The 114,226-nt window shown below is 71.3% G+C and carries 99 protein-coding genes, 1 rRNA gene and 1 riboswitch (1 of these 101 cut by a window edge); of the genes, 42 read left to right on the plus strand and 58 right to left on the minus strand.

The features are described 5' to 3' along the window. A 16S ribosomal RNA gene (locus ACWD5F_RS20095) occupies positions 1-92 on the minus strand; the annotation flags it as partial. A 561-nt stretch (positions 93-653) separates the two neighbouring features. Here ACWD5F_RS20095 and ACWD5F_RS20100 point away from each other — a divergent pair. Then, on the plus strand, positions 654-1,103 hold the full coding sequence (locus tag ACWD5F_RS20100; protein WP_451256003.1) for a PTS sugar transporter subunit IIA: 450 nt from the start codon (positions 654-656) through the stop codon (positions 1,101-1,103). A 78-nt stretch (positions 1,104-1,181) separates the two neighbouring features. Continuing rightward, positions 1,182-2,852 carry a phosphoenolpyruvate--protein phosphotransferase gene (ptsP, locus tag ACWD5F_RS20105; RefSeq protein ID WP_401725582.1) on the plus strand — a complete coding sequence of 557 codons (1,671 nt, stop codon included), beginning with the start codon at positions 1,182-1,184 and terminating at the stop codon, positions 2,850-2,852. Between the two features lie 72 nt (positions 2,853-2,924). On the opposite strand, the gene ACWD5F_RS20110 is transcribed toward ptsP, so the two are convergent. Both ACWD5F_RS20110 and ACWD5F_RS20115 read right to left on the minus strand, forming a co-directional pair. Further along, positions 2,925-3,815 carry a hypothetical protein gene (locus tag ACWD5F_RS20110; protein WP_451256006.1) on the minus strand — a complete coding sequence of 297 codons (891 nt, stop codon included), beginning with the start codon at positions 3,813-3,815 and terminating at the stop codon, positions 2,925-2,927. 22 nt (positions 3,816-3,837) lie between these two features. Next, positions 3,838-5,046, minus strand: coding sequence for an MFS transporter (locus tag ACWD5F_RS20115; protein ID WP_451256008.1), 1,209 nt, complete (start codon positions 5,044-5,046; stop codon positions 3,838-3,840). 111 nt (positions 5,047-5,157) lie between these two features. Here ACWD5F_RS20115 and ACWD5F_RS20120 point away from each other — a divergent pair, with 111 nt between their 5' ends. Then, entirely contained in the window at positions 5,158-6,477 is a 1,320-nt protein-coding gene (locus ACWD5F_RS20120) for an aminotransferase class I/II-fold pyridoxal phosphate-dependent enzyme (RefSeq protein WP_451256010.1), read from the plus strand. 10 nt (positions 6,478-6,487) lie between these two features. On the opposite strand, the gene ACWD5F_RS20125 is transcribed toward ACWD5F_RS20120, so the two are convergent. Beyond that, on the minus strand, positions 6,488-8,464 hold the full coding sequence (locus ACWD5F_RS20125; protein ID WP_451256012.1) for an acetoacetate--CoA ligase: 1,977 nt from the start codon (positions 8,462-8,464) through the stop codon (positions 6,488-6,490). Positions 8,465-8,677: 213 nt separating this feature from the next. Here ACWD5F_RS20125 and ACWD5F_RS20130 point away from each other — a divergent pair, with 213 nt between their 5' ends. Then, complete coding sequence (locus ACWD5F_RS20130) at positions 8,678-11,044, plus strand: glycoside hydrolase family 31 protein (protein WP_451256014.1); 2,367 nt, start codon at positions 8,678-8,680, stop codon at positions 11,042-11,044. 2 nt (positions 11,045-11,046) lie between these two features. Here the strand turns inward: ACWD5F_RS20130 and ACWD5F_RS20135 are convergent, their stop codons facing one another. Beyond that, a complete protein-coding gene (locus ACWD5F_RS20135; RefSeq protein ID WP_451256016.1) occupies positions 11,047-11,583 on the minus strand; it encodes an NUDIX domain-containing protein in 537 nt (178 codons plus the stop codon). Positions 11,584-11,630: 47 nt separating this feature from the next. After that, a complete protein-coding gene (locus tag ACWD5F_RS20140) occupies positions 11,631-12,440 on the minus strand; it encodes a M15 family metallopeptidase (protein ID WP_451256017.1) in 810 nt (269 codons plus the stop codon). Positions 12,441-12,684: 244 nt separating this feature from the next. Between ACWD5F_RS20140 and ACWD5F_RS20145 the strand changes: the two genes are divergently transcribed. The 5 genes from ACWD5F_RS20145 (at position 12,685) to glpK (ending at position 19,251) form a co-directional block, all read left to right on the plus strand. After that, positions 12,685-13,110 carry a Zn-ribbon domain-containing OB-fold protein gene (locus tag ACWD5F_RS20145; RefSeq protein WP_451256019.1) on the plus strand — a complete coding sequence of 142 codons (426 nt, stop codon included), beginning with the start codon at positions 12,685-12,687 and terminating at the stop codon, positions 13,108-13,110. Then, positions 13,107-14,297 carry a lipid-transfer protein gene (locus ACWD5F_RS20150; protein WP_451256021.1) on the plus strand — a complete coding sequence of 397 codons (1,191 nt, stop codon included), beginning with the start codon at positions 13,107-13,109 and terminating at the stop codon, positions 14,295-14,297. The genes ACWD5F_RS20145 and ACWD5F_RS20150 overlap by 4 nt, the downstream gene beginning before the upstream one ends. 275 nt (positions 14,298-14,572) lie before the next feature. After that, positions 14,573-16,225: an EAL domain-containing protein gene (locus tag ACWD5F_RS20155; RefSeq protein ID WP_451256022.1), complete on the plus strand. Its 1,653-nt coding sequence runs from the start codon at positions 14,573-14,575 to the stop codon at positions 16,223-16,225. Positions 16,226-16,868: 643 nt separating this feature from the next. Further along, complete coding sequence (locus tag ACWD5F_RS20160) at positions 16,869-17,594, plus strand: MIP/aquaporin family protein (RefSeq protein WP_450355759.1); 726 nt, start codon at positions 16,869-16,871, stop codon at positions 17,592-17,594. A 145-nt stretch (positions 17,595-17,739) separates the two neighbouring features. Further along, positions 17,740-19,251, plus strand: a complete 1,512-nt coding sequence (gene glpK / locus ACWD5F_RS20165; protein WP_401725552.1) for a glycerol kinase GlpK — start codon at positions 17,740-17,742, stop codon at positions 19,249-19,251. A gap of 136 nt (positions 19,252-19,387) precedes the next feature. On the opposite strand, the gene ACWD5F_RS20170 is transcribed toward glpK, so the two are convergent. After that, positions 19,388-19,993: a GTP-binding protein gene (locus tag ACWD5F_RS20170; RefSeq protein ID WP_401725550.1), complete on the minus strand. Its 606-nt coding sequence runs from the start codon at positions 19,991-19,993 to the stop codon at positions 19,388-19,390. Positions 19,994-20,265: 272 nt separating this feature from the next. On the opposite strand from ACWD5F_RS20170, the gene ACWD5F_RS20175 reads away from it, so the two are divergent. The 4 genes from ACWD5F_RS20175 to ACWD5F_RS20190 all read left to right on the plus strand — a co-directional run bounded on the left by ACWD5F_RS20175 (position 20,266) and on the right by ACWD5F_RS20190 (position 23,575). Further along, positions 20,266-21,051, plus strand: a complete 786-nt coding sequence (locus tag ACWD5F_RS20175; RefSeq protein WP_451256025.1) for an IclR family transcriptional regulator — start codon at positions 20,266-20,268, stop codon at positions 21,049-21,051. Positions 21,052-21,165: 114 nt separating this feature from the next. After that, positions 21,166-22,047 carry a 3-keto-5-aminohexanoate cleavage protein gene (locus ACWD5F_RS20180; RefSeq protein WP_451256027.1) on the plus strand — a complete coding sequence of 294 codons (882 nt, stop codon included), beginning with the start codon at positions 21,166-21,168 and terminating at the stop codon, positions 22,045-22,047. A gap of 23 nt (positions 22,048-22,070) precedes the next feature. Beyond that, a complete protein-coding gene (locus tag ACWD5F_RS20185) occupies positions 22,071-23,072 on the plus strand; it encodes a 3-hydroxyacyl-CoA dehydrogenase NAD-binding domain-containing protein (RefSeq protein WP_451256747.1) in 1,002 nt (333 codons plus the stop codon). Beyond that, positions 23,069-23,575 carry a thioesterase family protein gene (locus ACWD5F_RS20190; protein WP_451256029.1) on the plus strand — a complete coding sequence of 169 codons (507 nt, stop codon included), beginning with the start codon at positions 23,069-23,071 and terminating at the stop codon, positions 23,573-23,575. Before ACWD5F_RS20185 ends, ACWD5F_RS20190 begins: the two co-directional genes overlap by 4 nt. A 42-nt stretch (positions 23,576-23,617) precedes the next feature. Here ACWD5F_RS20190 and ACWD5F_RS20195 read toward each other — a convergent pair whose 3' ends face one another. The 3 genes from ACWD5F_RS20195 to ACWD5F_RS20205 are packed head-to-tail and all read right to left on the minus strand — an operon-like array spanning position 23,618 to position 27,360. Next, a complete protein-coding gene (locus tag ACWD5F_RS20195; protein ID WP_401725537.1) occupies positions 23,618-24,013 on the minus strand; it encodes a DUF742 domain-containing protein in 396 nt (131 codons plus the stop codon). A gap of 9 nt (positions 24,014-24,022) precedes the next feature. Next, complete coding sequence (locus tag ACWD5F_RS20200) at positions 24,023-24,457, minus strand: roadblock/LC7 domain-containing protein (protein ID WP_451256031.1); 435 nt, start codon at positions 24,455-24,457, stop codon at positions 24,023-24,025. Continuing rightward, the gene (locus ACWD5F_RS20205; RefSeq protein ID WP_451256033.1) at positions 24,454-27,360 is read right to left on the minus strand and encodes a nitrate- and nitrite sensing domain-containing protein; all 2,907 of its coding nucleotides are present in this window, start codon (positions 27,358-27,360) and stop codon (positions 24,454-24,456) included. The genes ACWD5F_RS20200 and ACWD5F_RS20205 overlap by 4 nt, the downstream gene beginning before the upstream one ends. A 402-nt stretch (positions 27,361-27,762) precedes the next feature. Between ACWD5F_RS20205 and ACWD5F_RS20210 the strand changes: the two genes are divergently transcribed. Beyond that, on the plus strand, positions 27,763-28,365 hold the full coding sequence (locus ACWD5F_RS20210; RefSeq protein ID WP_451256035.1) for a hypothetical protein: 603 nt from the start codon (positions 27,763-27,765) through the stop codon (positions 28,363-28,365). Positions 28,366-28,469: 104 nt separating this feature from the next. Here ACWD5F_RS20210 and ACWD5F_RS20215 read toward each other — a convergent pair whose 3' ends face one another. Then, entirely contained in the window at positions 28,470-29,660 is a 1,191-nt protein-coding gene (locus ACWD5F_RS20215) for an NAD(P)/FAD-dependent oxidoreductase (protein ID WP_451256036.1), read from the minus strand. Beyond that, the gene (locus ACWD5F_RS20220) at positions 29,657-29,980 is read right to left on the minus strand and encodes a bifunctional 3-phenylpropionate/cinnamic acid dioxygenase ferredoxin subunit (protein WP_451256038.1); all 324 of its coding nucleotides are present in this window, start codon (positions 29,978-29,980) and stop codon (positions 29,657-29,659) included. Before ACWD5F_RS20220 ends, ACWD5F_RS20215 begins: the two co-directional genes overlap by 4 nt. Before the next feature lie 339 nt (positions 29,981-30,319). Between ACWD5F_RS20220 and ACWD5F_RS20225 the strand changes: the two genes are divergently transcribed. The 8 genes from ACWD5F_RS20225 (at position 30,320) to ACWD5F_RS20260 (ending at position 42,091) form a co-directional block, all read left to right on the plus strand. Further along, positions 30,320-31,150, plus strand: a complete 831-nt coding sequence (locus tag ACWD5F_RS20225; RefSeq protein ID WP_401725521.1) for an IclR family transcriptional regulator — start codon at positions 30,320-30,322, stop codon at positions 31,148-31,150. A 212-nt stretch (positions 31,151-31,362) separates the two neighbouring features. Further along, entirely contained in the window at positions 31,363-32,448 is a 1,086-nt protein-coding gene (locus tag ACWD5F_RS20230) for an S-(hydroxymethyl)mycothiol dehydrogenase (RefSeq protein WP_451256040.1), read from the plus strand. A gap of 80 nt (positions 32,449-32,528) precedes the next feature. Then, positions 32,529-34,982: a GcvT family protein gene (locus tag ACWD5F_RS20235; protein WP_451256042.1), complete on the plus strand. Its 2,454-nt coding sequence runs from the start codon at positions 32,529-32,531 to the stop codon at positions 34,980-34,982. A 10-nt stretch (positions 34,983-34,992) separates the two neighbouring features. Beyond that, positions 34,993-36,150, plus strand: coding sequence for an N-methyl-L-tryptophan oxidase (gene solA, locus ACWD5F_RS20240; protein ID WP_451256044.1), 1,158 nt, complete (start codon positions 34,993-34,995; stop codon positions 36,148-36,150). A gap of 11 nt (positions 36,151-36,161) precedes the next feature. Beyond that, positions 36,162-37,325: an aromatic ring-hydroxylating oxygenase subunit alpha gene (locus ACWD5F_RS20245; RefSeq protein ID WP_451256046.1), complete on the plus strand. Its 1,164-nt coding sequence runs from the start codon at positions 36,162-36,164 to the stop codon at positions 37,323-37,325. After that, positions 37,306-38,772, plus strand: a complete 1,467-nt coding sequence (locus tag ACWD5F_RS20250) for an aldehyde dehydrogenase family protein (RefSeq protein ID WP_451256048.1) — start codon at positions 37,306-37,308, stop codon at positions 38,770-38,772. Before ACWD5F_RS20245 ends, ACWD5F_RS20250 begins: the two co-directional genes overlap by 20 nt. 180 nt (positions 38,773-38,952) lie before the next feature. Then, entirely contained in the window at positions 38,953-40,524 is a 1,572-nt protein-coding gene (locus ACWD5F_RS20255) for an APC family permease (RefSeq protein ID WP_401725505.1), read from the plus strand. Between the two features lie 16 nt (positions 40,525-40,540). Continuing rightward, a complete protein-coding gene (locus ACWD5F_RS20260; RefSeq protein WP_451256050.1) occupies positions 40,541-42,091 on the plus strand; it encodes a GMC family oxidoreductase in 1,551 nt (516 codons plus the stop codon). A gap of 36 nt (positions 42,092-42,127) precedes the next feature. On the opposite strand, the gene ACWD5F_RS20265 is transcribed toward ACWD5F_RS20260, so the two are convergent. From ACWD5F_RS20265 to ACWD5F_RS20280, 4 genes are all read right to left on the minus strand, one after another. After that, a complete protein-coding gene (locus tag ACWD5F_RS20265) occupies positions 42,128-46,750 on the minus strand; it encodes a hypothetical protein (RefSeq protein WP_451256052.1) in 4,623 nt (1,540 codons plus the stop codon). Positions 46,751-46,787: 37 nt separating this feature from the next. Further along, on the minus strand, positions 46,788-47,666 hold the full coding sequence (locus ACWD5F_RS20270) for a hypothetical protein (RefSeq protein ID WP_401725496.1): 879 nt from the start codon (positions 47,664-47,666) through the stop codon (positions 46,788-46,790). 64 nt (positions 47,667-47,730) lie between these two features. Beyond that, the gene (locus ACWD5F_RS20275; protein ID WP_401725493.1) at positions 47,731-49,257 is read right to left on the minus strand and encodes a hypothetical protein; all 1,527 of its coding nucleotides are present in this window, start codon (positions 49,255-49,257) and stop codon (positions 47,731-47,733) included. A gap of 81 nt (positions 49,258-49,338) precedes the next feature. Further along, positions 49,339-50,040, minus strand: coding sequence for a GntR family transcriptional regulator (locus tag ACWD5F_RS20280; protein ID WP_451256055.1), 702 nt, complete (start codon positions 50,038-50,040; stop codon positions 49,339-49,341). A gap of 130 nt (positions 50,041-50,170) precedes the next feature. Here ACWD5F_RS20280 and ACWD5F_RS20285 point away from each other — a divergent pair, with 130 nt between their 5' ends. The 5 genes from ACWD5F_RS20285 to ACWD5F_RS20305 are packed head-to-tail and all read left to right on the plus strand — an operon-like array spanning position 50,171 to position 54,538. Continuing rightward, complete coding sequence (locus ACWD5F_RS20285; RefSeq protein ID WP_451256056.1) at positions 50,171-51,466, plus strand: MFS transporter; 1,296 nt, start codon at positions 50,171-50,173, stop codon at positions 51,464-51,466. Further along, the gene (locus tag ACWD5F_RS20290; RefSeq protein WP_451256058.1) at positions 51,463-52,284 is read left to right on the plus strand and encodes a putative hydro-lyase; all 822 of its coding nucleotides are present in this window, start codon (positions 51,463-51,465) and stop codon (positions 52,282-52,284) included. Before ACWD5F_RS20285 ends, ACWD5F_RS20290 begins: the two co-directional genes overlap by 4 nt. Before the next feature lie 15 nt (positions 52,285-52,299). Beyond that, positions 52,300-53,058 carry a LamB/YcsF family protein gene (locus ACWD5F_RS20295; RefSeq protein ID WP_451256060.1) on the plus strand — a complete coding sequence of 253 codons (759 nt, stop codon included), beginning with the start codon at positions 52,300-52,302 and terminating at the stop codon, positions 53,056-53,058. Continuing rightward, complete coding sequence (gene pxpB, locus ACWD5F_RS20300; RefSeq protein WP_451256062.1) at positions 53,055-53,672, plus strand: 5-oxoprolinase subunit PxpB; 618 nt, start codon at positions 53,055-53,057, stop codon at positions 53,670-53,672. Before ACWD5F_RS20295 ends, pxpB begins: the two co-directional genes overlap by 4 nt. Next, positions 53,669-54,538, plus strand: coding sequence for a 5-oxoprolinase subunit C family protein (locus ACWD5F_RS20305; protein ID WP_451256064.1), 870 nt, complete (start codon positions 53,669-53,671; stop codon positions 54,536-54,538). Before pxpB ends, ACWD5F_RS20305 begins: the two co-directional genes overlap by 4 nt. Before the next feature lie 245 nt (positions 54,539-54,783). On the opposite strand, the gene ACWD5F_RS20310 is transcribed toward ACWD5F_RS20305, so the two are convergent. The 5 genes from ACWD5F_RS20310 to ACWD5F_RS20330 form a co-directional block, all read right to left on the minus strand. Beyond that, positions 54,784-55,701 (minus strand): SGNH/GDSL hydrolase family protein, encoded by a 918-nt coding sequence (locus ACWD5F_RS20310; RefSeq protein ID WP_451256066.1) that lies wholly within the window; start codon positions 55,699-55,701, stop codon positions 54,784-54,786. Then, on the minus strand, positions 55,698-56,855 hold the full coding sequence (locus ACWD5F_RS20315) for a glycosyltransferase (RefSeq protein WP_451256068.1): 1,158 nt from the start codon (positions 56,853-56,855) through the stop codon (positions 55,698-55,700). Before ACWD5F_RS20315 ends, ACWD5F_RS20310 begins: the two co-directional genes overlap by 4 nt. Continuing rightward, entirely contained in the window at positions 56,852-57,979 is a 1,128-nt protein-coding gene (locus ACWD5F_RS20320) for a glycosyltransferase family 4 protein (protein WP_401725466.1), read from the minus strand. Before ACWD5F_RS20320 ends, ACWD5F_RS20315 begins: the two co-directional genes overlap by 4 nt. A 209-nt stretch (positions 57,980-58,188) precedes the next feature. Continuing rightward, a complete protein-coding gene (locus tag ACWD5F_RS20325) occupies positions 58,189-59,607 on the minus strand; it encodes a HEAT repeat domain-containing protein (protein ID WP_401725463.1) in 1,419 nt (472 codons plus the stop codon). A gap of 301 nt (positions 59,608-59,908) precedes the next feature. Beyond that, positions 59,909-60,301 (minus strand): ankyrin repeat domain-containing protein, encoded by a 393-nt coding sequence (locus tag ACWD5F_RS20330; RefSeq protein ID WP_124002926.1) that lies wholly within the window; start codon positions 60,299-60,301, stop codon positions 59,909-59,911. Positions 60,302-60,560: 259 nt separating this feature from the next. Between ACWD5F_RS20330 and ACWD5F_RS20335 the strand changes: the two genes are divergently transcribed. Further along, complete coding sequence (locus tag ACWD5F_RS20335; protein ID WP_121404479.1) at positions 60,561-60,755, plus strand: hypothetical protein; 195 nt, start codon at positions 60,561-60,563, stop codon at positions 60,753-60,755. 40 nt (positions 60,756-60,795) lie between these two features. Beyond that, positions 60,796-62,394, plus strand: a complete 1,599-nt coding sequence (locus ACWD5F_RS20340) for an ATP-binding protein (protein ID WP_451256071.1) — start codon at positions 60,796-60,798, stop codon at positions 62,392-62,394. Positions 62,395-62,457: 63 nt separating this feature from the next. Here the strand turns inward: ACWD5F_RS20340 and ACWD5F_RS20345 are convergent, their stop codons facing one another. After that, positions 62,458-63,957, minus strand: a complete 1,500-nt coding sequence (locus tag ACWD5F_RS20345; protein WP_451256073.1) for an SCO1417 family MocR-like transcription factor — start codon at positions 63,955-63,957, stop codon at positions 62,458-62,460. 99 nt (positions 63,958-64,056) lie between these two features. Here ACWD5F_RS20345 and yczE point away from each other — a divergent pair, with 99 nt between their 5' ends. The 4 genes from yczE to ACWD5F_RS20365 all read left to right on the plus strand — a co-directional run bounded on the left by yczE (position 64,057) and on the right by ACWD5F_RS20365 (position 67,509). Beyond that, positions 64,057-64,710 (plus strand): membrane protein YczE, encoded by a 654-nt coding sequence (gene yczE / locus ACWD5F_RS20350; RefSeq protein WP_451256075.1) that lies wholly within the window; start codon positions 64,057-64,059, stop codon positions 64,708-64,710. Beyond that, positions 64,707-65,474, plus strand: a complete 768-nt coding sequence (locus ACWD5F_RS20355; RefSeq protein WP_451256077.1) for a glycerophosphodiester phosphodiesterase — start codon at positions 64,707-64,709, stop codon at positions 65,472-65,474. Before yczE ends, ACWD5F_RS20355 begins: the two co-directional genes overlap by 4 nt. Positions 65,475-65,529: 55 nt before the next feature. Then, entirely contained in the window at positions 65,530-66,867 is a 1,338-nt protein-coding gene (locus ACWD5F_RS20360; RefSeq protein WP_451256079.1) for an MFS transporter, read from the plus strand. A gap of 267 nt (positions 66,868-67,134) precedes the next feature. Then, on the plus strand, positions 67,135-67,509 hold the full coding sequence (locus ACWD5F_RS20365; protein WP_003977404.1) for an RNA polymerase-binding protein RbpA: 375 nt from the start codon (positions 67,135-67,137) through the stop codon (positions 67,507-67,509). Positions 67,510-67,729: 220 nt separating this feature from the next. On the opposite strand, the gene fxsA is transcribed toward ACWD5F_RS20365, so the two are convergent. From fxsA to ACWD5F_RS20385, 4 genes are all read right to left on the minus strand, one after another. Beyond that, entirely contained in the window at positions 67,730-68,290 is a 561-nt protein-coding gene (gene fxsA, locus ACWD5F_RS20370) for an FxsA family membrane protein (RefSeq protein WP_451256081.1), read from the minus strand. Positions 68,291-68,391: 101 nt separating this feature from the next. Continuing rightward, on the minus strand, positions 68,392-69,189 hold the full coding sequence (locus ACWD5F_RS20375; RefSeq protein WP_451256083.1) for a polyprenol monophosphomannose synthase: 798 nt from the start codon (positions 69,187-69,189) through the stop codon (positions 68,392-68,394). Positions 69,190-69,744: 555 nt separating this feature from the next. Next, positions 69,745-71,346, minus strand: coding sequence for an amidohydrolase (locus ACWD5F_RS20380; RefSeq protein WP_451256085.1), 1,602 nt, complete (start codon positions 71,344-71,346; stop codon positions 69,745-69,747). Between the two features lie 90 nt (positions 71,347-71,436). Then, a complete protein-coding gene (locus ACWD5F_RS20385) occupies positions 71,437-71,877 on the minus strand; it encodes an Lrp/AsnC family transcriptional regulator (RefSeq protein ID WP_124002917.1) in 441 nt (146 codons plus the stop codon). A 267-nt stretch (positions 71,878-72,144) separates the two neighbouring features. Between ACWD5F_RS20385 and ACWD5F_RS20390 the strand changes: the two genes are divergently transcribed. Next, positions 72,145-72,582, plus strand: a complete 438-nt coding sequence (locus tag ACWD5F_RS20390; RefSeq protein ID WP_451256087.1) for a hypothetical protein — start codon at positions 72,145-72,147, stop codon at positions 72,580-72,582. A gap of 17 nt (positions 72,583-72,599) precedes the next feature. On the opposite strand, the gene ACWD5F_RS20395 is transcribed toward ACWD5F_RS20390, so the two are convergent. The 3 genes from ACWD5F_RS20395 to ACWD5F_RS20405 form a co-directional block, all read right to left on the minus strand. Beyond that, entirely contained in the window at positions 72,600-73,694 is a 1,095-nt protein-coding gene (locus ACWD5F_RS20395; protein WP_451256089.1) for a phosphotransferase family protein, read from the minus strand. A 12-nt stretch (positions 73,695-73,706) separates the two neighbouring features. Then, complete coding sequence (locus ACWD5F_RS20400) at positions 73,707-74,807, minus strand: hypothetical protein (protein ID WP_451256091.1); 1,101 nt, start codon at positions 74,805-74,807, stop codon at positions 73,707-73,709. A gap of 416 nt (positions 74,808-75,223) precedes the next feature. Continuing rightward, the gene (locus ACWD5F_RS20405; protein ID WP_451256093.1) at positions 75,224-76,396 is read right to left on the minus strand and encodes an acyl-CoA dehydrogenase family protein; all 1,173 of its coding nucleotides are present in this window, start codon (positions 76,394-76,396) and stop codon (positions 75,224-75,226) included. Between the two features lie 370 nt (positions 76,397-76,766). Here ACWD5F_RS20405 and ACWD5F_RS20410 point away from each other — a divergent pair, with 370 nt between their 5' ends. Beyond that, complete coding sequence (locus tag ACWD5F_RS20410; RefSeq protein WP_451256095.1) at positions 76,767-78,008, plus strand: glycoside hydrolase family 18 protein; 1,242 nt, start codon at positions 76,767-76,769, stop codon at positions 78,006-78,008. Positions 78,009-78,090: 82 nt separating this feature from the next. Here the strand turns inward: ACWD5F_RS20410 and ACWD5F_RS20415 are convergent, their stop codons facing one another. From ACWD5F_RS20415 to ACWD5F_RS20425, 3 genes are all read right to left on the minus strand, one after another. Continuing rightward, positions 78,091-78,750, minus strand: a complete 660-nt coding sequence (locus tag ACWD5F_RS20415; protein ID WP_401725422.1) for a TetR/AcrR family transcriptional regulator — start codon at positions 78,748-78,750, stop codon at positions 78,091-78,093. Between the two features lie 62 nt (positions 78,751-78,812). After that, positions 78,813-78,953: an SCO1431 family membrane protein gene (locus ACWD5F_RS20420; protein WP_124002909.1), complete on the minus strand. Its 141-nt coding sequence runs from the start codon at positions 78,951-78,953 to the stop codon at positions 78,813-78,815. Positions 78,954-79,099: 146 nt separating this feature from the next. Continuing rightward, positions 79,100-80,470, minus strand: a complete 1,371-nt coding sequence (locus ACWD5F_RS20425) for a peptidase C39 family protein (protein WP_451256098.1) — start codon at positions 80,468-80,470, stop codon at positions 79,100-79,102. Positions 80,471-80,677: 207 nt separating this feature from the next. Between ACWD5F_RS20425 and ACWD5F_RS20430 the strand changes: the two genes are divergently transcribed. After that, the gene (locus ACWD5F_RS20430) at positions 80,678-81,364 is read left to right on the plus strand and encodes a uridine kinase family protein (protein ID WP_451256100.1); all 687 of its coding nucleotides are present in this window, start codon (positions 80,678-80,680) and stop codon (positions 81,362-81,364) included. Positions 81,365-81,790: 426 nt separating this feature from the next. Then, positions 81,791-83,644: an AAA family ATPase gene (locus ACWD5F_RS20435; protein WP_451256749.1), complete on the plus strand. Its 1,854-nt coding sequence runs from the start codon at positions 81,791-81,793 to the stop codon at positions 83,642-83,644. Between the two features lie 113 nt (positions 83,645-83,757). Here the strand turns inward: ACWD5F_RS20435 and ACWD5F_RS20440 are convergent, their stop codons facing one another. The 10 genes from ACWD5F_RS20440 to ACWD5F_RS20485 form a co-directional block, all read right to left on the minus strand. Continuing rightward, positions 83,758-84,843 carry a hemolysin family protein gene (locus ACWD5F_RS20440; protein WP_451256102.1) on the minus strand — a complete coding sequence of 362 codons (1,086 nt, stop codon included), beginning with the start codon at positions 84,841-84,843 and terminating at the stop codon, positions 83,758-83,760. After that, a complete protein-coding gene (locus tag ACWD5F_RS20445; RefSeq protein ID WP_451256104.1) occupies positions 84,840-86,165 on the minus strand; it encodes a hemolysin family protein in 1,326 nt (441 codons plus the stop codon). The genes ACWD5F_RS20440 and ACWD5F_RS20445 overlap by 4 nt, the downstream gene beginning before the upstream one ends. A 177-nt stretch (positions 86,166-86,342) precedes the next feature. Continuing rightward, positions 86,343-86,786 (minus strand): PH domain-containing protein, encoded by a 444-nt coding sequence (locus tag ACWD5F_RS20450; RefSeq protein ID WP_401725411.1) that lies wholly within the window; start codon positions 86,784-86,786, stop codon positions 86,343-86,345. Between the two features lie 14 nt (positions 86,787-86,800). Next, the gene (hisG, locus tag ACWD5F_RS20455; RefSeq protein ID WP_451256106.1) at positions 86,801-87,658 is read right to left on the minus strand and encodes an ATP phosphoribosyltransferase; all 858 of its coding nucleotides are present in this window, start codon (positions 87,656-87,658) and stop codon (positions 86,801-86,803) included. A gap of 72 nt (positions 87,659-87,730) precedes the next feature. Beyond that, positions 87,731-88,003: a phosphoribosyl-ATP diphosphatase gene (locus ACWD5F_RS20460; RefSeq protein ID WP_006378313.1), complete on the minus strand. Its 273-nt coding sequence runs from the start codon at positions 88,001-88,003 to the stop codon at positions 87,731-87,733. Between the two features lie 34 nt (positions 88,004-88,037). Continuing rightward, positions 88,038-88,523 (minus strand): 6,7-dimethyl-8-ribityllumazine synthase, encoded by a 486-nt coding sequence (gene ribH, locus ACWD5F_RS20465; protein ID WP_124002903.1) that lies wholly within the window; start codon positions 88,521-88,523, stop codon positions 88,038-88,040. Positions 88,524-88,574: 51 nt separating this feature from the next. After that, the gene (locus ACWD5F_RS20470) at positions 88,575-89,873 is read right to left on the minus strand and encodes a bifunctional 3,4-dihydroxy-2-butanone-4-phosphate synthase/GTP cyclohydrolase II (protein WP_451256109.1); all 1,299 of its coding nucleotides are present in this window, start codon (positions 89,871-89,873) and stop codon (positions 88,575-88,577) included. Continuing rightward, the gene (locus ACWD5F_RS20475; RefSeq protein ID WP_451256111.1) at positions 89,870-90,520 is read right to left on the minus strand and encodes a nicotinamide mononucleotide transporter family protein; all 651 of its coding nucleotides are present in this window, start codon (positions 90,518-90,520) and stop codon (positions 89,870-89,872) included. The genes ACWD5F_RS20470 and ACWD5F_RS20475 overlap by 4 nt, the downstream gene beginning before the upstream one ends. After that, the gene (locus tag ACWD5F_RS20480; protein ID WP_124002900.1) at positions 90,517-91,122 is read right to left on the minus strand and encodes a riboflavin synthase; all 606 of its coding nucleotides are present in this window, start codon (positions 91,120-91,122) and stop codon (positions 90,517-90,519) included. The genes ACWD5F_RS20475 and ACWD5F_RS20480 overlap by 4 nt, the downstream gene beginning before the upstream one ends. A 153-nt stretch (positions 91,123-91,275) precedes the next feature. After that, positions 91,276-91,406, minus strand: a riboswitch (FMN riboswitch). Between the two features lie 244 nt (positions 91,407-91,650). Then, positions 91,651-92,835, minus strand: a complete 1,185-nt coding sequence (locus ACWD5F_RS20485) for an ROK family transcriptional regulator (RefSeq protein WP_451256113.1) — start codon at positions 92,833-92,835, stop codon at positions 91,651-91,653. Positions 92,836-93,004: 169 nt separating this feature from the next. Between ACWD5F_RS20485 and ACWD5F_RS20490 the strand changes: the two genes are divergently transcribed. Then, positions 93,005-94,216, plus strand: coding sequence for an MFS transporter (locus ACWD5F_RS20490; RefSeq protein WP_401725393.1), 1,212 nt, complete (start codon positions 93,005-93,007; stop codon positions 94,214-94,216). Here the strand turns inward: ACWD5F_RS20490 and ACWD5F_RS20495 are convergent. From ACWD5F_RS20495 to ACWD5F_RS20505, 3 genes are all read right to left on the minus strand, one after another. Next, positions 94,176-94,634, minus strand: coding sequence for an acyl-CoA thioesterase (locus ACWD5F_RS20495; RefSeq protein ID WP_451256115.1), 459 nt, complete (start codon positions 94,632-94,634; stop codon positions 94,176-94,178). The two genes, ACWD5F_RS20490 and ACWD5F_RS20495, sit on opposite strands and share 41 nt — an antisense overlap. A gap of 156 nt (positions 94,635-94,790) precedes the next feature. Beyond that, positions 94,791-96,068, minus strand: coding sequence for an alginate lyase family protein (locus ACWD5F_RS20500; RefSeq protein WP_451256117.1), 1,278 nt, complete (start codon positions 96,066-96,068; stop codon positions 94,791-94,793). A 167-nt stretch (positions 96,069-96,235) separates the two neighbouring features. Then, positions 96,236-97,354, minus strand: a complete 1,119-nt coding sequence (locus ACWD5F_RS20505; protein ID WP_451256751.1) for a glycoside hydrolase family 6 protein — start codon at positions 97,352-97,354, stop codon at positions 96,236-96,238. Between the two features lie 173 nt (positions 97,355-97,527). Here ACWD5F_RS20505 and ACWD5F_RS20510 point away from each other — a divergent pair, with 173 nt between their 5' ends. Further along, the gene (locus tag ACWD5F_RS20510) at positions 97,528-98,214 is read left to right on the plus strand and encodes a DUF5995 family protein (RefSeq protein ID WP_451256119.1); all 687 of its coding nucleotides are present in this window, start codon (positions 97,528-97,530) and stop codon (positions 98,212-98,214) included. Between the two features lie 53 nt (positions 98,215-98,267). On the opposite strand, the gene ACWD5F_RS20515 is transcribed toward ACWD5F_RS20510, so the two are convergent. Continuing rightward, the gene (locus ACWD5F_RS20515) at positions 98,268-99,971 is read right to left on the minus strand and encodes a flavin monoamine oxidase family protein (RefSeq protein ID WP_451256121.1); all 1,704 of its coding nucleotides are present in this window, start codon (positions 99,969-99,971) and stop codon (positions 98,268-98,270) included. Positions 99,972-100,035: 64 nt separating this feature from the next. Then, positions 100,036-100,824 carry a carbon-nitrogen hydrolase family protein gene (locus tag ACWD5F_RS20520; RefSeq protein ID WP_451256123.1) on the minus strand — a complete coding sequence of 263 codons (789 nt, stop codon included), beginning with the start codon at positions 100,822-100,824 and terminating at the stop codon, positions 100,036-100,038. 326 nt (positions 100,825-101,150) lie between these two features. Here ACWD5F_RS20520 and ACWD5F_RS20525 point away from each other — a divergent pair, with 326 nt between their 5' ends. After that, a complete protein-coding gene (locus ACWD5F_RS20525) occupies positions 101,151-101,708 on the plus strand; it encodes a Repetin (RefSeq protein ID WP_451256125.1) in 558 nt (185 codons plus the stop codon). Between the two features lie 53 nt (positions 101,709-101,761). On the opposite strand, the gene ACWD5F_RS20530 is transcribed toward ACWD5F_RS20525, so the two are convergent. The 8 genes from ACWD5F_RS20530 to ACWD5F_RS20565 all read right to left on the minus strand — a co-directional run bounded on the left by ACWD5F_RS20530 (position 101,762) and on the right by ACWD5F_RS20565 (position 108,251). Then, positions 101,762-102,142 carry a DUF742 domain-containing protein gene (locus ACWD5F_RS20530; protein WP_451256127.1) on the minus strand — a complete coding sequence of 127 codons (381 nt, stop codon included), beginning with the start codon at positions 102,140-102,142 and terminating at the stop codon, positions 101,762-101,764. Between the two features lie 7 nt (positions 102,143-102,149). After that, positions 102,150-102,611, minus strand: a complete 462-nt coding sequence (locus ACWD5F_RS20535; protein WP_451256129.1) for a roadblock/LC7 domain-containing protein — start codon at positions 102,609-102,611, stop codon at positions 102,150-102,152. A 309-nt stretch (positions 102,612-102,920) separates the two neighbouring features. After that, positions 102,921-104,132, minus strand: coding sequence for an MFS transporter (locus ACWD5F_RS20540; RefSeq protein WP_451256131.1), 1,212 nt, complete (start codon positions 104,130-104,132; stop codon positions 102,921-102,923). A 147-nt stretch (positions 104,133-104,279) separates the two neighbouring features. Next, positions 104,280-104,732, minus strand: coding sequence for an Lrp/AsnC family transcriptional regulator (locus ACWD5F_RS20545; protein ID WP_401725368.1), 453 nt, complete (start codon positions 104,730-104,732; stop codon positions 104,280-104,282). 102 nt (positions 104,733-104,834) lie between these two features. Continuing rightward, positions 104,835-105,215 carry a hypothetical protein gene (locus tag ACWD5F_RS20550; protein WP_401725365.1) on the minus strand — a complete coding sequence of 127 codons (381 nt, stop codon included), beginning with the start codon at positions 105,213-105,215 and terminating at the stop codon, positions 104,835-104,837. Between the two features lie 131 nt (positions 105,216-105,346). Beyond that, positions 105,347-106,789, minus strand: a complete 1,443-nt coding sequence (locus ACWD5F_RS20555; RefSeq protein ID WP_451256752.1) for a GuaB1 family IMP dehydrogenase-related protein — start codon at positions 106,787-106,789, stop codon at positions 105,347-105,349. A 500-nt stretch (positions 106,790-107,289) separates the two neighbouring features. Beyond that, positions 107,290-107,706: a barstar family protein gene (locus ACWD5F_RS20560; RefSeq protein ID WP_451256133.1), complete on the minus strand. Its 417-nt coding sequence runs from the start codon at positions 107,704-107,706 to the stop codon at positions 107,290-107,292. A gap of 215 nt (positions 107,707-107,921) precedes the next feature. Beyond that, complete coding sequence (locus ACWD5F_RS20565; RefSeq protein ID WP_401725356.1) at positions 107,922-108,251, minus strand: hypothetical protein; 330 nt, start codon at positions 108,249-108,251, stop codon at positions 107,922-107,924. A gap of 358 nt (positions 108,252-108,609) precedes the next feature. Here ACWD5F_RS20565 and ACWD5F_RS20570 point away from each other — a divergent pair, with 358 nt between their 5' ends. Next, positions 108,610-109,791, plus strand: a complete 1,182-nt coding sequence (locus ACWD5F_RS20570; RefSeq protein WP_451256135.1) for an ATP-binding protein — start codon at positions 108,610-108,612, stop codon at positions 109,789-109,791. A gap of 114 nt (positions 109,792-109,905) precedes the next feature. On the opposite strand, the gene ACWD5F_RS20575 is transcribed toward ACWD5F_RS20570, so the two are convergent. Both ACWD5F_RS20575 and rpe read right to left on the minus strand, forming a co-directional pair. Further along, positions 109,906-110,949 (minus strand): sugar-binding transcriptional regulator, encoded by a 1,044-nt coding sequence (locus ACWD5F_RS20575; protein ID WP_401725350.1) that lies wholly within the window; start codon positions 110,947-110,949, stop codon positions 109,906-109,908. 90 nt (positions 110,950-111,039) lie between these two features. After that, entirely contained in the window at positions 111,040-111,726 is a 687-nt protein-coding gene (gene rpe, locus ACWD5F_RS20580) for a ribulose-phosphate 3-epimerase (RefSeq protein WP_401725347.1), read from the minus strand. A gap of 134 nt (positions 111,727-111,860) precedes the next feature. On the opposite strand from rpe, the gene ACWD5F_RS20585 reads away from it, so the two are divergent. Next, positions 111,861-114,083: an MMPL family transporter gene (locus ACWD5F_RS20585; RefSeq protein ID WP_451256137.1), complete on the plus strand. Its 2,223-nt coding sequence runs from the start codon at positions 111,861-111,863 to the stop codon at positions 114,081-114,083. 40 nt (positions 114,084-114,123) lie between these two features. Here ACWD5F_RS20585 and ACWD5F_RS20590 read toward each other — a convergent pair whose 3' ends face one another. Further along, a protein-coding gene (locus tag ACWD5F_RS20590; RefSeq protein WP_451256139.1) for an RsmB/NOP family class I SAM-dependent RNA methyltransferase crosses the window boundary here: on the minus strand, positions 114,124-114,226 show its 3' end. Its footprint extends 1,316 nt past the window's final position; 103 of the gene's 1,419 nt are visible here — the last part of the coding sequence; its start codon lies off the right edge, out of view; the stop codon is at positions 114,124-114,126.

A 114,226-nucleotide genomic window follows, 5' to 3' on the forward strand; every position in this document is an offset into this window, starting at 1 on the left:
CTAATCCCCACCGAAGTGGTTCATCGTTCGACTTGCATGTGTTAAGCACGCCGCCAGCGTTCGTCCTGAGCCAGGATCAAACTCTCCGTGAATGTTCTCCCGTAATCGGGATGACACCACGAGAGCGGAACAATCGGAGGAATGATCCGACTGTTCACAGCGTCCTCGCTGTGTTTTGTTCTTCAAAGGAACCACGCCCCAACCACAGATGCGGTCGGAGACGGGGTATCAACATATCTGGCGTTGACTTTTGGCACGCTGTTGAGTTCTCAAGGAACGGCCGCTTCCTTTGTACTCACCCTCTCGGGCTTTCCTCCGGGCGCTTCGCTTTCCGTGTTCCAAACTCTATCAGTGTTTTTCCGTCCCCCTGACCACCGTCCTGCAGGCATGCAGGAGATGACCCCGAGATAGGATCTGACAAGTTGGATGCTGCCAGGCCAGGGCGCTTGGTAGCGTCGCCCGGCGTCAGGCAGGAGTACGACTGTACATGGGGCCTGGAACGGCGTGCAAATCGATTAGACTAGTGGTCTAGACCACTAACTGGTACCTTTCGTGCGGAACCCGCACTTCATATGACATACGCTGCTGCTCAGTGTGCTGTCCGGTACAGGCAGTGACGACCCGTATGTATCTCCGCCCCCGGGAGGCTCCCCATGACCACCGTGACGTCCCCTCTTGCAGGACGCGCCATCGGACTGGCCGAAGTGCCGGATCCGGTCTTCTCCGGGGCCATGGTCGGCCCGGGTACAGCGATCGACCCCGTGCGTGAGCCTTCCGAGGCCGTCGCGCCCGTGGACGGGGTGATCGTCTCTCTCCACCCCCACGCGTTCGTCGTCGTCGACGAGACCGGCCACGGCGTGCTCACCCACCTCGGCATCGACACCGTCCAGCTCAACGGCGAGGGCTTCGAGTTGCTCGTGAACAAGGGCGACACCGTGACCCGCGGGCAGAGCGTCGTACGGTGGAACCCGGCCGCCGTCGAGGCCTCCGGCAAGTCGCCGGTGTGCCCCGTCGTGGCGCTGGAGGCCACCGCCGAGGCTCTCTCCGATCTGCGTGACACCGGCGACGTGAAGGCCGGCGACAGTCTCTTCGTCTGGCAGTGACACCGATGCCGTCGTACGACGGCGCGTAGGACAACCACCGCGGCGGCGGGACCCGCCGCACTATCGGAGACGGGTGAGATGGAGACAACGCTGCGAGGCGTCGGCGTCAGCCACGGTGTGGCGATCGGCGAGGTTCGGCACATGGGAACGGCGGTGCTGGAGCCGCCTGCCAAGCAGATTCCTACGGAGGACGCGGAGCGTGAGCAGGGGCGCGCCCGCCAGGCCGTGGACGCTGTGGCGGCCGATCTGATGGCGCGCGGCAATCTGGCAGGGGGCGAAGCCCAGGCCGTGCTCGAGGCGCAGGCCATGATGGCCCAGGACCCCGAGCTGATGGCGGACGTCGAACGGCGGATCGCCGTCGGGAGCACGGCCGAGCGGGCTGTCTACGACGCCTTCGCGGCCTACCGCGCTCTGTTGGCCAATGCCGGTGAGTACCTCGCCGGTCGGGTGGCCGATCTGGACGACGTGCGGAATCGTATCGTCGCCCGGCTGCTCGGGGTTCCGATGCCGGGTGTCCCGGACAGCGACGAGCCGTATGTGCTCATCGCTCGGGATCTCGCGCCTGCCGATACCGCTCTCCTGGACCCGACGCTCGTGCTCGGCTTCGTCACCGAGGAGGGTGGGCCGACCAGTCACAGCGCGATTCTGGCGCGGGCGCTCGGTGTTCCGGCCGTGGTGGCGTTGCCGGGGGCCGGTGAGCTCGCCGAGGGGACCCTGGTCGCCGTCGACGGGAGCACCGGCGAGATCTTCGTGAACCCAAGTGCCGAGAAGAAGGCGCAGTTGGAGGCCGCGGCGGCCGAGCGCAGGGCGGCGCTGTCCGCCTCGACCGGGCCGGGTGCGACCTCGGACGGACACAAGGTGCCGCTGCTGGCCAATGTGGGCGGTCCCGCGGACGTGCCGGCCGCTGTCGAGGCCGGAGCCGAGGGTGTCGGTCTGTTCCGCACGGAGTTCCTCTTCCTGGACGACAGCAAGAACGCGCCGTCGCTGGAGAAGCAGGTCGAGGCCTACCGTCAGGTGCTGGAGGCGTTCCCGGAGGGCCGGGTCGTCGTGCGCGTGCTGGATGCGGGCGCGGACAAGCCGCTGGACTTCCTCACGCCCGCCGACGAGCCGAACCCCGCGCTGGGCGTGCGGGGGCTGCGTTCCCTGCTGGAACACCCCGATGTGCTGAACACCCAGCTGACGGCGCTCGCGCAGGCGGCCGAGGGTCTCCCGGTCTACCTGGAGGTCATGGCCCCGATGGTGGCCGACCGCGCGGACGCCAAGGCGTTCGCCGACGCCTGCCGTGCGGCGGGTCTGCGGGCGAAGTTCGGCGCGATGGTGGAGATCCCGTCCGCCGCTCTGCGGGCGCGGTCGATCCTTCAGGAGGTCGAGTTCCTGTCGCTCGGCACAAACGACCTCGCGCAGTACACGTTCGCGGCGGACCGGCAGGTGGGCGCGGTGTCCCGGCTGCAGGATCCTTGGCAGCCCGCGCTGCTCGACCTGGTCGCGCTGTCCGCCGAGGCGGCGAAGGCCGAGGGCAAGAGCTGCGGTGTCTGCGGTGAGGCCGCGTCCGATCCGTTGCTCGCGTGTGTGCTGACCGGTCTGGGTGTCACCTCCCTCTCCATGGGTGCGGCGTCGATTCCCTATGTCCGCACGACGCTGGGCAAGTACACGCTGGCCCAGTGCGAGCGCGCGGCTGCGGCGGCCCGGGCCGCGGACAGTGCCGAGGAGGCGCGCAACGCTGCTCAGGCGGTGCTGTCCGGCGAGTAGTCGGGACGGCTCGCTCTTCGGTCGGTCTTCAGGGGCGCTCCACCTGCGGGTGGGGCGCCCCTTTGGTGTCCGTCAGTGGTGGTGGCCCGGTGGCTGTTCCTCCTCGCCCAGGTCGGGCGGCAGGGAGTAGTCGACGTCGGATTCCGGGGAGATCAGGTCTCCGGACTCGATGTCGGTGCAGTAGGCGTTGAAGACCTCGCCGGCGGTGAGGGGTTGAAGGCCTTCGCCGCGCAGCCGCCAGCCGTAGACACGGTCGACGGTCCCGGGGGCGCTGGTGCGCATCACGAGTCCTCCGGGGCTCTGGGTGGCGATGCCGAGAGCCAGGACGGTGGTGAACTCCAGAGCCTCGGCTTCGTCGAGTTCCGTGGTGCCGTCGTCTTGGTCCACGTGCAGGACCGAGACGAGGGTTTCCGGGGTCGCCGAGACGCTGCAGACGAGTTGGCGGTTGCCGGGCGGTGCCGTGTCGAGGATGCGGACGAGGAGTCCGGAGGCGCGGGTGAAGGCGGCTCGGCCGATGTCCTCGCCGCAGGAGGCACAGGGGCCGAGGCGGGCGAGGAGTGTGGACGCGTACTCCCAGGTGGCCTGTCGGACGGCTTCGTCGACGAGGGCGGGGACGAGGTCGGCCAGGGCCTGTCCGTCGTAGGGCAGGCTCGGGCCCGTCGTGGCCAGTTCGGCGGTGAAGCGGGTGCGGCTGTACGGGTCGTCGGGGTCCAGGCCGGCTTCGGTACAGAAGTCGGCGTACTCCTGTGGGTCGAAGAGGGCGACGGTGGTGTGGCTGCCCTGGGAGGCGCGGGCTTTGAGGAGTGCTTCCACCTGCCGCAGGTAGGTGGTGTGGTCGTCGAAGGTGAAGGTGCGGTAGCGCCGCATGGCGCGGAAGTCGTACTCGTCGGTCAGCAGGCCGATGGTGCCCGCGATTTCGCGGCGCAGAACGCGTCGCATCGTCTGGTGGTCCTGGTGCGCCATGTTTCCCCCTGTGCGCGGTCGATCAATGCTCACTCACAGTAACCGGCGGCACTGACAACGGCCTCTGAGCGAGGGGTTCGCGGACCAGGCGGTGCTGGAACAGGCTGGTCAGGGCGATGGCGGTGCCGAAAGCTGTCCAGCCGAGCGGACCGGTGGCGATGGCCGCGGTCACGGCGAGTGGTCCAATGCTGCGTTGGGCGGACTGGGCCAGACCGTGGACGCCGAGGTAGGCGCCCTGTGCGGTGGTGGGGGCGAGGGCGACGGAGAGTTCCCAGGAGACGGTGGCGTGGAGCATCTCGGCCACGGTGAAGGCGGCTGCCGCGGCGGTGAGGAGCAGGGTGGCCGTGACGATCCCGCCGGTGGCCGAGAGCGCCATGGCCGCGCCGCCCAGGGCGAAGGCGATGGACACGGGAACGAGGAGGGTGCGTGCGGCGGCTGTGGTCGTGCCGAATCTGGCCAGGGGGACCTGGAGTGCCACCACCATCACGTTGTTGAGGACCAGCAGCAGGGGCGCGAGTCCGTGGGGTGCGTCGGCGGAGTGGGCGATCCACAGGGGCAGGCCGACCTTGAAGACGGCGTCGTCGAGGAAGAGGACGGTCTCGGAGGCGACGAAGACGAGATAGGTGCGGTCGCGCCAGGGGTTCGTCGGTTTGGTGGTGGGTGGCTGGTTCTTCGAGGTGGCGACCGTGCGGGAGGTGGTCCGGGGTTCGCCGCAGCGCAGGGTGAGGAGGGCGGAGCCGAGGAAGGACAGGGCGTCGCCGGTGAGGAGCCACTGGTACGCGGTGGTGGTGCCGAGGGCGAGGGCCGCGGCGGCGGTGAGGCCGCCCAGGGCCCAGCCGGCGTTGGCGACGGTGCGGTGGAAGGCCTGGTAGCGGACGCGGTCGGGGCCTGCGACGCGGGTGGCATAGAGCCTGGTGAGGATGCTCGCGGCGCGGTCGCCGAGGCTGCCGACGGCGGAGTAGACGAGCAGCAGGGCGTACTCGTGGGTGGTGAGGAGGGCGAAGGAGGCGAGGGCACGCAGGAGTTGGACGGTGATCAGGATGCGGGTGATCGGGAAGCGGTCGGCGAGGCGGCCGCCCAGGGGCGCGCCGGCGATGCCGATGGCTCCGGCGCTCGCGGCGAGGGTGCCGACCTCGGCGATCGAGAGGTGCGAGACGTAGGTGAAGTACAGGACGGAGACGGAGGCCCACAGGCCGCTGCCGATGCGGTCGACGAGGGCGATGGCGAGCATTCTGCGCCCGTCGCGCCCTCCGGGTATCCGGCTCGGCCATGCGGCTGCGCGGCGCATCGGATGCACTGCTCCCCCTTGCTTCCAGTTATGTACTGATACATACTTGGCAACGTGGCAACACAATATGCGATCAGTGGTACGACGGCCAAGGGGATTGCCTCGTCCGTCGAACGGGGCGTTGCGGAGGGCACGTTGGGCCCGGGAGTCGCGCTGCCTCCGGTGCGGCGGCTGGCGGACGATCTCGGGGTCAGTCCCGGAACGGTCGCGACGGCCTACAAGGAGCTGCGGCGGCGCGGGATCGTCGTCACGCGCGGGCGGGGCGGGACGGTGGTGGCGGCGGAGCCCGCCGTGGCGTCACGGCGACCGCCCAAGGTTCCGGCGGGGCTGCGGGATCTGTCCGGCGGGCACCCCGATCCCGCGCTGCTTCCCGCCCTCGTACCGCCGTCACGCCTCTCCCCCGGTGCCCGGTCGCACCGTGCCGCGCCCAGGTTGGCGCGGCTGGAGGAGGCGGTGCGCGACTGGATCGGGCCCGACGATGTGCCGGTGGAGCACGTGACGTTCGCGCACGGGGCGCTGGATCTGATCGGGCGGCTGCTCTCCGTGGAACTGCGGCCGGGGGATGCCGTGGCCATGGAGGACCCCGGATACCACCACTTGCTGGATCTGGTCACGGCCCTCGGGCTGCGGAGCGTCCCGGTGGCCGTGGACGACGAGGGTGTGCGACCCGACGCGTTGGACGGTGCGCTGCGCGCGGGTGCGCGCGCGTTGGTGTGCAGTCCGCGGGCGCAGAATCCGTACGGTGGCCGCTTCTCGGCGGCTCGGCGGGACGCGTTGGTCGAGGTGCTGCGGGACGCGCCTGATGTGCTGGTCGTGGAGAACGACCATGCGTCCGCAGTGGCCGGTGCGCCCTTGCGCACGTTGACCGCCGGCGGGCTGTCGCGGTGGGTGCATGTGCGGACGGTGAGCAAGTTCCTGGGGACCGACCTGCGGTGGGCTGCGGCGGCGTGCGACGCGACCACGCTGGCCCGGCACGACGGGCGGATGCTGTTGACGTCCGGCTGGGTCAGTCATCTGCTCCAGGAGACCGTGCACGGGCTGTTGACCGATGACGGCACACGCGCGTTGGTGGCTCGCGCCCAGAAGACATACGAGGAGCGCCGAACCGCGCTCCTCGAGGAGTTCGGTTTTCGCGGGATCGCGGCGCACGGGGTGAGCGGGATGAACGTGTGGGTGCCCGTGCGGGACGAGTCGGACGTGGTGAACGGGCTGCGGTCGTACGGGTGGTGGGTCGCGTCAGGGGCGCGGTTCCGACTCGCGTCGGGGCCCGGGGTGCGGATCTCCGTCGCTGAGCTGGAGCCGGGCGACGCGCCGCGGCTGGCCTCGGACTTCGCCGCTGTACTCGGTGAGTCCGAGGCAACCTACGGAGGTTGACCGGCTGCCGTCAGGCGCGCTTGCGGGCGAGGTCCTCGTAGTAGTGCAGCAGGTCGAGGTTGTCGATGGAGCCCGGGTTGACCGCCTTCTCCAACGGGGTGCCCTGGAGGAGGCGCTTGATGGGGACCTCGATGCGCTTGCCGGTCAAGGTGTGCGGGATGCCTGGGACTTCGATGACCTCGTCCGGTACGTGGCGCGGTGAGAGCTGTTCGCGGATGGTCTGCTTGATCCGGCCCAGGAGGGCCTCGTCGAGGGTCGCGCCCGGTGCCAGGTGCACGAAAAGTGGCATCCAGTAGCCGCCGTCGGGCTGTTCGATGCCGATGACGAGGGATTCCTTGATCTCGGGCAGGCGCTCGACGGCTTCGTAGATGTCCGCCGAACCCATGCGCACGCCCTGGCGGTTGAGGGTCGAGTCGGAGCGGCCGTGGATGACGACCGAGCCGCGGGAGGTGACGGTGATCCAGTCGCCGTGGCGCCATACGCCGGGGTAGGTGTCGAAGTAACTGTCGTGGTAGCGGCTGCCGTCGGGGTCGTTCCAGAAACGGATGGGCATCGACGGCATGGGGTTGGTGACGACCAGTTCGCCGACCTCGTCGACCAGGGGGTGCCCGCTCGGGTCCCAGGACTGCAGGTCCGTCCCGAGACCGGGTGCCTGGAGCTCGCCGATGTACACCGGGAGGGTCGGTACGGCGCCCGCGAAGCAGGAGCACACGTCCGTGCCGCCACTCACGGACGCCATCCACAGGTCGGCCCCGCTCGCCGCGAACTCGTCGTGCAGCCACCGGAATCCGTCGGGCGGAAGCGGTGATCCCGTGGTGGCGACGCACTTCACCTTCGAGAGGTCGAACTCGCGCGCGGGATGCACGCCGGCCTTGCGGCAGGCCATGACGTAGGCCGCCGAGGTGCCGTAGAGAGTGGCCCCGGTGCGCTCGGCGATGCGCCACTGGGCGCCGGTGTCCGGGAAGCCGGGACTGCCGTCGTAGAGCACGATCGTGGTGCCGGTGAGGAGGCCGGAGACAAGGAAGTTCCACATCATCCAGCCGGTCGACGTGTACCAGAAGAAGCGGTCCTCCGGTCCGAGGTCGCAATGCAGGCCGAGCTGCTTGAGGTGCTCGATCAGGATGCCGCCCTGGGACTGGACGATGGCCTTGGGGAGGCCGGTCGTCCCCGAGGAGTAGAGGACCCACAGGGGGTGCTCGAAGGGCACCTGCTCGAAGACGGGCTCCACATCCGCGCTCGTCAGGGCCGACCACTCCAGCGCGCCCTCGGGGGCGTCCGTGCCGAGCAGCGGGATGTGGACCACGGCACGCAGCGTGGGCAGTTCGCGGCGCAGTTCGGCGACGATCTCACGGCGGTCGTGCTCCTTGCCGCCGTAGCGGTAGCCGTCGACGGTGAACAGGACGACCGGCTCCACCTGCTGGAAGCGGTCGAGGACGCTGCGGGCGCCGAAATCGGGGGCGCAGGAGGTCCAGACGCCTCCCACGGTGGCCGTGGCGAGGAAAGCGACGACGGCCTGCGGAACGTTCGGGAGATAGCCGCTGACGCGGTCGCCGGGGCGTACGCCGAGGGCGCGCAGTTCGGCGGCCAGGGAGCCGACCTGGCGGCGCAGCTCCGCCCAGGTGACCGGGCGCGGTTCGTGGGTCTCGTCGACATGGAGGAGGGCGGGTTCGTCCGCGCGGGTGGCGCTCGCGCGCAGGGCGTGCTCGGCGTAGTTGAGGGTCGCTCCGGGGAACCACTGGGCACCCGGCATCGAGCGGTCGCCCAGTACGCGCGCGTACGGCGTCGAGAACCGTACGTCGAACCACTCCACGACGGCTTCCCAGAAGGTGTCCAGCTCGTCGACGGACCAGCGGTGCAGCGCCGGGTAGCCGCCCTCGGCCGGGGCGCCGTGCTGCTCGGCCGCCCAGGCCTGGAACTTGGTGACCTGGGCCTCGGCGATGCGCTCCGGGTCTGGCTGCCAGAGCGGCTGGGGGTTCACGGTCGACATGGGGCGGCTCCCGGACTGTGCGCGTCGTGTGCGTCGGCCGCGCACGGGCTCGGGTGTGCGCGCGACGCGGCTGACACGGACGATGCCATGTGATCCACTTCTACACCAGGGTGCGCCCCGCGCGGTCCGCGTCGTGAAGATGTTGCCCGGCCACGGGTGAACGCAAGTTGAACGGTACGCGTGCGTGGAGCGGTAAATGGCAGGGTGAGCAGCATGGACGGTCGTGACCTGGTGCGTTCGGTGAAGGCGGTCGGTTCCGCGGGAGCGGGCCGGAGGTTGCGTACCGTGGCGGCGGCCTGGCGCAGGCAGCGCGTGGACGCCGCCGCGCTGCCGCCGCGGGGCGCCGAGCGTGCGCGGGTGCCCGGGGTGGTGCGGGAGGCGGAGCCCGGTCCCGGCGGCGGTGTCATCCGGTTCACTCGCTCCGAGCTGCGGATCGTGGTCGCGGTCAGCGGGGTGGTCTTCTGGGGCTGGGACGGGGCCGGTCCGGAACCGTCGTACGCGCTGGCCGGCCGCTGCCCCGAACCGGACCCCCGGGCGCTTCTGGAGCCGGACAAGGACGGCGGCTGGCGGGTCGTCGCCGAGCGCATGACGATCGTCGTCTCCCGGCACGGCGCGGTCGAGGTGCAGACGCCGGGAGGTGTGGTCCTGCGCCGGGATCTCCCGCCGCGGTGGTGGGAGCCGGTCGGCGGCGGTACCGCGCGCTGGATGCAGCGTTCGGAGGTGGCTTCGGACGCGCGGTTCTTCGGGCTCGGCGGGCGGGCCTCGGGGCCGCGGCTGCGGGACGGGACGTACCGCCTGTGGAACACCGATCCGGGCCGTGCGTTCGGTCCCGGCGACGATCCGCTGTACATCACGATGCCGGTGCAGTTCGTGGTGGCGGACGCGGCCACGCATCTGGTGTTCCACGACTCCTCCTGGGACGGCACGGTGACGCTGCGGGAGGGCGAGGAGGGGGCCGGTTCCGGGCACGACCGGGCGGGGTCGAGCGAGCTGCGGATGGACGGCGGTCCGTTGCGCTGCTGGGTGATGGTGGGCACCCCCGCGCGCGTGCTGCTCGCGTGGGCGTCGCTGACGGGTGCGCCCGCGCTGCCGCCCGCGTGGGCGCTGGGGCACCATCACGCGCGCTGGGGCTTCGGCAGTGAGCAGGAGGTTCGGAGGATCGTCGCGGGCTATCAGGAGCGCGAGCTGCCGCTCGACGCCGTTCATCTGGACATCGACCACTACGACGAGCACCAGGTGTTCACCGTCGACCGAGAGCGCTTCCCCAAGCTGCCGGTGCTGGCGGAGGAGCTGCGCAGGTCCGGGATCCGGCTGGTGTCCATCGTCGACCCGGGGGTGCGAGCGGCGCCGGGCAACGCGGTGTACGACAGCGGGACGGCCGAGGACGCGTTCGTACGGGACGCTCTGGGGCGGCCGGTGCGCGGTGTGGTGTGGCCCGGCGAGTCGGTCTTCCCGGACTTCACGCACGCGCGTGTGCGTGAGTGGTGGGGCCGTCTGTATGAGGAGCGGCTCGGGCAGGGGTTCGCGGGTTTCTGGCACGACATGAACGAACCCACCTCGTTCGCCGCCTTCGGGGAGTCGACGCTGCCTCGGTCGGCGAGGCACTCCCTGGAGGGCAGGGGCGGGGACCATCGCGAGGCGCACAACGTCTACGCCCTGTCCATGGCCAGGGCCGGCTACGAGGGGCTGCGCGAACTGGCGCCCCAGGAGCGTCCGTTCGTCTTCTCGCGCTCCGGGTGGGCCGGCATGCAGCGCTACGGGGGCACCTGGTCCGGCGATGTGGCGACGGGCTGGCCCGGGCTGCGGGCCTCGCTGTCGCTGGTGATGGGGCTCGGACTGTGCGGTGTGCCGTACTCCGGCCCTGACGTCGGCGGCTTCGACGGGAGTCCCTCGCCGGAGCTGTATCTGCGGTGGTTCCAACTCGGCGCGTATCTGCCGCTGTTCCGCACGCACGCGAGTCTGCGGGCCGGGCGGCGCGAACCCTGGGAGTTCGGCGCCGAGGTGCTGGAGCACGCGCGCGTGGCGCTCGTCGAACGCCGGCGGCTGCTGCCGTACTTCGTGACGCTGGCGCATCTGGCCCGGCGGACGGGGGCGCCCTACGTACGGCCGCTGTGGTGGGGCGCGCCCGAGGACCGTGCGCTGCGCGACTGCGAGGACGCGTTCCTGCTGGGCGACTGCCTGCTGGTGGCGCCGGTGCTGGATCCGGGTGCGGACCGGCGGGCGGTGCAGCTGCCCCGGGGGCGCTGGTACGACACGGTCACGGAGAAGGCGTACGAGGGGCCGGGGCAGGTGCTCGTCGATGCCTCCTTGTCGCGCATTCCGGTGCTCGCGCGGGCTGGGGCCGTCGTCCCCGTGCGCGGGGACGACGGCGGTCTGGAGCTGGAGGTGTGGGCGCCCGCCCAGGGACGCACCGGCGGTGGGCTGGTGGTGGCGGACGCGGGCGACGGCTGGGACGAGCCGGAGCTGGAGCGCTACGCGACCCGTTGGGAGGGCCGACGCCTCGTGGTCGAGCGGGAGGGTGAGAGCGGCGCCGGTGAGCCGCCCTATCCCGTACGCGTGCGTGGGCTCGGGGAGAGCTGAACTCAGATGTACCGGCCCTCGAAGAAGGCCCGCACGCCCAACGTGTGCAGCGGGAAGGCGAGTTCCTCGGCCCGGCGCAGGAGGTGCCAGCCCTCGGTCTCGTCCGTGGCGGCGGACTGCGGCAGGCCCTCGGCCGGGCGCTCCGGAAGCAGGCCGAACAGCAGCAGGTGCCCGTCGGGCGAGCTCATGGCGTCGACCAGGCGCACTTCGCGGACCGCCGCGTCGATGCCGGTCTCTTCCTTGAGTTCGCGCACGACGGCCTGCCGCCAGTCCTCGCGGTCGTCTATGTAACCGCCGGGCAACGCGATGCCCCCGCGCGCGGGGGCGATGGTGCGGGTGATGACGACCAGGGCCGTGCCCTTGGTGTCGTACACCGGTTGGAGCGCGATCGCGACCGGCAGTGGGTTGCGGTAGGCGACCGTGCGGCAGGCCGGGCAGGTGCGCGGCCAGCCGGAGACGCCCTCCCCAAAGGGCGCTCCGCAGCTCGAACAGTGGGAACCGGGCGCGGAGTTGGAAGTGGAGGCTTGGGTTTCGGACACGCGGCGGACTGTATCCGATCGGGGGAAGGGCGTCTCCGGGAGCCCGCTCAGTCGCCGCTGATGAGGGACTTCCAGGACACGGGGAAGTCGAAATAGGTGTCCGGGTAGGGCTCCGGCTTGAACGTGTAGTGCCACCACTCCTCGGCGAGGTTCACGAATCCGAGGTTCTCCAGGGTGCCCTTGAGGAGCAGCCGGTTGGCGCGCTGCTGGCCCTGGACGCGCGGGTCGAGGGTGTGCGCGAGGGTGTCGAAGCAGTCGAAGCCGGTGCCCATGTCGACGGAGTTGTCCGGGAAGCGCTGGTCCTTGGGCGCGAGGCAGGACACGAGCGGCTCTCCGGGGTGGTACGGCCGGGTCGGACGTGCGGGCAGCTTCACGATCGTGAGGTCCATGGTGGAGCCGCGGCTGTGGCCGGACTTCGCCGCGATGTAGCCGTCCTCGAACAGCCGGGTCTTGTCGACGTTCGGGTAGAACTCGCTCTTCATCGCCTGGTCGTCGAGGTCCTCGGCCCAGCGGACGAAGTGGTCCACGGCGCGCTGGGGCCGGTAGCAGTCGTAGACCTTGAGGGTGTAGCCCTGGCTGCGCAGTTGGGTCTGGGCCCGGTGCAGCGCTTCGGCGGCGGGGCGGGTGAGGATGCAGATCGGCTGCCGGTAGCCGTCGATGCGCTCGCCCACGAAGTTGTGGACGGTGAAGTAGCGCATCTCCTGGATGATCGTCGGATCCACGGTACTGAGGGCCACGAAGTCGTTCGGTGCCTTGGGCTCGGTGGTCGCCCGGGCGGTGGCGGAGGCGGCGGTCACCGCCAGCAGGGCGGCCAGCAGGGTGATCAGGCCGCGTACTGCACTGGAGAGACGTGTCATGTCTCCTGCATCTATCAGGTTCACGTCCCGCACGGGTGGCGATCGTGTGCAGGTCACCCCGAATGGACGGAGGGACGGCCGGAACCACCCCCGTGGGTCCCGGCCGTCCCTCCCGTACGACGACGCCGCAAGGGCCTGATCGGTTCGGTCCGACGCCCTCCAATTTTCCGGTGCCCATGACAGAATTCTGACGATCCGTCAGATGACCGCCCGGGGAGGGATTTTGTCGCGTACACACACGCCTGTGGTCGACGGTTGGTTCGCCGGTGAAGGGGATGATTTCCGGCTCCTCGGCACCCGCTGCTCGCTCTGCGCCTCGGTCTTCTTCCCCCGCGAGGACATCCACTGCCGTAATCCCGGCTGCCCGGGCGGCGACCTGGCGGAGATCCCGCTCTCGCGCCAGGGGCGGATCTGGTCGTACACCGACAGCCGGTACCGGCCTCCGTCACCCTATGTGACGAACCCGGAACTTCCGTGGGAGCCGTACGCGTTGATCGCGGTAGAGCTGCCCGCCGAGCGGATCGTGGTGCTGGGACAGGCGGCTCCCGGGGTCACCGTCGCCGAACTGACGGTGGGCATGGAGGTGGAGGTCGTCCCGGGCGTGCTCCATGAGGACGCGGAGACGACCTGGACGACCTGGCAGTGGCGGCCGACGGGGGTGACGGCATGACGGGTGAGGTGGCGGTGCTGGGCGCGGGGATGCACCCGTGGGGCAAGTGGGGGCACAGCTTCGTCGAGTACGGGGTGACGGCGGCGCGCGCGGCCCTCGCCGACGCCGGTCTCGACTGGCGGGACGTCGGTTCGGTCGTCGGCGCGGACACGGTGCGTGGCGGCTATCCGGGATACGTTGCCGGCGCGACCTTCGCCAAGGCGCTGGGCTGGCAGGGGGCCCGGGTGACGAGCGTGTACGCGGCGTGCGCGTCGGGAGCGCAGGCCGTCAACACCGCGCGGGCGCAGATCCTTTCGGGCCAGGCGGACGTCGTCCTGGTGGTGGGCGCGGACGCGGCGCCCAAGGGCTTCTTCCGGCCGGCGGGCGGAGACCGGCCCGACGATCCCGACTGGCTGCGCTTCCGCGTCCTGGGCGCCACCAATCCGACGTACTTCGGGCTGTACGCCCGCCGCCGCATGGCCGTGCACGGGGACACGACGGAGGACTTCGCGCAGGTCAAGGTGAAGAACTCGGCGATGGGCGCGCTCAATCCGAACGCCCGCTACCGCAAGCGGGTCACCGCCGACGAGGTCGCCGCCTCGGCGGTGGTCGCCGATCCGCTCCGGCTGCTCGACATCTGCGCGACCTCGGACGGCGGGGCCGCCCTGGTGCTGTCCGGCATGGAGTTCGCGCGCCGGCACGGGCGGCCGGATCCGGTGCGGATCCGGTCGGTGTCCACGGTGACGCCGACCTACCCGAGCACCGTGCTTGACCTGCCGGACATCGCGACGGACTCCGCGGTGGCGGTGGAGCCGGCGGCGGAGACGTTCCGGGCGTCGATCGCCCGGGCGGCCTACGAGGAGGCGGGCATCGGCCCCGAGGACCTCTCCGTCGCCGAGGTCTACGACCTGTCCACCGCACTGGAGTTGCAGTGGTACGAGGATCTGGGGCTCTGCGCGGAGGGTGAGGGCGCGAAGCTGCTCCGGGAAGGCGCGACGAGTCACGGCGGGCGCATACCGGTGAACGTGAGCGGTGGGCTGGCGTCTTTCGGGGAGGCGGTTCCTGCGCAGGCGATAGCCCAAGTGTGTGAGCTGGTCCGGCAGTTGCGGGAGGAGGCGGGTGATCGGCAGGTCGCGGGGGCGCGGGTGGGGATCTCCGCGAACCAGGGGCTGTTCGGGCATGGGTCGGCGGTGATCGCGGTGCGGTGACGCGTGGGCCGCGGTGACGCGTCGGCTGCGGTGACGCCTCGGCTGCGTTCACGGGCGGAGGGCCGGCTGGAGTCGCGGTCGGGCAGTCGACGGCGTCGGCGATCAGGGACCGAGCCGCGTCGGTGATCCGAGAGTCGGCCGCGTCCACCGGCTGGGACGCGGTAGTGCCGGACGGTGGAAGCCCTCGCTCCCACGCTGTGTGACCTGCCCGGAATCCTGCGTGAACGTCTTATGAACTGGCCCTGGGCGTGCGCCGGTGGAGTCATCATGCTGCCGTGCGCTCCTGGACGGATACTCTCCGCTTCGCCTTCCAACCGGTGGTCAATCTGACCACCGGAGGGGTCGCGGGGCTGGAGATACTCGCCCGGCCGGAGAGCGGCGACGTCCTGGCCGAGGCCCGCCGGGACCCCGAACTCGACGGCAGGCTGGCCGTATTGGCGGTGCGGGCCGCCGCGCGTCGGGAGACGCTGCTGCCGCTGCACGTGAACGTGTTCGCCGGTACTCTCGCCGACCTCGGCGGCCTCACTCCCCTGCACGACGCCGTGCGAGCGGCGGGACGGCTGCCCTGGGAGGTCACCGTCGACATCGGGCCGCCCTACACGCACGTGCCCCAACAGGCCCTCCTGGAGGCCGTGGGAGCGTTGCGGGAGCAGGGCTTCCGGATCAGCGCGGACGGCATCGGGGACGGCGACGTACCGCTGCGGCTGCTCACCGACATGGCGCCCGACCTGGTGAAGCTCGACGCGTCGCTGCTGCTGCGGCCCGCGGCGGTGCGGGCGATGCGGACGCTGTGCGAGGAGTTGGGGGCGCTGCTGTCGGTGGAGGGCGTGGAGACGGAAGGGCAGTACGCGGCGGCGCTGGCGGCCGGCGCGCAGCTGGCGCAGGGCGAGCTGTTCGCGCCGCCGTCGCGGCTGCCGGTCGCGGACGTATACGTTCCGCCCCGTCCGCCCGACGCCGTGGCGATGCCGAAGTCGGGCCCGTCGGTACGGGAGTTCGTGCGGCCCGCCGCCCTGTTGCCCGCGACCGCGTCGGCCGGTCAGGTGCGGGCGCTGCTGACCGGTTCGCCGGAGGTGTCCGGGGTGCTCCTCGTGGACAGGAACGGGGTCCCGGTGCGATCGGTGCACCGCTCGCGCTTCCTGCTGTCGATGTCAGGGCGCTACGGACACGCGCTCTACGCCGACCGGCCCGCCGCGAAGCTGGGTGATCCGCCGCGGACGGTGGGGGTCGACGCCACCGCGTGGGAGGTCCTGGACGTGCTCGCCGTGGGCGACCGGGACCGCACCTCGGACGACGTGGCGGTCGTCGACCACTACGGGCGGTGCCTGGGCGTCGTACGACTCGCCGATCTCGTACGGGCGTTGGCCGAGAGCCGGGTCGAGGAGGCGGCCGGGCTCAATCCGCTGACGCGGCTGCCCGGTTCGGACGCGATCACCGGAGAGGTGGACCGGCGGATCGCGGACGGGCGGACGTTCGCGCTGAGTTGGCTGGATGTGGACCACTTCAAACAGGTCAACGACGGGGCCGGGTTCGCGGCGGGCGACGAGCTGATCCGGTCGGTGGGGCGGGCGTTGCAGCACGCGGCGTCCGGGAGCACCCGGGTGGGCCACATCGGCGGGGACGACTTCCTGGTGCTCGCCGACCCGCAGGGCCTGGATCCGCTGGCCGTCTCGGTGCTGGACACGCCCTGGTCGGCCGGCGGGCGTCCCGTCACGTTGTCGCTGGCCACGGTCCTGTGCCCGCCGGGCAGTGTGAGCGACCACCGGCAGGCCGCCGCCTGTCTGGCGCCACTGAAGCAGGCCGCGAAGGCGCTGTACGGGGCGAGTTGGGTGCTGGGCCGGGCGGGGCTGCCCGGTCACGAGATCCTGCGCGGCTCGGGGGCAGCGCCTGCGCAGGCGGGGTGCGCGGTGGCGGAGCCGGGAAGGGGGTGACACCCTTCGGCTGGCGGAGGCCGGAAGGGGGCTGGCACCCCTCGGCGAGCGGAGCCCGGGAGGGACTGCCCCTCTCCTCTCGACCGGCGGAGCCCGAGAGAGGTCGGCTCCCCCTCGGCAGGCGGAGCCCGCAAGGCATTCCCCCCGCTCTCGGGCGGCGGAACCCGGCGGAGGTCGGCTCCCCCTCGCAGGGCGGAGTCCGGTAGGGACTGCCCTCTCCTCTCGGCCGAAAGAGCTCGGCAGAGGTCGGCTCGGCTTGGCGGGCCGAGCCCGCGAGCGACCTCCCCTCCTCTCGGCCGACAGAGGCCCGGCGGAGGTCGGCTCGCCCTCGCAGGGTGGAACCGCCGTCTCTCCCCTGTCATCGTTCACGTCCGCGACCTTGACGCTCTCTGGGTGCCGGTGAACACTTCCCGTTGTCGGTCGACATCGCCGTACATACACGGCGTATCCACGCACTGCGCCGCGGGCCCCGCCTGAGCACCTGGCCCACTCCCCAGCGCGATTCGGCCAGGACGGCACGCTCGTCACGGACGCCGAGCGGGGCGCGGGTCTTCCCTGCCTTCGGCTGAAGTCGCCATGGGAAACGCACCCTGCACGCAGGACCGGGGTCGACAGGCCCCCGGGCCAGGTCCTAGGAGCCGCCATGAGCAACGGAGACATCTTTCTCGGCGAAGTCATCGGTACCGCGATCCTGATCCTGTTCGGCGCCGGTGTGGTCGCCGCCGTCGTACTGAACTACTCCAAGGCGAAGGACGGCGGCTGGATCGTCATCGCGTTCGGCTGGGGTTTCGGCGTGATGGCCGGCGCGTACACCGCCGCACCACTGTCCGGCGGACAGCTCAATCCGGCCGTGACCATCGGCATCGCCATCGACACCGGGAAGTGGGACAAGGTCCCGCTCTACATAGCCGGGCAGATGGTCGGCGCCATGCTCGGCGCGGTCCTGTGCTGGCTGGTCTACCTCGCGCAGTTCCAGGCGAACGCCGAGGAGGAGATGGCGCAGCCGACGCTCGGGATCTTCTCCACCACCCCGACGATCCGCAATCCCGTGGCGAACCTCATCACCGAGATCATCGCGACCATCGCGCTGGTCCTGCCCATCCTGGCCTTCGGGCTGACGAAGGGGCTCGGCGAGTCCGGCACGGCGGTCCTGGTCGTCTCGTTCCTGGTGGTCGGCATCGGTCTGTCCCTCGGCGGGCCGACCGGCTACGCCATCAACCCGGCCCGTGACCTGGGCCCCCGTATCGTCCACGCCCTGCTCCCGATCCCCAACAAGGGCACCTCGGACTGGGGTTACTCGTGGATCCCGGTGGTGGGACCGCTGATCGGCGGAGCGCTCGCCGGGCTCATCTTCAACGTCGCTTTCTGAGCTTTCTCCGCTTTCCGATCCGGTTCGGAGGGCCGCGCCGCCCTCCGAACCCGCAGCCGTCCTCCCACCCGCAGCCGACTGCCACCCGCAGCCGCCTCCCGATCCTCCAGAGCAGCCTTCCGAAGTACACGACGAAGGGGACGTCATGACGGACAAGTTCGTCGCCGCCATCGACCAGGGCACGACCTCCAGCCGCTGCATCGTCTTCAACCAGGACGGCGCGATCGTCGCCGTCGACCAGCGCGAACACCGCCAGATCTTCCCCAAGCCGGGCTGGGTGGAGCACGACGCCACCGAGATCTGGTCGAAGGTGCAGGCCGTGGTCGCCGGGGCGATCGCCAAGGCCGGGCTGCGCGCCGACCAGCTCAGCGCGCTCGGCATCACCAACCAACGCGAGACCACGGTCCTGTGGGACCGCGCGACGGGCAAGCCCGTGCACAACGCCATCGTGTGGCAGGACATGCGCACCGCGGCCCTGTGCGAGCAACTCGCCGGTACGGACGGGCAGGACCGCTTCCGCGAGCAGACCGGCCTGCCGCTGGCCACCTACTTCGCAGGGCCCAAGGCGGCCTGGCTGCTCGACAACGTGCCCGGCCTCAGGACCCGCGCCGAGAACGGCGAGATCGCCTTCGGGACCATCGACTCCTGGCTGATCTGGAACCTCACCGGCGGCACCGACGGCGGCAGGCACGTCACCGACGTGACCAACGCCGGGCGCACCATGCTGATGAACCTGGAGACCCTCCAGTGGGACCAGTCCATCCTGTCCGCGATGAACATCCCCGAGGCGATCCTCCCGGAGATCAGGTCCTCGGCCGAGACCTACGGCACCGCCAGGGGCCAACTGGCCGGTGTGCCCGTCGCGTCGGCCCTCGGCGACCAGCAGGCCGCCATCTTCGGACAGGCCTGCTACGACGTGGGCACGGCCAAGAACACGTACGGCACGGGCAGTTTCCTGCTGCTCAACACCGGCAACCGGCCCGTGCCGTCGAAGAACGGGCTGCTGACGACGATGGGTTACAAGATCGGCGACCAGGCGGCGGTCTACTGCCTCGAGGGGTCGATCGCCATCACGGGCGCCCTGGTCCAGTGGTTCCGCGACCAACTGGGCATCATCCGCGCCGCCGACGACATCGAGCCGCTGGCCGCGAGCGTCGACGACAACGGCGGCGCCTACATCGTGCCCGCGTTCTCCGGCCTGTTCGCGCCGTACTGGCGGTCCGACGCGCGCGGGGTGATCACCGGTCTGACGCGGTACGTCACCAAGGCGCACCTCGCGCGGGCCGTGCTGGAGGCGACGAGCTGGCAGACGCGTGAGGTCGTGGACGCCATGTACCAGGACTCCGGGGTGCAGATCACCACCCTGAAGGTGGACGGCGGCATGACCAAGAACAACCTCCTGATGCAGCATCAGGCGGACGTGCTCGACGTGCCGGTGGTCCGCCCCAAGGTCTCCGAGACGACCTGTCTCGGCGCCGCGTACGCGGCCGGGCTCGCCACCGGCGTCTGGAACGACCTCGACGAACTCAAGGCCCACTGGCAGAAGGACGTGGAGTGGACGCCCTCCATGGAGGCGTCGGTCCGCGACCGCGAGTACCACAACTGGCGCAAGGCGGTGGAGAAGAGCTTCGCCTGGGAGGAGGGCGGCGACAACTAGGCACGCGCACGCGTGCGTTGCGACGGGACACACGCACGCGTGCCTGCCGACGGAGCTGCGGCCCGTACCCCGGTCGGCGAGGGTACGGGCCGTGCCCGTGCGTCCGGGGTGGTGGCCGCCTAGGCGGGCGGCGGCGTCAGGTGGTGACGGTCTTGCGGCGCTCGGCCGCAAGCGCCATGGCGTGCTGGACGACCCCGATCAGCACCTCCTTGACGGACGTACGGTCGCGCGCGTCGCACAGGACGAGCGGCACGTCCTCGTCGAGGTCGAGGGCCTGGCGGACGGACTGCTCGGGGTAACGGGCGCTGCCCTCGAAGCAGTTGACGCCGACGACGAAGGGTATGGAGCGCCGCTCGAAGTAGTCGACGGCGGCGAAGCAGTCCTCCAGGCGGCGCGTGTCGGCGAGCACGACGGCGCCGAGCGCGCCCTCGGAGAGCTCGTCCCACATGAACCAGAACCGTTCCTGCCCGGGCGTTCCGAACAGGTACAGCACCAGGTTCTCGCGGAGTGTGATGCGGCCGAAGTCCATGGCCACGGTGGTGGTGTGCTTGCCCTCCACCCCGCTGGTGTCGTCGATCGGCCGGCCGGCCTCGGTGAGCAACTCCTCGGTGCGCAGCGGCCTGATCTCGCTGACCGCGCCCACCAGGGTCGTCTTGCCCACGCCGAAGCCACCGGCCACCAGGATCTTGAGCGTGACCGGCTCGACCGGCGGCTTGCCTCGCTCAGTACGCCCGAACATCATCGTTCTCTTCTCCTGCTGGGTGGGGGGAGTCTGCGTCCGGCTCCCCGATCGCACTGTTCGGAACCATCTCCGCAGGCGGGTGGCCGACTTGCCGCAGAGAGGTGTCGACGATCGGTCAGATCATATCGGTCGCGCCGCCTCGACGCCCGGTCCGTACCTGCCGACGAGGACATCGTGGATGTTCACAACACGCGGCGGCCACACGGATGATGAGAAGCTGGAGGTGGCAGTCAGGCAGTTCCTCAGGACGCGATCACCAGGAGCCAAGGACGATGGATACGTCGAAGCCCCGGCCCGGCGACGGATCCGCGGGCCGCGTCCAGTCGTTGGAGCGGGCCATCACGCTGCTGGAGGCGACCGCCGACTGTTCGCCGGACGGCGACACGGCGGCCAACCTGGCGGCGCGCTGCGGGATCAACCGCGCCACGGCCTGGCGGCTGTTGGCCACGCTGGAGCAGCACGGGCTGGTGGAGCGCAGCCCGGTCAGCAACCGCTACACGGTCGGCTTCGCGGTGGCCCGGATGGCGTCGGTGGCCGGCTTCGACGGGCTGATCCGCCGGGCGCACGGCACGCTGAGCCGGGTCAGCGAGCAGACCGGCGAGACCGCCAACCTCGCGGTGGTACGGCAGTTGGGCCTGACGTACATCGACGAGGTGACGCCACCGGTCGTGCTGAGCGCCAAGTGGCTAGGCCGCCAAGTGCCGTTGCACGCCACCTCGACGGGCAAGGCACTGCTGGCCTGGCTGCCCCCGGAGGAGGCCGAGTCCCTGCTGGCCGAGCCGCTCACGGCGTTCACGGACACCACGGTCACGGACCGGGGCCGGCTGGCGGCGGAGTTGGCGCGGACGCGGGAACGCGGATACAGCGTCTGCGTCGGCGAGATGGAGCGGAATCTGTACGGGGTCTCCGCGCCGGTGCTCGGCAGCCGCGCGCGGCCGTTCGCGATCGTCAGCATCTGGGGGCCGCGGGACCGGGTGCCCGAATCGCGGTTCGCGGACCTGGGGGTGCTCGCTCGGGGCGCGGCGGACGAGATCGCGGGGGCGGTGCGGGCCGCATAGGGCGCCGACGGTCCCGACGGAGGCGGTCTTGACCGTACGACGTCCTGCGCCGCATGTTCGTATGGTGCGACGGTTGTTCACCATGTGAGCAGCAAAGAGAGGAACCCGCGCCTCATGAACCAGGACGTCATCATCACCTGCGCCCTCACCGGCGCCGGCGACACCGTACGCAAGAGCGCGCACGTGCCCGTCACCCCCGAGCAGATCGCCGCGTCCGCCGTGCAGGCCGCCGAGGCCGGTGCCGCCGCGGTCCACATCCACGTACGGGATCCCGAAACCGGGGCGCCCTCGCGGGATCCGCGCCTGTACCGCGAGGTCGTCGAGCGCATCAAGGAGACCGGCACCGACGTCGTCATCAACCTCACCGCCGGCATGGGCGGTGACCTGGTCGTCGACCCCGAGGAACCGCTGAGGCACCTGCCCGGCACGGACCTCGTCGGCGGCCTCGAACGGCTTCCGCACGTCGAGGATCTGCTGCCCGACATCTGCACCCTGGACTGCGGTTCCCTCAACTTCGGTGACGGGTCCGGCCTTTACGTCTCCACGCCGGACATGCTGCGCACCGGGGCCCGGCGGATCCAGGAGCTGGGCGTGCGGCCCGAGTTGGAGATCTTCGACACCGGACACCTGTGGTTCGCCAAGCAGTTGCTGGCGGAGGGGCTGCTGGACGAGCCGACCGTGTTCCAGCTGTGCATGGGCGTGCCGTGGGGTGCGCCCGCGGATCCCGGCGTGCTCCAGTCGATGGTCAACTTCCTGCCGGAGGGCGCCCAGTGGGCCAGCTTCGCGCTGGGCCGGATGCAGATGCCGTGGGTGGCGCAGTCGATCCTGCTCGGCGGTCATGTGCGCGTGGGCCTGGAGGACAACCTCTATCTCGGCAAGGGCGTCAAGGCGACCAACGCGCAGTTGGTGGAGCGGGCGGTGACGATCGTCGAGGCGCTCGGGGCGAGGGTCGCCACGCCGGACGAGGCGCGAGTCAAGTGGGGCCTGAAGCGGTGACGGATCCCTCCACGCACTCGACCCTGCCACCCGAATCCCCCACCGCTCACTCGAACCCGTCCCCCGAGCCCCCGTCCGCCCCCGAAGACGTGCGCCGAGTCGCCTGCGTCGGCGCCGGAGTGATCGGCGGTGGCTGGGTCGCCCACTTCCTCGCCCGCGGCTACGACGTCACCGCGTGGGACCCGGCCCCCGACGCCGAGGCCCGGTTGCGGCGGCTGGTGGACGCCGCCTGGCCCGCGCTGGAACAGCTCGGTCTCGCCGCCAGCGCCTCACCGGACCGCCTCACCGTCACGGCGACGCTCGAAGAGGCCGTGTCCGAGGCGGAGTTCGTGCAGGAGAGCGCCCCGGAGAAGCTGGACCTCAAGCGCGAGCTGCTCGCCGGGATCGACGCGTTGACGCCCGCCGGAGTGGTCATCGCCTCCTCCACCTCCGGGTACCCGATGACGGACATGCAGACGGAGGCCGGCACGCCCGGTCGGCTGGTCGTCGGGCATCCCTTCAACCCGCCGTACCTCATCCCGCTCGTCGAGGTGGTCGGCGGTGAGCGGACCGAGCAGGGCGCGGTGCGCTGGGCGTCCCGTTTCTACGAGGTCGCGGGCAAGTCCGTCATCGCCCTGGACCGCGAGGTGCCCGGGTTCATCGCCAACCGTCTCCAGGAGGCCCTGTGGCGGGAGGCGCTGCACATGGTCGCGAACGGTGAGGCGACCGTCGGCGACATAGACCTGTCCATCACCGAGGGTCCGGGCCTGCGTTGGGCGGTCATGGGTCCGATGCTGACCTTCGCGCTGGCCGGCGGCGAGGGCGGAATGGCCCACATGCTGGACCACTTCGGCCCGTCCCTGAAGTCCCCGTGGACCCGGTTGGAAGCCCCGGAGCTGGACCGGGAGTTGTACGACGCGGTGGTCGCCGGCTGTGACGACGCCGCCGACGGCCGTACGATCGCCGACCTGGTCGCCGAACGGGACCGGGGCGTCATCGCCGTACTGCGCGCGACCGGGCGGCTTCGGGAGGAGGGTGCCGCATGAGCGTTCCGCTGTTCCGGGAGACCGTTCGGCCCGAGTGGATCGACTACAACGGGCATATGAGCGAGGCGTTCTACGTCCTCGTCTTCGGCTTCGCGACGGACGCGCTGATGGAGTCGACGGGGCTGGATCCGGCGTATCGAGAGCGGACCGGCTGCTCGCTCTACACGGTCGAGGCTCATGTCCGTTACCTCCAGGACGTGCCGGTGGAGGCCCGACTGGCCGTGCGTACGCGGGTGTTGGGGGCGGCCGGGAAGAAGGTGCGTCTCACGCACGAGATGTACGTCGTCGCGGACCCGTCGGCGGAGCCGGGGGCGGATGCCGAGCCGGTGGCCACCACGGAGTTGCTCGCTCTCCATGTGGATCAGGCAGCGGGCCGTGCGACTGCGTTCCCGGATGCCGTCCGCGAGCGGCTCAACGCCCTTGTGGAACTGGCTCCCTGGTGGGCCGGTCGTTCCGTGGCGCCGGTGGGGGCGGAGGGGGAGGTGGCTCGCGGACCGGGGTGATCGGGCCCGGTCCGTGAGCTGTTGGGACCTGGGAAGGCTCGGTCAGAGGGCCCGGAGGCCGCTGATCACGTCGCGCAGGATGCTCTCGTCCGGGAGTTCGGCAGGGGGTACCGGCCGGGTCACATGGACGAACTCGCCGTTCACGAGGTCGCCGATGAGCACCCGGACGACGCCGATGGGCAGGTCGAGTTCGGCCGCGAGTTCGGCGACCGACTGCGGTGTGTCCCGGCAGAGGTCGACGATGTCCACGTGTTCCGGGGACAGCATCGAGTCCCCTTCCGGGTCGTCGGCCTGCGGTTCGGTCAGCACCACCGCGATCAGGTCGAGGCGGTGCTGGCCCGGACTGCTGGTCCGGCCGCGCGTCATCGCGTACGGGCGGACGACCGGCCCGGCGTCGTCGTCGAACCAGTGGCTTCTTCCCTGACCGTCAGAGCTCATGACATCTCACTACCCGCCCGCGGGCAGATCGGTGCGCGGAGCGGCGCCAAGATGTACACCGACCCGCTTCACGAGGAGGGTCATCTCGTACGCGACCTGGCCCACGTCCGAGTCCGCGTCCGCGAGGACCGCGAGGCAGCTGCCGTCACCGGCGGCGGTCACGAACAGGAAGGCCTCGTCGAGTTCGACGACCGTCTGCCGGACCGTGCCGGCCTCGAAGTGGCGGCCCACGCCCTTGGCGAGGCTGTGGAAGCCGGAGGCGACGGCGGCGAGGTGCTCGCTGTCCTCCCGGGTCAGGTCCTGGGACACGCCGGTGGGCAGGCCGTCGCTGGACAGGACGAGAGCCTTGCTGATGCTCGCGACGCGGTCCACGAGGTCGTCCAGGAGCCAGTTGAGCTCGCCGGTCCTGTTCGTGGAGTGGCCGGTCGCCTTCGGTGCGGTCATCGACCGTCCCCCTTCGTTCCTTGTGGTGCAGTGCCGCTGTGGGCGTCGTCGTCCGCGGCGTTCTCCTCGCGCCCGCGCTGCCAGCCTCGTTGCAGCGAGGCCATCCGGCTGCGTACCTCGTCGGCGTCGCGCTCCACGGGCTCCGGTCTGTCCGCGGTGGGCCGGACGGGGCTCTGCTTCAACTGCGGGGCCAGGTTGGCCTGTCGTACCCGCCGGGGCAGTGCGCCCGTGCCGGCGGTGGTGTCCGGTCCGGAACCGGGGCGGGTGCCTCGACCCGGACCGGCGCCTGCCGCCTGCTCCTCGCTCCCGCTCCCGGCGCCGATGGCGGGTGGGCGGGTGCGCAGGGGCAGGGCGGGAGTATCTGAGGTTTCGCCTGGGCCGTCGTGTCCCGATGGCGTCGGGGACTCGGGGCGGTCGGGTCCGCCGGGGCGCAGCGGCGAGGCGCCGCGGCGGCGGGTCGGCAGCGCCGGCGCGCCCTGCTCCGTCGCCGGCCAGGCTGCCCGGCCCGTCAGGGGCTCGTCGCCCCGGCGGCGGGCCGGCGACGCCGTGTCCGTCTCCCGTCGTCCCGTGCCTGCGGCGAGGGAGTCGTCCACGTCGTCGCGCCGGGACCGTCCGCCGACCGGGCGGCCGTGCGAGCTGACCAGCTTGGGCGTGCCGCGGCGGGGCAGCGGGACCAGGGGGTTGCCGTCCTCGTCCGTGTCGCCGTCGCCCGGCTCACGGGACGCGGGGCCCTCCTGGGGCCGGCCGTCCTCGGCGAGGGTGATGGAGCGGCGCGGCCGGAACAGCCCGCCGCGCTCGCCCGCCTCGTCGTCGAGCGGGTCCGGGAAGTCCTCGATGGCGTCCAGGTCGACGGGCGCCTCCAGCTCGACCGGGCCGTCGAGCAGCGCGGCCGGCAGTCCGGGCCGCGACCCGGACGTCCCCGAGAGGGCGGTCCGGCGCCCGTCCTCCAGCGCCGCCTCCTTCGTGGGATGGGGCCGGTCGAGGCGGAAGCCGATGCCGTTGGTGTCCGGGACCTCGTTCGTCAGCAGCGCGTCGGGGATGAAGACGACCGCGGTCGTGCCGCCGTACGGGGACGGTTGCAGGGAGACCCGGACGTTCTGCCGCTGGGCGAGCCGGCTGACCACGAAGAGGCCGAGCCGGTCGGTGTCGGAGAGTTCGAACTCGGGGGTCTCGGCGAGCCGCAGGTTGGCGTCCAGGAGGGCGTCGGCGGCCATGCCGAGGCCGCGGTCGTGGATCTCCAGGGTGAAGCCGTTGGCGACGCGCTCGCCGAGCACCTGGACGGCGGTGTGCGGCGGGGAGAACACCGTGGCGTTCTCCAGCAGCTCGGCGACGAGGTGGGTGACGTCGGCGACGGCCGGGCCGGTGACGGCGACCCGGGGCAGCCGGCGCACCTCGATGCGCTCGTAGTCCTCGACCTCGGCGACGGCGGCCCGTACGACGTCCATGAGCTGGACGGGTTTGCGCCACTGCCGGGAGGGGGCCGCGCCGGAGAGGATCACGAGGCCCTCGGCATGCCGGCGCATACGGGTCGTCAGGTGGTCCAGGCGGAACAGGTCGGCGAGTTCGTCGGTGTCCTCGGTACGGCGTTCCATCGTGTCGAGCAGGGTGAGCTGCTTGTGCAGCAGGACCTGGCTGCGGCGGGCGAGGTTGACGAAGACCTCGGAGACCCCGGCGCGCAGTTCGGCCTGCTTGACGGCGGCCTCGACGGCGGCGCGCTGGAGGGTGTTGAGGGCGTGGCCGACGTCGCCGATCTCGTTGCGGTCGTACTCCAGGCGCGGGACCTCGGTCTCGACGTCGACCTGCTCGCCCGTGGACAGCCGGCGCATCACGCTGGGCAGCCGGACGCCGGACGCCTCGTGGGCCTCCAGGCGCAGTTGCCGCAGGTCGCGGATGAGGCCGCGGCCGACCCGGACGGACAGGAACAGCGAGAGCAGCAGGGCGACCAGGCCGAGTACGCCGCCGATGGCGACCTTGGCGATGACGCCGACGGCGACCGGGCGGACGCGGTCCTGATAGCGGTCGTCGGCCCGGTCGTTGAGGGTGCCCAGCTCGTTCAGGACGGTGCCCGCGGCGGTGTCCCAGCTCTGCGCGGTGACCTCGCGGGGCGCCCCGGACCCGCCCTTGACGGCGGACTGCTCGGCGGTACGCAGCGGAGCGGTCTCGGCGTTCTTCCAGAACCGGTCGTAGCGCGCGCGTTCCGTGGCGGGCAGCAGCGGCAGGTTGACCTGGTACAGAAGGTCGCGCTGGGCGACGAGGTCGGAGACCTCCCGCAGTTCGGTGCGCGAGGGCTTGCCCACGACGAGGGCGGAGCCGAGCAGGGCGTCCTCGCGGGAGAGGAACTCGCGGGCGCGGGCGAGGTTGGCCAGCGCGCGGTACTGCTTGTCCATCTCGACGTTGTCGACGACGTGGAGGTTGGTGAGCAGGACGTAACAGGGGTCGACCAGACGGTTGTAGAGGCCGAAGGCCTGGGCCCGGTCGACGGTGCCGTCCTCGACGCTGCGGCGCAGGGAGTCGATGCCGTCGAAGGCGTCGAGCACCGCGCTCAGGTTCTCGCCGGTGCCGGAGCCCATCGCGTCGCGGACGTCGGGGTTCCGCGCGTTCTTGCGGATCTTCGCGACGGCCTGGTCGGTGGCGGTCCGGCTGCGCCTGAGGTCACCGAGTCCGTCGGAGGCCCGCGGGTCCGCGAGGTAGACGAGACTCTGCCGGCGCTCCTGCTGCAGCACGCGGACGGTGTCCTCGATCGGGTAGCCGATCTTCTCGGTCACGTCGGAGACGTTGAACAGCTGTTCCGCCTCACGTCCGGTGAGGACCGTGGCGAAGGCCCAGATCGCGGTCAGCGACAGCAGCGGCACGAGAAGCAGCGCCACGATCTTCCGGCGGATGGACTTCCCGCGAAAGCGCATGGCCTCCCCCAGCTCGACCCCCGCCGGCCGGGGGCACATATGTACGTCAACAAACGGCGCGAGCCTACTACCGTCACACGCGTATCTCGAAGACCGTTCCGGAAGCTGAACTGCCGTGTGGGCGACGACACATGGAGAGTTGTCCGGTGTTGGGCGGATGTTGCCGCCCGCCACGGCTCGATGATCGCCGGAACTCTTTCACCGTACGCACGCGAACAGTTGGCCGGATTTTTTCGCCCGCCGGGAATCTTCAGGACGTGCCGTTCGTCCTTGTCTGTGAGAAATGGGGGGCGGAATCGGCTCCAGGAGCCGCTTCCTGCACCCCGGCAGCGTAAAACAGCGCAAGCCGGGCAACCCAGAGGGGAGCCGTGTCATCTGACACGGTGCGAGGGGTTGCCGGCAGTGGGGAGTGACACGGTGATGGGCACGGCGGAGCGGCGCGAGGCACCCGGGGACGACCTGGGGACGCGTCTGAAGGCACAGCGGGGCCCGGAGGCGTCCGATCACGACATCCCGACCGGCGCGCGCGAGGCGCCGATCGCACAGGACACGGAACAGAGCACGCAGTACGTCGTGGGGGCGGACCGGGTCGCGGAACAGGTGCAGTCTGCCTACCAGCCATTGTGGATCGAGGAGCCGGCCAAGCGGCGCCGGATGCCCGACCCGGTCCGCACGTCGGCGGTGCGGGCGGTGATCATCATCGCGGTGACCCTGCTCCTGGCGATGGTCGCCTTCTTCTGCACCATGGCCGAGTCCTGGCTGGCCTTCCCGATGGTCATCAGCGCCATCGTCAGCACGGTGGTGGCCACCTGGGGCGCGCTCGACATCTGGGTGACCCGCCAGGTCTGGAACCAGCGCAACGGCGTGGTGTCGATTCCCAGCAGCACCGCCCGCACCCTGCGCCGTGAGCGCCGTCAGGCCCGCCGTCAGGCGAGGGCCACTGAGCGGGCGCAGGCCCGGATACGCAGGCGCGGCGGCAACGCGGGCCAGCTCTCGCACTCTTGAGGTCTTGAGCGTGCGTGCCCTCCGGTGGCCGGGGCGGGTGTCCTCGGGCCCGGAGGGCGAAAGTCGGCCGCCCCCGAAGGGGCATGCCCTCAAGACCCGCACCCTCAAAGCGCCGCAGGCTCCTGCCGCGTCTCGTTCTCCGCGCGCGCCAGTTCACGGCGGGCCCGCATGAAGGGGCGCGGTCGGTCCATGGACAGCACGGCGGTCGTACGGCCGTCCCGTTCGTAGAGCGCGAGGAAGCCGTCCTCGGCCGGTGCGCCGTCGGTGAGTTCGCCCTCGGCGATCCGGACGGTGTCGCCGTCCTGACGGCGCCCGGCGAACTGGATGCGGGCGCCGTACTGGTCCGACCAGAAATACGGCAGTGAGCGCGCGGTCCGCGCGGTGCGCCCGGCGAGCAGGTTGGCCACGGCGACCCGGGGCTGTTCGGTCGCCGAGGTCCAGTGCTCGGCGCGGGCTCCGCCTACGCGGGCCACGTCACCGACGGCGACGACCTGCGGGAGCGAGGTGACGCAGCCGTCGTCACACAGGACACCGTCGTGCAGGGCGAGCGTCGAGCCCGCGAGCCAGCCGGTGTTGGGGGTGGCGCCGATGCCGACGATCACGACGTCGGCAGGGAGGGCGCGGCCGTCGGACAGTTCCACGCCGGTCACGGCCGCCGTGCCGCGCAGTCCGGCCACTCCGGTACCGGTGATCAGGTCCACTCCGCCACGCCGGTGCAGAGCGGCGCACACGGCGGCCATCTCGGCGCCGAGTTGGGGCACGAGCGGCAGCGGGGCGGCCTCGACGACGGTGACCGTGTGACCGAGGGCGGCGCAGGAGGACGCGGTCTCGGCGCCGATGAATCCGCCGCCGATCACGACGACCTGGCGTGGCCCCCGGGTGAGTTCCTCGCGCAGGGCGCGGGCGTCGTCGAGGGTGCGCAGGGTGTGGACGCCGGCCAGGTCGTCGCCGGGGAGGCGGCGGGCGCGGGCGCCGGTGGCGATGACGACACCGTCGGTGGAGACCGTACGGCCGCCGTCGAGAAGGACGGTGCGGCCGCGGGCGTCGAGTCCGCGGGCGCGGGTGCCCAGCAGCCACTCGGCGTCGAGTTCGCCGGTCTCCTCGTCGTCGGCGAGCGCGAGGTGGTCCTCGTCGGCCCGTCCGGTGAGGAAGTCCTTGGAGAGAGGGGGACGGTCATAGGGGCGGTGGGGTTCGTCGCCGACGATCACCAGCCTGCCGTCGAAGCCCTGGGCACGCAGTTCCCGGGCGGCGTACAGGCCGGAGAGGGAGGCGCCGACGACGGTCACGGTCCTCATGCGGCGGTGCCCTCCTGCGCGGCGAGGTGGACATGGACGACACCGTCGTCCACGGTGACGCGGTGGGTGCGGACGGCGCGACGGGCCGGGAGGCAGGTCGGCTCGCCGGTGCGGAGATCGAATGAGGCGGCGTGCAGCGGGCATTCGACCAGACACCCCTCCAGCCAGCCCTCGGAGAGGGACGCGTCCTGGTGGGTGCAGGTGTCGTCGATGGCGTACAACTCGCCCTCGTCGGTGTGGAACACCGCGACGGGCGGGGTCGTCTCGAGGCGGACGGATTCGCCCTCGGGGAGGTCTTCGAGGCGGCAGACGGGAATCACGGGCCCCCCTCTCGGTCCGGGACACTCGGTCCGGGACCTGTGTGGTCCTGGCGGATGCGGATCAGGAGTGCGATGCGGTTCGGGAGCGCGGACCTTCGTCGGTCCGGCGGTGGTGCAGGCACCGGGGCGTCTTCGGTCCGGCGGCCGGGATGTGCCGGACCTTCACAGGTCCGGGCGGTCCGGCCCCCTTCCGGAGATCGGACGCTTCGGTAACATGAAGTTTCGTATAGCGCACGAACCCGCGCCATGCGCAACAGAATCCGGTCGGGACAACCGTCGCGTCAAGGGTTTCCCGAAGATGCGGCCCAAAGATGGCCGTCAGGTGGTGAGAGTTGACCCATGACCCGAACGCAGAAGCAGCCTGACCGTGGCGAGGAGCCCTTGGGAAGCTCGGAGAAGCAGAGCGGCAGAGGCACGGCCAGCGCCGTCCAGTCGGTGGACCGTGCCGTGAGCGTGCTGGAGATCCTCGCCCGGCACGGAGAGGCGGGCGTCACCGAGATCGCCGACGAGCTGGACGTGCACAAGTCCACCGCCTTCCGACTGCTCGGCGTCCTGGAGAACCGCGGCCTGGTGGCCCAGGCGAAGGACCGCGGAAAGTACTACCTGGGGGCCGGTGTACTACGCCTGGCGGGGGCGGCGGCAGTACGCCTGGACATCTCGCAGGAGGGCGTCCCGGTGTGCCGGGAACTCGCCGACGAGCTGGGCGAGACCGTGAACATCGCGGTCCTCGACGACGACGCGGCCGTCAACATCATGCAGGCCCGCGGCACCGCGTCCGTGACCGCGCAGAACTGGCTCGGCCGGCGCACCCCGCTGCACGCGACCTCCAGCGGCAAGGTGCTGCTCGCGCACATGTCGCCCACCCTGCGGGAGGGCCTGCTCGCCCGCACCCTGCCGCGCTTCACCGAGCGGACCATCACCGGGTCGTCGGCGCTGCGCGGCGAGTTGGAGGCGGTCGTCGAGCAGGGCTACGGGGTCACCATCGAGGAGCTGGAGCTGGGGCTCGCCGCGGTGGCCGTCCCGGTCCGCGCGCACGACGGCAAGGTCATCGCGGCGCTCAGCGTCTCGGGCCCGGTGTACCGGCTGAACGGCGACCGGCTGCCCGAGGTGGCCAAGCGCACGGTGGCGGCGGGGGCCGACCTGTCCCGCCGGATGGGGTACGGCTTCTGACCGACCCCGGAGCAGACACGCGAGAGAACCGCCGACGGCGCGGGACCGGAATCTCCTGGTCCCGCGCCGCTGTGTATCCGGCAGATTTCGGCCGCCCCGTTCCTTTTGCCAAGGGTTAACGCCCACCTCTTGACGACCCCATGATGGCGTTCTCAATATGTTCCTCATCGCGCAACCCAAAGTGCACTGCGCAACAGCAGAGGAGCTTGGTCGTGCCACACGAGGTCCGTGCCGTAGTCGCTGTCAAAAAGGGCGCACCCGTCGAGGTGCAGACGATCGTCGTCCCCGATCCCGGTCCCGGAGAGGTCCTCGTCTCCGTACAGGCCTGCGGTGTCTGCCACACGGACCTGCACTACCGGGAGGGCGCGATCAACGACGACTTCCCCTTCCTGCTGGGCCATGAGGCGGCCGGCACGATCGAGGAGGTCGGCGCCGGCGTCACCGATCTCAAGCCCGGCGACTACGTGGTGCTCGCCTGGCGCGCGCCCTGCGGCAGTTGTCGCTCCTGTCGCCGCGGCCGCCCCTGGTACTGCTTCGACTCCCGCAACGCCACGCAGCCGATGACCCTGCTCGACGGCACCCCGCTCAGCAACGCCCTCGGCATCGGCGCCTTCGCCGAGAAGACACTGGTCGCGGCCGGGCAGGCGGTGAAGATCGACCCGGCGGCCCGCCCCGAGGCCGCGGGCCTCATCGGCTGCGGTGTGATGGCCGGTTACGGCGCCGCGGTGAACACCGGCAACGTCGGGCGTGGCGACTCGGTCGCCGTCATCGGCTGCGGCGGCGTCGGCAACGCGGCCATCGCGGGCGCCTGTCTGAACGGCGCGATGAAGGTCATAGCCGTCGACATCGACGACCGGAAACTCGACCAGGCGGAGAAGTTCGGCGCCACGCACACCGTCAACTCCCGTGGCACGGACCCGATCGAGGCCGTCCGCGCACTCACCGACGGACACGGCGTCGACATCGCGATCGACGCGGTGGGCCGCCCCGAGACCTTCACCCAGGCCTTCTACATGCGCGACCACGCGGGCCTGTTGGTCCAGGTCGGCGTCCCCTCCCCCGAGATGAAGGTCGAACTCCCGCTGATCGACGTCTTCTCGCGCGGCGGCGCCATCAAGTCGTCCTGGTACGGCGACTGTCTGCCGAGCCGCGACTTCCCCTATCTCATCGACCAGTACCTGTACGGACTCCTCGACCTCAACGCCTTCGTGTCCGAGACGATCGCCCTCGACCAGGTCGAGGAGGCGTTCGCCAAGATGCACCGCGGCGAGGTACTGCGCTCGGTGGTCGTCCTGTGACCGCCGCCGTCTGAACGCCCCCGTCCCCTCAACACCCCTACTCCCCCAGCGCGTTCACCCCCACCCCGGCAAGGAGGGGCATGTCCAGCACGCCCGAAACCCGCCCGCACGGTCCCCGTGTCGTCGTCATCGGCGCCGGCATCGTCGGCTGCTCGCTCGCCGACGAACTGACCGCCCGCGGCTGGACCGACGTCACCGTCCTCGAGCAGGGCCCCCTGCCCGCCCCCGGCGGCTCCACCTCGCACGCGCCCGGTCTCGTCTTCCAGACCAGCCCCTCCAAGACCCTCGCCGAGTTCGCCAAGTACACGGTGGAGAAGTTCAGTTCGCTCGAGGTCGACGGCGTCCCCTGCTTCAACCAGGTCGGCGGCCTTGAGCTGGCCACCACCCCTCAGCGCCTCGCCGACCTGCACCGCCGGGCCGGCTACGCGGCGGCCTGGGGCATCCGCGGCGAGGTCGTGAGTACCGCCCGCTGCAAGGAACTGTGGCCCCTGGTCGACGAGTCGGTCGTTCTCGGCGGCTTCCACACCCCCGACGACGGCCTGGCCCGCGCCCTGCTCGCGTCCCGCGCCCAGCTGGAGCGGGCCACCGAGCGGGGCGCCCGGTTCCTGGAGCGCCACACGGTCACGGGCATCGAGCAGGAGAACGGCCGCGTCACCGGCGTCATCACCGACCAGGGCACCTTCCCCGCCGACCACGTCGTCTCCGCGGCCGGCTTCTGGGGCCCGGTGATCGGCCGCATGGCCGGCATCGACGTACCGCTCCAACCACTCGCGCACCAGTACGCGAAGACGAAACCGCTCCCCGAACTCGCCGAAGCCACGGCCGAGGCCACGCGGCCGATCCTCCGCTTCCAGGACCGCGACCTCTACTTCCGCGAGCACGCCGACCGCATCGGCATCGGCTCCTACGCCCACCAGCCGCTGCCCGTCGACCCGTTCGCGATCCTGCCGTACGACGAGGCGCGCGCCCGGGACATGGACATGCCGTCCTCGTTCCCGTTCACCGCCGAGGACTGGGCGCCGAGTTGGGAGGACTGCCGGTGGCTGGTGCCGGCGCTGCGGGACGCCGAGATCGAGGAGGGCTTCAACGGCGTCTTCTCCTTCACCCCCGACGGCATGCCGGTCCTCGGCGAGTCACGGGCGCTGCGCGGCTTCTGGCTGGCCGAGGCGGTCTGGGTCACCCACTCCGCGGGGGTCGCGCGGGCCGTCGCCGAGTGGATGGTCGACGGGCGGCCCTCGCTCGACCTGCACGAATGCGACCTCACGCGGTTCGAGGAAGCACAGCGTTCACCGTCGTACGTCCGTGAACGCGGTTCACAGCAGTTCGTCGAGGTGTACGACGTTCTGCACCCCCTCCAGCCGATGGAGAGCCCGCGCCCGCTCCGCGTCAGCCCCTTCCATGCCCGCCAGGAGCAGCTCGGCGCGTTCTTCCTGGAGGGCGGCGGCTGGGAGCGCCCGCACTGGTACGAGGCCAACGCCCCGCTCGTGGACGACCTCGACGCGCTCCCCGAGCGCGACGCCTGGTCGGCCCGCTACTGGTCCCCGATCGCCGCCGCCGAGGCCCGCGCGACCCGCGAGAAGGTCGCCCTGTACGACATGACCCCGCTGCGCCGCCTGGAGGTCACCGGCCCCGGCGCCCTCGACTTCCTCGACCGCATGACCACCAACAACCTGCGCAAGAAGCCCGGCGCGGTCACCTACACCCTCCTGCTCGACGAGACCGGCGGCGTCCGCTCCGACCTCACCGTGGCCCGTCTCGCCCCGGACCGCTTCCAGGTCGGCGCCAACTCCCCCGCGGACCTCGACTGGTTGACCCGGCACGCCCCCGAGGGCGTGCACATCAGGGACATCACCTCCGGCACCTGCTGCATCGGCGTCTGGGGCCCCCTCGCCCGCGACCTCGTCCAGCCGCTGACCCGCGACGACTTCTCGCACGAGGCCTTCGGCTACTTCCGCGCGAAGGAGACGTACATCGGACACGTCCCCGTCACCGCCATGCGCCTGTCGTACGTCGGTGAGCTGGGCTGGGAGCTGTACACCACCGCCGACCTGGGCCTGCGTCTGTGGGACACGCTCTGGGCGGCCGGCCAGGAGCACGGCGTCGTCGCGGCCGGGCGCTCCGCCTTCAACTCCCTGCGCCTGGAGAAGGGTTACCGCTCCTGGGGCACCGACATGACCGACGAGCACAGCCCGTTCGAGGCGGGCGTCGGCTTCGCGGTGCGCATGGACAAGGTGTTCGTCGGCCGCGAGGCCCTCTCGGACGCGCCGGTCACCCGCAAGCTGACCCCGCTCCTCCTCGACGACCCCGCCGCCGTGGTCCTCGGCAAGGAGCCCGTCCTCGTCGACGGCGCCCCCGCCGGCTACGTCACCAGCGCCTCGTACGGCTACACGCTGGGCCGCTGCGTCGCGTACGCCTGGCTGCCCGTGCTCCCCACCGGGGCCGCCGTGCACATCGAGTACTTCGGCGAGAAGGTCCCGGCGACCGTGGCCGAAGAGCCCTTGTTCGACCCGAAGATGACCCGCATCCGCCGATAGGAGGCAGGCTGTGTCCCCGACTTACGACGTGATCGTCATCGGTCTCGGCGGCATGGGCAGCGCCGCCGCCCACCATCTGTCCGCCCGCGGCGCCCGTGTCCTCGGCCTGGAGAAGTTCGGCCCGGTCCACAACCGCGGCTCCAGCCACGGCGGTTCGCGGATCACCCGGCAGTCCTACTTCGAGGACCCGGCGTACGTACCGTTGTTGCTGCGCGCCTACGAGCTGTACGAGGACCTGCACCGGGCCACCGGTCGCGAGGTCGCGATCCTGCCCGGCGGTGTGATGGTCGGCCGTCCCGACTCGCGGACCGTCTCCGGGTCGCTGCTGTCGGCCCAACAGTGGGACCTGCCCCACGAGATGCTCGACGCCAAGGAGATCCGCCGCCGTTTCCCGACGCTCGCGCCGAAGGACGACGAGGTCGCCCTGTACGAGAAGAAGGCGGGGCTGCTGCGGCCCGAGAACACGGTCGCGGCCCATCTCCAATTGGCCACCCGGCAGGGCGCCGACCTGCACTTCGAGGAGCCGATGACGCGCTGGGAGCCGTACCGGGACGGCGTCCGCGTGCACACCTCCGAGAACACCTACACAGCGGGGCAGTTGGTGATCTGCCCGGGCGCCTGGGCGCCGCAGCTGCTGACCGACCTCGGGGTGCCGTTCACCATCGAGCGGCAGGTCATGTACTGGTTCCAACCGAGGGGCGGGGTCGATCCCTTCGTCCCCGCGAACCACCCGATCTACATCTGGGAGGACGCGGCCGGCGTCCAGGTGTACGGCTTCCCGGCCATCGACGGTCCCGAACTGGGCGCGAAGGTCGCCTTCTTCCGCAAGGGCGGCGAGGTCACCACCCCGGAGACCATCGACCGGACCGTGCACGAGGAGGAGGTCCGGGCCATGGCCGACCACATGGCCGGCTGCATCCCGGATCTGCCCGGCACCTTCCTCAAGGCCGCGACCTGCATGTACTCCAACACCCCCGATGAGCACTTCGTGATCGCCCGGCACCCCGCGCACCCGGAGTCGGTGACCGTGGCCTGCGGTTTCTCCGGGCACGGTTTCAAGTTCGTGCCCGTCGTCGGCGAGATCGTCGCCGATCTGGCCCTGACCGGCGCCACCGAGCACCCCATCGGCCTGTTCGACCCCGCCCGCCTCGCCGCCGCGCCCGCCTGAGGAGCAGCCTCGTGACGACGATCCCGATGTCCCCCGTCCCCCTCCCCGACACCCCCAGCCTGATCTCCACCCTCCCCGGGCACTACTACACCGACCCGGAGATCTTCCGGCAGGAGCAGCAGCACCTGTTCGAGTCGATGTGGATCTGTGCCGTCCGCAGCGCCGACCTGGCCAAACCCGGCGCGTTCCGGACCGTCCAGGTGGGCCGCGAGAACGTGATCATCACCCGGACGCGCAAGGGTGAGCTGCGCGCGTTCCTCAACATCTGCCGCCATCGCGGGGCCCGGCTGTGCATGGAGGAGGCCGGCGAGGTCCGGCGCAGCCTGCAGTGCCCGTACCACGCATGGACGTACGACCTGGACGGCAAATTGATCGCCGCACCCAACTTGATCAAGATGCCTGATGTTGATCGGGTCGAGTACGGGTTGATCAATGTGTCACTGCGGGAGTGGCTCGGTTACGCCTGGGTGTGCCTGGCGGACGAGCCGCCCTCCTTCGAGGACACGGTCACGCACGCGGCTGTGGAACGGCTCGGCGACCCGGCCGCGATCGAGCACTACGGCACCGAGGACCTGGCCCTCGGCAAGCGCATCACGTACGACGTGAAGGCGAACTGGAAGCTGATCGTCGAGAACTTCATGGAGTGCTACCACTGCGCGACGATCCACCCGGAACTGACCGACGTGCTCCCGGAGTTCGCGGAGGGCTACGCCGCCCAGTACTACGTGGGCCACGGCGCCGAGTTCGGCGCCGAGGTCAAGGGCTTCACGGTCGACGGCAGCGAGGGCTTCGCGAAGCTGCCGCAGGTCTCGGAGGACCAGGACCGGCGCTATTACGCCATCACGGTGAAGCCGACGGTCTTCATCAACCTCGTACCGGACCACGTCATCCTGCACCGCATGTTCCCACTGGCCGAGGACCGCACGATCGTGGAGTGCGACTGGCTGTACGCGCCGGAGGTGGTCGCCTCGGGCGCCGATGTCTCGAAGTCGGTGGAGCTGTTCCACAGGGTGAACGAACAGGATTTCGAAGCATGTGAACGGACACAACCGGCCATGGCGTCGCGGGCGTACCGCAAGGGTGGTGTGCTGGTTCCCAACGAGCACCACATCGGGATCTTCCACGAGTGGGTCCTGGAGCAGCTGGGAGGCGGCCATGCCGGACCTGTTCATTGACGGAAGCTGGCGGAGCGCGGTCGATCAACGTACGCGCGAGATCCGCTGTCCGGCCGACGTCTCCCTGGTCGCCGTGGTGGACGAGGCCGGCGGCAAGGACACCGTGGAGGCCATCGCGGCCGCCCGGCGCGCCTTCGACGAGGGCCCCTGGCCGGGCACCTCCCCGAACGAGCGCGGCGATCTGCTGCTGCGGGTGGCCGACCTCCTGGCCCGCGACAAGGAGGCACTCGCGCGTGCCGAGTCCCTGGACACCGGGAAGCGGTATGTGGAGAGCGAGTACGACATTGACGACATCGTCAACTGTTTCCGCTACTTCGGCCGACTCGTCGCGAGCGAAACCGGCCGGGTGATCGACACGGGGGCGGAGGGCGTCGACAGCCGGGTGGTGTACGAGCCCGTCGGTGTCTGCGCGCTGATCACCCCCTGGAACTATCCGCTCCTCCAGACGGCCTGGAAGGTCGCCCCGGCCCTCGCGGCGGGGTGCACCTTCGTCCTGAAGCCGAGCGAGCTGACCCCGCACACGGCCATCCATCTGATGCGGCTGCTGGAGGAGGCGGGACTGCCGGCGGGCGTGGCCAACCTGGTCCTCGGCGCGGGTCCCGAGGCGGGCGCCCCGCTCGGTGACCACCCGGACGTCGACATGGTGTCGTTCACGGGCGGCCTGCAGACCGGCCGCCATCTGATGGCGGTGGCGGCGCCGACGGTCAAGAAGGTCGCCCTCGAACTCGGCGGCAAGAACCCCAACGTCGTCTTCGCCGACGCCGACTTCGACACGGCCGTGGACATGACCCTGACCGCGGTCTTCCTGCACTCCGGGCAGGTCTGCTCGGCGGGGGCGCGCCTCCTGGTGGAGGACTCGCTGCACGACCGGTTCGTCGACGAGGTCGTCCGCCGGGCCCGGGAGATCCGGCTCGGCGGCCCCTTCGACGAGCGCGCGCAGGCCGGGCCGCTGATCTCGGCGGCACACCGGGCCAAGGTCGAGGCGTACGTGGCCAGGGGCCTGGCGGAGGGCGCGGTGCTGCGCTGCGGCGGCGTGCGGCCGACCGGCGCGGAGTACGACGACGGCTTCTACTACCCGCCCACCGTCCTGGGCGACTGCTCCGTGGGGATGCACGTGGTGCAGGAGGAGTCCTTCGGACCGGTGCTGACCGTGGAACGCTTCAGCGACGAGGACGAGGCCGTACGGCTGGCCAACGGGACCGTCTACGGTCTCGCGGGCGCCGTGTTCACGACCGACGAGGGCAAGGCCGCGCGCGTAGCCTCGCGGCTGCGCCTGGGGACGGTCTGGATCAACGACTACCACCCGTACGTGCCGCAGGCCGAATGGGGTGGCTTCAAGCAGTCCGGCTTCGGACGCGAACTCGGACCCTCCGGACTCGCCGAGTACCGCGAGACGAAGCACATCTGGCGCAACACCGCACCCAAGCCGCAGGGCTGGTTCGACTAGCGCCGCGAGGCGCGTGCGCCTAACTCCCGCGTAACAACGCGCACATGATCCCCACGTATAACCAACCCCCTCACTGATCAACCCGTCACGCATCAACTCTTGATCGATCAACCCCCCTCATCGATCCCGGCACCCGCAGAGCCGCTCCCCTCCCTCCCCAGGCCCACCAGGAGTCCGCTCATGACGACAACCGAGCAACCACCATCCGGATCACACGGCCACGACGACACCGAACTCGCCGAGTTCGGCTACAAACCCGAGCTCAAGCGCACCCTCGGCAACTTCCACACCTTCGCCGCCGGGATCAGCTACATCTCGATCCTGACCGGCACCTTCCAGCTCTTCTACTTCGGCTACGGCAGCGGCGGCCCCGCCTACTGGTGGTCGTGGCCGATGGTCTTCGTCGGCCAGTTCATGGTCGCCCTCTGCTTCGCCGAACTGGCCGCCCGCTATCCCGTCGCGGGCTCGGTCTACAACTGGTCGAAGAAGATAGGCAATCCGCACCTGGGCTGGCTGGCCGGCTGGACGATGCTCATCGCGTCGATCGTGTCGATCGCGGCCGTGGCACTCGCCTACCAGCTCACGCTGCCGCAGATCTCCCATGTGTTCCAGATCGTCGGCGACGGAACGGGCAAGTACGACGTGGCGACCAACGCGGTCATCCTGGCCGCGGTGTTGATCCTGTTCACGACCCTCGTGAACGCCTTCGGCGTCAAGCTGATGGCCACGATCAACTCGGCGGGCGTGTTCATCGAGTTGATCGCCACGGTCGTACTGATCGTCCTGTTCGCCGTCCACATCACCCGCGGCCCGCAGGTGGTCATGGAGACCAACGGCACCGGGGCCGGATACGGCGCCGGCTATCTGGGCGCGTTCCTGGTGGCCTCGCTGGCCTCGGCGTACGTCATGTACGGCTTCGACACGGCGGCCTCGCTGGGTGAGGAGTCCGTGGACCCGTCCCGCAACGCGCCCCGCGCGATCATCCGGGCGATCGTCGCGTCCTTCGTCCTGGGTGGCCTTGTCCTGCTGCTCGCGCTGATGAGCGTGTCCAGCCTGAAGAGCGGGAAGCTGTCCGTCGACGGTCTCCAGTACATCGTCCTGGACGTGCTCGGCTCCACGGCCGGCAAGGCGATGCTGTGGTGCGTGCTGATCGCGGTCACCGTCTGCGCTCTCGCCGTGCACACGGCGGCGATCCGGCTGGCGTTCGCGATGTCCCGGGACAACAACCTGCCCGCGTCCTCGAAGCTGGCCAAGGTCAGCCCGCGCTTCAAGACGCCGGTGCTGCCGGCCGTGATCATCGGCATCCTGGCGCTGGCGATCCTGGTGGTCAACATCCGCCAGCCGCAGATCTTCACGGTCGTCACCAGCATCGGCATCATCATGATCTACCTCGCCTACCTGGGTGTCACCGGACCGATGCTGGTGGCGCGGCTGCGCGGCAAGTGGGAGCCGGCCGGCGACGGCAAGTTCTCGCTGGGCCGTTGGGGCCTGCTGGTCAACATCGTGGCCGTGCTGTGGGGCGCGGGCATGACGCTCAACCTGATCTGGCCGCGTGCCGCCGTCTACAACGCGACCGCCCCCTTCCACTGGTACCTCCAGTGGGGCGCGCTCCTGTTCGTCGGCGTGATCATGGGCGGCGGTTTCGCCTACTACTGGTTCGTCCAGCGGCACCGGACCGGCGTGCTCGCGGAGCACCGCCTGGAGAACGAGGCCGACGTGGCCACTCCCTTCGCCGCTCCGGCGGCCGACTGAAGGAGGTCAACAACTCATGAGCACCGATGAGTTCGACTACGTCGTGGTCGGCGGCGGCACCGCGGGCAACGTGGTGGCGGCCCGGCTCTCCGAGGATCCGTCGGTCACCGTCTGCGTCCTGGAGGCGGGACCCAGCGACGTCGGCGACGACGACATCCTCAAACTCGACCGCTGGATGGGCCTGTTGGAGTCCGGCTACGACTGGGACTACCCGGTCGAGCCGCAGTCCAGCGGCAACAGCTTCATGCGGCACGCGCGTGCCAGGGTGCTGGGCGGCTGTTCCTCGCACAACTCCTGTATCGCCTTCTGGGCGCCCGCCGAGGACCTCGACGACTGGGCGGCTGAGGGCTGTACGGGCTGGAGCGCGGCGGACCTCTTCCCGCTCTACCGGCGCCTGGAGAACAACGACGCCCCGGGCGACCACCACGGCCGCAACGGCCCGGTCAAGCTGCGCACGCTCAAGAGCGACGACCCGTGCGGCACGGCCCTGCTGGAGGCGTGCGCCCAGGCCGGCATCCCCACCACCGCCTTCAACACCGGGAAGACGGTGATCCGGGGCGCCAACTGGTTCCAGATCAACTCCGACGAGAACAACACCCGTCAGTCGTCCTCGGTCGCCTACCTCCACCCGATCCTGGGCAAGCGCCCCAACCTGGAGGTGCGCACGGGCGTACGCGCCAAGAAGCTCGTCCTCGAGGGGCGACGCTGCGTCGGCGCCGAGTACCTGGACCCGGACCTGATCCACCATCGGACGGTACGGGCCCGGCGCGAGGTCATCGTGTCGTGCGGCGCGATCGACACCCCGAAACTCCTGATGCTCTCCGGCATCGGTCCGGCCGAGCACCTGCGCGAGGTCGGCGTCGAGGTGGTCGTCGACTCGGCGGGCGTCGGCGAGAACCTCCAGGACCACCCCGAGGGCGTCATCATGTGGGACGCCAAACAGCCGATGACCACCACGTCCAGCCAGTGGTGGGAGGCGGGCATCTTCTACGACACCGAGGAGGGCCTGGACCGGCCCGACCTGATGTTCCACTACGGGTCGGTGCCGTTCGACATGAACACCGCGCGCTGGGGCTACCCCACCTCGGAGAACGCCTTCTGTCTCACCCCGAACGTGACGCGCGCGAAGTCGCGGGGCACGGTGCGGCTGCGGACCCGCGACTACCGGGACAAGCCCAAGGTGGACCCGCGCTACTTCACGCACGAGCACGACGCGCGCGTGATGACGTTCGGCCTCAAGCTGGCCCGGAAGATCGCCTCCCAGCCCGCGCTGAGCGGCTGGGCGGGCGCCGAACTGGCCCCCGGTCCGGACGTGCAGTCCGACGAGGAACTCCTCGACTACATCCACAAGACCCACAACACCGTCTACCACCCGTCCTGCACCGTGAAGATGGGCGCGGACGACGACCCCTCGGCCCCGCTCGACGCGCGGCTGCGGGTCAAGGGGGTCGAGGGACTCCGGGTCGCGGACGGTTCGGCGATGCCGGACCTGATCTCGGTCAACCCGTGCATCACGACGATGATGATCGGCGAGAAGTGCGCGGACTTGATCAAGGAGGATGCCTAGTCAAGTTGTCCGCACAGACATTGATCAACAGGTTGATCAACCTGTGCTCGGCGCCGGCCGCTTGTACATCCGCGTCGCCGTGATCTCGCTGCGCACCGCGTCACCTTCTCCGGCCGGGCCCTCCTCAGGGAGCCCCGGCCGGAGGTGTTCCTCCACGCTGATGTACTTCAGCCCCGCCCTGAGGTCCGCGTCGTTGCGCAGCCGGATGACCAGCGGGAACTCCGCCAGCGCCGTCGTGTCGAACAGACCGGTGGTGTACAGGAGTTGGACACCGAGCGCGTCCGACACGGCCCGCTGGAGCTCCAGCAGATACGTGGCGTTGGCCCGCCCGATCGGGTTGTCGAGGAACAGCGTGCCGGCGTGCCGGTGCTTGTCGCGCCCCCGGTCGTTGGAGCGCAGCGCGGCCATCGTGCAGTACAGCGCGATCGCCGCGGTGAGCAGCTGGCCGCCGGAGAAGACGTCGCCCATCTGCCCGACGGGCACGCGCTCGGCGCGCAGGACGGCGTCCGGCTTGAGGATCTCGACGGCGACCCCCTTGGGCTGGAGCGCCGCGCCCACACCGCGCAGCAGCAGGGACATGCCGTCCCGGCGCAGGTCGGAGTTCTTCTTCACGGCGGCCCGGGTCGCCTCGTCGACGACCTCGCCGAGCCGCTCGGTGAGGACGGCCTGGTCGGGCTCCTCGAAGCGGATGCGCAGAAACTCCTGCCCGGACCATTCGCCGAGCCCCTCGGGCAGTCGGGACAGCCGCTGGGCGGAACGCAGGGTGGCCAGCGCGGACTCGACGAGCCCCCGCAGCCGGTCCACGATCGAGTCCCGGTTGCGCTCCAGCTGCGCCAACTCGTCCGTCAGCACCCGCAGTCGGGGCGCGAAGGCGTCCGCCCACTTCTGGGCGTGCTCGGGCAGCGAGGACGCGGGCAGCTCGCGGATCTGCTGACGCGCGGGGGTGCGGACCTGCTCGTAGCGCGTGGCGTTGGCGTGCCGGACGAGGATGTCGCTCGCCTCGCGCACACCGGACTCGGCGGCCGACAGGTCGGCGGCGCAGCCGCGCAGCGACCGGCGGGCCTCGGCGGCGGAGTGCCGAGCCTCCTCCAGGGTGCCGGGATACGGCTCCGGCTCCTCCTGCTCGTCGTCGGAGGTGTGCTCGCGCAGCAGGTCACGGAGCATCGCCGCGACCTCCTCGAAGCCGCCGGCCCCGTCCTCGGCCGCCCGGTGGGCGTCGAGGAGTTCGGCGTGCGCCTCGCGCGCCTGGGTCAATGTCTCTGCGCGCGTGGCGAGTTCGGCGGTCGCCGTGCGCAGCAGCGCCTGGGCGTGCTCGGCGTCGCGCGGCTGGAGCTCCTCGGTCAGCTCGGTGTGGGTCTCGCCGTCCTCGGGCGCGTGCCGCTCGGCCTCGCCGCGCAGCCGGCCGAGCTGCTCGCTCGCGGTGGACATCCGGGTCTCCAGGAGCTGCACCAGCTCCTCGGCCCGGGCCACGGCGGCCTGCCGGGAGGGCCCGTCGGAGCCGTCCGGCGACTGGAGGAGCTGCGAGGCACGCGTGCGTACCTTGTTGCTCAGCCGGTCCAGGTCGGTCCGCGCGGCGCTCTCGTCGCTCTCCGCGCGGGCCTGCTCGGCCCGCAGATCGGCGCCGACGCCGACCTTCTCGTACAGCTGGGACGCGGCCCGGTAGGCCTCGCGGAAGGCGGGCAGCGACGCGCTGGGGTCGTCGGAGTCGCCCTCCGGCACGTCGTCGGGCGCGCCCGCGACCTCGGCGCGCTCGGCGCGCAGCGCGCGGGCGGTGCGGCGGGCGTCGTCGGCGGCCCGCTGGGCGGCGCGCCGGTCCTCGTCGGCGGCGCGGGCACGTTCCAGGCAGGCCTGGGCGCGGGCCTCCGACTCGGCGGCCTCGTCGGCCAGTTCACGCAGCTTGACCTGCCAGCCGGCCCGCTCGCGCAGCCGGAAGGCGAGCCCGGCGAGGGCGTCGGCGGCGCGCCGGGCCTTCTGCGCGGCCTCCTGCCGCTCGTCCCGGACCTGCCCGGTCTCGGCGGCGGCCTCGTCGGCCTCGGCCCGCGCGGTACGCGCCTCGGCCAGTTCCGCCTCGGACTCCTCGGCGAACTCGCCCGCGTCGTGCGAGGCCTGCGCCAGCTCGACGAGCCGACCCGCTGGGCAGCCGGTACGCCAGGACGCGAGCCGCGCCGCCAGCTCCCGGTCCTTGCCGAGCCGCGCGGCGAGCGTCCGGATCTCCTCGTCCCGCTCGGTCGCCCGCCCGCGCAGCGCCTGCCGCTCCTCGTCGGCGGCGTGCTCGTCGTGCATGGCCGGGTTCGGCGGTACGAGGAAGACGTCGCCCGGAGTGCCGTCGTCGGGCGGAGTCGGCGCGAGGAGAGCGGCCGCGGTGCCGACGGCCACGGCCGAGCGCGGCAGCAGCGCCGCGTCGCCGAGGGCGTCACGGGCACGCGCGTGCGTGTCGGGGTCGGTGATGATCACGCCGTCGACCAGCTCGGGGCGTGCGGCCAGCACGCGTGCGTGGTCGGCGGGGTCGACGGCCTGGGCGAGGTAGCGCCAGCCGGGCAGCGCCGGGATGCCGCGCTCGCCGAGGAACTCCACGGTGGCCAGCACATCGGGCCCGGGCGGCAGCAGCCCGCCGTCACCGAGCGCGCCGAGGATCCGGGAGTCGTCGGCGGCGGCCGTGCGCAGCTCGAAGAGCTGCCGTTCGGCGGCGGAGACGGAGTCGTCGAGGAGTTCGCGCAATTCGTCGGCGAAGCGGTCGAGTTCCTCGGGCGTGAAGGCCGCCTCGGCGTCCTCCACCTCGTGCCGGGGATGCGGGACCCCGGACCGCGGTCCGGTGCCGGACAGGCTCAGCAGCTCGGCGAGACGCTCCTCCGCGGCCAGCGCCTCGGCGATCCGGCGCTCGGCCTCGTACGAGCGCCGAGCAGCCGTCGCCGCGTCCGCCGCGCGGGCCGCCGTCAGTTCGGCGCGGGACTCGGCGGAGGCGGCCTCGCGGGCGTGCTCGGTGGCCTTGCGGGAGGCCTCGCGGGCCGCGTCCCAGGCGGTGACGGCCGACTTCTCGGCGTCGCTGGCCGCGAGGGCGGCGCGGGCCGGGTCGGCGTCGGGCGCGGTGTCGTCGAGCCAGCCGGCCCGCACCGCCTCGGCGGTCTCCTGCTCGACCTCGCTCAGCCGCTGGCGCAGATGCCCGACCTCGCTGCGGGCGCGCTGCGCCTGGGTCGCGGCGGCGGTCGCGTCCCGGTGCGCCGACTCGCCGACCTCCTGGAGTGAGCCGGACCGCTCCTCCTCCTCGTTGGCGAGGTTCTCGGCGCTCTCGGCGGCCCCGTGCAGGGCCCGTACGAGATCCACCGCGGCCTTGGCGCGGGCGGCGAGCGCCGGGGCCGCGTCCCGTTCGGCCTCCTGGATCGCGGCGGCCACGCGCGCGCCGCGGTCGGCGGCGGCGCGGTGGCGCAGCACGGCCTCGGCGGCCTGCCAGGCGGAGTGCAGGGTGCGCGCGTCGGCCAGCTCGCGCTTCTGCGCCGCGGCGGACTTCTCCGCCACGGCGAGCGCCAACGAGGCGTTGCGGTAGGCGAGTTCGGCGGCGATCAGCGCACTGCGCTCCCGCGCCGCTTCCGACTGGGTGACCGTGTACGCGGTCTCGGTGACGCGCCGGGCGAGTTCGGCGGCCCGTACCCGCTCCTGCCCACCTCGCGCGGAGAGCCGGCGTGCCAGGGTGCGGGTGCGGCGCTCGGCGGCGGTGTGGATGTCACGCGCGCGTGCCCGCGCCTCGGCGGCCTCCACGATCCGTCCGAGCAGGTCGACGGAGCCCGCGGTGAACTCCCGCTCGGCGATCAGCTCGGCCCGCCGCCCCAGCTTGTTGCCGAACCCGCCGACCAGGTCGGCCAGTCCGTCCGTGTCCCGGGTGTCGGTGACCGCACGCAGGAGCAGGTCGGTGAAGTCGGAGTCCTTCTTGACCGCGAAGAGTCCTGCGGCCTCACCCTCGTCGGCGTTCATCTCCCGCTGGTAGCGGAAGAGTTCGGGGTCCAGGCCGAGGTCGCCGAGGTGCTCGATCCAGCGGTCGTGGATCTCCTCCCAGTGCACCTCCAGGTGCGGATACGCCTTGGTCGCCTCGGTCATGGCGTCCCGGAAGCCCTTCATGGTGCGCCGTCGTCCCTGCGCTCCAGAGGCGCCCTCGACGGGCGGGCGTACGGAAGTGGCCTCGGCGACGGGCAGGTTGTCGAGGCTCAGTCCGGGTCCGGGCCGGAAGGAGTACCAGGCCTCGGCGAACTTGCGCGGGTCGTTGGAGACCTGGCGCCCGCGCCACTCGCTCACCTTGCCGACGACGACGCATTCGCCGGTCAGCGTGTGCTGCCACTCCAGCGCCACGTGCCCGCAGTCGTCGGCAAGCAGGAACTTGCGCAGCACGCCGGAGCTGGCGCCGCCCAGGGTGTTGCGGTGGCCCGGCAGCATCACGGAGAAGATCAGCTTCAGCAGGACGGACTTGCCGCCGCCGTTCTCCAGGAAGAGCACGCCGGCGGGCGCGGGGCGGCGCGGCGGGCCGACGGGCTCGTCCGCGAAGAACTCCGCCTGGGTGGGCGCGGGGTCGGGCACGGGCGCGCCGACGCCCCGCAGGTCGAGAACGGTGTCGGCGTAGCGCGCACCGGCGGGTCCGATCGAGTAGAGGCGGACCCTGGACAGCTCGTACATGGCGGACTCTCGTAAGTCTTCGGCAGGGCAGGGGGGTTCAGGAGTGGAACGGCAGTCCGGCGTCGGCCACCAGCTCCGACGCGTCGGTGTCCTCGGCGGGCAGCAGGGTGGGGGTGCCGTCGGTCACCGGGACGACGCCCAGTTCGAGGAGTTCGGTCAGGGCCGCGGTGCCCGCCATGTCCCGCACCTGGAGCTGGTAGCGGGCCGTGGTGCGGTAGGTGCCGCCGTGGTCGTCGCCGGTGCGCTGGAGGAAGCCGGAGTCGGTGAGGAACGCGGCGGCCTTGCCGACGATGCCGGTGGTGGAACCGGCGAGTCTGCGCGCGTCCTTGGTGGCGCCGGCGGCGCTGCGTCTGGCCCAGACCCGCCATGCGGCCTCCAGGCCTGGCGCGTCGGTCGCCGGGTCGGTGTTCTCCCCGTGCTCCTCGGCCCGCTCCTCGAGCCGACGGCAGGCCTGTCGTACGAAGGTGTCGACGCCGTTGACCGTCACGCGCCCGATGTAGCCGTCGTCGGCGAGGTCCTCGGGCCGCGGGAACGCCATGGCGGCGACGGCGAGGTGGGCCAGTCCGTGCAGGAACCGGTCGCTGCCGTCGGCGGACGTGCGACGCGCGTAGTCGCCCATGCGGACGGCGAACACCGAGTCCTCGGCGGCGGTCACCGCCATCCCCGCGCGCGGGGACACCTCGAGGACCACCAGGCCGAGCCCGGCGGCCACGGCGTCCGCGAGGCGGGCGAACGGCGGGTCCTCGCGGTAGCGGCGCAGCAGTTCCGCGTACTCCTGGTCGCGCGCGGGCTGCGTCTTGGGCTGCAGCCCGAACGCGACGAGCCGGGCCGCGTCGGCGGCGTCGGCGGGTGTGACGGCGGCGCTCGCCGGTGCGGCGGCGACGTCCGTCTCACTCCGGTCGGCGATCTCGCTCACGGTCGGTACCCCCTGTCGCTGTCCTGCTCGTGCCTACGCATACGCATACGGTTTTCGGTCCGGCTCATGCCGCTTCCGTCCTGTCCGCCGCCATCCCCGCCGAGTCGAGCAGGGCCGTGCCGACGATGAGATCGGCCCCGCCGAACTCCGGGTCGTCCAGCTCCATGCCGTCGTCCACGGCGAACAGCAGCTTCTCCTCGCCCTGCCGGTAGGCGGTGCCGACCGCAGGGCTGGCCGCGTGGACCGCCAACAGCGCCACCAGGTACGGCAGTTCCGGATCCTTGCGGCGGGCCTCGGCCAGCAGCCCCGACAGCCGGCGCGGCGCGTCCGCGGGCAGGTCCAGCAACTCCTTGGCCACGGTGAGCTGTTCCTCGCTGAAGCGGCTGTCGTCCGGGGTGGCGATCAGGTCCGGCTCGGGCATCTCCGCGCCGAGGTGCTCCCGCTCCACCGGCGGCGTCAGCAGTATGTCGACGAGGTCGCCGACCCGCACGGACGCCGGCGTCCGCAGCCCGGTCCCCCGCGCGAAGAAGGCGTCCGTGACCCGGACCGCCTGTTCCAGGGGCAACGGCAGCACGGGCGCGACGAGATGCCCGTAGAGGTCTATCCCCGAGGACGCCATCGGCGTGGCGAACGCCTGCCGGTCCTGCTCGGCGCGGAACAGGGGGCCCGCCTCCAGCAGGCGCGACTGCAACTGCGTGTGGCGCCGGATGCAGTCCTTGACGATGTCGACGAGCTCGGCGGCCCGCCGTTTGTGCTCGGCGTCCTCGGTCTCGTCGCGTGCCTTGCGGATGTTGGTGAGGATCGCGTTCTCGTGGCGGTAGCGGTCGGCCACGTGGTCGAGGGCCTCGGCGATCATGTCGGGCACGGAGTTGAGCCAGTCCACCGCGCGCACGTTGCGCCGGGTCGCGTCCAGGGCGCGGCGCAGCGTCTCCGAGTACTGCACGGTCCGGTACCGGGCCTGCTCGGCGGCAAGTTGGGCGTCGGCGAGCCGGCCGCGGTTGATCAGGACCTCCAGCTTGACCTCGGCCGCGATCTGGGCGCTGGTGACGTCTGTGTCGAGGGCACCCACCAGGACGTTGACGGCTTCGTCCGTGGTGCGGAGGTAGACCGTGCCGCCGGGGCCCGGCACCTCTTCGATCAGCTTGAAGTCGTAGTCGCGCCGGACGTAGTTGCCCTCCGGCGTGAACGTGCCGTACACCGCGCGGAAGCCGCGGTCGACGCTGCCGACGTTGATCAGGTTCTCAAGGACCCAGCGGGCCACGCGCTCGTGCTCGGCGACGGGGCGCTGCGGGGCCTGGGCGGCGATGCGCGGGATGAGCCTGGCCACTATCTGGTCGTGGTCGGCGCCCGTGTCGAAGTCCATGTTCAGGGTGACCAGGTCGATGGCGGCCAGGGCCACCTCCGCCATGCCGTACACCGAGTACTCACCGGCGAGATTGGCCTTGCGCACGTCGAGGTCGTGCAGCGGCGCGGTGCAGGCGAGCGCGCGCAGCCGCCGCGCCAGGCCCTCGTCGGCGGCCGGGCCCGGTGCGGGGCGCGGCCCCGCGCTGAGCTGGGGCGGAACGCTGTCCGTCGATGCAGGCGAAGTCACGGTGCACAGACTAGGTCCTCGGTCTGACATCGACCCAAACGACTCGGATCACCTCACCGGTATCACCAAGTGATCGAATCGCTACGGAGTGTTTCCGTCGCCGACCCTTCGCCGGTACACCTCGACCACGCGTTCCAGGGAGTCGCTGAGGTAGACCGACAACAGCTTTTCGGCCTCGCTCTTGTCGCCGCCCTGGAGCGCCTCGTGGATCTGCTGGTTGCGGGCCAGGTACGGCTCGTGCAGGCGGCGCGGGTCGTCCACGAGGTGGAAGGCGAGGCGCAGTTCGGCGAAGACGCTGCGCATGAGCTCGTCGGTGCGCTCGCTTCCGGCCAGGGCCACGAGTTCGCGGTGGAAGTGGATATTGGCCGTACCCACCGTTTTCCAGTCACCTTCGCGGGCCGCCGTCCGCCCCTCGTCGACCGCCGCGGTGAGGGCGTCGAGGGCGTACGGCGGTTCGCCGAGGCCGCGGACGACGGCGCACTCGACGAGGGCGCGGGTGCGGTAGATGTCCTCGACGTCCTCGACGCTCAGGACCCGGACGAAGACGCCCCGGTTGAGTTCGTGGACGAGCAGGCGTTCGTGGGTGAGCAGCCGGAACGACTCGCGCAGGGTGTTGCGGGAGACCCCGAGCGCGCCTCCGATGCTGTCCTCCGACAGCCGGGTGCCGGGCGGGAAGTAGCCCTCGGCGATGCGGCTCCTGAGGACGTCCGAGACCCGTTCGGCCGTGCTGGTGCGGCCCAGGAGGGCGCGGTCGTCGGCCAGTTCGCTCAACTGCTCTGCCATGCCCGGAATTCAACCGCAGACACGAGAACGAAACAACACACCCCTTGCTCAATCGTTGAACGATTCCCTAAGGTGCTTCTCACCGCACGGCTCAATCACGCACCCTTCGTCCTCCCACTGCGAGGTGCCCATGAGCACGACCCCTCCACCCCAGGCCCTGACCACCGACCCGCCCACCGGTGAACTCCCCGAAAAAGACGGCGCGTTGGACTGGCTGCACGCTCTCGGGCCGCGCGGCCGGCGCGCTTTCGCGGGCGCATTCGGCGGCTACGCCCTGGACTCGTACGACTACTTCACGCTCCCGTTGAGCATGGTCGCGCTGGCCGCGTACTTCGGCCTGGACAGCGGCCAGACCGGCCTGTTCACGACCGTCACGCTGGTGGTGTCCGCGGTCGGCGGCGCCCTCGCGGGAGTGATCGCGGACCGGGTCGGCCGGGTCAAGGCGCTGATGATCACGGTGATCACCTACGCGGTCTTCACCGTGGCCTGCGGCTTCGCGCCCAACTACGAGACCCTGCTGGTCTTCCGGGCCCTCCAGGGCCTCGGTTTCGGCGGCGAGTGGGCGGTCGGCGCGATCCTCGTCGCCGAGTACGCGAGCGCCAAGCACCGGGGCCGCACCCTCGGCGCGGTGCAGAGCTCGTGGGCCGTCGGCTGGGCGCTCGCCGCGATCATGTACACCCTGGTGTTCTCGTTCGCGAGCGACGACCTGGCCTGGCGGATCATGTTCTGGACGGGCGCGCTGCCGGCGCTGCTGGTGATCTGGATGCGGCGCCGGGTGCACGACGCCCCGCAGGCGGTGGCCGTACGCGAACAGAGCACCGAGAAGGGCTCGTTCACGGCGATCTTCAAACCCGGACTGCTGCGCACCACGATCTTCGCCGGGCTGCTCTCCACCGGCGTCCAGGGCGGCTACTACACGCTGGCCACCTGGGTGCCGACGTACCTGAAGAGCGAGCGCGGCCTCTCGGTCGTCGGCACCGGCGGCTATCTGACGTTCCTGATCTCCGGCGCCTTCCTCGGCTACCTGACCGGCGGCTATCTCACCGACCGCCTTGGCCGCAAGCGCAACATCTGGCTGTTCGCCCTGCTCTCGGCGGTCTGCATCCTGGCGTACGCGAACATCCCGGACGGCGCCAACGGCCTGCTTCTGGTGCTCGGTTTCCCGCTCGGGTTCTGCATGTCGGCGATCTTCAGCGGCTTCGGGTCCTTCCTGAGCGAGCTGTACCCGACGGCGGTACGCGGCACAGGCCAGGGCTTCACCTACAACACCGGGCGCGCCGTGGGCGCCGTCTTCCCCACCACCGTCGGCTTCCTGGCCGACAGTTGGGGCGTGGGCGGCGCGCTGGTGTTCGGCGCGATCGGCTACGGCATCGCGGCACTGGCCCTGTTCGGCCTGCCGGAGACGAAGGGGCGGGAACTCGCGTGAACCGTACGGAAGACCGCCCCTTGACCCTCGTCGACGAGCACGCGCACGCGTGGACCCCCAAAAGCGCCCGGGCCCGTTTCCGCAAAGGGCTCACCGGGCCGACCTCCGGGGTCGCGGCGGGCCACACCCAGGTCAACCTGATCTCGGTGCCCGCGGACTGGGCGTACGACATGCTGCTGTTCTGTCAGCGCAACCCCAAGCCCTGCCCGGTGCTGGACGTCACCGACGCCGGTTCCTTCACGACCGTGCTGGCGGACGGGGCGGACCTGCGCACCGATCTGCCGCGCTACCGGGTGTGGCGGGACGGCGAGTTGGTGGACGAGCCGACGGACGTGCGCGCGTACTGGCGCGGCGACCTGGTGTCGTTCCTGATCGGGTGCAGCTTCACCTTCGAGTGGGCACTCGGCGAGGCCGGTGTGCCGATCCGGCACATCGAGCAGGGACGCAACGTCCCGATGTACGTGACCGGCCGGCAGTGCCGCCCCGCGGGGCGGCTGCACGGCCCGCTGGTGGTGTCCATGCGGCCGGTGCCGCCGGAGCGCCTGGCGGCGGCGATCCGGGAGACCAGCCTGCTCCCGGCGGTGCACGGCAGCCCCGTGCACTGCGGCGATCCCGCGGGGCTCGGCATCGGCGACCTCGACCGGCCCGACTTCGGTGACCCGGTGGTCGCCGAGCCGGACGACATCCCGGTCTTCTGGGCCTGCGGAGTGACCCCGCAGGCGGCCGTGATGGCCTCGCGTCCGCCCTTCGCCATCACCCACGCACCGGGGCAGATGTTGCTGACCGACGCCCGCGACGAGCAGTACCGCGTGGCCTGAGCAGAGAATGGACACATGACCGCGATCGACCTGAACGCCGACCTCGGCGAGGGCTTCGGCCACTGGCGGCTGACCGACGACGAACAGCTGCTGTCCGTCGTCACCAGCGCCAACGTGGCGTGCGGATTCCACGCCGGGGACCCGGTCATCATGCGGCGGGTGTGCGAGCTGGCCGCCGAGCGGGGGGTGCGGATCGGCGCCCAGGTCTCCTACCGGGACCTCGCGGGGTTCGGACGGCGCGCGATGGACGTGCCGTCCGCTGAGCTCACGGCCGAAGTGGCGTACCAGATCGGCGCCTTGGAGGTCTTCGCGCGGGCGGCGGGCACGCGCGTGGCGTACGTCAAGCCGCACGGCGCGCTCTACAACCGGGTCGTGCACGACGAGGAGCAGGCCGGCGCGGTCGTGGCCGGCGTGCGGCTCGCCGACGCCACGCTGCCCGTGCTCGGCCTGCCCGGCTCCCGGCTGCTCGACCTGGCGGGCCAGGCAGGACTCCCGACGGTCACCGAGGCGTTCGCCGACCGCGCGTACACCGATCAGGGCACACTCGTGCCGCGCGGCGAGGAGGGCGCCGTGGTGACCGATCCGGCGGCGGTCGTGGAGCGCTCGGTGGGCCTGGCCCGCGACGGAGCGGTCACCTCCCGCTCCGGGAACCGGATCGACGTACGCGCGCGTTCTCTGTGCGTGCACGGGGACACGGCGGGGGCCGTCGAGCTGGCCCGGCTGGTCCGGGCGCGCCTGGAGTCGTCGGGCGTGCGGGTGGAGGCCTTCGTATGAGGGCGCTGCCCGTCGGCGACCACGCCCTGCTCGTCGAGGTGTCCTCCGGCGAGGAGGCGCAGGCGCTCCACGCGGAGCTGCTGCGCCGCCGCGCGGAGGGCACGCTGGCGGTCCGCGAGATCGTCCCCGCGGCCCGCACGGTCCTCCTCGACGGACTGGACGACCCGGCCCGCCTCGCCTCCGACCTGACCGCGTCCGAGGTACCGCCCGCTCCCCCGCGCGCGGGTACGGCGATCGAGATCCCGGTGCGCTACGACGGACCGGACCTGGCCGACGTCGCCGAGCTCTGGGGCGTCGACGAACGGGAGGCGGTCCGCATCCACGCGGACACCGAATTCACCGTCGCCTTCTGCGGGTTCGCGCCCGGCTTCGGCTACCTGACCGGCCTGCCGTCGCGCTACGACGTCCCGCGCCGGGCGACACCCCGTACCGCCGTCCCGGCGGGATCGGTCGGGCTGGCGGGCGCGTACACAGGCGTGTACCCCCGTTCCTCGCCCGGCGGTTGGCAGCTGATCGGGCGCACCGACGTCGTCCTGTGGGACCACGCGCGCGTGCCGGCCGCGCTGCTGTCACCGGGCACGCGCGTGCGCTTCGTCCCGGTGGGGCCCTCATGACGGACAGCGCGCTCTTCGTCGTATGGGCGGGAGCGCTCACGACGGTCCAGGACCGGGGGCGTCCCGGGCACGCCCACCTCGGTGTGCCCCATTCCGGCGCCCTGGACGGCCCCGCGGCGGCCCTCGCCAACCGGCTGGTCGGCAACGCGCCCGGCGCGGCCGTCCTGGAGACCACCGTCAACGGCTGTGCCGTACGCCCCCGTTCGACGGTCACCATGGCCGTCACCGGCGCCCCGTGCGCGGTCAGGGTGGACGGCCGACCGGTCGCCTGGGGAGCGCCCGTGCCCGTCCCGGCCGGCGCGGTCCTGGAGGTGGGCACGGTGATCCGGGGCGTACGGAGCTACCTCGCGGTCCGCGGCGGCATCGCCGTGGAACCCGTCCTCGGCAGCCGCTCCACGGACCTGCTGTCCGGCCTCGGCCCGCCACCGCTCGCGGACGGCCAGGTGCTGCCCCTGGGGGATCCGCAGGGCCACTACGCACGCGTGGACGTCGCCCCGCAGCCGGCTCCCCCGCGGGAGTTGGTCCTGCGGGTGACTCCGGGCCCACGCGACGACTGGTTCACCCCGGACGCCGTACGCGCCTTCACCTCGCGCGCGTACCGGGTCTCCCCGTCCAGCAACCGCATCGGCCTCCGTACGGAGGGCCCCGCCCTGGAACGCGCCCGCACCGGTGAACTCCCCAGCGAGGGCATGGTCCTGGGCGCGGTCCAGGTCCCGCCCGACGGCAGACCGGTCGTCTTCCTCGCCGACCACCCGACCACCGGGGGCTACCCGGTGATCGCCGTCGTCCACGCGGCCGACCTGCCACCCGCCGCCCAGGCGGCACCGGGCACACCGGTCCGTTTCGTGACCGTACGGAGGCGCTGAGCCGCTGGGGCGGGCCGGGCGTCGAGGGAGCGGTCGGCGTTCCCGGGGCGCAGGGGACACGCTCAGGCGTACGCCCGCCGCGCGGACCGCCCCGCGCCCACCCGCGCCAAAGGCCGCTCGACCACGCCTGGACCGCCCGCTCCACGTCTCCCGGCGTAGCCGGCGCGGCCGCGCCGCGACCGACTGTGGCGACGCGAGCAAGGTGGCGGCCGTGATGTGGTTCTCCGGGCCGCCCCGCCCACGCCTTACGCAGTGTCCGGCTGCCGTTGCTCCCCCACCGACAACGCGGCCAGGGCCGACGACACCGCTGCCGCCGTCCGCAGGTCGAGTCGGGCGCTGGTGCCCCGGGCGCGGTGGCGCATCTCGTCGGCGGCGAGCCTGAGGAGTTGCGGCAGCAGGTCGGTGCAGCGGCGGGCCACCCAGCCAGTGCCCGCGGTGGCCAGCCACAGCAGGCTCGCCGACGTGGTGGGTTCGGGGAACTCGGGCTCGGGCGAGGGCGCGGTGCCCGTCGCGAGGCCCTCCTCGGCCAGCAACGCGTGGAAGCGGAGCGCCAGTTGGCGGTGTCCCCGCTCGCCCGGGTGCAGCCGGTCCGCGCTCCACATCGCCCGGTCCATCAGCCAGGCGCCCTCGGCCGCGTGCAGATGGACCGCGCCGTAGCGCTCGGAGAGCGCGTGGACCACGGTGTTGACCGCCCGTTGCCGGCGGGCCAGCGGACGCGCCAGCGCGCCCGGCAGGTTGAGCGTGACGCCCGGGTCGGGCAGACAGGCCGTGAGCAGGACCGCGCCCTGCTCGGTGAAGGCGGCGTACACCTTGTCGAGCCGTTCGGCGACGGCGTGGATGTCGAAGGTGCAGCGCAGGGTGTCGTTGACGCCGATGACCACCGACACGACATCGGGGCGCAGGGCCAGCGCGGCCGGCGTCTGCTGCTCCAGCACCTCCCGCGTCTGCGCCCCGCTGACGGCGAGGTTGGTGAACTCCACGGAGGTCAGGTCCTCAAGGGATCCCGTGGACTTCATGGTCCCGGCCGCCCCCTCGGCCCCCGCTCCCCGCTCGGCGAGCCCGTCGGCCAGCAGCGCCGCCCAGCCGCGCCACCCGTCGCCGACGGGATCGCCCACGCCCTCGGTGAGCGAGTCACCGAGGGCCACGAAACGCACCGTTCTCATGCCACGCCCCCGGGCGCGTAGGGCCGCACCGGCACCGCCGCGTCGTGCGCGGCGAGGAAGGCGTCCACGGCCGTGTGCCAGCCGAAGCACTCCGCACGCGCGCGTGCGGCCTCCCGCCGCTGCCCCTCGGGGAGTTCGAGGAGCATGTCGACGGCGTCCGCGAAGGCATCCCCGCGGTCGGCCGCGACCGCGCCGGCGGAGCCGATCACCTCCGGCAGCGCGGACGACGTGCTGACCACCACGGGCGTGCCGCAGGCCATCGCCTCCAGCGCGGCGAGCCCGAAGGTCTCGGCGGGCCCGGGCGCCAGGCACACGTCCGCCGAGGCCTGGAGCGCGCCCAGCGCGTCCCGGTCGGAGACATGGCCGAGGAAGGTCACGGGCAACCGCCGCTCGCGCGCCCGCTCTTCGAGCCGCGGCCGCAGCGGCCCGTCCCCGGCGACCACCAGCACCGCCTTGCGGCCGCGCCGCAGCAGCGACTCCAGGGCGTCGAGGGCGGTGCCGGGCCGCTTCTCCACGGACATCCGGGTGCACGTCACGAGCAGCGTCTCGTCCACGCGCGCGTACCGGGCCCGCAGCCCGGGGTCCCGCAGCGAGGGATGCCGCTCGACCAGATCGACGCCCAGTGGGGCGCGTACGACGTTGCGGGCGCCGATCCGGACGAACTCGCGCTCGGCGAACTCGGTGGTGCACACCACCCGCGAGTACGTGTGCGCCGTACGGACGTTGAGGGCGTCGGCGGCGCGCCGGGCCGCCGCCTCGGACAGGCCCCAGGTGCGCAGGACACCGTCGGCGGTCTCGTGGGAGACCATCACGGCGGGCACGCGCGCGCGTCGCGCCCACTTGCCGGTCCACCTCAGGGTCGTACGGTCGGAGACCTCCAGGCGGTCGGGGGCCAGCTCCTCCAGGAGCCCGGCCACGCGCCGCTTGTCGGTCAGGACGCGGTAGCCGCCCGTGCCGGGCAGCAGCGGACCGGGCAGGGTGATCACGCGCCCCTGCTCGGTCTCCCGGTCGTCGGCCCGCTCGCCGGGGACGATCAGCACGGGGTCGTGCCCGGCCTCCTTGAAGCCCTTGCCCAGCTCGCGCAGCGCGGTGCGCAGGCCGCCGGAGGAGGGGGCGACGAAGTTCGCTAGGCGCACGATGCGCAGGGAGCTCACGCCGCCACCACCGTCTTGCGCGCGGCCAGGACTGCACCGTAGTGGTCGATCAACTGGTCGCCGACGGCCGCCCAGGTGCGGCCCTCGACGGTGGTGCGGGCGGCGGCCCCGAAGGAGGCCCGCAGCCCGGCGTCGGCGGCCAGGGAGGCCACCGCCTGGGTCACGGCGTCCGCGTCGCGCGGCGGGACCAGGAACCCGGTGCGGCCGTGGTCGACCAGGTCGAGGGGACCGCCGACGGCGGGGGCGACCACGGGCACGCCGCTCGCCATGGCCTCCTGCACGGTCTGGCAGAAGGTCTCGAAGGGCCCGGTGTGCGCGAACACGTCCAAGGAGGCGTAGATCCTGGCCAGTTCGTCGCCGGTGCGGCGGCCGAGGAAGACGGCGCCGGGCAGCTGTTCCTGGAGGTTCGGCAGGCTCGGTCCGTCGCCGGTGACCACGACCCGGACGCCGGGCAGGGCGCACACGCCGGCGAGCAGTTCGACCTGCTTCTCCGGTGCGAGCCGGCCGACGTAGCCGACGATCAGCTCGCCGTTCGGGGCGAGTTCGCGACGTATCGCCTCGTCCCGCAGGTCGGGGCGGAAGCGGACGGTGTCCACGCCCCGCTGCCACAGCCTGAGCCGGGGCACGCCGTGTGCCTCCAGGTCGTGCATCGCGGCGCTGGACGGGGCGAGGGTGAGGTCGGCGGCGGAGTGGACGGAGCGGATACGACGCCAGGCCGCGGCCTCGCCGGCGCCCACATAGGTGCGGGCGTAGCCGGCGAGGTCGGTCTGGTAGACGGCGACGGCGGGGATGCCGAGCCGGGCGGCGGCGGCCATGCCGCGGACGCCGAGGATGAAGGGGCTGGCCAGGTGGACCACGTCGGCACGATGCTCGACGAGTGTGGCGGCGAGGCGTCGGCTGGGGAGGGCGACGCGCACCTGGGGGTAGCCGGGGAGCGGGAGGGAGGGGACATGGACGACGGGGCACGGCGCCGAGGCGTCGGGCCGGTTGCCGGGCGCGGGGGCCGGGGCAACGACGACGGGGGCGTGACCGCGATCTACGAGGTGCCGGGCGGTCTGGAGCGCGCAGTGGGCCACGCCGTTCACGTCGGGGGGAAAGGATTCGGTCACGATGACGACACGCATACCCGTGTTGTCGCCGCGCCGGACGTGGACGCGTCAAAGTGGATCTTTACGAAATACAAACGTCCCATGAGCGTTGCACGCCACGCCCGAGCAGGTCAGACCGCGTCCACGCCCGGCTGACCCGCGGGTCACCTCTCGTTCATCCGGAGCCCGCGCCGACGCCCGTTCTCCTCGTCGGAGATGGCTCAAACGACGGGTCGAACGGCGGTTCAAACGGCGGGTCCGTCCGGTCCGATCCGGCTGCGTACGGCGGTCTGGACCTCGGCCTCCTCGGCCGGGTCGGCGGCCAGCCGGCGCAGTTGCTCGACGACGCGGGTGTCACCGGTCTCGGCGTGCCGTGCGGCGATCTCCCGGGTGGTCTCCTCGCAGTCCCAGAGGCACTCGACGGCGAATCCGGCGGGGAAGGAGGGGTCGGTGGCGGCGAGGGCGCGGGCGGCCCGGCCGCGGAGCTGGGAGGAGGCGGTCTCGCGATAGATGTGGCGCAGGACGGGGGCGGCGCAGACGATGCCGAGCCGGCCGGTGCCGTCGACGAGGGTCCACAGGGTCGGGGCGTCGGGGCCCTCGCCCCGTACGGCCTCGCGCAGGGCGCCCAGGACCAGGTCCCGGTCCTCGACACCGCCCCGACAGGCGAGCATGCGGCCCGCGGCGGCGCCCAGCGGGTCGGGCCGGTGGGCCCAGCCGCGGGCGCGGTCGACGGCGGCGACGGTGCGCATCCGTTCGAAGGCGGCGACGGCGACCTCCACGACGGTCGGCGAACCGGTGGTCACGGCCCGCTCGATCAGGTCGAGGGCGTCCGGGTCGTTGCTGTCGGCCAGATACCGCACGGCCGTGCAGCGGGCTCCGTCGGTGCCGTCCACGGCGGCCCGCAGGATCTCGGGCCGGTCCTCGGGCCCGGCGACGGCCATGAGGCAGCGGGCGGCCGGGATGTGCAGCTCGGTACCGCGTTCGAGGCCCTGCTGGGCCCACTCGAACACCGCCTGCACGCTCCACCCCGGACGGGGCCCACTCGGTCGCATCTGCCGCTGCCAGCGGTCGAAGCAGCCGGCCTCCTGTGCGGCACGCACGCGCGTGGCGACCGATTCGCGCGGATCGTCGGCCCACAACCGCCACGGCCGGGGCTCGAATGCGTCGCGGACGACGGCGGCGAGTTCGGCCTCGCCCTCGGCGTCGGTGGCGAACCGGGCCAGCACGGGCGCGGCCAGGGCACGCAGCCCGGCGTCGTCGTCCCGCAGCGCCAGTTCGTCCAGGGCCCAGGCCCAGTTGGAGCCGGAGGCGGCGTACCTGCGCAGCAGTTCGAGCGCGTCCAGCCTGCCGTAGGAGGCGAGATGGCCGAGGACCGCGAGGGCCAGGCCGGTGCGTGACTCCTCGGTGTCGAAGACGTCCTCGACATCGAAGAGGTGCGCCTCGATCTCGTCCAGCTCGCCGTTGAGGTCGAGGTAGAGACGGGCGTAGTACAGGGAGCGGTTCTCCACCTGCCAGTCGTGGCGTGGATCGCGCAGCACGCAGTGGTTCAGTGCCGCGAGCGCCTCGGCGCGCGGTGCGGTGAGCGCGTGCAGCGTGCCGTCGCCACGGCCCCTCTGAAGGAGGCCGAGCAGGGTTCCGCTGGGCGCTATGACCGGATCGAACATGGGAAACAGCCTCACATCAAGCGTCGACGCAACCGGGGAGCACGCATTACCTGGCCGCGTGACACAACGTCGGAGCGCCCGCCGTCTCTTGCTTGCTGTAGACCATCTTCCTCTGCCTCTCGTCGGTGGCCCATGCGGACCGCATCACGGCCCGCGCGGTGCGGCAACACCTGCCCAGCCATCGCGTCCGTGAATCACGACGTCATGATGACCCGGCACTTCGGCCTGCCGCGACCGAAATTTCGGCGGCCTTGTACCGCCTCCCCCGTTGTCTGTGTCTTCGCTGGTCAGAACATGCGGATCAATGTGCGCCGAACAACTCGAGCAGTTCTGTCTTGCCGAACATCCGGGCCGTGTCGACGGCCGACGGGGTGCCCTCGGAGGGGTCGGCGCCACCTTCCAGGAGGGCTTCGATCACTTCCGTCTCACCCTTGAAGACGGCTCCGGCGAGCGGGGTCTGTCCCCGGTCGTTGATCCGGCCCGCTTCCGCACCCCGGGCGAGCAGCGCGCGTACCGCCTCCGCGTGCCCGTGGTAGGCGGCGAGCATCACGAGGGAGTCGCCCCGGTCGTTGGTGAGGTCGGCCGGAACGCCCGCGTCGACGTACGCCACGAGCGCCTCGGTCTGCCCCTGTCGGGCCAGATCGAAGATCTTGGTCGCCAGCTCCACGACCTCGGGGTCGGGGGCTTCAGTCATCGGCCGGTCCGCCTCTCATACAACCGTTCAGGTGAATCGCCAGGGTACTGGCTCACGACGTACATGACCCGAAGTGCCCGAGGTAAAGATCACGGCAGACCCGGTCGGACGCAAGTGCCCTGCTCAACGCCCCCGAAGCGCTCCGCCATCCGGGGGAAATTCGCCGAAATTCACCTTGTTGCACCTTTTATCGTATGGATACATCCTGTGAGCCTGGAAGTACTCATGGTGACTGTCCCCGCGAACCAGGAGATCCCAAATGATCCTGTCCATCTCAGGCGTGGTCCTTCTCGGCATCATCGTCTTCCTCTTCTTCCGCAAGGACGGCCTGAAGGCGTCGCACGCCATGGTGTCGGCGCTGTTCGGCTTCTACCTGGCGAGCACGGCGATCGCGCCGAGCATCAAGGCCGGCGGCGAGAGCCTGGCCGGTCTGCTCGGCGGCATCAAGTTCTGACGCCGTTCCCTCCGTCCGTACGCACCTTCAGGAGACAGCAGTGGCCCGGCGCCCCCTCCCCCGCATCCTGAGCACAGGCAGCACGCAGATCGCCCGGAGCCGGGAGCTGGCCCGGACGGCGGCCGACAGCGCCACCGATGTCCTCCATCCGCTGATCACGGTCTCCCGCGGTCTGCGCCGGCTGGCGGCGGCCGGGCGGCGCAGATGGGCCGACACCCCGAAGGACAAGCGCGGGCCGCTGCTGTTCTTCGTGGCGTCGGTGGTCCTGGTCGTGGCGCTGGTGCCGTACGGTCCGCTGCTCGCCGTCATCGCCCTGATGGCGGCGGCAGCATGGCAGGGCCGCGACCGCACCGAGCCGGAGCCCGACGGCCCGGACGAGTCGCAGACCCAGCGCCTCCAGTCCCTGTACGAGGCCCTGATCCCGTACTTCTCCATCCCGGAGGACCCCGCCCCGCTCTTCGCCCACGGCGGCGAGTGGGAGAAGGCCTTCCCGGCCTACGAGTTCGACGGGTCGGGCCGTGTCACCCATCTCACGGTCCGCTACCCGGCGTACTTCACCGACGGCGAGCCCGACTCCCGCGCGCGGATCGAGCAGTTGCTGCACGCCAAGTCGGGCCGCGGCCGCGAGTACCGCTTCGCGTGGGACGAGGAGGGCAACCAGCTCACCATCACCGTCCTGTCCCCGCTGCCCACCGACATCGCCGCCCAGCGCTTCGTCACGGCACCGGGCGAGACGGTCCTCGGCTTCACCGACCCCTCCGAGGTCCAGCGCACGCTCCCGCTCACCCACGGCGAGGAGCGGCGCGACGTCCCCCCGGTCGTCTGGCGCACCGGCATCCGCTCCACCGAGCCGCACCTGCTGGTCGTCGGCCAACCCGGCAGCGGCACCTCGACCCTGCTGCGCTCCATCGCCCTACAGGCCCTCCAGTACGGCGACGTCCTGATCGTCGAGGGCGGCGGCACCGGCGAGTACGCGTGCCTGACCGGCCGCGACGGCGTCCTCGCGGTCGAGTGCGGGCTCGCCGGGGCGCTGGCCAGCCTGGAGTGGGCCGCGCACGAGACGGAGCGCCGGCTGATCGCGCTGAACCGCGCCCGGCAGGCGGGCCACCCGCCGCCGGACGACACCAAGCGCCCGCTGTGGATCCTCCTGGACCGCCCGAGCGCCTTCACCCACCTCGCCGCCGCCGACGCCCAGCGGGACCCGCAGTCCCTGCTCCAGGTGCCGCTGCGGCACGGCCGCGCGGCGAACGTGACGGTGGTGGTGGCCGACCAGTTCGACACCGCGGACGCGCTGAGCGAGCCGGTACGGCAGCACACACGCGCGCGTGTCGTCCTCGGACCGGCGACCGCCGGCCAGCTGGAAGCGGTCCTGGGCACCCCGCCGCACACCACGCCGGTCACCCAGGTCCCGCCCGGCCGCGGCTACGCCCGCCTCGGCACGGGCCCGGTCCATCGCCTCCAGGTCCCGGCGACCCCGGACCCCTACGACGACGCGACGAGCGACGCGGACCGGCAGGCGGTACTGGCGCTGCTGCCACCGCGGACGACACCGGCGGACTCCGAGGGCGTGGAGGCCGCCCAGGAGCCGACGGGAGCGGAGCCCGTGCCCGCGGACGTCATGGCGACGGAGGGCTCGTAGCGGATCGTCGGTCGGAGCCCCGGGTGACTGTCGGTCACCCGGGGCTCCGCCGTTCCACACGTCCTACGCCACGAACGTCCGGGGCGCCTCGCCCGTCCCGGAGCCCCCGCTCTCCACCAGCTTCGCCGCCGCGGCCAGCCGTGTCGCCGCCTCCTCCGCCACCGCGCCCCCCACGGTGAACGGCAGTCGCACATACCCCTCGAAGGCGCCGTCGACCCCGAACCGCGGCCCCGACGGCACCCGTACCCCGACCCGCTCGCCCGCCTCGGCGATCCGTGAGCCCGACAGCCCCCCGGTGCGCACCCACAGCGTGAGTCCGCCCCTGGGCACCTCGAACTCCCAGCCGGGCAGCTCCCGCCGCACGGCCGCGACCAGGGCGTCCCGGTTCTCCCGTGCCTGAGCGCGCCGCACCTGCACGGCCTGCTCCCAACCGCCGGTTCCGAACAGCCAGTTCACGGCCAGTTGCTCCAGCACCGGTGTGCCCAGGTCGGCATAGGCGCGGGCGGAGACCAGGCTGCGGATGATGTCCGGCGCGGCACGCACCCAGCCGATGCGCAGGCCCGCCCAGAAGGCCTTGCTGGCCGAGCCGACGGTGATCACCGCGGACCCGGCGGGGTCGAAGGCGCAGACGGGCCGCGGCATCTCGACGTCGTCGTCCAGCCACAGTTCGGACATCGTCTCGTCGGCGATCAGCACCGTCCCCGCGGAACGGGCCGCCTCCACGAGCTTGCGGCGCTGGTCGTCGTCGGCGAGCGCGCCGGTCGGGTTGTGGAAGTCGGCGACGATGTACGCGATACGCGGCGCGGCCTCGCGCAGCACCTGCCGCCAGCGGTCCAGGTCCCAGCCGGTCAGCCCCTCGGCCATCGCGACCGGCACCAGACGCGCCCCCGCCTCCCGCATCAACTGAAGGATGTTGGCGTAGGACGGCGACTCGACGGCAACCCGCTCGCCGCGGCCCGCGAAGAGGTGGCAGATCGCGTCGATGGCGCCCATGGCACCCGTGGTGACCATGATCTGCTCGGGCATCGTCGGGATCCCGCGCGCGGTGTACCGGTCGGCGATCATCGCCCGCAGCGCGGGCAGCCCGGCCGGGTAGTCGCCGTGCGTGTGCGCGTACGGCGGCAGCTCCTCCAGGGCGCCCTGGACGGCCCGGGTCAGCCACGGCTCGGGGGCGGGCAGGGCCGCGCAGCCCAGGTCGATGAGGGAGCCGAGCGCCTCGGGGGGCAGCGGCTCAAGACCGCGCGCGGGGAGCGGGTTTCCGGCCGGCACGGCGGTCCAACTACCCGCGCCGCGCCGGGACTCCAGGAACCCCTCGGCGCGCAACGCCTCGTAGGCCGCCGCGACCGTCGTACGGCTGACGGACAGGGCCAGCGCCAGCTCGCGCTCGGCGGGCAGCCGGGCGGCCACCGGCACCCGGCCCTCAAGGACCAGCAGCCGTACGCCGTCGGCGAGTGCCCGGTAGGCCGGCGGCCGGCGGGTGCCGGGGCCCGCGGGGCGGTCCTGCTGGGAGTTGAGCAGCCGGGCGAGCTGGGCCGCCCCCATCGCCGAGGTCCACTGCGCCATGGAAACCAGTCCACCTTCCTCGAATTGGCCATGGATGATGTCCCCACCCAAGCCACAGGGTGACACGAAGCAGGCCACTAGGACCACTGGAGGATCCCCTTGTCCACGAAGAGCCGTCTCCCGAGACGGTTGATCCAGCTGTACGTCGGGCTCGTCCTGTACGGAGCCAGCTCCGCGCTTCTCGTGGTGGCGGGCCTGGGGCTCGAACCCTGGAACGTGCTGCACCAGGGCCTCGCCGAGCTCACCGGGCTGACGATCGGTGTCGTGTCGATCATCGTCGGCGCGGCCGTGCTGCTCCTGTGGATCCCGCTGCGCCAGCGACCGGGCCTCGGCACGGTCTCCAACGTCTTCGTGGTCGGCCTCGCCATGGACGGCACGCTCGCGCTCGTCCCCGAGGCGCACTCCCTGGCCGTACGGATCCCCCTGATGCTCGCCGCCGTCGTGGTCAACGGCGCGGCCACCGGCCTCTACATCGCCGCCCGCCTCGGCCCGGGACCGCGGGACGGCCTGATGACGGGACTGCACCGGCGTACCGGCCGCTCGATCCGGCTGCTGCGGACGGCGATCGAGATCGTGGTCGTCGCGACCGGCTTCGCCCTCGGCGGCACCGTCGGCATCGGCACGGTCCTGTACGCGGTGTCGATCGGACCGCTGGCCCAGCTCTTCCTGCGGGTGTTCGACGTCCCCTCGGCATCCGGCGGCAGCACGGTGGTTGCCGGCGTGCAACCGCGGCGGGCGATACTGCGTCGGTGAGCACGCCGATACGCCACCCCTACCTCGACCACCCCGGCCCGATCCCCTTCGCCCACCGGGGCGGGGCGGCGGAGGGTCTGGAGAACACCGCGCTGCAGTTCCGGCGGGCGGTACAGGCGGGTTACCGCTATCTGGAGACCGACGTGCACGCCACGGCGGACGGCAAGCTGGTCGCCCTGCACGACGCGACGCTGGACCGGGTGACCGACGGCGGCGGACGCATAGGCGACCTGATGTGGAAGGACGTCAGCCACGCGCGCGTGGCGGGCAAGGAGCCCGTGCCGCTCTTCGAGGAGCTCCTGGAGACCTTCCCGGAGGCGCGCTGGAACGTGGACCTCAAGGCCGAGGCCTCGCTGCACCCCTTCCTGGAGCTGATCGAGCGCACGAACGCCTGGGACCGCGTCTGCGTCGGCTCCTTCTCCGAGGCGCGCGTCATCCGCGCCCAGCGGCTGGCCGGACCGCGCCTGGCGACGTCGTACGGCACGCGCGGGGTGCTGAATCTGCGGCTGCGCTCCTGGGGCGTCCCCGCCGCGCTGCGCCGCTCCGCGATCGCCGCCCAGGTGCCCGAGGCCCAGTCGGGCATCCAGGTCGTCGACCGGCGCTTCGTCCGCACCGCCCACGCGCGCGGGCTCCAGGTGCACGTGTGGACCATCAACGAACCCGATCGCATGCACCGGCTCCTGGACCTGGGGGTGGATGGCATCATGACCGATCACATCGACACGTTGCGCAAGGTCATGGAAGAGCGTGGCGTCTGGGCCTGAGGCCCTGGACCACCCCGCCGAGCCTTCGCACCTCAGCGGGGAAGCGAGGGCACGGGTGAGCACCGACACCGTGCGGGCGGAAGGCCTGGACCGGCGGCGCGAGCAGCGCGGCTGGTACTTCTACGACTGGGCCTGCTCCGTCTACTCGACGAGCGTGCTCACCGTGTTCCTGGGCCCCTACCTGACGTCGGTCGCCAAGGACGCGGCGGACGCGGACGGGTTCGTGCACCCGCTGGGGATACCGGTGCGCGCCGGGTCCTTCTTCGCGTACTCGGTGTCCTTGTCGGTGATCGTGGCCGTGTTGGTGATGCCCCTGGTGGGTGCGGCGGCCGACCGCTCGGGGCGCAAGAAGCCGCTGCTCGGAGCGGCGGCCTATGTGGGCGCGGCGGCGACCACCGGCATGTTCTTCCTGGAGGGCGACCGCTATCTGCTCGGCGGCCTGCTGCTGATCGTCGCGAACGCGGCGCAGTCCGTCGCGATGATGCTCTACAACTCCTACCTGCCCCAGATCGCGCCGCCCGAGGAGCGCGACGCGGTCTCCTCCCGGGGCTGGGCCTTCGGCTACGCGGCCGGCTCACTGGTGCTGATCGCCAACCTGGTGCTCTATCTGGCGCACGACACCTTCGGTGTCTCCGAGACCACGGCCGTCCGGATCTGCCTGGCCTCGGCCGGACTGTGGTGGGGCGCCTTCACGCTGATCCCGTTGAGCCGGTTGCGCGACCGCCGCTCCGGGCCGCGGACCGAACCGACCGCCCCGGGATTCCGCCAACTGGCGGCGACGGTCCGCCACATGCGCCGGCACCCGCTGACCCTCTCCTTCCTGCTGGCCTACCTGGTCTACAACGACGGCATCCAGACGGTGATCTCCCAGGCCTCGGTCTACGGCTCCGAGGAACTCGGCCTCGGCCAGTCCACCCTCATCGCCGCGATCCTGCTGGTCCAGGTGCTGGCGGTGGCGGGCGCGCTGGGCATGGGGCGACTCGCCCGGACGTACGGCGCCAAGCGCACGATCCTCGGCTCCCTGGTGGCGTGGACGGTGACGCTGGCGGCGGGGTACTTCCTGCCGGCCGGCGCGCCGGTGTGGTTCTTCGTCCTGGCGGCCGGCATCGGTCTCGTCCTGGGCGGCAGCCAGGCCCTGTCCCGCTCCCTGTTCTCCCATCTCGTCCCGCCCGGCAAGGAGGCCGAGTACTTCTCCGCGTACGAGATGAGCGACCGGGGCATGAGCTGGTTGGGTCCTCTGCTGTTCGGGATCACCTACCAGCTGACAGGAAGTTATCGCGACGCGATCATCTCCCTGGTGGCCTTCTTCGTCATCGGGTTCGTGCTGCTCGCACGGGTCCCGGTACGGCGGGCGATCGGCGACGCGGGCAATCCAGTTCCCGAGAGGATTTAGCGTTCGACGCGAAAGGGCGGTAGTGTACGCGTTTGGCCTGCCAGGCGTACCGTTACTGCGCGTCAAAGATGCCGAAACGCTGGGTGACATCTGCTAGCAGATGTGACAAACAGGGCACTGGTGGGTACAACAAGGGGCGACTACGACGGTGACGCATGACCCGGAACGGGACCCGGAACGGGAATCTTTACCGCCGACCGGACGTTGACCGGATGACGACGACAGCGACACCTGTCCTGTGGGCGACAAGCCCGGGAGGCACGATTCATGAGTGAGCGAGCTCTTCGCGGCACGCGCCTCGTGGTGACCAGCTACGAGACGGACCGCGGCATCGACCTGGCCCCGCGCCAGGCCGTGGAGTACGCATGCGAGAAGGGGCACCGCTTCGAGATGCCCTTCTCGGTCGAGGCGGAGATCCCGCCGGAGTGGGAGTGCAAGGTCTGCGGGGCCCAAGCTCTCCTCGTTGACGGCGACGGCCCTGAAGAGAAGAAGGCCAAGCCCGCGCGTACGCACTGGGACATGCTGATGGAACGGCGCACCCGAGAGGAGCTCGAAGAGGTCCTCGAGGAGCGTCTGGCCGTTCTCCGCTCCGGCGCGATGAATATCGCGGTACACCCCAGGGACAGCCGCAAGTCGGCGTAGTCCCAACGGGGTTTGAGCGGGGAACACAACGCGCACGTAACCGCGGGCGCCGTACGTGAAGTCTGCGTACGGCGCCCGCGGTTTTGTGCTGGGTGCGGCTGGTGACTTTGGTGCGGCCGAGTGGGGGTTGCGGTTCCTGGGGGCTTCGCCCCCAGACCCCCGTCGGCCCCAGAGGGCCTCGTCCTCAAACGCCGGACGGGCTGAAAAAATACAAGTGCCCTCAGCCGGTCAGCGGGCGCCTCGGGCCCTGCTCCGGCGACGAGCCGTCCCGCTCGTCCCGGATGACCTCGCCCTGGACCACCTTGCCGTCGGGGCGGTGGATGCGGGCCTGCGTGAAGGCGTCGCCCAGACTTCCCGCACCGGCCGCGCGCAGCTTGCGTTCGACCGTGCGCTCCGCCAGGCGGCTCAGGGCCTTCTGGACCGGGGGGATCAGCAGGAGCAGGCCCACCGCGTCCGAGATCAGGCCGGGGATCATCAGGAGCAGGCCGCCGAGCATCATCAGGCCGTTGCCGCCGCCGCTCGCCGGCGCGGTACCCCGCTGGACGGCCTCGTTCAGGTTCTGGAAGGCACGGCGGCCCGCCTTCTTGATCACCGCGGAGCCCACCACGAAGCCGGCGACCAGCAGCAGGAACACCGTGAACCCGCTGGAGGCGCCCGCGACCACGGTCAGCAGCCAGATCTCCAGCACCAGCCAGGCGGCGACGCCCAGCGGCAGGTAGGTCCGCAGCCGCGAGCGCCGGGGCCGGGCCGGATGGGTGGGGGTCTGCGCACCAGTCGTCATGCATCCAGTGTGCCTGGACCCGGCTCAGTACGGGATAAGCGGCTGATCAACGGGGGCTGTGAAGCCCTACGCCGTGCACACCCGCCCGCCCGCACCCGCCGTCAGGGCTGCTTCTTGTCGCGTCCCAGGACCTTGCCGACCCGCTCCGTCGCGCCCCACGCGGTGACGCGCCACAGCGCCTCCACGAGGATGTCCTTGCTCATCTTGGAGTCGCCCAGCTCGCGCTCGACGAACGTGATGGGCACCTCGACGACGTGGTAGCCGGCCTTGACCGAGCGGCGGGCCAGATCGACCTGGAAGCAGTAGCCCTGGGAGGAGACCTCGTCGAGGCCGAGGCCTTCGAGGGTCTCGCGGCGGAAGGCGCGGTAGCCGCCGGTGATGTCGCGCAGCGGCAGGTCGAGGGCGAGCCGGGAGTAGAGGCTGCCACCGCGGGAGATGGCCTCGCGGCTCTTGGGCCAGTTCACCACCCGGCCGCCCGGCACCCAGCGGGAGCCGAGCACGAGGTCGGCACCCTTGAGGGCGGTGAGCAGCCGGGGCAGCTCCTCGGGCTGATGGGAACCGTCGGCGTCCATCTCGATCAGCACGGCGTAACCGTGCTCCAGACCCCAGCGGAAACCCGCGAGGTAGGCGGCGCCGAGGCCTTCCTTGCCCTTGCGGTGCAGCACCTGGACCTGGTCGTCCTCGACGGCGAGTTCGTCGGCGAGCTTGCCGGTGCCGTCGGGGCTGTTGTCGTCGGCCACGAGGACGTGCGCCTCGGGGACGGCGGCACGCACCCGGCCGACGATCGCCTTGATGTTCTCCGCCTCGTTGTAGGTCGGGATGATCACCAAGGCGGTGCCGAGCGGCCCGAACTGCCTCCCCCGGTCCGATGCCGCGAGGGTCCCGTCGCCGTCGTTCACTACTGCCCCTTCGTGTCCGTACGCAGACATCCACCATAGTGGCCGCCGCCTGCGATGACGTGACAGAACGTTCGTATGGCAGTGTCGTTTCCACAAGAGCTGGGTAAGCATGGGCTTTTCGGGTTTTTTGTCAGCTGTGGATTGCCCGCGTACTGCGGATGGGGGCCCGGCGCCCTTCGGGCCGACCTGGGGCCCGCTGGCTGCGGGTCGACCGAAAGCCGTTGTCTACTGAGCGTCCGGGCCCCACCCGGGTCACACCTCCCCGACCGGCCGGAACGTTCCCTCGCTGCGGCGCGGGCACTGAGCCTGGCTCCCAGTGGCGGTGCCCCGGTGCGGCACACCGTCCCTGACCCAGCGGCGCCGCGACGAGTGCGCGGACGTTCCCCGGTCGGGCGTCCGGTGGTGGACTCGGCCGAACCTACCGGCCCGCTGCGGCAGCCTGTCAACAGCCGTCTGACCTGCTCATACTTTGCTGATGGCCTGGTCAGGGCAGAGGATGCGCAGGTCGCGCGTCGAGGCGGCGGCCCAACATCCGAGCCGCGCCACCCCGGGAGATCACTCGCCCGGCCCTACGAACACCGTCCGGCCGCCGACCACGGTGCGCAGGCATACGGGGAGGTCGTGGCCCGGGGTCAGGTCGGGCAGGCCGGGGGTGCCCGAGCGGGGGTCGGTGGACCAGCGGGCCACCCGGTCGTCGGGGGCCTGCACGACCAGCTCGTCGGTGCGCCACACGGCGTAGTCCGCGGGCGCGCCCGGCACCAGGACGCCCGCGTCGTCGCGCCCGACGGCCCGCCAGCCGCCCCGCGTGTGCGCCGTGAACGCGGCGCGCACCGAGACCCGGTGCTCCGGCGTGCGGTGGAAGGCGGCGGCGCGGACCGTGCCCCACGGGTCGAGGGGGGTGACCGGGCTGTCGGAGCCGAAGGCGAGGGGCACGCCCGCCCGCAGGAGGGCCGCGAAGGGGTTCAGGGCGCGCGCCCGCTCGGCGCCCAGGCGCTGGGCGTACATGCCGTCCTCGCCGCCCCACAGGGCGTCGAAGGCGGGCTGGACGGAGGCGGTGAGGCCGAGTTCGGCGAAGGCGGCGATCGTCTCGGGGGTGAGCAGTTCGGCGTGCTCGACGCGGTGGCGGGCGGCGCGGATCCGGGCGAGGCCGACCTTCTCGGCGGCCACGCGGACGCCCTCGACGACCGCGGTCAGGGCGGCGTCGCCGATCGCGTGGAAGCCCGCCTGGAGGCCCGCCTCGGTGCAGGCGACGACATGGGCGGCGACGGCCTCGGCGTCCAGGTAGCCGGCGCCCGTGTGGTCGGCGTCGGTGTAGGGCTGGTGCAGACAGGCGGTGTGCGAGCCGAGGGAGCCGTCCACGAAGAGGTCGCCCGCCGCGCCCCTCGCGCCCAGCGCACGCGCCTTCTCGACGTCCTGCTCGGCCCAGTAGCCGACGACCCGCGGTCCCGCCTCCTCGGCGGCGAGCCGGAGCAGGCCGGTGAAGTCGTCCTCGGAGGAGATGTCCGGCCCGGCGCACTCGTGGACCGAGCCGATGCCGAGGGAGGCCGCGCGGGCGAGGGCGGCGCGCTGGGCCTCGGTGCGCTGGGCCGGGGTGACGGCGGCGAGCGCGGCGGCGCGGACGGCGTGGTGGGCGTCGCCGGTGAGCGGGGCGTCGGCCGCGTCCAGGCCGGGGGTGAGGTCGAGCAGCGCGGTGGTCACGACCGCCGAGTGGACGTCGATCCGGCTGAGGTAGAGCGGGCGTCCGCCGGTCGCCTCGTCGAGTTCGGCGCGGGTCGGGGGGCGGCCGCCGGGCCAGCGGGCCGCGTCCCAGCCGTGGCCGCGCAGCACGCGGTCCTCGGGGCGGGCGGCGGCGAAGTCCCGTACGCGAACGAGGGCGTCCGCCAGCGAGGGCGCGTCGGACAGGTCGAGGCCCGTGAGGGCCAGGCCGGTCGCCGTGGTGTGCACGTGGGCGTCGGTGAACGCCGGGGTGACCAGGGCACCGTCCAGATCGACGGTCTCGTCGACGCCGTCCGCGAAGGCGTCGGCGGCCCCCTCGGAGCCGACCCAGGCCACCTGGCCGCGCTCCACGACCATCGCGGTCGCGAAGGGATCGGCGGGGCTGTGGACCTCGCCCCGGCGGAGCAGGACGGTGCGGTGCGGGTCGGTGCGCTCACTCATGGGGAACAGTCTCGCGCCTCGACGGAACGCCGTTGCACGCAGGTCACCCATGGCCCGGACCGGGAACGGCGGGCTGCGGTGCGGCGGTGGTCAGATGCGCGGCGGGCGTGCCTCGTACGGCGTCGACAGGACCACCGTCGTGCGGGTCGAGACGCCGGCCAGCGAGCGCAGGCGGGCGAGCAGTTCCTCGAGTTCGTGCGGGGTGGAGACGCGGACCTTGAGGATGTAGTTCTCGTCGCCGGCCACGCTGTGGCAGGCCTCGATCTCGGGGACGCCGGACAGACGGTCCGCGATGTCGTCGGGGGCGCTGGGGTCGAACGGTTTCACCGAGATGAAGGCGGTCATCGGCAGCCCGACGGCCTCGGGGTCGACCACCGCCGCGTACCCGCGGATGACGCCCCGTTGTTCCAGCCGCCGCACCCGCTGGTGCACGGCCGACGTGGACAGACCCGTGGCCTTGCCCAGGTCTGTGTAGCTCATCCGCCCGTCCTTGACGAGCAGCTGCACGATTTGTCGGTCCAGCTCCTCCATGGCGCAAGAACCTACAGGGCTCTTGATCTCCTGGGATAGCCGAGCGGCGCAGGTCATACCCGGTTCGTGATGTGGCCGAGAGCGGCTTGTGAGTCGCCCGAGGGACAAAACGGCCGCGGCGGGCACCTGCGGACGGCATGTGACGAACGCCACAGTCGTCGGGGATTCTCCGTGATGGTCTCGTGATTACCGCCGAGACGGGGCGGGAAGTGCTTGCTGTGGTCGAGGCCGCAGCGCCTTCACGGCCCAGCCCTAGGGGGAGAACCTATGCAGAGTCTTAAGCGCCCTGGTCGTACCGCGCCCAAGCGCCTCCACTCGGTCGTCGAGGCCGAACCGGAGGGCGTCGAAGCCGACGACTACGACGTGGACGAGCTCGACGCGTACGAGACGTTCGAGATGTACCGGGTGGTCTGCCCGGACTGCGTGCAGCCCATCGCGCTGCTGGCGGACGAGGAGGTCCTGCCGGAGCACGCGCTGTGCGCCTCGCCGTGGAACCCCTTCGGGCTGACGGTCTGTGCCGGTACCGGCCGCAGCGCGTCCGACGCGCCGTCCGCCGACGAGTCGGCCGAGCCCCAGGAGCAGGACACCGCCCTGCTGTTGACGCTCCCTCAGGGACTCGACTGGCGGACCCAGCCGTTCTCGCACGTCGGCGGCGCGGGCTCGCGCCCGATGCGCGTGCCGGTGATGCGCCGCCAGGCCGCCTGACTCTCCCGCCGCTTCGCTCAGTCCCAGTAACTGCCCTGCACCATGGCTCGCAGGCTGCCGTGGTGCAGGATCAGTGTGTCCGGGTCCGCTGGGACGGCGACCTCGCCGAAGTGCACCTGGCGGTAGGCGACGCGCAGCATGACGATCGCGTGCCGCAGCGCCGCGTACAGGGTGTAGAAGTCCATGTCGCGCGGGGCGTGGCCGGTGAGTCGGGCGTAGCGGGCCTCGACGCGGTCGCGGCGCAGGAAGTCCGGCAGGCCGGGCTGTCCGAAGGCCGCGGTCAAATCCTGGAAGAAGCGGGCCAGATAGACGGTCCAGCCGAGGTCGACCTCGCGCGGGGCCAGGGCCGCCATCTCCCAGTCGAGGACGGCCACGGGGTCGAACCCGTCGTAGATGACGTTCCCGATGCGTGCGTCGCCCCAGTTGAGCACCGGTGGGCCAGGGTCGCCCGGCCACCGCTCCTCCAGCCGGTCGAAGGCGTCCTCGATGAGCGGTGAGCGGGCGACTCCGGCCACCACCCAGTCGTAGTAGGCGCGTTGGGCCGTGACGTGGCGGCGGAGGGCGTCACCCTCGCCGGGGAACGCCAGGAACTCGGCTTCCTTCAACGGGACTTGGTCGTGCAGGCGGGCCAACAGCCCTATCGACGCGGCCTCCAGGTGCTTGCGTTCGGCGTCGCTCGCCGAGTGCAGCCAGTTGCCCTCGTAGGTGTAGGGCATGACGTCCGGCGGGACGCGCCCCTCGACCCGCTCCATGACGAAGAACGGCGCCCCCAGCGGGCCCGGATCCTCCTCCAGCCAGCGCACCTTCGGCACGGGCAGGTCGGAGTGCTCGGCCACCAGGCGCATCGTGCGGTACTGGCGGGGCATGTCGTAGACCGGGAACACCGTGTACGCCCCCGGGTCCGCCGCCAGCCGCAACGCGCAGGCGGTGAAGGGTGGTTCGGGGTGCTCGATGTCGAAGAGCAGGGTCTCGCTGGACATGCCGTTCGAGGCCGGGACGGTGACCCCGGTGGCCTTGGCGCCGGGCAGCCGGGCATCGAGCCAGGCGGTGAGCCGGCGGCCGATCTCCTGCGGGTCACGGGTGCTGGTGCGCGGACGTGGTGCCGTGGCCATGGCGCAACCCCCTTACGGTGCGACCGAGTTGAAGTCCGTGAAGCCGCTCGGATCGTGTCGCCCGAACGAGCCGTGCTCGAAGATTCCGTGGCCGACCCGGCCGTCCAGCCGGAAGCGCGCCGCGTGGTCGGTGACCCCGTAGCCCGCGAGCGGGTGGGCCTCGGTGAGGTCGTAGGTGCGCCGGTCGGTCCAGCCGCGGCCTTGCCAGGTCCCGTGCTGCCAGTCGTCGGCGGGCGGGTAGCCGGCGCCGAGGGCGAGCGGGGAGGAGGTGAGGATCTCCACCTCCAGCTCCTGCGGTTTGCGCGGGTCGCCGAGGTGGACGAGGGCGCGTTCGGGGTGGCGGGTGCCGGAGCGGTAGGTGATCTCCGGTTGCGGCCAGCCGAGTTGGCGGTCGCGGTGGCCGGGGCGGACGAGGGTCGCGTCGTTCAGGGTGCGGTAGCCGTCCGCGTCCTCCTGGACGATCACCATCAGGAACCGGTCCTCGAAGCGGACCGGGCACCAGATCCAGTGGAAGCCCTCGGTCGGGTGTTCCTCGGCGAGCCGGCCGCCCTCCTCCCCCGGTATCGGCCGCACCCCCCAACTGCGGTCGCGGGTACCGGTCCACTCCCCGGCGGTGACCCGGAACTCCTCCCCTCCGGCCCGCACGAAGCCCGCCACGCTCCCCGCCTGCACGAAGCGCCGCCCCTCCAACGTGAGCCGGTCGCCCCGGCGTTGGAGGTGGTGGGGTTCCCAGAGCGCGGGGAAGCCGGCGGTCCAGGTGAGGTCGTACGACAGTGCGTCGTCCTCGGAGACCAGCCGCAGCCGGCCGAGCGGCTCCTCGACCTCGATGCGCAGCGGTCCTACTTCGAGCCGCATGCGGTCCTCGCCGAGGGCGTCGGAGGCGCGGACCGCGTGCAGGGTGTCGCCGGTGCGCAGGGTCGCGTAGGCGTCGATCACGCCGACGTTCGGATAGACGCCGAGGCCCAGGATCAGCAGGGCCCGGCCCTCGTGGTCGAGGACGTGGAAGATGCAGCGGTCGTAGGCGTTCCGGTCACCCGTGGCCATGTGTTTCATGGAGAGGGGCACCTGGTGCACGGGGTACTCGTCGAGCGGTACGGGGCGGTCGTCGGCCACGCCAAACCTCCCTGGAGACGGCTGGGCTGACGGTACGTCAGATGGCCGTGGGTGGCCAGACTCGGGGCGGGGACCGGCACCCGGACCTGGTCGTGGGTGGCCGGGCCCGATGCCGGGACCGGCACCCGACGGGCCGCGAACTCACGCCCGATTCCGCGCATCGGTGACCTGTCCGGTCGCCCCGCGTTGCCCTGGTATGACCCCCACGAGCCCCGCCTACCCGGCGACCGAGAGACGGCGCCACATCTTCGTCCCGGCACCCGCAGGAACGGTTCAGCCTGCACCGCCGCAGCCGCTGGATCCGCCGATCTACCGCGATCTGCTGCGCACCTGGTCCGACCGCGGCCGCACCCTGCCGGGGCGGTACGACCCGGAGTGGGTCAGGCTGGCCGCCCCGACGGTCGCCCCGGGACAGTTCAGCGGGTCTCCGGACCCGCTAGGTGGCGGGCGATGACCATCCGCTGGATCTGGTTGGTGCCCTCGACGATCTGCAGGACCTTGGCCTCGCGCATGTAGCGCTCGGCCGGGAAGTCGGCGGTGTAGCCGTACCCGCCGAGGATCTGGACGGCGTCGACGGTGACCTTCATCGCCGTGTCGGTGCAGTGCAGCTTGGCCATGGCCGCCTGCTTGGCGAACGGCCGCCCCGCGTCCCGCAGTCGCGCCGCCGCCAGGTACAGGGCACGGCCCGCCTCGATCTGGGTCGCCATGTCGGCGAGCATGAACCGCAGCCCCTGGAAGTCGGCGATGGGCCGCCCGAACTGCTCGCGCCCGGTTGCGTATCCGACCGCCTCGTCGAGGGCCGCCTGGGCGAGGCCGATGGCGCAGGCCGCGATGCCGAGCCGGCCGGAGTCGAGCGAGGCCAGCGCGATCGCGAAGCCCTGACCCTCGTCGCCGAGCCGCCGCTCGTCACCGACCCGGACCCCGTCGAAGTGGACCTGCGCGGTGGGCGAGCCCTTCATGCCCATCTTCTTCTCGGGCACCGCGCCGCTGACGCCCTCGGCGTCGCCGGGGACCAGGAAGGCGGTGATGCCCCGCGGGCCCTCCTCGCCGGTGCGGGCCATCACGGTGTAGAAGTCGGCGATGCCGCCGTGCGTGATCCAGGCCTTGGTGCCGGTGATCACCCACTCCTCGCCGTCCCGGACCGCCTTCGTGCGCAGGGAGGCCGCGTCGGAGCCGGAGGAGGGTTCGGAGAGGCAGTAGGCGCCGAGCAGTCCGCCGCCGAGCATCGCGGGGAGGTGCTCGACCTGCTGCTGCTTGGTGCCGTAGGCCGCGAGCGCGTAGCTGGCGAGGGTGTGCACGCTGACACCGAGGCCGACGGTGAGACGGGCCGCGGCGAGCTCTTCGAGGACCTGGAGGTAGACCTCGTACGGCTGGTCGCCGCCGCCGTACTCCGAGTCGTAGGGAAGTCCGAGCAGTCCCGACTGCGACAGGAGGGTGAAGACCTCGCGCGGGAAGCGGCCGGAGTCCTCCTCCTGGGCCGCCTTCGGGGCGATCTCGTGCTGCGCGATGTCGCGGACGAGCGAGATCAGCTCCCGGGCCTCGTCCGTGGGCAGTTGCCGGTCCACCGGCTGCGGGGCGCGGTCGGGCATGTCGACGCTCTCCTCCCTGTTTCGGGCACATCGGCGGACGTGCGCCTTGGGTGGACGCGGCGTCGCCGGGTCGTACTGGAGCCTGGCCGGTACTCCGCTTCCGGGTCTCGGAAGCTGCTGACCAGCGGCTGTGCGCTGTGAGTATGCCCGATCGAAGGCAGCCAGTCACCAGTTAACGACCGCTCACTTCAAGACTATCGCGAGCCGCCGACAAGCCCCGCCGAAGTACCGCCGGATTGGTCCGCACCACCGTTGGATTGGTCCGCACCATTGACCGAACTGGTCTAGTCCTCCTACTGTTCATTGCCAACGCTTTACCGCGTTCATGCCAATCGCCGTGCGTTCCCCTCTCCCCCAGGAGGAGACACCGATGCACCGTCCGCACTTCTCCCGCGCCCCCTTCCGGGCGCTCGTCTCGGCCGCGTGTTGCGCGGTCCTCGGCGCCGGGCTGCTGGCCGGCGCCACCAACGCCACCGCGAAACCGGCCGCGCCCGCGGCGCAGGCCGCCGCCGGATCCAAGGTTGTCGGCTACTTCACCGAGTGGGGTACCTACGACCGCAAGTACCTCGCCAAGAACGTCGAGACTTCCGGCTCGGCGGCCAAGCTCACGCACATCAATTACGCCTTCGGCAACGTCACCGGCGGCAAGTGCGCCATGGGCGACGCCTACGCGGCGACCGACCGGACCTACACCGCCGCCGAGTCGGTGGACGGTGTCGCCGACACCTGGGACCAGCCGCTGCGCGGCAACTTCAACCAGCTGCTGAAGCTGAAGAAGAAGCACCCGAACCTCAAGATCCTCTGGTCCTTCGGCGGTTGGACCTGGTCCGGCGGCTTCGGCGAGGCGTCGAGGAACCCGGCCGCGTTCGCGCAGTCCTGCTACGACCTGGTGAAGAACTCCAAGTGGGCCGGCGTCTTCGACGGCATCGACATCGACTGGGAGTACCCGAACTCCTGCGGGCTGTCCTGCGACACCAGCGGGCGGGCCGCCTACAAGAACCTGATGTCCGCGCTGCGTTCGAAGTTCGGCTCCTCCAGCCTGGTCACCTCGGCCATCACCGCCGACGCCACCGCCGGCGGCAAGATCGACGCGGCCGACTACGCGGGCGCGGCCCAGTACGTCGACTGGTACAACCCGATGACGTACGACTACTTCGGCGCCTGGGCCTCGACCGGACCGACGGCGCCGCACTCGCCGCTGAACTCCTACTCAGGCATTCCGACGGCGAACTACTACACCTCGGCGACCATCGCCAAGCTGAGGGGTCTCGGCATCCCCGCCTCGAAGCTGCTGCTCGGCATCGGCTTCTACGGGCGCGGCTGGACCGGCGTCACGCAGGCGACACCCGGCGGCAGCGCGACCGGTCCGGCGACCGGCACGTGGGAAGCCGGTATCGACGACTACAAGGTCCTCAAGACCAAGTGCCCGGCGACCGGCACCGTGGCGGGCACCGCGTACGCCAAGTGCGGTAACAACTGGTGGAGTTACGACACCCCGGCGACCATCGGCACGAAGATGACGTACAAGAACCAGCAGGGCCTCGGCGGCACCTTCTTCTGGGAGCTGAGCGGGGACACCACGAACGGTGAGCTGATCAAGGCCATCAACTGACCTTCAGCAGAGGGTGACTCGGGGCGGCGGTCCGGCCACGGACCGCCGCCCCGCAGTCAGTTGCTCCGGCGGATCTTCTCCGTCAGGTGTCGCGGCGCGCGGGGGCCGGGGCCGGGTAGGAGGGGTCCAGTTCCTCGGTGGCGCGCATGGCGCCGCCGAGCGACTTGACCAGGATCTCGCGCATGGTCTCGCGGGACAGCGAGGGGCGGTCGATCCAGTCGAGGGTGGCGCCTTCGACACCGCACACCCAGGCGAACAGGCTCATGCGGGGCAGCGGCGCGATGTCGGTACGGCCGTACGCCCCGTCGGCGATGGTCGCGACGATCGCCTCACGCACGCCGTCCCGGATGGCGTGCACCTCGGCGTCGAAGCCGACGCCGCCGCTGACGATCGTGCGGTACGCGGCCTGATTGTTCTCGGCCCAGCGCAGATAGCTGTCCATCGTGCGCTGGACCCGGTCCACCTGCGGCAGTTCGAGACCGCTCGCGGCGAAGGTGATCAGGTCGGCGACCGAGTCGTGGATGATCGCCAGGTAGTAGCCGCGCTTGGACTGGAAGTAGTAGTAGATCAGCCCCTTGGCGACATGCGCCTGCCGGGCGATGTCGTCCATCGAGAGCGCGTCGTACGACGTGTCGGCGAACAACTTCCGCCCGATGGCGATGAGTTCGGCGCGGCGCGCCAGCGAGCGCTCCGTGCCGCGCGCCCGTGGGCGGACGGCGTCGCTCTGGTGGCTGATGTTCAAATTCGACCCTGTTTCCAAAGGGCGGTGGGACATCCGCAGTATGGCAGGTCGTATGTGTCAGGTCACAGCAGTCCGAGCTGGGCCACGAGCATCGCGACGACCACGACGAGGGTCCAGCCCATGACGTGCTCCAGGACCTTCGGGCCGTCGTCCTTGGGGCCGCCGGTACGGGCACGGGCGGCGGTGGCTGAGTGTGTCGTCATGGCTGCTCGCTGAGGTCGGATGCATTGGGTGGATTCCCCCCACCGATCCGTCCACCTTGCCACTGATCAGCCCTTTTGCGGCCGAGAGCTTGGTCACATGCGGGTGGGGGCCCCGGTCTCCCGGAGCCCCCACCGGTGCGGTCCGGTCAGCGCACGCCGACCGCGGCGAGCGCCTTGCGCCGGCGGTGGGTGAGATCCGCCGGGAAGTAGAGGTAACAGACCCCGCCGGTACCGGAGACGACCTTGCCGGAGGCGTTGTACCGCTTGGTCCTGAGCCAGATGTTCTCCCACTCCCGCCGCTTGTAGACGCGCCGCACCGCCGCGTCGCTCGGCGAGAAGGGGTCGTTGGCGATCACATCGCCGTCGGCCGTGAAGCCGATCACCGTCATCAGGTGCCCGGAGGTTCCGTACCCCGCCCCGGTCAGCTCCTCCTTGAGGAAGGACTGGGACGTTATGGCCGGGATGCCGGCCGCGATCAGCGTCTCCAGGTCGGTCAGCGAGCCGAGGCGGGTGACCACGCCCTGCAGACCCTTGAAGGTGGCCGCGTAGGCCGCGTTGAACGGCCAGTTGCCGCAGCCCGCGTACTGGTAGTCGTAGGTGTAGCGGGCCGCGTGGCACACCTGCGGATCGGCGAACGCCGGGTCCACCCAGGCCAGTTGCGCGGGGGTGAGCCGGCCGCCCCAGTACTCGATGATCATCTGCGAGGAGGTGGGGCTGCACCAGGCCTCGCCGCCGTTGTCGTACTCGGGGTACTGGCCGACGTGGATCTCCTGCGAGTAGCGCGGGACGATCAACTCCTGGGCCAGGCCCGGCGTCGAGGCCGGCACGGTGAAGCGGTCCGGGACGTCGGAGCCCATCGCGCCGAGCCGCCACACCGTGGGCGTGAGCCGGGTGCCGGGCTTGCGGTAGAGGGTCAGCCGCAGCCGGTACGACACCAGGCGCAGCCCTGTCGTGGCGTCGTCGATGGCGAAGGTGTCGGTCCAGATGGTGCTCTTGCCGTCGGTCTGGTCGTCGACCGAGGTCCGCTTGATGTCCCCGTCACCGGCGGCCCAGCGGCCCATGACGTACCAGGGCGTGGCCGTGCCGTCGGAGTAGGTCCCGGTCAGCTCGACCTGGAGCCAGGTGCCGGCCGGGGTGTGCGCGTTCCAGGAGGAGATCACCTCGGTCGCCGGGACGGCGAGCCGGTGGACGGGGGACGTCCAGGTGGCGTACTCCCAGGCGGCGGTCGTGCCGGTGTGCGGGTCGGTGTAGTCGGTCGTACCGGCCGGCGTCGCGATCACCACGCCGGGCCGGGCGCCCGCGAGAGCCCGGGCCCCCTTGGCGGTTCCGCCGCGCCAGTCGGCGTACGTCGTCCAGGCACGGTAGTCGACCTGGCGGCCCTGCCGGGCCGGGGTGTCGGCGGTGTCCGCGGAGTCGGTCGCGTCGGCGGCGACCGCGGGCCCGGCGCTGCCCACCACGGCCGCGGCGACCGCGGCGGCCAGGACGGTTCTGCGGGACGGCTGTTCGGCTCTGCTCATAGGTGGAGAGACCCCCGTGTGTCCGATTCGATGCTGATCCCATGCACGGTGCGCTGCACGGTTGTGGGCCAACTATGACCGCAGGTGACAGCTCCTGACAGCACTTTCGTCCATGGCACGCCCACGAATATTGGTCTCGACCACTGGAGCGACCGACTCGGTGACGCGGCGGGGAACGTCCCCGGAAACCCCTTCCCGAACACCCCCATGAGACACTGCTCACCGCTCAGCTCATATCAGCCCATTTCATCACCGCACAGCCAAGGATCAGCCATCCACGAGCTCGCCTCCCGGCTCCGCCGCCTCCCCGCCTCCTGCGGCCCGGTCCGCCTGATCGCGGTCGACGGGCACGCCGGCTCCGGAAAGACCACGTTCGCCGGGGAGTTGAGCCGCGCCCTCGACGACGCCCCGGTGCTGCACCTCGACGACATCGCCAGCCACGACGAGCTGTTCGCGTGGACCCGGCGACTGCTGACACAGGCGCTCGAGCCGCTGCACCGCGGCGAGACCGCCGAGTACAACCCCTACGACTGGCACACCCGCCGCTTCGGACCGCCCCGCAGGCTCCCACCCGCCCCGGTCGTCCTGATCGAGGGCGTCGGCGCGGGCCGCCGCGCACTGCGCCCGCATCTGGCGTGTCTGCTGTGGATGGAGTTGCCCGCCGAGGAGTCATGGACGCGAGGACTCCGGAGGGACGGGGAGGAGCAGCGGGAGTTCTGGGGCGAGTGGGTCTCGGCGGAGCGCCTGCATTTCGCCGAGGATCCTTCACGGCCCTTCGCCGACGCCCTGGTACGGCAGTGTCCGAAGGGATACGAGGTGCTCCAGGGGCCGGTGAACACCGCTGGACCGGACCAGGAGCTCACGCTGGGTGACGGACCATCCGCATTGTGCTGAACTTGTGAAGACGCCTGTTCGGCAACTTACCGGAGTGCCTCAACTCGGCTTGACCGGGGGGCCGTACAGGACTTACGTTCTGAATGTGCGGCCATGCGAAGCCGCCCAGAAACGCGAAGCCCCCGGTTGTTCCCCCGTGATCGGGGGCTTCGTTCTGCCCGCGTCCCGCCATCCGGACGCTGTACGGCGCAATTCGCTCACGCACGGTGACCGTTCCCGATGCGCCCCATCTGCTCCCACCTCGTCAAACGGCCTGTGCGGCACCCTACGGCGGGCGACACCTGCGCAGGTACGATGCCCTCGGTGCGACCTTCGGACGGCTGCGCGCACCGCAACTCCGGTCCGCGGCACGGCGGTTCGATCAAGGAGGTCGACGGGCAACGGCCCGCCGGCCAACCGACGGGGGCACGGTTTGTGGGGGACGTGATGGACTTCGGCACGCGGGGCCCCGAGGCCCCGGCCGACCTCGCCTGGCTGCGAGGTGTGGATGCCTACACGATGGGCGCCTATCCGCAGGCGGAGGAGGAGTTCCGGGCCGCGGTGCGGATGGATCCCGGGATGGCCGACGGATGGCTCGGTCTGCACGCGCTGCGCGTCGACACGACGACCGCGCTGCTGCGGATGTTCCGGCACCGCGACCGCTTCGGGGAACAGCGCGCCCGGCACCGGCGCTCCCTCAACTCCTGGTACTGGCTGGGCTGGTGGGTGCAGCCCGTGCTGGAGAGCCCGCGCGATCTGCTGCTCGCGCACGCCTCGCACTGGCTGGACGGACGGCATGTCCCCGAGCTGGACCGGGCCCTGGCGGGCCTGCCGCCGGTGGACGCCGACCACCAGGTCCGCTTCCTGCACGCCTGCCGGGCCTATCTGGTCAAGGACTGGGAGCAACTCGTCCGGCACACCGATCCGTTGATCGACGACGCCCTGCTCGGCATCGAGGCGGGCCTGTTCGGCGGCATGGCCCGGGTCCGCCTGGAGATGTACGGCCAGGCCGAGCCGCTGCTGGCGTCCGCGCTGATGCGCTGTCGCAGCGAACAGCCGCAGCGCAAGGAACTGCGCTACTGGCTCGCGCGGGCCCACGAGGGCACCGGCCGCTCCGCCGCCGCACTCCCCCTCTACCGGGCCGTGCACCGCGTCGACCCCGCCTTCATGGACACCTCGGCCCGGCTCGCGGCGATCTCCGAGGGCGACGGGTACGACGAGGCCACCGACCTCGCGGCGATCACCCTCTCCGGCGGCGCGGACGCGCTGGAGGGACCGGACAGCCTGGACCCGCTCTTCGGCGTCGAGGGCCGCGATCTTCGGCTGTCCGAGCCGGAGTTGCCGCCCACCGGTCCGCTGCCGTCGGTGATCGATCCGACCGTGCGGGAGAAGAACGCCACGTCGTCGTCGGCGCTGCCCACCGGTCCGACCGACCCCGCGTTACTCGAGGAGGCGCTCGCCGAACTGGAGCGCATGGTGGGCCTGGAGCCCGTGAAACGCCAAGTCAAGGCGTTGTCGGCGCAGTTGAACATGGCCCGGCTGCGGGCCGGGCAGGGTCTGCCGGTCCAGCCGCCCAAGCGGCACTTCGTCTTCTCCGGGCCCTCCGGCACCGGCAAGACCACGGTCGCCCGCATCCTGGGCCGCGTCTTCTACGCGCTGGGCCTGCTCGGCGGCGACCATCTCGTGGAGGCCCAGCGCGCCGACCTGGTCGGCGAGTATCTCGGGCAGACCGCCGTGAAGGCCAACGAGCTGATCGACTCCGCCATCGGCGGGGTCCTTTTCGTCGACGAGGCGTACTCGCTCTCCAACTCCGGTTACGGCAAAGGGGATGCGTACGGCGACGAGGCGCTGCAGGTGCTGTTGAAGCGGGCGGAGGACAATCGCGATCACCTGGTGGTGATACTGGCCGGGTATCCCGAGGGGATGGACCGGTTGCTCGCCGCGAACCCCGGTCTGTCGTCGCGCTTCACGACCCGGGTCGACTTCCCGTCCTACCGTCCTCTCGAACTCACCTCCATCGGCGAGGTGTTGGCGGCGGAGAACGGTGACGTGTGGGACGAGGAGGCTCTTGACGAGCTGCGGTCCATCGCGGGGCACGTGGTGGATCAGGGGTGGATCGACGAACTCGGCAACGGGCGGTTCCTCCGCACCCTTTACGAGAAGAGCTGCGCGTATCGGGATCTTCGGCTGTCGACGTATCCGGGTGTGCTGACGCGCGATGATCTGTCGACGTTGCGGCTGCCGGATCTCATGCAGGCGTATGGAGAAGTGCTGTCGGGACGGGGTCCTGCCGGGATGTAGCCGCGGGTTCGTCGTGGCTTGTCGCGCCCACGCGGCGGAGCCGCACATCGACACAGCCCCGCGCCCCCAATGAGGTAGGCGCGGGGAACCTGCGTCGGACGGCGCCGTTCGCTCTAGCCGGCCATCGCCTGCTCAGGGTCGTCGCTCGTTCGCGGCTCGGTCACCTTGACCTCTGGCGTCTCCCGGTGGGCCGGGTCCGTCACCTCGCCCACCAGTAGCTCCAGGACGTCCTCCAGAGCCACCAGTCCCAGTACCTTGCCGGAGTTGTCCGCGATCTGGGCGAGGTGGGTGGCCGCCCGGCGCATGACGGTCAGGGCGTCGTCCAGGGGGAGTTCGGCCCGCAGGGTCGTCATCGGGCGCCACAGTTGCTGCGGCACCGCGCGGTCGGAGTCCTCCAGGTCCAGGACGTCCTTCACGTGCAGGTAGCCCATGAAGGCGCCGTTGTCGGCGGCGATCGGGAAGCGGGAGTAGCCGGTGCGGCCGGTGAGTTCGACGATCTCGCCCGGGGTGACCGACGGGCTGACCGTGATCAGGGACTCGCGCTTGAGGAGTACGTCCGTCACCGGGCGGGAGCCCAGCTCCAGGGCGTCCTCCAGGCGCTCCTGCTCCTCGGGGTCGAGCAGGCCCGCCTGACCGGAGTCCTCCACCAGGCGGTTGAGCTGCTCGCTGGTGAAGACCGCCTCGACCTCGTCCTTGGGCTCGACACCGAAGAGCCGCAGGATGGCCCCGGCGCAGGCGCCGAGGGCGACGGTGATGGGCCGGCACACGCGGGCGAAGGCGACCAGGCCGGGGCTGAGCCACAGCGCGACCTTCTCCGGGGCCGCCATCGCGAGGTTCTTCGGAACCATCTCGCCGATCACGAGGTGGAAGAAGACGACGGCGGCGAGCGCGATGACGTAGCCGAGCGGGTGGATCATGCCGTGCGGCAGGTGGACCCACTCGAAGACCGGCTCCAGCAGGTGGGCGACCGTCGGTTCGGCGACCGCGCCCAGGGTCAACGAGCAGACGGTGATGCCGAACTGGGCCGCGGCCATCATCTGCGGCAGCCGCTCCAGGCCGTACAGCACCTGGCGGGACCGGGCCGTGCCGAGCGGTTCGATCTGGCTGCGGCGCACGGAGACGAGGGCGAACTCGGCGCCGACGAAGAAGCCGTTGGTGAGCACGAGCAGTCCGGCGAACAGGAGTTGGAGCACGCTCATCGGGCGACCTCCACGACCGACCCGGTCCGCACCAGGCGGACTCGTTCGGCGCGGTAGTGGCCGACGCGGCGCACGGTGAGCCGCCAGCCGGGCAGTTCGGCCCGGTCGCCGGCGGCCGGGATCCGGCCGAGCAGGTCGGCCACGAGACCGGCGACGGTCTCGTACGGGCCCTCGGGCACATCCAGGCCTATGCGTTGCAGGATGTCGACCCGACAGCTGCCGTCGGCGTCCCACGCGGGCCTGCCGTCCTCCGGCGGAGCGGCGGCGAGTTCGGGCACGTCCTGCCCGTCGTGCTCGTCGCGGACCTCGCCGACGATCTCCTCGACGATGTCCTCCAGCGTGACCACGCCGGCCGTGCCGCCGTACTCGTCGACGACGACCGCGATGGGCTGCTCGCTGCGCAACTGGCTGAGCAGCGGCTGCACCGGCAGGGTCTCGGGGACCAGCAGCGCCGGGCGGGCGATGCGGCCGACGGGGGTGCGCAGGCGGTCGTGCGCGGGGACCGCGAGGGCGTCCTTGAGGTGGACCATGCCGACGACCTCGTCGATCTTCTCCCGGTAGACGGGGAAGCGGGACAGGCCGGTGGCGCGGGTCAGGTTGACCACGTCCTCGGCGGTCGCAGAGGACTGGAGGGCGCTCACCTTCACGCGCGGGGTCATGACGTGCTGCGCGGTCAGTTCGGCGAGCGACAGGGTCCGTACGAAGAGGTCGGCGGTGTCCTGTTCGAGGGTGCCGGCCTGGGCCGAGTGGCGGGCGAGGGAGACGAGTTCGCCCGGGGTGCGGGCGGAGGCCAGCTCCTCGGCGGGCTCGACGCCCAGGGCGCGCACCAGGCGGTTGGCCACGGTGTTCAGCGCGGCGATGACCGGGCGGAACAGCCGGGCGAAGGCGTGCTGCGGGCCCGCGACGAAGCGCGCGACCTGCATGGGCTTGGACACCGCCCAGTTCTTGGGCACGAGTTCGCCGATCACCATCTGCACGGCCGAGGCCAGCAGCATGCCGACGATCACCGAGACGCTCGGGACTGCCCCTTCGGGCAGGCCGATCGCGGTGAACGGGCCGTGCAGCAACTCGGCGAGCGCCGGTTCGGCCAGCATGCCGACGACGAGGGAGGTGATGGTGATGCCGAGCTGGGTGCCGGAGAGCTGGAAGGAGAGTTCTTTGAGGGATTCCGCGACTCTGCGGGCCCTTCGGTCGCCCTCGGCCGCGGCCTTCTCGGCGTCCGTCGACTCGACCGTGACCAGGCCGAACTCGGCCGCCACGAAGAAGCCGTTGGCGAGGATCAACAGGAATGCCGCTCCGAGAAGCAGCAAGGGGATGGTCATGATGCCGCCGCCTCGATATGTCGTGAGGGGGCGGCGCAGGTACTACAGGACGATCCGTCCATCGCTGGAGGGAGTCACTCCTCGGGTAGCAGGGGGCCTCTGAGGACCGGGGGGAACATCAGTGGCGGAGGCGCAACGAAAACGCCTCCGCCAACAGATTAATCAAGACATGGGTCTCTAGGGCAGATCCCTTGTCGAGCGGGCTTCGGCGAGCGCCCTCAGGGCGCGCGCGTCGGCGATGGCGTGCTGCTTGGCGATGCCCGGCTGGATGCCGAGCGCGGGCAGGCTGGTGCCGTCGCTGAGGTTGAGGAACACCCAGGGGTCGCCCGGCCGCAGGTTGACCTGCAGAATCTCCGCCCAGGCGAGCCGGCGCCGGCTGGCGATGTTGACCACGGTCACTCCGGCCTCGTCGGCGACGACCTTCACCCGGGCGAGCATCGCGAGCACACCGAAGAGCAGCGCGGCCGTGACGATGAAACTCAGCCGTTCACCGGGGCCGAGCTGCTCCAGGAGCATCGCGACCGTCGTGATGACCACGAAGATCACGGCACCGGCCACAAGCAGCACGGCCCGGGTACGGCCCGGCCGGAACGTGACGGGAAGAACAGGCAGATCGGACATGACTCGTACGTCCCTCAGAGCCGGCAGGCGTGGATCGCCGTGGTCAGGATGGCGCGCGCGCCGATGTCGTACAGGTCGTCCATGATCCGCTGGGCCTCCTTGGAGGGCACCATGGCGCGGACGGCGACCCAGCCCTCGTTGTGCAGCGGGGAGACGGTCGGCGACTCCAGACCCGGGGTCAGCGCGACGGCCCTCTCCAGCTGCTCGACGCGGCAGTCGTAGTCCATCATCACGTACGTGCGGGCCACCAGGACGCCCTGGAGGCGGCGCAGGAACTGCTGCACCTTCGGCTCGGCGGCCTCGTCGGCGTCCGCGCCGGTGCGGCGGATCACGATCGCCTCGGACTTCATGATCGGCTCGCCGAAGACCTCCAGGCCCGCGTTGCGCAGGCTGGTGCCGGTCTCGACGACGTCCGCGATGACCTCGGCGACACCCAGCTCGATGGCGGTCTCGACGGCGCCGTCCAGGTGCACGACGGAGGCGTCGACGCCGTTGTCGGCGAGGTACTTGGCGACGATCCCCTCGTAGGAGGTGGCGACCGTCTTGCCCTTGAGGTCCGCGAGGGTGTTCGCGGCGCCCGGCTTGGAGGCGAAGCGGAAGGTGGAGCGGGCGAAGCCGAGCGGCAGGATCGCCTCGGCGCTCGCGCCGGAGTCGATCAGCAGGTCGCCGCCGGTGATGCCGATGTCGAGGCGGCCGGAGGAGACGTAGATCGCGATGTCACGGGGGCGGAGGTAGAAGAACTCCACCTCGTTGACCGGGTCGACGATCCGCAGTTCCTTGGACTCGCGGCGCTGCTGGTAGCCGGCCTCATGGAGCATGTCCGCCGCAGGTCCTGAGAGGGAACCCTTGTTGGGGACGGCGATGCGCAGCATGAGGTCGGCTTCCTTCGCGTGACGGTTTTATACGGGTTTACGTGGAACCAGGAGACTTGCAGGCCTGGAGACTTACAGGTGGGCGTAGACGTCGTCCAGCGAGATTCCGCGGGCGACCATCATCACCTGGACGTGGTACAGCAGCTGCGAGATCTCCTCGGCGGCCGCTTCCTTGCCCTCGTACTCGGCGGCCATCCAGACCTCGGCGGCCTCTTCGACGACCTTCTTGCCGATGGCATGGACGCCCTTGCCGACCAGCTCTGCGGTGCGGGAAGTGGCGGGGTCGCCGGTGGCGGCCTTGTGCTGGAGCTCGGTGAAGAGCTCCTCGAACGTCTTATTGGACATGATGGGGCTAAGCCTATGCGCAAGTGCGCGGCCCTTACCTCCAGGGTTCAGATACTGAGCGGAGCGTGGCCGCAGTCGCCACCGCGGCCGTCACCGCCTCGTGCCCCTTGTCCTCGTTGGAGCCCGCGAGGCCCGCCCGGTCCAGGGCCTGCTCCTCGGTGTCGCAGGTCAGTACGCCCATGCCGACGGGGACGCCCGTCTCGACCGAGACCTGGGTCAGGCCCTGGACCACGCCCTGGCACACGTACTCGAAGTGGGGGGTGCCGCCGCGGATGACGACGCCGAGGGCGACGATCGCGTCGTAGCCCCGGCCCGCCAACACCTTTGCCACGACCGGGAGTTCCCAGCTGCCGGGGACCCGGAGCAGGGTCGGCTCGTCGATGCCCAGGTCGTGCAGGGCGCGCAGGGCGCCGTCCACCAGTCCGTCCATCACCTTCTCGTGCCACTGTGCCGCGATCACGGCGACCCGCAGGTCTCCGACGTTGCGTACGGACAGGTCCGGTGCGCCCTTGCCGCTCACGTTCTCTTGTCTCCTCTGTGCCGGTCCGGGCCGGCTCGAATGATCTTGCTGTTACTGGTTGTTGCAGGTGGAGAGGGGTGCCGTCGGGGCCGCGTCCAGCCAGGGCAGGTCGTGGCCCATCCGGTCCCGCTTGGTGCGCAGGTAGCGGAGGTTGTGCTCCCCCGCCTGTACGGGCATCGGCTCCCGGCCGGTGACCTTGAGCCCGTGCCGCAGCAACGCGTCCGTCTTGTCGGGGTTGTTGGTCATCAGCCGCACGCTGCGCACCCCGAGGTCCTCCAGGATCTGCGCGCCGGCGCCGTAGTCCCGGGCGTCGGCGGGCAGGCCGAGTTCGAGGTTGGCGTCGAGGGTGTCGCGGCCGCGCTCCTGGAGCTCGTACGCCCGGAGCTTGGACAGCAGGCCGATGCCGCGGCCCTCGTGGCCGCGCAGGTAGACGACCACGCCCCGGCCCTCCTCCTGGATGCGCTCCAGGGAGGCCTCCAGCTGGGGGCCGCAGTCGCAGCGCAGGGAGTGGAAGACATCGCCGGTGAGGCACTCGGAGTGGACGCGGACCAGGACGTCCTCGCCCTCGCCGATCTCGCCGTGGACGAGCGCGACGTGCTCGACGCCGTCGACGGTGGAGCGGTAGCCGTACGCCGTGAACTCGCCGTGCTTGGTGGGCAGTCGGACCTCGGCCTCGCGGCGGACGGTGGGCTCGGCGGCCTGTCGGTAGGCGATCAGGTCCTCGATGGAGATGATCGTCAGGCCGTGCTTGCGGGCGAACGGGATCAGCTCGGGCAGGCGCAGCATGCGGCCGTCCTCGCCGGCGATCTCGACGATGGCGCCGGCCGGGCGCAGGCCCGCGAGGCGGGCGAGGTCGACGGCGGCCTCGGTGTGACCGTTGCGGGTCAGCACTCCACCGTCCCGCGCGCGCAGCGGGAAGATGTGGCCGGGGCGCACGAGTTCGTCGGCCTGGGCCGTGCCGCTCGCGAGCAGCCGGAGCGTGGTCGCGCGGTCGGCGGCCGAGATACCGGTGGTCACACCGTGAACGGCCGACGCGTCGACCGACACGGTGAACGCGGTTTTCATCGACTCGGTGTTGTCCTCGACCATCTGCGGGAGCCGGAGCCGGTCCAGCTCGTCGCCCTCCATGGGGGCGCAGATCAGGCCGCGGCACTCGCTCATCATGAACGCGACGATCTCGGGCGTGACCTTCTCGGCGGCGACGACGAGGTCGCCCTCGTTCTCGCGGTCCTCGTCGTCGACGACCACGATCGGGCGGCCGGCCGCGATGTCGGCGATGGCCTGCTCGACCGGGTCGAGGGACCAGTCCTCGATGCCGTCGGTGCTGTAGAGAATCGGTGCCGATGTCATGCCGGCGCTCCTTCCAGGACGGGCCGCGCGCCGTCGCGGGAGCGCAGCCACCAGTCGCGCATGCCCCACAGGACGAGTGCGCCGTAGATGACGTAGACGAAGCCGGAGAAGGCGTAGCCGTTGGCGAAGTTGAGGGGGACGCCGACGAGGTCGACCAGGAGCCAGGCGAACCAGAACTCGACCATGCCGCGCGCCTGGGCGTACATGGCGACGACGGTGCCGACGAAGATGTAGGCGTCCGGCCAGGGGTCCCAGGACAGGGACGGGTAGGCCTTGAAGAGCAGGGCCACCGCGACCGTGCCGACAGCGGCGGCGCCGATCATCGCGCCGCGCTCGCGCCAGGTGGCGAACCGCGGGGCGATGTGACCGTCACCGCCGTTCTCGGCCGTGCCCTTGTTGCGGTTCCACTGCCACCAGCCGTACAGCGCGACGACCATGACGACGGCCTGCTTGCCGGCGCTGCCGGTCAAGTGACCGTAGAAGGCGCCGAAGAGGATGAGGCCGGAGGCGAACTGCACCGGCCAGCTCCACAGGTTGCGCCGCCAGCCGAGGGCCAGGGCGATCAGGCCGAGGATGTTGCCGATCATGTCCGACCAGAGGATGTGCTGGCCGAACAGGACGAAGGCCTCGGAGTTGAGGGAGTTCACCTGCCCGCTCCCTGACTCGACGCGAGCAGCCGCTCGACGTACTTGGCGACGATGTCCACCTCGAGGTTGACCGGGTCGCCGGGCTGCTTGAGGCCGAGCGTGGTCAGGGCGAGGGTGGTGGGGATCAGGCTGACGGTGAAGTAGTCCGGGCCCGCGTCGACGACGGTGAGGCTGATGCCGTCGACGGTGATGGAGCCCTTCTCCACGACGTACCTGGCCAGGTCCGCGGGGAGGGAGATCTTGATGATCTCCCAGTTCTCGGACGGCTTGCGCTCCAGCACCGCGCCGGTGCCGTCCACGTGCCCCTGCACGATGTGCCCGCCCAGGCGGTCGCCCACGGCGGTGGGGCGTTCGAGGTTGACGCGGGAGCCGACGGCGAGGGCACCGAGGCTGGAACGGTTGAGGCTCTCGGCCATGACGTCGGCGGTGAACTCGTCACCCTCGTGCTCGACGACGGTGAGACAGACCCCGTTCACGGCGATGGAGTCGCCGTGCTTCGCTCCGTCGGTGACGACGGGGCCGCGCAGACGGAAGCGGGACGAGTCGCCGAGATTCTCGACGGCGGTGACCTCACCCAGCTCTTCGACGATTCCGGTGAACACTTCCCGGGTCCTCCTGCCACATCGGGCACGGACTCCGGGGCCTGTCGATGACGACAGAATGAAACGAACGAGAACACCGGGGCGACGCCGAAGGGACCCGCCCGAGAGGACGAGCCCAGATACGGCGGCGCGCACACAAACGATGCTCGCCCGCCGCGCACTGCCTCCCATCCGGACTTTAACCGTCGGTCCAGGAATTTCACCTGGTCAACCGGTCACTGGAAGTGACCGGGTCGCGGACTGTAACCGCCGGTTCGGACTTTCACCGACCCCGGAGTGCGCTGCTTCTGGTACATGGCCAGTCTGCCACGCCTGATCCAGGTCCATACGGGCGAACGATGTGGGGTGGCTCACAGGCGACGTCGCTGGACTTCTCAACAGGGCATTCCTTGGGGAACCCTTTGGTCTAGTCCTTTCCGCGGTACCCTGAACCGGTCCGGCGACGGTGACGACGGCCCTTGCCCGTCGCCGGGCCACCCAACGCGTGCCGCGGCGAGCGGCAAGCGGCCGATCGAGAGAGCGCACGTCTCATCGCCCCGGCGCGAACAGCTCCTCCTGCGCCCGGTCCCGCGCCGTCAGGAGCGCCCCGCGCAGCACCGCCCCGCCGCCCAGCGCACCGGCCCGCACCTCCGTCGGCAGCGGTGACATCCGGCGCAGCCGCGCCTCCACGCGCCCCGCCAGCTCCGCTCCCCCGGCCTGCCCGACCTCACCGCCGAGCACCACGCAGCCGGGGTCGAGGATCGCGACGACGGAGGCGACACCGACGGCGACACGGTCGGCGAGCGCGTCGAGGAAACGGTCGGCATCGGCACCGCGATCGGTCACGGCAGCGCGTACGAGCCCCGCGGCGACCGGCTCGTACGGGCCCGACTCCGCCGTCACCCCGTGCTCCTCGGCCAGTTCGGCGATCGCCGACGACCCCGCCAGCGTGTGGAAGCCGCCCTCGCAGTCGGTGGCGGACGGCAGGCCCGCCGTCCCCGGCACCGGCAGGAAGCCGATCTCGCCCGTGCCGCCGGAGGCACCGCGGCGCAGGGTGCCGTCCAGGACGACCGCCGCGCCCGTGCCGTGGCCGAGCCAGAGCAGGACGAAGGTGTCGCGGTCCTGGGCCGCTCCGTCGCGCTGCTCGGCGAGGGCCGCGAGGTTGGTCTCGTTCTCGACGCTGACGCGGGCCTCGGGGAGCCGTTCCTGAAGGGCGGTGGCCAGCCGGCGGTGCCAGGCGGGCAGGCCGGAGGAGTCACGGAGTTCGCCGGTGACCGGGTCGATCAGGCCGGGGGCGCCGATGCCGACGGTGTGCAGACGGTCGGCGCCGGCCTCCTTGACCACCCGCTCGACCAGGGCGACCGCCTGCTCCACCGCGGGCCCGGTCCCGGTGTCGTCGCCGATCGGCACGGACGCCTCGGCGAGAACCTGCCCGACCAGATCCGACACGACCACCCAGACGCCCTCGGTACGGACGTCCAGGGCGGCCAGTTGGGCCCGGTCGGTGACGATCCCGTACAGCTTCGCGTTCGGCCCGCGGCGCTGTTCGCCCGCCTCGCCGACGACGGTGATCAGTCCGGAGACGGCGAGCCGTTCGACCAGGTCGGCGACCGTCGGGCGGGACAGCCCGGTCAGCTGCTTCAGCTGCCCCGCCGTCAACGGGCCCTCCTGCTGGAGCAGTTGCAGGGCGACCCGGTCGTTGATGGCCCGGGCGGTGCTCGGTGATGCGGGCATGCCGAGATCCTTCCAGATCGGCGCTGCCGTACGGCAGTTGGGACGGGTTGCTCGACCCCGTGCCCGTGCGGCCATTATTCACCTATCTATCAGGCAGGGTTCCTGATAGTTTACGCGGCGCAGGTGGGGAGCCGTGGAGATACGAAGAGATTCTGGGAGGGACCGGAGAATGAGCGACGTGGCATACGACGCGCACGAGGTGAGGCGGGCCCGGTACGCGGTGGCCGCCGTGTTCGCCGTGCACGGCGCCGTGACCGGCTCGTTCGCGACCCGTGTGCCGTGGATCCAGGAGCATGCGGATCTCAGCGCGGGCCAGCTGGGCTTCGCGCTCGCCTTCACGGCGTTCGGCGCCTCCTGCTCGATGCCGCTGGCGGGCCGCATCAGCCACCGCTTCGGCAGCCGTACGGCGCTGCGCGGTCTGCTCGCCCTGTGGACCCTGTCGCTGATCCTGCCGTCGCTCGCGCCGAACCTGTACACGCTGTGCCTGGCGATGTTCGTGTACGGCGCGAGCGCGGGCATGGCCGACGTCGCGATGAACGCGCTCGGCGTGGAGATCGAGGCGCTGCTCGGCAAGTCGATCCTGTCCGGGCTGCACGGCATGTGGAGCGCCGGCGCCCTGATCGGCTCGGCGGGCGGCACCCTCGCCGCGCACCTGGACTCGGACGCGCGCGTGCACTTCGCGCTGGCGGCGGCCACGCTCACCGCGCTCGGCATGCTGTTCTGCCGCTGGGTGCTCGACCTTCAGCCGGCCGAGGACGAGGAGCCGCCGCCGAGGTTCGCGCTGCCGCCGAAGTCGGCGCTGCTGATCGGTGCCGTCGGTTTCTGCGCGGTGTTCGCGGAGGGCGCGAGCCTGGACTGGTCGGCGGTCTATCTCCGTGACCAACTGGACTCCTCTGCGGGTCTCGCGGCGGCGTGCACGACCGGCTTCATGCTCACCATGGCGGTGGCCCGGCTGGTGGGCGACGCGGTGGTCAACCGCTTCGGCTCGGTCCGTACGGTCCGCATCGGCGGCTTCCTCGCGGCGGCGGGCGGCCTGCTCGTGGTGGTCGCGGGGCATCCGGCGGTGGCGATGACCGGGTTCGCGCTGATGGGGCTCGGCATCGCCGTGGTCGTGCCGCTGTGCTTCGCGGCGGCCGGGCGCAGCGGCCCGAACCCCAGTCAGGCCATCGCGGGCGTCGCGACCATCACGTACACCTCGGGTCTGATCGCGCCGAGCCTGATCGGCGGGGTGGCGCAGGCGTCGAGCCTGGTGGTGTCGTTCGTGCTGGTGTCGGTGCTGGCGAGCGGGCTCGTCGTGTTCGCGGGGGTGCTGCGGGCCGGCGACCGGGACCGGCCGAAGGTCAGTCGGCCGAGCGCAGCAGTGCCCGACCCGCGGCCCTGAAGTCCTCGCTCCACGGCGCCGGGCGCATGGTGACCGGGTCCAGCCGGACCAGGACCCGGGTGCCGCGCGCGTAGGTCACCGAGCCGTCCGCCGAGCAGAGGCGGAAGCCGTAGGTCAGTCCCGTGGTGCCGAGCCGGTCCAGCCACAGATGGACGGCGTACGCGCCCGGCTGAGTGACCGGTGCCTCGTAGCTGATCCGGAGTTCCTTCACCGCGTTGCAGGCGTCGCCGGCCGCCACCCAGTCGCCCGCGTAGTGGAAGCCGTGCTCCTTCAGGAACTCGCCCCAGGCCCGCTCGACCAGCAGCGGGTAGCGGGCGTTGTGCAGCAGGCCGAGGGCGTCCAGGTCGTCGAAGTGGACGGTGACGGGGGTGAGCCGGCCGTACGACAGAGGGGCGGAGGTCGGGGCTTCGGCGGTCACGGCGGGGCTCCTGGGCGTCACGGATGAAGCGGTGGGGACACTCCATCCTAAGCGGACGCTCAGGAGCCCCTGTCGGGAAGGGCCAGGTCAGCCCAGTGCGATCAGCAGACTCCAGTCGATCCACGCCGGTCGGTCGGCTCGGTCGATCCGTTCCGGTCAGCCGGCTATCGAGTCCAGCTGCTCGGCGGCCGGGCGCAGCGCCCAGAGGTCGCCGCCGGGCGGTGCCTCCAGCTTCGGCACGGCCTTCTGCGCGGCCTTGTCACCCGCGTCCGCCGCCGCGTGCACCACGTCGCTGGCCGCGAAGCGGTAGAACTCCAGTTCCGGGTGCGGCCACGGCGCGGCTCCGGTCGCGGCCGGCAGCAGATAGTCGACCGCCTTGAACAGGCTCTGCCCGTCCGGCCCTTGATGCGCCCAGAGGTTCACGCCGACGTGCCGACCGATGGCGGCGAGCCGGGTGTACGCGACCAGGTCGAAGGTCGAGTAGTGCCAGCTCCGCGTCCGCGCCAGCTCCTGCGGCTGGCTCCCGTCGGCCGCGATCTGCGGGTCGAGGCGCTTGGCGGCGGCGTCGCGCACGGTCCGCCGGGCCAGGCCCGTGTCACCGGTCGCGTAGGCGAGGGCGGCGACCTGCATGTCGTAGAAGGTGCCGTGGTTGTTGGCCGCGGCCCCCTCCTGCTTGCCGAAGTCGCTGTCGACCAGCCAGTCGAGGAAGTCGGAGTTCCAGCGGGTCATTCCGGTGCGGTCGGCCTTCGTCCAGCCGGGGGCGCCGGTGGCGAGCAGCGCGAGCGCGTCGACGACGCTGGTGTACGACTGCGAGAAGTCGATGATCCCGATCGCCCGGCCGTCGTACTTGCAGGGGATGAACTGGGCGTGGTTCAGGTTGGGGTTCATCTTCGTGGCGGGGTTCAGGAACCAGGTGCGCAGGACCTGCCCGGCCTTCTCGGCGTACTTCTTCTTGCCGGTGTAGTACCAGGCGAGCGAGAGGTCGTACGTCGAGTCGAAGACCTTCTCGACGTCCTGGCGGTCGGTGCCGGTGTCGACCTCGGGGTTGCGCTGTCCGTCGCGCTGGACGTAGGGGCAGCCCCAGGGGTTGTCGGCGGTGGGGGTCGTCGACGGCCACCAGTAGGGCGCCTGGCTCAGATAGTCGTGAACATCCCCGCCGGGGGCGGGCTTCGGCTTGTCGACGACCGTCCAGGGGCCCTGGTTCAGCCAGTTGTCGGCGCGGGTCGTCAAGTTCTGTACGGAGCGGCGCAGTTGGGTGTCGCCGCGGTCGAGCCGGGATTTGGTCTGCTGGAGGCGGGCGCCGTCGAGGACGGCGGTGTCCGGGGTCTTGGCCTTGGTGTGCATGGTGTTGGTGGCTTGTGCGGAGGGGACGAGCACGGCTGCGAGAGTCACCACGGCGGCGAGAACGACGGCCGCACGGGATCTTCCACTCATCTAGACACTCCGATCCGTAGAGCGGTGGGCCAGAAAGGCGATCGGATCATGAACGGTCATGAATGTGAACAGAGTTCATGAGTAGGACCGTGCGAGCGTAGATCTCGGCCATAGCTGTGGCAATGGTCCGGACAGCATTCATGTACGGAAACGGTTTGCGGGGTCCGCTACGACGACGCCAAGTCGTAGGCGTACGACGGGCTGAACGTCCCGGGGCTCCCCTTGCAGCCGTCCGACTCCCCCGGCAGCTTCACCCACAGGTAGGCGTCGATCCGGGCCTCGCCGGTGCCGAGCGTCGGCGTGCGGCCGATCTTGCGGCCCACCGGGTCGCACCACTCGCCGTCCTCCGGGGCACCGTTGCCGTTGCGGCTGGTGTCGATGACGGCGCCCAGACTCGCGGGGCCGCCCAGCGCGGCGAGGACCTGTCGGTCGTAGGCGATCTCGTTCGACGTGGTGTGGAAGTTGGAGACGTTGCTGAAGACGCCGTCGGAGGAGGCGGTGGAGGCGGCGCCCGCCTGGCGGAGCAGTTCGGCCTGTTTGCCGGCGGGGTTCCAGCCGGAGTGGCCGGCGTCGAAGTAGACCCGCGCCCTGGGGTCGGCCGCCTTGAGGACGCGGCCGGCGCGGGCCAACGAGGCGAAGCGGTCGGCCCGTTGACCGGCGCCGAGGCAGTCGGCCTGGGCTATGGAGTCCGGCTCCAGGACGACGATGACCTCGGCCGAGCCGAGCCCTCGCGCGAAGGCGTCGATCCAGGCGTCGTACGCGTCGAGATCGGGCGCCCCGCCCTGGGAGGCGCCCCCGCAGTCGCGGTCCGGGATCGCGTACGGCACGACGACCGGCACCCGGTCCTGCCCGGCGGCGCCCGAGGTGACCGCGCGGACCCGGGCGGCGATGGTGTCCGGCGCGTACTCGGCGAACCACACCGCCGCCGGCCGGTCGGCGATGCGTGACTCGATGACCGGAGTGCGCGGGTCCGAGGGGTTGGCGCGCACCCAGTCCAGGATCTGGGAGTCCGGGTAGCGATAGAGGCCTTCGGCAGCGGGGGCGGCCGGCTGCTTTGTCGACCTCTTCGGGGAGGAACTCGGGGAAGGGCCCGCCTTCTTGGGCGACGGCGAGGGCGAGGCCTTGGTGCCGGTCGCCGACGGGGACGGCACCACGGGCAGGCGCTCCACCTCGGGTGAGCCGGTCACTTCGGTTCCGGCCCGGTCCGTGCCACGTCCGTCGTCGAGGGCGGACAGCATGCCGGTCGCGGTGCCGACGGCGACCACGACGGAGGCAGCCGCGAGCATGGCGGAGCGGCGGGTCGCGCGGCGGCGCTCGGCCCTGCGCTCGGCCAGCCGCTGGGCGCGCAAGCCTGACACGGTGGTGTGTCCCCTCCCCCACGGCGGGTGCGTTCCCCCGTTCTGGGGAAGCGTCGGTCCCGCCGGCACTTCGGTCAGCGTATGACTGGGACCCTTCCCCCATGCCGCAATTGGAACAGATCACCACACCTGTGGACGTCGTCGTCTCCCGTATGCGCGCCCTGGACGCGGCTCTTCCGCAGCGGGACGGGATCGCGGTCTTCAACCGCGTCTACCTCGCCGTGACGGAGGCGGTCGACCGGCGGATCGACGCCGGGACCTTCAGGGACACGCGGGCCGCGATCACGCTGGACGTGCGGTTCGCGGAGCGGTACCTGGCCGCCGTGGGGGCGGCGACGGACGACCGGCGCCCGCCCGCCTGTTGGCGCCCGCTGTTCCAGCTCCGCCGCCATCCCGGCGTACGTCCGCTGCAGTTCGCCCTCGCGGGCATCAATGCGCACATCGGCCACGATCTGGCGCTCGCCGTGGTGGACACGTGTCGTACGCTCGGCTGCGAACCCGCCGAGGTGGAGGACGAGTTCGACCGCGTGGGTGATCTCCTCGTCTCGCTGGAGGAGCGCATCCGCGAAGATCTGATGCCGGGCCCCGACCTCTTCCAGATCGCCGACCCGCTCACCCACCTGCTCGGTTCGTGGAGTCTGGACCGCGCCCGGGAGGCCACCTGGACGGCGGCCCGGGCCCTGTGGGCGCTGCGCGGACTGCCCGATGTGGCCGAGGAGTTCACCGAGCGGCTGGACGCGGCGGTGGGCTTCGCGAGCCGCATGATGCTCACGCCGCTGCCCGACTGAGGTCCGATGGATGCCGGGCACTCGGTCCTCCAGGTACTCAGTCCTCCCGGCCCTCAGTCCTCCGGCAGCTCCACCGGCGCGATCTCGTCGTACACGTCACCCGGGCCCGGGTTGGTCGCGTCCGTCCCGCCGCCGAAGTGGTGCATGACGCCCCACACCGCGTTCAGCGCGGTCTGGATCGCGCCCTCGGCCCAGCCGGCCGTCCAGGAGATGTCGTCGCCGGCCAGGAAGATGCCCCGCTTGTCCGCAGGCAGCCGGTCCTGCATGAAGTGCGTGAACAGGCGCCGCTGGTAGCGGTAGTGACCGGGCAGGTTGGCCTTGAACGCGCCCATGAAATAGGGCTCGTTCTCCCAGGAGACGGTCACCGGGTTGCCGATGACGTGCTTCCTGATGTCGACCTTCGGATAGATCTCGCCGAGCGACTTCAGCATGACCTCCATCCGCTCGTTGGCCGACAGCGGCAGCCACTTGAGGCTGTCGTCGCACCAAGTGTACGAGAGGCAGATGACCGCCGGCTTGTCCGGACCGTCGTCCAGGAGGTAAGTCCCGCGCGTCATACGGTCGGTGAGGGTCATCGACATGACGTCCCGGCCGGTCTCCTCGTCCTTGTCCAACCAGAACGGCCGGTCCACAGGCACGAAAAGCTTCGAGCTCTCCATGTAATGCGTGCGCTCGATCGCCGTCCAGTGATCGATCGGGAAGAGCGAGTCGTCGCAGGCGATCTTGGAGAGCAGCATCCAGGACTGGGCGGTGAAGATCGCCGCCTGGTAGGTGCGGATGTCGCCGTTCGCGTCCGTCACCGTGATCCGGTTGCCGGCGCTGCGGTGCAGCCGGGTCACCGCGGGGCGGGGTTCGCCGTTCACGTGCAGGGACGCCAGCGAGGTGCCGTAGGGCCAGTGCACGATCTTCTGCGGCTCGCGTTCCCAGAGCCTGACCGGGAGTTGCTGGGAGCCGCCGACGATGCCGCGGTGGTGGTCGTCGGCCTCGGTGTAGACGACCCGCAGGATCTCCAGGATGGAGTTGGGGAAGTCGGTGTCCCAGCCGCCGGTGCCGAAGCCGACCTGGCCGAAGATCTCGCGGTGCCGGAAGGACTTGAACGCCTCGGAGTCGCAGAGGAAGCCGTAGAAGGTCTGGTTGTCGAGCCGTTCGACCAGCTTCGCCCAGATCTCGCGGATGCGCGGCACGTCCCGCTCGCGCAGGGCGCGGTTCATGTCGGAGAAGTCGGCGCCCTCTTCGAGGCACCTGTTCCAGGCGGTGGCGACATCTCGGTAGACCTGGGGCAGATCGGCGACCGTCTCGGCGTAGTGCGACTCGCCCTTGAGGTCGACGACGGTCGAAGGGGTGGCCTCCGCAAGGGGGTTGGGGAACGGCCGGGTCTTCAGTTCCACCAGGTCGATGTAGTGCTGGAGGGCGGTGGAGGAGGGCGGGAAGCGCATCGCGCCCATCTCGGCGGTCAGTTCCTCGGTGCCGGGGCCCTCGAAGCCGACGGTGCGCAGCCGGCCGCCGATGCGGTCGGCCTCGTAGACGACCGGCTTGAGGCCCATCTTCATCAGCTCGTACGCGGCCACGATGCCGGACAACCCGCCGCCGATGACGGCGACTTCGGTGCCGTGCTCGGTCGCCGGTATCTGGCCGAGGCCCGCCGGGTGGGCCAGGAAGTCGTCGTAGGCGTAGGGGAAGTCCGGCCCGAACATGGTGATCGGCGGCTGCTGCTGCTCGTCGGCGTGCTCGACGGCGTTGGGCACCGTGGACGTCATGGGGTGGGGACTCCTTGCGCGAAAAAGCTGATGGTGAAGGTGGGTTGAGTGGGGAAGGCCCGCGTCAGGCCAGCGACCCGTAGAGACCGGGGCGGCGGTCCGTCAGATACGGGTTCGCCGCACGGGAGGCGTTGAGCTGGGCGCGGTCGACGTCGGCGAAGGTCAGCTCCTCGCCGAGTCCCGCCCGGGCGCGGGCGATGCCGTCGGGCCCGGCCAGCGTGGAGAGGCCGAAGAAGTCGAACTCCCCTTCCCTGCCGATCCGGTTGACGTACGCCACGTACATCTGGTTCTCCCAGGCCCGCACCGGGATCACCGATTCGGCGACGATCTGGAACGGGTGCATGTTCGCCGTCGGGACGAGCAGGAGGTCGGTGCCGGCGAGGGCGTGGGCGCGGACGGGCTCCGGGAACTCGACGTCGTAGCAGATCATCAGCCCGACGGTCAGGCCGTCCAACTCGGCCTGGACGACCGGCTGTTCGCCCGGTGTGAAGTGGTCGCGCTCGAAGCCGCCGAAGAGGTGGGTCTTGCGGTAGTTCGCGAGGCGGGTGCCGTCGGCGGAGATCAGCTGGGCGGAGTTGAAGACGGCCTCGCCGTCCCGCTCGGGGTAGCCGTAGGCGATCGCGAGGCCGTGCCGACCGGTGATCTCGGCGATCGCGTCGGCCGACTCCCCGTCGGCGGACTCGGCGAGGCGGCCGATGTCGTCGCCGATCGCGTACCCGGTGAGGAACATCTCCGGCGCCGTGAGCAGCGCCGCACCCGCGGCGGCGGCCCGGCCCGCGGCCTCGTCGAGGACCTTGAGGTTCTCGACGATCGAGCCGGGGCGGCCGGAGCTCTGGAGCAGGGCGGTGCGCATGCGTGTTCCTCACCAGGACGAGAGGGGCGAAGTGCCGGAAAAGATGGAAGGGCCACCCATGGGACCCACTTAGACGGTACGGGCGTGGACGGCGGCGCGACAAGAAGGAGCCGTTGCGCGCCGGTGAGCGGTTCGTTGCGCGGGCCACCCGTCCGGCGGAGATTCGTTGCGCGACCCGGGGACCACCTCCGGTCCTCCTTGGGGCGCAGGTCACAGCCGGTTCCCCGCCGGACGGCGGAGGTGGGGTGCCTACTCGGGCGCGATGTGGCGGCGGGGTGGCGCCGGGAGAGTGGTGACCGTCCGCTTCACCTGCAGAAAGGTCCGTCATGCAGCGTCGTACGAAGGTCGCCGTGCTCGGGGTCGCGCTCCTGCTCACCGTCGGTCTGACGGGTTCCGCCGTGGCGGCGGGATCCGCCACGGCGTCCGGCACCGAGGGCAGGCCGCAGCGCGAGGCCGCCGCCCTCACCGGTACCGCGAAGCTCTACCGCTCGCTCGGCGACGACATCACCTTCTCCTTCGACGCCCACCTCGCGGCGAAGGACAACGCCGACCCGATGAAGGCCACCGGCACCTTCGAGTGGAGCCACTATCTGAACGGCGACGGCGCCTGGGCGAAGGCCAAGGTCGACTGCCTGGTCACCGGCGGCAAGGTGGCCGTCGTCTCCGGCATCGTCACCGACTCCGACCTCCCCGGCGCCAAGGGCACCCGGGTCGGCGTCACGGTCCACGACCTGGGCCGGCACGACCGGCTCGGCTACAGCTGGGCCACGACCGAGGACCTGGGCCCCAAGGACCTGCCCAAGTGCATCAGTTCGGCCCCCTTCGAGAAGGTGAAGCAGGGCACGGGCGACTTCACGGTGGTGCCGTGGGAGCCGAACTTCTAGACCCGGGGTCCTGAAGCAGACGCAGGACCCTGAAGGTCCCCGCGTTCGGAGCGCTAGATCTCCCGCAACCGCTCGACGATCTCCCGCAGCAACTCGGGGTCGGCGGCCGGCAGCACCGTCGACGCCGGCCGAGGAGGGTCGATCCGTACGAGACCGGCCTCGGCCAGATCGCCGAGCAGGACGCGTACGACGGTCAGCGCCAGGTCGGCGTCCGCGGCGAGCTCCACGACGGGCCGCGGGCCGCGCCGGAGCAGCGCCAGCAGACACGCGGCCGCGTGGTCGGGGCCGGGTGCCGTACCGGCCGGGATCAGCGCCGTGACCTGCGACATCAGGTCGATGTGATGCCGGCCGGAGGGGCGGGTGCGGCCCCGGGTGACGGTGTAGGGGCGCACCAGTGCCCCGGTCTCGCCCTCGTACCAGTGCTCGTCTCTCACCGTCGGGTCACGGGCCTGCCGGGGCCTCGGCCGACCGTACGGCGGCGGCCAGGTGGCGGCCCACCCGGCGGACCAGGAGGCCCATCTCGTGGGCGAGTTGACCGACGTCCGTCCGGGCCTCGCTCAGCACGGCCAGCCGGCTGCCGTCGCCTGCCGGGGTGATGAAGAGGTAGGCGTCGTCGAGCATCACCATGGTCTGCCGGATCTCTCCCGCCCCGAACCGCTCCCCCGCCGAACCGGCCAGTCCGTGGAAGCCGGCGCAGATGGCGGCGAGGTGCTCGATGTCCCGGGCGCGCATGCCGTCCGAGGCGCTGAGGGGCAGTCCGTCGGCGGTGAGCAGCACAGCCTGGCGGACCTGGCCGGTCCGGGCGACGAGGTCGTCGAGCAGCCAGCCGAGGCCGGTGCCCGGGGTGTCGGCGGGGGTGGCGGGGCTGAGGGCGGGTTGGGGGGTCCTCCGGTCACGGGGCATCGGGGGGCCTTGCCTTTCTCGTTGTCGGTTCGCCACGTGGGGTCGGAGTCCAGGGGGCAAGCCTCGGCGGCCTCGGGCGAGACCCTGTCGGAAGGCCCCGAAGGCGGCGCGCGTCTCCTCGGAGTTCTCCTCGCGCGGGGCCGCGAGGGCCACGCGGGGAGGCCGAGACGTGCCGTCCTCGCCCTCAGCCAACACCCCTTCGGGCAGCAGCACCAGCGCCTGCGTGACCGGCTGCCCGAGAGGTGCGGAATTCCTTGCGGATGACGTTACCGACTGTTCCTACTCACCGGTAGTGAATCGTCGCACAAGCTACGGGACCGTCCGCCGGGACCGCGCCGACCGGCCGACCGCCAGCACCGACGCCGTCACGAGGTACGGCACCGCGAACAGCGCGAAAGCGGTGCCGTTCGAGGCGCCCGTGGCGATCGTCGCGTACCCGGCGTAGACGGCGACCGTGCCCAGTTCGGTGCCCAGGCTCGCGACCGAGGTCAGAGTGGCCCGGCCGGCGTCGTCGTCGATGCGCTGCTGGAGCCGGACGTCGGCCAGCACGGTCGCCAGCTGGAAGCCGCCGAAGGCCACCGCCACCAGGCCGAGACCGGCCGTCGTCCGCGTCAGCGCCCCCGCGGCCAGGGCGATCCCGGCACCCGCGAGCACCGCCGCGAATCCCGCCGTACCCAACCGCTCGAAGGGTCCGGCGAGCAGGCTCCCGGCCGTGGCCCCGGTCCAGATCAGCAACAGCAGATACGGCACGGTCGTCTCCGCGACACCGGTGTCACGCACCAGCAGGGGCGTGTACTCGTCGAGCGCGCCCCAGACCGCGCCCACCGCGGGGATCAGCAGCAGCGCCCCGCGCAGCGACCGGTCCTTGCGGACCTCGGCGAGCCCGGAGCGCAGCGTCGCCGCCCAACTCCCGCCTCCGGAAGGGGAGACGACCCGGTGCTCCGGGAACCGCGTCGCCGTCACCGCGGTCGCCAGACAGGCCAGCACGCTCGCCGCGCCCACGGCCGGGTAGCCGCCCCACGCGAAGACCGGACCGGCGAACCCCATCGAGGCCATCACCGCGACCAGACCCGCGGCCCGGGCCCGGCCCATGACGCGGGCGTACCGGCCCCCCGCACCCACGTGCTCCAGCTCCTCGTAGACAAGCGCCTCCAGCGCTCCGGAACCCAGTGCTCCGCGCGCGCCCCACAGCACGAAGCCGAGGGCGAAGGCCCAGTACGAGGGGGTGAGCACCCACAGGGCGAAGCCGGCCGCGGTGAGCAGCGGACCGAGCCACAGCAGCAGCTTCCGGGACACGGCGTCGGCCCAGGCGCCCGAGGGCACCTCCAGGAACACGCCGGTCAGCGACCAGAGGGCGAAGAGGGACGAGATCTGCCAGACGGACAGTCCGGTGTCGCTGAAGAGCAGCGCGTACACCGGGTAGAGCAGGACGAAGTCGTCCAGGAACGCATAGCCGTACAGCGTGGCCGTGAGCCGGCGGACGCCGGTGCCGACCGGCACACGCGCAGGTGAGAGTGTCATGAGGCCTTCCCGAAGGGACGGATCGGATGCCGGAGGTACGGCGTCCGAGGCGGTCCTCGGGAGGCACGGCTGGTGGATCAATGTCGCCAGGTCATGTCACCGATGGTAGACACGGTCGGCGGATCCGTCCGGGGAATACTCCCGGGACTACGTGGGCGAGCCCGACGAGAAGCGGCGCAGCAGCGGTGACAGCACCAGCACCGACTTGGTGCGCTCGACGAACGGCTCCCCGGCGATCCGTTCCAGGACCCGTTCGAAGTGCCGCATGTCGGAGGCGAAGACCTGCACGACGGCGTCCGCGTCACCGGTGACGGTCGAGGCGGCCACGACCTCCTGGTAGCGCTCCAGGCCCCGCTGGATGGTCTCCGGGGAGGTGTTGGACCGGCAGTAGATCTCGACGAACCCCTCGGTCTCCCAGCCGAGCGCCGCCGGGTCCACCCGCACGGTGAAGCCGGTGATGGCGCCGCTGGCCCGCAGCCGGTCCACCCGCCGCTTCACGGCGGGCGCCGACAGGCCGATCAGCTGCCCGATGTCCGCGTAGGAGCGGCGGGCGTCCTCGGCGAGGGCGTGCACGATGCGTTCGTCGAGATCGTTCAGCACAGTGGGTCGTTCACTTCTCGGGTGGCGCGAATACGGAAGCGGCGGCGGCCGTAGGTGATGCGGCGCCGACCGTATACGAAGTAGACCACGGGCGAGCACTGCTCAGCGCTCGTCCGGCTCCCCCGCGAGGGCGCGCGCCTCGGCGGCGTCGGCCGCGTCGAACCCCAGCTGCCCGGGCCGCCCGTGCGCCGCCTCCTGCGTGTCGATCCACCGGGTGTGCGCCTCCCACGCGGCCTGCTTGCTGGTGCCGAGCGCGGCCCCGATCTGCGACCAGGAGGCCCCGGCCTCCCGAGCCGCCCGGACCGTCAACTGCCGCCCGTACGCGGCTTTCTGGGCCACGACCTCGCTCAGCGCGAGCAGTTCGAGCAGCTCGGCCCGCTCGAGGTCTTCCGGTCCCAGAGACTCGCGGATGCGCAGATCGTCGAGGCGGGCGACGGCGGTGAGCAGGGTGTGCTGCGGCTCGATGCTCCGGGGTGTCGTCATGGCTCCAGATTCTCGTCAAGCAGGCTTGACGTCAAGAGGGCTTGACGACCCTGAGGCCGCACCTCGCCCCCGGCCCTGGACACACCGGCGGCCCCCGCCGTCCGACAGGGGCCGCCGACAAGGGACTCGGGTCAGCTCCAGCTGGCGTGCAGCGGCTTGCCCTCGGCGTAGCCGGCCGCGCTCTGGATGCCGACGACCGCCTTCTCGGCGAACTCCTCCAGGGAGCCGGCGCCGGCGTAGGTGCAGGAGGAGCGGACGCCCGCGATGATCGAGTCGATCAGGTCCTCGACGCCCGGCCGGGCCGGGTCGAGGAACATGCGGGAGGTGGAGATGCCCTCCTCGAACAGGGCCTTGCGGGCCCGGTCGTACGCCGACTCGTCCGAGGTGCGGTTGCGCACGGCCCGCGCGGACGCCATGCCGAAGGACTCCTTGTAGAGCCGTCCGTTGGCGTCCTGCTGGAGGTCGCCCGGCGACTCGTACGTGCCCGCGAACCAGGAGCCGATCATCACGTTCGACGCCCCGGCGGCCAGCGCCATCGCGACGTCACGCGGGTGCCGGACACCGCCGTCGGCCCACACGTGCTTGCCGTATTTCTTCGCCTCGGCCGCGCACTCAAGGACCGCAGAGAACTGCGGCCGGCCGACGCCGGTCATCATGCGGGTGGTGCACATGGCACCCGGGCCGACCCCGACCTTGATGATGTCGGCGCCCGCCTCGATCAGGTCCCGGACCCCCTCCGCGGCGACGATGTTGCCGGCCGCGATCGGGACCCGCGGGTCGAGGGCGCGTACCTGCTTGATCGCGCTGATCATCGACTCCTGGTGGCCGTGGGCCGTGTCGATGACGAGCGTGTCGACGCCCGCGTCCAGCAGCTGCTTGGCCTTCTGCACGAAGTCGCCGTTGATGCCGACGGCGGCGGCGATGCGCAGCTTGCCGTCCGCGTCGGTGGCCGGGGTGTAGAGCGTGGCGCGCAGGGCGCCCTTGCGGGTGAGGATGCCGGCGAGCCGGCCGTCCTTGTCGACCGCGGGCGCGTACCGCCGGTTCGCCGCGTCGAGCCGGTTGAAGGCCTCGCCCGGGTCGATGTCCGCGTCGAGCAGCAGCAGGTCGCGGGACATGACCAGGTCGATCTGGGTGAAGCGGTCGACGCCGGTGAGGTCCTGGTCGGTGACGACGCCGACCGGCCGCCCGCTGTCGTCGACCACCACGCCGGCGTTGTGCGCGCGCTTGGGCAGCAGGGCGAGCGCGTCGGCGACGGTCTGGTGCGGGGTCAGCCGGATCGGGGTGTCCAGAACCAGGTGGCGGCTCTTCACCCAGGAGACGACGTCGGTGACGACCTCGATCGGGATGTCCTGCGGAATGACCACGAGCCCACCGCGCCGGGCCACGGTCTCGGCCATGCGCCGGCCGGCGATCGCGGTCATGTTGGCGACGACCAGCGGGATCGTGGTGCCCGTGCCGTCCGGGGAGCTGAGATCCACGCCCTGCCGCGAGCCGACCGCGCTACGGCTCGGGACCATGAAGACGTCGTCGTAGGTCAGGTCGTACGGGGGCTGGATGTCGTTGAGGAAACGCACGTGCTGCACATCCCAGTCGATCAGAGGTGGTCCCCGGACAGGTCAGCCAGGGGGAAGAGCACGTACTTCATTGTCCCATGTCGGCGGGTATGCGCTGCCTGGTCGGAACGTCCAGGCGGGTGGGCGGCCCGTTCGTCGCATCCTCCCAGACCTGAACGGCCCCCCGGGCTGACCCGGGGACCACCCCCGGCCTCCACCCCGGCCACCGGGTCCCGGGATCCCCGGGCGGTCCCGGAGCCCGCCACTGACGCGGTCCCCCGGCCGGTCTCCGTACGTTGGCGGCCGGAGCCCAGGTGAGGGCCCGGCCGACCACGGTCGCCGCGACCGGGAGGAGCTGATGAGCAGGAGTTGGAGTTCGGCGCTCACGGCGAGGTGCCTTCCACGAGGGCACCCTCCATGAGGGCGCTCGGTTCGGGGAAGTGGGCCATGCCGAAGCGGGAGGGCCCGCCGAGCGAGCAGGAAGAGCTCCAACCGGCCGCGGAGCCCCTGGAGAGCCGTGCTCAGTCGAGCGCCATCAGGACGACCAGCCCGGTCTCGCTCTCACGCCAGCGCGCCGCCGCGTCGGCGAAGAGCTCCTGCAGAATGCCCCACTCCTCGGGGCGGACGGTCGCGTACGCCTGCCAGTTCCGGACAAGGATCAGCCGCCCCCGTTGCGCGGGCCACCACTCCAGGTCGCTCAGGCAGTCGGCCAGGGCGTCCCAGTTGGCGCCGAACCAGTCGGGCAGCCGCAGCGCGACCGCGCAGGCCTGCATGAGACCGGCCTTGTCCGAGACTCCGGACAGATCCAGTACGGCCGTCTCCCAGCCAGCGTCACGCGCCTCCCCCAGCGCCACATCAGCCGTCATCCCAGCGGGCCAGGACAGGACTCCCGCGGACGCGTTGCCCTTGAGCACCTGCGCGAGCCGGTCGTCCGTCATCTCAGTACCGCCCTGAACGAGTTGTGGTGATCACCCAAGTAGTTGTATCCCGGCCCACGGCCCCGCACCACCACCCTCGACCGACTCGACGCCGACCCACAAGTCCGCCCGGAGCGCCGACCGCCGGCCGCGGTGCCGGCACGGGGCGCGAACACCGGAGCGCCGTCCCAGGAGGAACCCCGCGGCAGCAGCGCACCGACGCAGCCCTACGGGCCCTACGCGCCGCGCTCGACCCGGTCCAGCGTCTCCTCCAGGCCGGCCAGGTCCGGATGGGACCGCAGGTCCGCGAGTTCCGACTCCCGTCTGGCGCGCAGGAACTCGTGCATCTCCTCGGTGTAGGCGTCGGTCAACTCCTGTGGTGTGACGGCGAGTCCGGCCGCCATGCTCGCCGTGATCGCGGCGTCCAGGCCACCGGACAGGGCCATCGACGTGACGATCAGGAGCGTCGCGCGCATACCGGCGGCCTCCACGTCGTACCCGGCCGACCGGGCGTGGCCCAGCAGCCATTGAGCGAAGTGGGTCTTCGCTGCCTCTTCCCCGTACATGAGCTCTCCCTGCGTCGAGCCGGGTGGTCGCCCGGTGATTGTTCTTACGTACGCGAAGCCCCAGAACGCACCTCCGGGCCCGTCCACCACCGTCATCGGCGATATCTCGAACCCACGTGCTGAGCAAAATTGGCGGCCTCAGCGGCACCCTGAACGGGGTCGTACGCGGCCTGGGCGGGCCCCTGGACGGACGACGGACGCGGTGCGCGCGCCCTGTTCCGGGCTCCCTCTGACGGGCCCTCACTAGCCCGCTCACGACCTCCCCAAAAGTGCTCTGACCTGGTGTTTTCCTGGATTTCTCCTAGGGTGGAGACATCTGCCGGACGCCATTGGAGGGGTTTTCGTGAGTGGGGATGGCATGGGGTACGACGCTGCCCAGATCGAGGTCTTGGAGGGGCTGGAGGCCGTACGCAAACGGCCCGGGATGTACGTCGGCTCGACCGGTGAACGAGGTGTGTATCAGATGGCGTTCGAGGCCGTCGGGCACGCGGTGAACACGGCCGCGACCAGAGGTGGCGGCCGTATCGACGTCACACTCACGGCCGACGGCGGGGTGCGGGTCGCCGATGACGGGCCGGGGATTCCTTTTGAGGACGCGGGCGACACGGACACCGGTGACCAGGGCCTCGAAGCCCTGCTGACCAGAATGTGTACCTGCCCCGAGCCCAGGGGCCGGCACATCGCGCTGGTGGGCGGTGTCATCGCGGGGCTCTTCGTCGTCACCGCCCTGTCGAGCCGGCTGACGGCCGAGGTCCGTCGGGAGGGAGTCCATCGGTTCCAGGAGTACGCGCACGGTGTCGCCCTCGCCCCGCCCACCACCGTGGGCCCGGCGACCGGAAGAGGGACGACCATCACCTTCTGGCCCGACACCGAGATCTTCGAGACGACGCGGTTCTCGTTCGCCGTGCTGGCGGAGCGCCTGCGGCAGGTGGCCTTCCTCAACCGAGGCCTGCGGATCTCACTGACCGATGAACGCCCGGCGGGAGGGCCGCGGTTGGTCCGGTTCCAATTCCCTGAGGGTGTAAGGGACTTCGTGGCCGCTCTCGACGCGGAGGCGGGGTCACGCATGCCTTGGGACATCACCGGCTTCGAGCGGGAAGATCCGCGGATGGCGGGGACGATGGAGGTCGCCCTCGTGTGGAACGGCCGCCACGAGAAGCGCGTGCGCGGCTTCGCCAACAGTCTTGCCACGCACGAGGGCGGCACGCACGTGGAGGGCTTCCACGACGGAGTGCGGGCCGCGGTCACCTCGTACGCGCGAAAGCGAGGGCTGCTGACGGCTGCGGATCCCGGACCCGACGCCGACCGGATCGACGCGAGCCTCACGGCGGTCGTGTCGGTGAAGCTCGACCAGGTCGAATTCCTCGGCGCCACGCGGACGTTGCTGGGCAATACGCCTGTGCGCGCCTGTGTCTCAGAGGCCGTCGAGGAATACCTCGGCACCTGGTTCGAGGAGCACCCCGAACAGGCGGCGAGAATCGTCGAAGGGATCCTCCGGGACCGATCCCAGGACTATCACTACGACTGTCACCGGGGCTGAACCCCGGCTGACGACCACAAACAGCAGCAGACAGGGGACGGGCGGGGCGGCATCTCACCGATGCCGCCCCGCCCGTCCCCACATGACCTTCGTCGGGACCCGCGTCAGACCCTGTCAGGGTCCATCCGGATCCGTCCGGCTGAGCGCCGACTTCGGCGTCGGCCCCGACGTCATCAGCACGTCCGCCGCCGACGTGTCCGTCACCAGGCTGGTGACGAGCCCGGACCGCAGCACCGCATCGATCGCGGCAGCCTTCCGCGCCCCACCCGCGATCGCCACGACCTCGGGGATACGGCGGAGCTGATCCGCCTTGACCGTGATGCACCGCTCGCCGAGGTCCCGTCCGACCCGGCGGCCCTGCGCGTCGAAGAGGTGCGCGGACATCTCTGCGGCGACACCGAGCGAGGCGTAGTGGCCCCGCTCCTCGTCGCTGAGCATGTCGTGCACCGTCGAGATGCCGGCCTCCCAGGAGCCGATGGAGACGCAGGCGACCGTGACCTTGTCGAAGTACTCGAAGGCCCGGGCGATCCCGGTCTGGTGGCGCAGCGCCTCCGCGGTGGCCGCGTCCGGCAGCAGCATCGGCGCGTAGATCGGGTGGGCGTCGCCGCCGGCGACCTGCGCCGCCCGGCGCACCGCCTCCACCGAGCCGCGCTCGGCGGTCCCGGCGTCGTACACCCCCGTCAACTGCACCACCGTGCACGGCGGCAGCCGGTCGAGCGCCGCGGCCATGTGGATGGTGGAGCGGCCCCAGGCGAGGCCCAGCACATCGCCCTCGTTCAGCAGCTCGCCGAGCAGCTCCGCGGCCACCTCGCCGAGGTTCTCGGGGTCGGGCGACTCGTCGGGTTCGGCCGGGGACTCGACCACGACGGCGTGCCGCAGACCGTAGCGGGCGCGGAGCGCGTCCGAGCGCTCGGCGTCCAGTTCGGCCGGGACACGGATCTCGATGCGTACGAGATCTCGTTCGAGGGCAGTCTCCAGTACCCGGGCCACCTTGAAGCGGCTGACGCCGAACTCCTCCGCGATCTGGATCTTGGACTTGCCCTCGAGGTAGAAGCGGCGGGCCATGGCCGCCGCCTGCACCAGCTCAGCGGGTCCCATCCGCACGGCTGACCGGCCCGCCGACATACCCGACACGGCGTTCTCCTCACTGCTGTTCACACTCTGGATTCGCCGTTCATCCTTGCAGATCCGGCGCACTTGATCCGCCCTGATGGGCGCCGTTCACGTAGCTGTTCACCGTCCTGTGGCTCAGTGGTCGCATGCCCAGGACGCCTGGGCGATCGCCCCCTCCGCCTGGGTGCGCAGTGCACGTACCGCCGCGGCCGGGTCGGACGCGCCGTACACCGCCGAACCGGCGACGAAGACATCGGCGCCGGCCTCGGCGCAGCGCTCGATGGTGGACGCGGAGACCCCGCCGTCGACCTGGAGCCACAGCTCAAGACCGTGCTTGCTGATCAACTCGCGGGTTCGCCGGATCTTCGGGAGCATGATGTCGAGGAACGCCTGCCCGCCGAAGCCCGGCTCAACGGTCATGATCAGCAGCATGTCGAGCTCGGGGAGCAGGTCCTCGTACGGCTCGATGGGCGTCGCGGGCTTCAGCCCCATGGAAGCGCGGGCACCCTTGGCCCGGATCTCCCGGGCGAGCCGCACCGGCGCGGCGGCCGCCTCGACGTGGAAGGTGACGGAAGAGGCACCCGCTTCGACGTACTGGGGCGCCCACCGATCGGGGGCCTCGATCATCAGATGGCAGTCCAGCGGAGTGTCCGTCGCACGGGCCAGCGACTCTACGACCGGCACCCCGAGCGTGAGGTTCGGGACGAAATGGTTGTCCATGACGTCGACGTGGAGCCAGTCGGCTCCCGCGACCGCCTGCGCCTCGTCCGCGAGGCGGGCGAAGTCGGCGGACAGGATGCTGGGGTTGATCTGCGCGGCCATGCCCCAAGCCTGCCATGTCCGGGCACGTTTGTTCGCGCCGGTCCAGACCTAAGACGTTCATCGGATGTCGTACCGGGACCGTGCGTGCCATGCTGGGCCGCCGATCGGCACGACGTAGGTCGACGGGGGTCGCCATGACGGACGGAAACACAGACACCAACGCAGACGCCAACACGGACACGGACACCGGCCCGGAGACGGACGGCAAGGGCCATGGGCGCCATGTCCGCCAGGGGTTCATCGGCTTTGTGACCGGGCACCGCAGCAAGTGGGTCATCGTGGCCCTGTGGCTGGTGGTGCTGGTGGTCGCCGCGCCGCTCGCCTCGAAGCTCACCGACGCCCAGGACAACGACGCGGCCTCCTGGCTGCCGGGCTCGGCGGAGTCGACCAAGGTCCTCAACACCTCGAACGGCTTCCGGCCCGAGCAGATCCCGGCCGTCGTCGTCTACGCGCGCGAGGGCGGGCTCACCGCGCAGGACCGGGACAAGATCGCGCAGGACGCGGACCAGATCAAGAAGCTGACCGCACACGGCATCCGCGGCTCCGAGGTCCGCGGTCCCGTCTACAACAACGAGTCCGCGCCCGAGGCCGCCCAGATCTACATCCCGATCACGATGGACGAGAAGGGCTGGGAGGAGATCGCCCCCGCCGTCGACTCCATCCGCGACCAGACCGGCAAGAGCACGGGCGAGCTCTCCGTCCACGTCACCGGCCCCGGCGGCGTCTCCGCCGACTTCTCCAAGGCCTTCGAGGGCATCGACTCGACGCTGCTGTTCTCGGCGATGGGCGTCGTGATCGTGATGCTGCTGCTGACCTATCGCAGCCTGACGCTCATCTTCGTGCCGCTGATCGGCGTGGTCGTCTCCCTGTTCACCGCCCAGGCGCTGATCTATCTCCTCGCCGAACACGCGGGGCTGACGGTCAACGGCCAGAGCGCGGGCATCCTGACGGTCCTCGTCTTCGGCGCGGGGACGGACTACGCCCTGCTCCTGGTCGCCCGCTACCGGGAGGAGCTGCGCCGCCACGAGGACCGGCACGAGGCGATGGCGCTCGCCCTGCACCGCGCGGGCCCCGCCGTCCTCGCCTCCGGCGCCACCGTCGTCGTCAGCATGCTGGTGCTGCTGGCCGCCGAGATGAACTCCACCCGCGGCCTCGGCCCGGTGGCCGCCATCGGCGTGGCCGTCGCCCTCCTGGCGATGATCACGCTCTTCCCGGCCCTGCTGCTGATCTTCGGCCGCTGGATCTTCTGGCCGGCGATCCCGCACTTCGGCTCGGCCGATCCGACCGAGCGCGGGATCTGGGCCCGGATGGGCCGCTCCATCGCCCGCCGCCCGCGCGCCGTCTGGGCGGCCACGGCCGTCGTCCTGGCCGCCCTCTCCCTGGGCCTGCTGCAACTGCGCGCCGAGGGCATCAGCAACGCGGACGCCTTCACCGGCACCCCGGACTCGATCACGGGCCAGAAAGTCTCGGAGCGCTATTTCCCCGCGGGCAGCGGCGACCCCTTGGTGATCGTCTCCAACGAGGCCCAGGCCGACCAGGTCCGCAGCGCGGTCGCCGGCACCAAGGGCGTGGTCCCCGACAGCATCGCCGTACCTCCGGGCACGAAACCGTCGTACGAGGGTCAGGTGCTGTTCGAGGCGACGATGTCCGATCCCTCCGACAGCGAGGCCGCGAAACACACCGTCGACCGGGTCCGGGACGCCGTGCACGCCGTGCCGGACGCGGATGCCCGGGTGGGCGGCGGCACCGCGTCTCTGCTCGACATGGAGGCGGCGACGACGCACGACAACCTGGTCATCATCCCGGCGGTCCTGGTGGTCGTCCTGCTGATCCTGGGCCTGCTGCTGCGCGCCCTGGTGGCGCCGCTGCTGCTGATCGGCACGGTGGTGCTGTCCTTCGCGGCGGCCCTCGGCGCCAGCGCCCTGGCCTTCCGCCACCTGTTCGACTACGCGGGCGAGCAGACGGACTTCCCGCTGTTCGTCTTCGTCTTCCTGGTGGCGCTGGGCATCGACTACAACATCTTCCTGACCACCCGCATCCGCGAGGAGGCCGGCCACCAGGGCACCCGCACGGGCGTGGTGACGGGCCTCGCGGCCACCGGCGCGGTCATCACCTCCGCGGGTCTGGTGCTGGCCGGCACCTTCGCCGCGCTGGGCACGCTCCCGATGGTCGCCTTCGCGGAGATCGGCTTCACGGTCGCCCTCGGCGTCCTCCTGGACACCTTCATCGTCCGCTCCGTCCTGGTCACGTCCCTCTTCCTGGACGTCGGCCCGAAGGTCTGGTGGCCCCACCGCCTGGCCCACGACGACACCCCGACACCGACGGAGGCGGAACGGGTCGGCCAGACCTCCGAATGACCGCCGAATGACCGGCGATTGACCGTCGACTATCCGGCGCTCAACCGGTCCGCCGGATGAGCGCCAGATACATGGCGTCGGTCCCGTGCAGATGCGGCCACAGCTGTACGTCGGGACCGTCGCCGAGGTCCGGCACGCCGGGC

The organism is Streptomyces sp. NPDC002499 (assembly GCF_053595415.1).

Coding starts and splice junctions, on each gene's coding strand:
- ACWD5F_RS20100 (WP_451256003.1), top strand. CDS start 654: ATGACCACCGTGACGTCCCCTCTTGCAGGACGCGCCATCGGACTGGCC.
- ptsP (WP_401725582.1), top strand. CDS start 1,182: ATGGAGACAACGCTGCGAGGCGTCGGCGTCAGCCACGGTGTGGCGATC.
- ACWD5F_RS20110 (WP_451256006.1), bottom strand. CDS start 3,815: ATGGCGCACCAGGACCACCAGACGATGCGACGCGTTCTGCGCCGCGAA.
- ACWD5F_RS20115 (WP_451256008.1), bottom strand. CDS start 5,046: ATGCTCGCCATCGCCCTCGTCGACCGCATCGGCAGCGGCCTGTGGGCC.
- ACWD5F_RS20125 (WP_451256012.1), bottom strand. CDS start 8,464: ATGTCGACCGTGAACCCCCAGCCGCTCTGGCAGCCAGACCCGGAGCGC.
- ACWD5F_RS20130 (WP_451256014.1), top strand. CDS start 8,678: ATGGACGGTCGTGACCTGGTGCGTTCGGTGAAGGCGGTCGGTTCCGCG.
- ACWD5F_RS20140 (WP_451256017.1), bottom strand. CDS start 12,440: ATGACACGTCTCTCCAGTGCAGTACGCGGCCTGATCACCCTGCTGGCC.
- ACWD5F_RS20150 (WP_451256021.1), top strand. CDS start 13,107: ATGACGGGTGAGGTGGCGGTGCTGGGCGCGGGGATGCACCCGTGGGGC.
- ACWD5F_RS20160 (WP_450355759.1), top strand. CDS start 16,869: ATGAGCAACGGAGACATCTTTCTCGGCGAAGTCATCGGTACCGCGATC.
- glpK (WP_401725552.1), top strand. CDS start 17,740: ATGACGGACAAGTTCGTCGCCGCCATCGACCAGGGCACGACCTCCAGC.
- ACWD5F_RS20170 (WP_401725550.1), bottom strand. CDS start 19,993: ATGATGTTCGGGCGTACTGAGCGAGGCAAGCCGCCGGTCGAGCCGGTC.
- ACWD5F_RS20175 (WP_451256025.1), top strand. CDS start 20,266: ATGGATACGTCGAAGCCCCGGCCCGGCGACGGATCCGCGGGCCGCGTC.
- ACWD5F_RS20180 (WP_451256027.1), top strand. CDS start 21,166: ATGAACCAGGACGTCATCATCACCTGCGCCCTCACCGGCGCCGGCGAC.
- ACWD5F_RS20190 (WP_451256029.1), top strand. CDS start 23,069: ATGAGCGTTCCGCTGTTCCGGGAGACCGTTCGGCCCGAGTGGATCGAC.
- ACWD5F_RS20195 (WP_401725537.1), bottom strand. CDS start 24,013: ATGAGCTCTGACGGTCAGGGAAGAAGCCACTGGTTCGACGACGACGCC.
- ACWD5F_RS20200 (WP_451256031.1), bottom strand. CDS start 24,457: ATGACCGCACCGAAGGCGACCGGCCACTCCACGAACAGGACCGGCGAG.
- ACWD5F_RS20205 (WP_451256033.1), bottom strand. CDS start 27,360: ATGCGCTTTCGCGGGAAGTCCATCCGCCGGAAGATCGTGGCGCTGCTT.
- ACWD5F_RS20215 (WP_451256036.1), bottom strand. CDS start 29,660: ATGAGGACCGTGACCGTCGTCGGCGCCTCCCTCTCCGGCCTGTACGCC.
- ACWD5F_RS20225 (WP_401725521.1), top strand. CDS start 30,320: ATGACCCGAACGCAGAAGCAGCCTGACCGTGGCGAGGAGCCCTTGGGA.
- ACWD5F_RS20235 (WP_451256042.1), top strand. CDS start 32,529: ATGTCCAGCACGCCCGAAACCCGCCCGCACGGTCCCCGTGTCGTCGTC.
- ACWD5F_RS20250 (WP_451256048.1), top strand. CDS start 37,306: ATGCCGGACCTGTTCATTGACGGAAGCTGGCGGAGCGCGGTCGATCAA.
- ACWD5F_RS20255 (WP_401725505.1), top strand. CDS start 38,953: ATGACGACAACCGAGCAACCACCATCCGGATCACACGGCCACGACGAC.
- ACWD5F_RS20260 (WP_451256050.1), top strand. CDS start 40,541: ATGAGCACCGATGAGTTCGACTACGTCGTGGTCGGCGGCGGCACCGCG.
- ACWD5F_RS20265 (WP_451256052.1), bottom strand. CDS start 46,750: ATGTACGAGCTGTCCAGGGTCCGCCTCTACTCGATCGGACCCGCCGGT.
- ACWD5F_RS20280 (WP_451256055.1), bottom strand. CDS start 50,040: ATGGCAGAGCAGTTGAGCGAACTGGCCGACGACCGCGCCCTCCTGGGC.
- ACWD5F_RS20285 (WP_451256056.1), top strand. CDS start 50,171: ATGAGCACGACCCCTCCACCCCAGGCCCTGACCACCGACCCGCCCACC.
- ACWD5F_RS20295 (WP_451256060.1), top strand. CDS start 52,300: ATGACCGCGATCGACCTGAACGCCGACCTCGGCGAGGGCTTCGGCCAC.
- pxpB (WP_451256062.1), top strand. CDS start 53,055: ATGAGGGCGCTGCCCGTCGGCGACCACGCCCTGCTCGTCGAGGTGTCC.
- ACWD5F_RS20305 (WP_451256064.1), top strand. CDS start 53,669: ATGACGGACAGCGCGCTCTTCGTCGTATGGGCGGGAGCGCTCACGACG.
- ACWD5F_RS20310 (WP_451256066.1), bottom strand. CDS start 55,701: ATGAGAACGGTGCGTTTCGTGGCCCTCGGTGACTCGCTCACCGAGGGC.
- ACWD5F_RS20320 (WP_401725466.1), bottom strand. CDS start 57,979: ATGCGTGTCGTCATCGTGACCGAATCCTTTCCCCCCGACGTGAACGGC.
- ACWD5F_RS20325 (WP_401725463.1), bottom strand. CDS start 59,607: ATGTTCGATCCGGTCATAGCGCCCAGCGGAACCCTGCTCGGCCTCCTT.
- ACWD5F_RS20330 (WP_124002926.1), bottom strand. CDS start 60,301: ATGACTGAAGCCCCCGACCCCGAGGTCGTGGAGCTGGCGACCAAGATC.
- ACWD5F_RS20335 (WP_121404479.1), top strand. CDS start 60,561: ATGATCCTGTCCATCTCAGGCGTGGTCCTTCTCGGCATCATCGTCTTC.
- ACWD5F_RS20345 (WP_451256073.1), bottom strand. CDS start 63,957: ATGGCGCAGTGGACCTCGGCGATGGGGGCGGCCCAGCTCGCCCGGCTG.
- ACWD5F_RS20365 (WP_003977404.1), top strand. CDS start 67,135: ATGAGTGAGCGAGCTCTTCGCGGCACGCGCCTCGTGGTGACCAGCTAC.
- fxsA (WP_451256081.1), bottom strand. CDS start 68,290: ATGACGACTGGTGCGCAGACCCCCACCCATCCGGCCCGGCCCCGGCGC.
- ACWD5F_RS20380 (WP_451256085.1), bottom strand. CDS start 71,346: ATGAGTGAGCGCACCGACCCGCACCGCACCGTCCTGCTCCGCCGGGGC.
- ACWD5F_RS20385 (WP_124002917.1), bottom strand. CDS start 71,877: ATGGAGGAGCTGGACCGACAAATCGTGCAGCTGCTCGTCAAGGACGGG.
- ACWD5F_RS20390 (WP_451256087.1), top strand. CDS start 72,145: ATGCAGAGTCTTAAGCGCCCTGGTCGTACCGCGCCCAAGCGCCTCCAC.
- ACWD5F_RS20395 (WP_451256089.1), bottom strand. CDS start 73,694: ATGGCCACGGCACCACGTCCGCGCACCAGCACCCGTGACCCGCAGGAG.
- ACWD5F_RS20405 (WP_451256093.1), bottom strand. CDS start 76,396: ATGCCCGACCGCGCCCCGCAGCCGGTGGACCGGCAACTGCCCACGGAC.
- ACWD5F_RS20410 (WP_451256095.1), top strand. CDS start 76,767: ATGCACCGTCCGCACTTCTCCCGCGCCCCCTTCCGGGCGCTCGTCTCG.
- ACWD5F_RS20420 (WP_124002909.1), bottom strand. CDS start 78,953: ATGACGACACACTCAGCCACCGCCGCCCGTGCCCGTACCGGCGGCCCC.
- ACWD5F_RS20425 (WP_451256098.1), bottom strand. CDS start 80,470: ATGAGCAGAGCCGAACAGCCGTCCCGCAGAACCGTCCTGGCCGCCGCG.
- ACWD5F_RS20430 (WP_451256100.1), top strand. CDS start 80,678: ATGAGACACTGCTCACCGCTCAGCTCATATCAGCCCATTTCATCACCG.
- ACWD5F_RS20435 (WP_451256749.1), top strand. CDS start 81,791: ATGGACTTCGGCACGCGGGGCCCCGAGGCCCCGGCCGACCTCGCCTGG.
- ACWD5F_RS20440 (WP_451256102.1), bottom strand. CDS start 84,843: ATGAGCGTGCTCCAACTCCTGTTCGCCGGACTGCTCGTGCTCACCAAC.
- ACWD5F_RS20445 (WP_451256104.1), bottom strand. CDS start 86,165: ATGACCATCCCCTTGCTGCTTCTCGGAGCGGCATTCCTGTTGATCCTC.
- ACWD5F_RS20450 (WP_401725411.1), bottom strand. CDS start 86,786: ATGTCCGATCTGCCTGTTCTTCCCGTCACGTTCCGGCCGGGCCGTACC.
- hisG (WP_451256106.1), bottom strand. CDS start 87,658: ATGCTGCGCATCGCCGTCCCCAACAAGGGTTCCCTCTCAGGACCTGCG.
- ACWD5F_RS20460 (WP_006378313.1), bottom strand. CDS start 88,003: ATGTCCAATAAGACGTTCGAGGAGCTCTTCACCGAGCTCCAGCACAAG.
- ACWD5F_RS20470 (WP_451256109.1), bottom strand. CDS start 89,873: ATGACATCGGCACCGATTCTCTACAGCACCGACGGCATCGAGGACTGG.
- ACWD5F_RS20485 (WP_451256113.1), bottom strand. CDS start 92,835: ATGCCCGCATCACCGAGCACCGCCCGGGCCATCAACGACCGGGTCGCC.
- ACWD5F_RS20490 (WP_401725393.1), top strand. CDS start 93,005: ATGAGCGACGTGGCATACGACGCGCACGAGGTGAGGCGGGCCCGGTAC.
- ACWD5F_RS20500 (WP_451256117.1), bottom strand. CDS start 96,068: ATGAGTGGAAGATCCCGTGCGGCCGTCGTTCTCGCCGCCGTGGTGACT.
- ACWD5F_RS20505 (WP_451256751.1), bottom strand. CDS start 97,354: ATGCTCGCGGCTGCCTCCGTCGTGGTCGCCGTCGGCACCGCGACCGGC.
- ACWD5F_RS20510 (WP_451256119.1), top strand. CDS start 97,528: ATGCCGCAATTGGAACAGATCACCACACCTGTGGACGTCGTCGTCTCC.
- ACWD5F_RS20515 (WP_451256121.1), bottom strand. CDS start 99,971: ATGACGTCCACGGTGCCCAACGCCGTCGAGCACGCCGACGAGCAGCAG.
- ACWD5F_RS20520 (WP_451256123.1), bottom strand. CDS start 100,824: ATGCGCACCGCCCTGCTCCAGAGCTCCGGCCGCCCCGGCTCGATCGTC.
- ACWD5F_RS20525 (WP_451256125.1), top strand. CDS start 101,151: ATGCAGCGTCGTACGAAGGTCGCCGTGCTCGGGGTCGCGCTCCTGCTC.
- ACWD5F_RS20535 (WP_451256129.1), bottom strand. CDS start 102,611: ATGCCCCGTGACCGGAGGACCCCCCAACCCGCCCTCAGCCCCGCCACC.
- ACWD5F_RS20540 (WP_451256131.1), bottom strand. CDS start 104,132: ATGACACTCTCACCTGCGCGTGTGCCGGTCGGCACCGGCGTCCGCCGG.
- ACWD5F_RS20550 (WP_401725365.1), bottom strand. CDS start 105,215: ATGACGACACCCCGGAGCATCGAGCCGCAGCACACCCTGCTCACCGCC.
- ACWD5F_RS20560 (WP_451256133.1), bottom strand. CDS start 107,706: ATGACGGACGACCGGCTCGCGCAGGTGCTCAAGGGCAACGCGTCCGCG.
- ACWD5F_RS20565 (WP_401725356.1), bottom strand. CDS start 108,251: ATGTACGGGGAAGAGGCAGCGAAGACCCACTTCGCTCAATGGCTGCTG.
- ACWD5F_RS20570 (WP_451256135.1), top strand. CDS start 108,610: ATGGGGTACGACGCTGCCCAGATCGAGGTCTTGGAGGGGCTGGAGGCC.
- rpe (WP_401725347.1), bottom strand. CDS start 111,726: ATGGCCGCGCAGATCAACCCCAGCATCCTGTCCGCCGACTTCGCCCGC.
- ACWD5F_RS20585 (WP_451256137.1), top strand. CDS start 111,861: ATGACGGACGGAAACACAGACACCAACGCAGACGCCAACACGGACACG.